The organism is Pseudomonas sp. xss_2 (genome assembly GCF_043104195.1).
Classification (GTDB): Bacteria; Pseudomonadota; Gammaproteobacteria; order Pseudomonadales; family Pseudomonadaceae; genus Aquipseudomonas; species Aquipseudomonas urmiensis.
Genome location: NZ_JBICKL010000077.1, coordinates 57672 through 171447, shown reverse-complemented (window position 1 = coordinate 171447; position 113776 = coordinate 57672). Strand labels below are relative to the sequence as shown.

Here is a 113776-nt window from a genome sequence, read left to right as displayed (position 1 = left end):
AAGGTCGAGGCCTGGAGCCACGGTGGCGGCGCGCCTTGGCAGAGCGCCAGTTTCGATGCCGAAACCAACACCATCATCGTCGGTGCCGGTAACCCCGGGCCCTGGAACACCTGGGCGCGCACCTCCAAGGACGGCAACCCGCACGACTACGACAGCCTGTACACCTCAGGCCAGGTCGGGGTCGACCCCACCACCGGTGAGGTCAAGTGGTTCTACCAGCACACCCCCAACGATGCCTGGGACTTCTCGGGTAACAACGAGCTGGTGCTGTTCGACTACAAGGACAAGGACGGCAAGCAGTTCAAGGCCACCGCCCACGCCGACCGCAACGGCTTCTTCTATGTGGTCGATCGCAGCAACGGCAAGCTGAAAAACGCCTTCCCGTTCGCCGACAACATCACCTGGGCCAGCCATATCGACCTGAAAACCGGCCGCCCGGTGGAAAATGAAGGTCAGCGCCCGGCCAAGCCGGAGCCTGGGCAGACCAAGGGCAAGCCCGTGGAAGTGTCGCCGCCGTTCCTCGGCGGCAAGAACTGGAACCCCATGGCTTACAGCCAGGACACCGGCCTGTTCTATGTACCGTCCAACCAGTGGAAAGAAGAGTATTGGACCGAAGAGGTCAACTACAAGAAGGGCTCGGCGTACCTGGGCATGGGCTTTCGGATCAAGCGCATGTACGAGGACCACGTAGGCTCGCTGCGCGCCATGGACCCGACCACCGGCAAGATGGTCTGGGAGCACAAGGAGCGCTTGCCGCTGTGGGCCGGGGTGCTGGCAACCAAGGGCAACCTGGTGTTCACCGGCACCGGTGACGGCTACTTCAAGGCCTTCAACGCCAAAACCGGCGATGAGCTGTGGAAGTTCCAGACCGGCAGCGGCATCGTCTCCCCGCCTATCACTTGGGAGCAGGATGGTGAGCAGTACATCGGTGTGACCGTGGGCTACGGCGGCGCGGTGCCGCTGTGGGGTGGCGACATGGCCGAGCTGACCAAGCCCGTGGCGCAGGGTGGATCGTTCTGGGTGTTCAAGATCCCTGCGTGGGATACCAAGACCGCTCAGCGCTGAGCTAGATCACCGATTCACACCTCCCCTGCAGGAGCGGCGCACCGCCGCTCCTGCCTATTTGAAACCCTGGAGCCTGTCATGAACTACCTGCCACTGGCCCTGCTGCTACTGCTCCCCAGCGCCTTCGCCGACGATCAGGCCGACGTGCCGCTGACGATCAATGGCTGCGTCATCGCCGCAGAAAGCAAATGCCCCAACGCCAACCTGCGTGGCGCCGACTTGAACAACCAGGACCTGCGCAAGATGGACCTGTCCGGCGCTGACCTGCGCGAGGCCAATCTACGCCACGCCCGGCTTGATCTGGCCAATCTGGAAAAAGCCGATCTGCGCGGCGCCAACCTGACCCGTGCCAGCCTGCAACAGAGCAACCTGCGCCTGGCCCAGCTGCAAGGTGCGACACTGGTCGCGGTCCAGGCCTGGGGCATGTTTGCCCAGGGTGCCAACTTCGAAAAAGCCGACCTGTCTGCGGCCTACCTGGAGTTCGCCAGGCTGTCGGGTGCCAAGCTGCATGGCACCTCGCTTAAGGCGGCTGACCTGGAAATGACCTGGCTGAGCAAGGCTGACCTCAAGGGCGCGAGCCTGGCCGATGCCAATTTGCAGGAGGCCAAGTTTGGCCAGAGCAACCTTGAGAATGCCGACCTGCGCGGGACGCGGCAGCACTATGCGAATTTCCAGGACAGCAATATGGAAGGTTGCCAGGGCTGCCCGGATTCTTGGCAGTGAAGCGGCTTGGTGAGTCAGTTGCGGCCTCTTCGCGGGCAAGCCCGCTCCTACAGGTACCGCGCTGGCTTCGAACTCAACGGGGTGCCTGTAGGAGCGGGCTTGCCCGCGAAGAGGCCCGTGTTGCCACCACCACACCGGGCTGTGAGCATCGTTTGGAGAACGCTTCAGCGCAGGCAGGATTCAATGATTGGCTTGCCCATAACCATAGAATCTCCCACAGGTACCGCGCTGATCTTGATGCTGCCGCTAAGCCTGTAGGAGCGGGCTTGCCCGCGAAGAGGCCTGTATTGGCACCCCTCAGGCGGCAACCCGCAGCAACCCCGCCTCGATGGCCAGGTGCACCAGCTCCGCCTGGCAACTGACCTGCAATTTGCTCTTGAGTAAAGTCAGGTGATTGGACACGGTCTTGCTGCTGATACACAGCTGCTCGGCGATAGTGCGCACCGCCGTGCCCTTGGCCAGCATCAGGAAAATCTCCGTTTCGCGCTGGGTCAAGCCCTGCAAACGGTCCTGCCCATGCTGACGCGGCTGGCAAGCCAGCGCGGTCGCCAGGGCTTGCTCGATATAGGCATGCCCAGCCATGGTTCGCTGCACCGCTTCAAGCAACACTTGCGGAGCCACCTGCTTGGACAAGAACCCGCACGCCCCCGCTTCCAGGGCCTGACGTACCACGCCAAGCTCGGTGTGTTCACTGAAAAACAACACGCGTAGCTGCGGCAGGCGCTGGCGCAGTCGCTTGGTAGTTTCCAATCCGCTGATGCCGGGCAAATCGAAGTCCATGATCACCAGCCCTGGCACCTGGGCCTGGACCTGGGCCAGGGCCGCCTCGCCACTGTCGGCCTGCAGCACCTGCATCTCGGGCATCGCCTGGGCCAGGGTCGCTGCCAGGCCGATGCGCAGCAGCGGATGATCGTCCACCAGCAAAATGGCCATGGGTGCTGCTCCTGCGCAAAGGTGTCGCCTCATGCTAGAAGTAGCGCGCCTGCCACCCTCTACTACTTTGGTACTGGTTTGCCTGGCGATGGTCGCATTCACAAAGCCTTGCTACCGGCTCTTAATAGCGGCATAACAAGGGCTGCCCAGCGAATTGCCCCTTGCGTGCGAGCACACATACAACAATAAGGTGCACAGCCATGTACAAGATCCTCATTGCCGACGATCACCCGTTGTTTCGCGAGGCCATCCACAATGTGATCGCCGATGGCTTTCCCGGTAGCGAAGTGATGGAGACCGCCGACCTCGACAGCGCCCTGGCCCTGACCGGTGAACACGATGATTTGGACTTGATCCTGCTGGATCTGAACATGCCGGGCATGCATGGGCTGGGCGGGTTGATGAACCTGCGCAACGAAGCCCCGACCATTCCGGTGGTGATCGTGTCAGCCGAACAGGACAAGCAAGTGGTGTTGCAGGCGATCACCTATGGTGCGGTAGGTTTTATCACCAAGTCCTCGCCGCGCTCGCAGATGACCGAGGCGATCGAGCAGATTCTCAACGGCAACGTCTACCTGCCACCGGACATCATCCGCACCCAGAAACCGGGCAGCCGCCGCGCGACCAGCGAGCACCATGGCTTTGCCCCGGAGCTACTACAGGCGCTGACGCGCAAGCAACTGCTGGTGCTCGAGCGGATGACCAAGGGCGAGTCGAACAAGCAGATCGCCTATAACCTGGATATCGCCGAGACCACGGTCAAGGCGCATGTCTCGGCGATTTTGCGCAAGCTCAATGTGCACAATCGGGTGCAGGCGATTCTCAGTGCTGGGGATATCGATTTCAGTGCTTATCTGCGGCGGTGAAGCTTAGGGCCTGTTCGCGGGCAAGCCCGCTCCTACAGCGGGCCTTGCTGATTTTGAGAGCAATGGTGTGTCAGAAAAATCATTGCGCCGATAGCATTTATCCATTGAACACCTTGTTACAGGTGCAGTAAGCTCGGGCTCATTCACTGGAGAGCAACATGACCCACAGCATCCACGACCACGCCAACCACACCGCTCGCATCCTGCGCCGCGTGCTGGCCGTTGTCGGCTGCTCGTCCGTTGCCAGCTTTTATTTTGGGTATTGGTTTAGCCACTAGGCGCCGCTGATACCCCAACGGCGCCCACTCTTCGAGGGGCCGCCGAATACGAGAATACTCAACCCCCGGTCGGCTCCCCGACCGGGGGTTTTGCTTTTCCAGACCTTTGACAAACACACAGATTGCACCTGAGGACAGATCGATGAACTACGCCACCTACGCCTACCCAAGCACCTACGCCTGGCGATTTAGCCAATCCCGTTCGGGCCAGCCTGCCGCCTCCGTTCGGTCGATTCGTGGTGGCAATGCCGCACAACAACCCCATTTGACGATCTGTCGAACACCTCGATAGGGCCGACTGCGCGGGCATCAACCCGCCGTCCGCCCAGGGAACAATACGCCATGCAAGCCTCCAACCTCGCCCTGAGCCAACCGCAAGCTGCCAACACCACCGTCAGCCAGCGTCTCCCCAGTCCACACCTGCTCAAGCAGCAGATGCCGCTCTCCAGCGAGCTCGCCCAGCAAGTGCAGCAGCACCGCCAGGCCATCCGCAATATTCTCGAAGGCCGCGATTCGCGCCTGCTCGTCGTGGTTGGCCCCTGCTCGATCCACGACCCACGTTCAGCCCTGGAATACGCTGACCGCCTCGCCGCCTTGAGCCGTGAGGTCGATGACCAGTTGCTGCTGGTGATGCGCGCCTACGTGGAAAAACCGCGCACCACGGTCGGCTGGAAAGGCCTGGCCTACGATCCGCACCTCGATGGCAGCGACGACATGCACGCCGGTATCGCCCTCTCCCGTGGCTTGATGCTGAACATGCTCGAGCGCGGGTTGCCGATTGCCACCGAATTGCTGCAACCGATGGCCGCTGGCTACTTCGATGACCTGCTGAGCTGGGCCGCGATTGGTGCGCGCACTACCGAATCGCAGATTCACCGCGAGATGGTCAGTGGGCTTGAGTTGCCAGTGGGCTTCAAGAATGGCACCGATGGCGGTATTGGCATTGCTTGCGATGCCATGCGCAGCGCGGCGCACCCGCATCGCCACTTCGGGATGGATGCGCAAGGCTACCCGGCGATCATCGAGACGCTGGGTAATGCTGATACTCACCTGGTGCTGCGCGGTGGCCACAAAGGGCCGAACTACGATGCCGATAGCGTGGCTCAGGCACGTATTGGTTTGGCCAAGGTCGGTCTGGCGGCGCGAATCATGGTGGACTGCAGCCATGCCAACAGTGGCAAGGACCCTTCGCGTCAACCTGCGGTGTTCGAGGACGTGTTGGCCCAGCGCTTGGCTGGGGATACCTCGCTGGTGGGCGTCATGCTTGAAGGACATTTGCTCGACGGTTGTCAGGCGTTGGGCAAAGGTCTGTTGAAGTATGGCGTGTCAATTACCGATGGCTGTTTGGGGTGGGATACAACAGAGCGGCTATTGCGTAGCGCAAGGGGCATGCTGCGTTAATCGGGCGTTGGCCCTGGTCAAAGCACCAGGGCCAACGAATAAAGGCTCTTCAGCCATTCAGGGGGGTGATGCACAGGCCGCCAAACATGCCTGGGTTGTTCACAATGGTATATGCCCGGCCATGAGTTGGTGCATAACCGTGATGATAGAACTCACCCGAATTGTGATTAACCCTTACGCAGTTCCAAATGTAACGTTCCAGTCGTAATGGCCTGCCGTAGGCGCGGTGCAGATCATTGATAACCCAGCCGTCAGCAGGCCTCCCCCCCAACGACTCCATCCACTGCACCGCGTTATCCCAGGTCCACGGCCTAGTGGTCACGTAGTTCAATCTCCAAACATTACTCACCCGAACCTGATAGCTGATCCTGTTATTGAGCTTGTCTGTAATCGTGATGGTGGCAAGCCCATTGGCGTTACCCACAACTTTACCCGTCGATGAAACAGAGGCCACATTTGTATTGCTCGATACATACTGATACGGCCCCAAGCCACCGACTGCTTCTCGGGTAAATGAGTTGCCGAGAGAGTCTGCGACGCGGGGCCAAGGTGCGTACCTGACAGAGAGTCCGTTCAATACCAGTTCTCGTTGATCCACCATCAGCGGTGGGTTGACCAGTACGTCTAATTGAGCTGAGTGCTGAGGCAACTGCCCATTTCGAGTCAAGGTGTAGTAGACCCGCACGGTCTTAAGCAGGCTGGACACAATGATGTTGCGAGGTACAACAAACGTGAGTGGTCCGGGGCGGCTGACGGTTTGAATTGCGCTGGCATGCGAATCTACACCGCTCACCAACAATTGCACTTGATCAAGCGGGAGCATCCCCGGGTAATTCACGGTAAACGTGGCCCCCGGCATTTCTGGAATCACTACTGGATCAAGCAGCCCACCGACCGCAAGCGGCGACTCTGGGGGCACCAGGTCCAAAGGTTGAGGGTCGGCAACAATCATCAGCTGTTGCTGCGATACACGCACGCGGCCAGTGCGATCTCTCACTGTGTAGAAGACGTTTATCTCCTCATCCAGCCAGCTGGCAACAACGTCTTGTTTAACGTTGATCGACACCGGCGTCGTAGAGCCGAACTGTTTGATGGTATGAATTTCACTCTCCCTCGGCACCAACACCAGGCTTAGCAGGTCGTCCGCAGCCATGTCCTTGTACCAGATCGTGATGGTAGCGCTGCTACTAGGGGGCACGGTTCTGTCCTGGCTCAGCCCCACCACCGTCGGCGTAGGTAGCGGATTCGCTTGCTCACCTACCAGCAAGTTGAGCACCTCCGACTGCACCGGTTCGGCCGCACCCTGCCGCACTCGGTAACTCACAGCCAGTCGGCCGCCATTCAAGTCAGGCAACAGATTACGTGTCTGGAGCGTTAGAACCTTGCTTCCGCTATCCACATCCCGGCTATCGACGGGAAAATCGAATGTAGTCTCAAAGCTCTGGTCAGTGGCAGAAGTGCCAGACAGCACGACTGTCACCCAATCGTGCAGGCTGATAGATGGCCAGCGCAGCTCGACCGTCAGTTCACGCCTATCGGCGGTCAGCAGCAGCCCTTTGTTTCCTGGTAATACAGGGGCCGGTAGGCGACGAACCGCAGCTCTGACAAATCGGCTGATGCGCGGCGAACGACCGATCTCAACGCCGTTACGTAACTGCACATAGTTGACCCACAACTGACCGGCGGCGCCAAGCAGTAGATCAGCATTGGGTATTGCACTGTCATGGTCCCCCCCCACTGCGTCACCGACTGGCAAGATGGGTAGGTTTCTGCTTAGGACCGATTGCCCATCGCTGGAGGTGATTTCATAGCTGGTGACGATTTGATCTGAAGTCAAAAACGGTGGGCTGGTCGCGCGAATGCGGACCTGAAGATCTTGCCTGCCAAGCTCGTCGAGTTGAATTTCCGTATCCTGCCGCACGCCGCCGATCAGCAGCAGCGGGACACCAAGTCGTCCATTGCTGAAATTGGGCCTGAGCAATGTTGATTGCGATGGTTTGGGCTGAGAGTTGAGCACCAGGTCGACCACCCTCCAGTACACCGTTACCGTGTCCAGATTCTGGATAGATTCCAGCAAAGTGCTGCGGACCTTCAGTACCAGCGGTTGGCCCGCAATGACTTGGCTTGCCAACACCGGATGGCTGGTCTTGACGTTGCCGATGAACAGAATGATGACATCGCCCGCAGTTAGATTCACATACGGCGCAATGGTGACGGCGATCTGCGACTCAGGTACCAGCTGCGGCGGAAGCGTCAGTGTGGGCGCCAGTAAGCCCGGGTGCGTTGCAGCAGGACTGTCGTCGACACCGCCGGGCACAGTGTCCTTATAGAACACATCGAGCGGTACAGTTTCACTTGTGTTGCCATCGCCGGCAGTGATGACTCTGAGATACCACAGGCCCTCACCGACAACCGCAGCGGCTGCCGGAATAACCGCCAGAATATTTTCCTGTTCTTGCCCGGCCCGGACCGGTACAGTCAATACCGGAGCGGGATTGACGATGCCTGCTTCATGCCAGAACAGCTGGTAAGTGTGCTGGGTCGACCGGCCTTCGAACGGTCTGAGTGCCACCTGTAAACCCATGACTGTTTGCTTGGTATCAGGATCGAGGTGGCGCCCCAGCACGCCGGCCAGATTGAGCCCGATAACCGGTTTATCCTCAGTGCCGATCAAGACAAACACTGTCGGTACCGCTGGCCCGAAACCGGCTGGCTCTTGCTGGGTGGGTACCGTCAATGCGCGGTTAGTTGGCTGTCTTTCTAAGACTGACGCATAGGTCGATTTCATTGTTTCGATTGCTGCTTCCCCCTCCAGCAACCGATGGGATCGCTCAGGTTCCAGGAAATTCAGGCCGAAGTGCATCCTCCCTTCAATTTTAGGCTCACTGCCTGGTTGCGAAGGCTCAACGGAGGGTTCCTCAACTGGGGTTGGCGTGGGTTGGGCATTTGTCGGATTGTTGGCAGCTTCTAGCTTCTTTTTGTACATCGCATCGATTAAATCGAAAGGTCTCTGATCGGTCATGGCAGCATTTCCTGGGCGAAGAGCGGCGGTGCTCTAACGGCCAATCTGACGCCGCGCCGCAAAACCAACAACTGGCAAAAATGCTAGGTCCGGACCACAGCCCAGCTGTCAAAACGCAGCGATTAGGCTACCCTGTGCCTTTTCTCACAAGGAGTTACCCCATGGCCCGCGCCACTGCCCGTCACATCCTGGTTGCCAGCGAAGACAAGTGCAACGAACTCAAAGCCCAGATCGAAGCGGGTGCCGATTTCGCCGAAGTTGCCAAAGCTAACTCGACCTGCCCGTCCAGCCGCCAAGGCGGTGACCTGGGCTCGTTCGGCCCAGGCCAGATGGTCAAGGAATTCGACACCGTGGTGTTCAGCGCGCCGATCAACGTCGTGCAAGGCCCGGTCAAGACTCAGTTCGGTTACCACCTGCTTGAAGTGACCAGCCGCCAGGACTGATCGGCGATTGTTGCTCAGGAACGCTGTGCAGCCTGTTGGGGTGGGGTGCTCCGTCGAGGGTGATCCGGCTGGTAACTGTGGTGCCTTTGCTGGCGCTATCGCGGGGCAAGCCCGCTCCTACAAGGTGCTGAGTCGTTTGCGGAAATGGGCCTGGCGCTGGTTGCTGCCCTGTCTGCTGGTGCATTCGTCCAGCGCCTATGCCGGTGCTTCTCACGCACTCACGGTCTATGGCGAAGCCCCCCGCTACACCGAAGCGTTCCGCCACTTCGATTACGTCAATCCCGATGCCCCCAAGGGCGGCTCGCTGCGCCGCTCGGCGATCGAGATTGGTCAGTTCGACCATATTTTGCCTTACATCGACAAGGGCACTGGCGTCAGTGAAGTCGATGGCTGGTTGTATGCACCACTGGCAGTGCGTTCGTTCGATGAGCCTTACAGCGTTTATGGGCTGATCGCCCGTCGCATGGAGCGTGGACCGGACGATGCCTGGTTGCGCTTTGACCTCGATCCACGCGCGACCTTTGCCGATGGCAAGCCGGTGCGTGCCGAGGATGTGCGTTTTACCTTTGAGCTGCTAATGAGCAAGGGCAGCCTGAAATTCCGCACCCAGTTCGCTGAAGTCGCCAAGGTGACAGTAGAAAGCCCGCAGCGGGTGCGCTTTGATTTCAAGCAGGCTCATGGCCGTACCCTGCCCTTGGATCTGGCCACTCTGCCGGTTTTGCCCGAGCACGATTGGCAACAGCGTGACTTCGCCAATGGCGCAGGCTTCAGCAAACCCGTTGGCAGTGGGCCTTATCGTATTGGCCGGATCGACAACGGGCGCAGCATTACCTTCGAGCGCGATGCCAATTGGTGGGCCAAAGACCTGCCGGTCAGCCGTGGGCGCTATAACTTCGAACGCATCCGCATCGAGTTTTTCGGCGATACCGAAGTCGCCCGCCAGGTATTGCGCGGCGGTGGCTACGATTACAACCGCGAGTTTTCCGCCACCGCCTACACCATTGGCTACAACGGCGCGCAACTCGACGATGGCCGCTTGCAGCGTGCACACCTGGGGCCTGCCAAGCCACAGACCGCCCAGGGTTTTGTGTTCAACCTGGACCACGCCATGTTCAAGGACCGTCGCACCCGTCAGGCGCTGGCCATGCTCTGGGATTTCGAATGGAGCAACCGGCAGATGATGCGCAACATGTACATCCGCCAACAGAGCGTATTCTCCAATACCCCACTGGCCGCGCGGCAACTGCCAGATGCCGAAGAGCTCAAGTTGCTGGAACCGCTGCGCGGCCAGGTGCCGGATGAGGTGTTCAGCACAGTCTTCAGCGCCCCGGTCACCGATGCCTCCGGGATCATCCGCCCACAGCAATTGCAAGCGTTGCAGCTGCTGCAAAGCGCGGGTTGGCAGCCCGAGGGGGATCGCCTGGTGAACGCCCAGGGCGAGCCCCTGGCGTTCACCTTCCTCAACGGCCAGTCTGGCCTTGAGCGGTTGCTGCTGCCGTGGAAGCGCAACCTGGCACAGATCGGCATCACCCTGAACATCCGCAACGTAGACTCGGCGCAATACATCAACCGGGTCATGGCACGCGACTACGACATGATCGTCACCGGCTACCCAGTCACCCTGTCGCCGGGCGCTGAGCTATACAACTACTTTGGCTCGGCGTCGGCCAACGACCCGGGGTCGAACAACCTCATGGTGCTCAAGGATCCTGCCGTGGACACCCTGCTCGATGGCCTGGTGCGGGCCGACAGTCAGGCGAGCATGTTGCGCTACGCCCACGCCTTGGACCGGGTGCTGCAATGGAACTACTACTGGATCCCCAACTACTACCCGCCCGGCAGCTCGACCGTGTGGTGGAATCGCTTCGGCCTGCCCAAGGTGCAAGCGAGCTATGACGAAGGCCTGGATACCTGGTGGGAAATCAGCCCCACCGCCCTGACCAACGAGCAGATGGCCGAGCGACGGAAGACTTCGCCATGACGACCTACATCCTGCGCCGGCTGTTGTTGATCATTCCCACCTTGCTGGCGATCCTGCTGGTCAACTTCGCCATCGTCCAGGCAGCGCCCGGTGGCCCCGTGGAGCAAGCAGTCGCGCGTCTGCAAGGTATTGGCGGCGGCGCACCTGGGGCACGGGTCGAGACGGTCCAGGGGGAATCGCGGGCGACCCGCGGGCTGGACCCAACGCTGATCGAAGAGATCAAGCGCCAGTACGGTTTCGACAAGACCGCCCCCGAGCGCCTTTGGTTGATGCTCGGCCAGTACGCCAGGCTCGACTTTGGCAACAGTTTCTTTCGCGGCGCCAAGGTCACCGAGCTGATCCTGGAAAAACTACCGGTGACCCTGTCGCTGGGCTTTTGGGCGACGCTGATCACCTACCTGGTGTCCATCCCCCTGGGCATTCGCAAAGCCGTGCACCACGGCAGTCGGTTCGACGCCTGGAGCAGTGCGCTGATCGTGATTGGCTATGCCCTGCCCTCGTTCCTGTTCGCCTTGCTGTTGATCGTGCTGTTCGCAGGCGGCACGTCGCTGAACTGGTTCCCGGTACGCGGGCTGGTCTCGGAAAACTTCGACCAGCTCAGCCTGCTGGGCAAAGTCGCGGATTATTTCTGGCACTTGGTGTTACCCGTCGGCGCGTTGGTGATCGGCGGTTTCGCCACGCTCACCCTGCTGACCAAAAATGCCTTTCTCGATGAGATTTCCCGTCAGTACGTGGTCACCGCCCGCGCCAAGGGCCTGAGCGAGCGGCGGGTGCTGTATGGGCATGTGCTGCGCAATGCCATGCTGCTGGTGGTGGCTGGGGTGCCGCAGGCGTTGATCACGGTGTTTTTCGCCGGTTCCTTGCTGATCGAAGTGATCTTCTCGCTCGACGGCCTGGGGCGGATGAGCTACGAGGCCGCTGTATCACGCGACTATCCGGTGGTGTTCGGCACGCTGTTCATCTTCACCCTGGCCGGGCTGCTGATTCGCTTGATCGGTGACCTGTGCTACACCCTGCTCGATCCGCGTATCGACTTCGACACGAGGGCGCACTGATGCTCTCGCCTGTCTCGCGGCGCCGTCTGCAGCGCTTTCGCGACAATCGTCGCGGTTGGATTTCCCTGTGGCTGTTTGCCGGCCTGTTGCTGCTGAGCCTGGGCGCTGAGCTGGTGGCCAACGACAAACCGCTGCTGCTGTCGTACAAGGGTGAGCTATATGTACCGGCGCTCAAGCGTTACACCGAGCAGGCGTTTGGCGGGCAATTGCCGTTCCAGCCGGACTATCGCAGCCAGTACGTACGCGAGCTGATCGAGGGCCAAGGGGGATGGATGCTGTTTGCCCCGATCCCGTTCAGTGCCGACACCCCCAACTACGACCTGCAAGTGCCGACGCCCAGCCCGCCGTCCACCACTAACTGGCTGGGCACCGATGATCAGGGGCGCGATGTGCTGGCGCGGGTGCTGTATGGCACGCGGGTATCGCTGCTGTTCGCTTTCGCCCTGACGGTAGTCAGTGTGCTGATCGGGCTGCTTGCCGGCGCCTTGCAGGGCTATCACGGCGGTTGGGTCGACTTGCTCGGGCAGCGCTTGCTGGAGGTCTGGTCGGGGTTGCCGGTGCTGTATTTGCTGATCATCCTCAGTGGCTTTGTCGAGCCGGATTTCTGGTGGCTACTGGGGATCATGGCGTTGTTCTCCTGGCTGACCCTGGTCGATGTGGTACGTGCAGAGTTCCTGCGCGGACGCAACCTTGAGTACGTCAAGGCGGCCCGTGCGCTGGGCCTGGCAGACACCCAGATCATGCTGCGGCATATCCTGCCCAATGCCATGAATGCCACCCTGACGCTCATCCCGTTCATGCTCACCGGCGCCATCACCACCCTCACCGCCCTGGATTTCCTCGGCTTCGGCATGCCTGCTGGCAGCGCTTCGCTGGGCGAGTTGGTGACCCAGGGCAAGCAGCATCTGGAGGCGCCTTGGCTGGGCTTCACCGCGTTCTTTGCCCTGGCCTTGATTCTCTCGTTGCTGGTATTCATGGGTGATGCCCTGCGCGAGGCGTTCGACCCGCGCAGGTAACAGGCTCAGCACTGGCAAGCGGACCGCTGCGATCCCTGTGGGAGCCGGCTTGCCCGCGAAACAGGCAACCCGCTACGACTGACAAACCTTTAATCATGCTCCACCTATCCAGGCCTCCCCATGCACGACAGCGACAGCCTCAAGGACTATCCCCAAGTACGCCAGTTGGCGATCCGGTCGCTGTTCGAGATCATCGAGCAGTCCAGCGAAGGCACGGTGATCGTCGACCGTCAGGCGCGCATCGTCTGGATGAACGAGCGCTACGCCCGCCGCTTTGGCCTGCCGGACGCTGCCAGTGCCATTGGCCAGCCGTGCGAGGCGGTGATTCCCGGTAGCCTGATGCGCGAGGTGGTCAGCGATGGCAAGCCGATCCTGCTGGATATGCTCGATACACCCAATGAGCCTCTGGTGGTCATGCGCCTGCCGATTCATGACGATCAGGGCAAGCTGATCGGGGCGATTGGCTTTGCCTTGTTCGATGAACTGCGCAGCTTGTCACCTCTGCTCAAACGTTATTCGAGCATGCAGCAGGAACTGGCATCGACCCGTTCGCAGTTGCGGGCGCGCCAGGCCAAGTACACCTTCGCCCAGTTCGTCGGCACCAGCCCAGCCAGCCTTGAAGCCAAACGCCGTGCCCGGCGTGGCGCCAACAGTGATTCGCCGGTGTTGCTGCTGGGTGAAACCGGCACCGGCAAGGAGCTGCTGGCCCACGCCATCCACGCCGCCTCGGCCAGGGCACACAAGGCCTTTGTCAGCATCAACAGCGCCGCGATTCCTGAAACGCTGCTTGAGGCCGAGTTCTTTGGCACCGCGCCGGGTGCCTTTACCGGCGCCGAGCGCAAGGGCCGTTCCGGCAAGCTGCAATTGGCCGAAGGCGGCACGCTGTTTCTCGATGAGATCGGCGATATGCCGCTGGCATTACAGAGCAAGCTGCTGCGGGTGCTGCAAGAGAAAGAGTATGAGCCGGTTGGTTCCAACCAGATGCTGCGCAGCGATGTGCGGATCATCGCTGCAACGTCCATCGATCTGCAGGTGGCCATGGCCGAAGGCCGGTTCCGCGCGGATTTGTACTACCGGCTGAACGTGCTGCCGATCCAGGTGCCGCCGCTGCGTGAGCGTCTGGATGACCTGCCGGCACTGTGTGAGGCGATTCTGGCGGATTTGGGCAGTCAATATGAGCTTGAGGACGAGGCGCAGGCCTTGCTGATGCGCCATGCATGGCCGGGCAATATTCGTGAGCTGCGTAACGTGCTGGAGCGGGCGACGCTGTTGGCGGATCAGCCGCGGTTGGGGTTGAGTGATTTGCAGGAAGCGCTAGGGCCTCTGCTGGCTGTGGAAGGGGCGCCGGTTGCGTTGAATCTACGCGAAGCGTGTGAGCAGTTTGAGCGTAAGGTGATTGTCGAGACCTTGGCGCGTTGTGCTGGGAATGTGCCGCAAACGGCGCAGAGCCTGGGGGTGGGACGGTCGACGTTGTACAAGAAAATGGTCGCGCTGGGCGTTGTGTCTCAATAATGAGATTAGCGATCTATAGTTGGAGACCGCATAGTTGGGGCCGCGTTGCGGCCCATCGCAGGCTTCGCCAGCTCCTACAGGTACTGCGCGATTTTCACAAACGCCGCCGTACCTGTAGGAGCTGGCTTGCCTGCGATGGGCTGCAAAGCAGCCCCAACAATCTCAAATCAGAGACATATATTCCTGAGATCAACGATAAAACCATACAAATCAACCACTTAAGCAATTGGCACGATTCCCGCTATCCCCTCCAAACCCATAAAAACAAGATTCACCCAGGAGATAGACCCGATGACTGTGCTCATCGCCTTGGCAGCCCTCGCGCTGCTGATGCTCGCCGCCTACCGCGGCTACAGCGTAATCCTCTTCGCCCCCATCGCCGCCCTCGGCGCGGTGCTGCTCACCGACCCTTCTGCTGTTGCCCCCGCTTTCACCGGCGTGTTCATGGAAAAAATGGTCGGCTTCATCAAGCTGTACTTCCCGGTATTTCTGCTCGGCGCGGTGTTCGGCAAGCTGATCGAGCTGTCTGGCTTCTCGCGCTCGATCGTTGCCGCCGCCATCCGCCTGCTGGGCACCCGCCAGGCCATGCTGGTGATCGTGCTGGTGTGCGCGCTGCTCACCTACGGCGGTGTGTCGCTGTTCGTGGTGGTGTTCGCGGTGTACCCGTTCGCTGCGGAAATGTTCCGCCAGAGCAATATCCCTAAGCGCCTGATCCCGGCGACCATTGCCCTGGGTGCGTTCTCCTTCACCATGGACGCCCTGCCCGGCACGCCACAAATCCAGAACATCATCCCCAGCACCTTCTTCAACACCACGGCCTGGGCCGCGCCCTGGCTGGGCTTGATTGGCACAATCTTCGTGTTCTGTACCGGCATGCTCTACCTGCAGCGCCAACGCAACAAGGCTCAGCGCGCCGGCGAAGGCTATGGCAGCGAACTGCGCAATGAGCCAGAAACCGCTGACGACCTGGCCCTGCCCAATCCACTGCTGGCACTCGCCCCGCTGCTGCTGGTGGGGGTGATGAACCTGCTGTTCACCCACTGGATCCCCCAGTGGTACGGCAGCAGCCATAGCCTGCAACTGCCGGGGATGGCCGCGCCAGTGCAGAGCGATGTGGCCAAGCTGACCGCGATCTGGGCGGTGCAGGCGGCCTTGCTGGTGGGCATCTTGATGGTGATGGTGTGCGCCTTCGGCGCAATCCGCCAGCGCCTGGCCGAGGGCACCAAAAGCGCTGTTAGCGGCGCCTTGCTGGCTGCCATGAACACCGCATCGGAATACGGCTTCGGTGCGGTGATCGCCTCGCTGCCGGGCTTCTTGGTGCTGGCCGATGCGCTACGCGGTATCCCTAATCCGCTGGTCAACGAAGCCATCACCGTGACCTTGCTGGCGGGCATCACCGGCTCGGCATCAGGCGGGATGAGTATTGCCCTGGCGGCGATGGGCGACAGTTTCATCGCAGCGGCCAACGCCGCCAACATCCCGCTTGAAGTGCTGCACCGGGTGGCGGCGATGGCCAGTGGCGGCATGGACACCCTGCCGCACAACGGCGCGGTGATCACGTTGCTGGCCGTCACCGGCCTGACCCACCGCGAAGCCTACAAAGATATTTTTGGGATTACCCTGATCAAGACCCTGGCGGTTTTCGTGGTCATCGCGACCTTCTACGCCACCGGCATCGTCTAAGGAGCTTTTGCATGACACTGACTGGCAAAACTGCACTCGTCACCGGTTCCACCAGCGGCATCGGCCTGGGCATTGCCCAAGTGCTGGCAGGCGCTGGGGCGAACATCATCCTCAACGGCTTTGGCGATCCGGCGCCGGCACTGGCCGAGATCGCCCGCCACGGGGTGAAGGTTGCCCATCACCCGGCAGACTTGTCCCAGGTCACGCAGATTGAAGACCTGTTCGCCCTGGCTGAGCGCGACTTTGGCGGGGTCGATATCCTGGTCAATAACGCCGGGATCCAGCACGTCGCCCCGGTCGAGAACTTTCCCCTCGAAAGCTGGGACAAGATCATCGCCCTGAACCTCTCGGCGGTGTTTCATGGCACGCGCCTGGCCTTGCCCGGCATGCGTGCGCGCAACTGGGGGCGGATCGTCAATATCGCTTCGGTGCATGGCTTGGTGGGCTCTACTGGCAAGGCCGCGTATGTGGCTGCCAAACATGGCGTGATCGGCCTGACCAAGGTGGTGGGGCTGGAAACCGCTACCAGCAATGTCACTTGCAACGCCATCTGTCCCGGTTGGGTGTTGACCCCGCTGGTGCAGAAGCAGATCGACGATCGCGCAGCGGCCGGGGCTGATCCGCAGCAAGCGCAGCACGATTTGCTCGCCGAAAAACAACCTTCTTTGGCGTTCGTCACCCCCCAGCATCTGGGTGAGCTGGTATTGTTCCTGTGCAGCGAGGCCGCAAGCCAGGTCCGCGGCGCCGCCTGGAACGTCGATGGTGGCTGGCTGGCCCAGTGAGGGTTGGCGGTGAGCCTGGCGCGGTCTTGCATTCGTTCAATTGCAAGGAGGCCGTATGCGCCCATTCCCACTGACCGCGATCTTCTCCCTGACCCTGGCCGCCGCCGTTCCGGCAATGGCGGCCACGCTCAAGGACGTCGCGCCCTATCCTGAGGCGGAACAAGGCTTCACCCGCCAGGTCATCCACCTGCCCGCGCAGGCTGATGAATCGGCCCACAAGCTGGAGATTCTGGCTGGCAAAACCCTTGAGGTAGACTGCAATCGTCAGCGTCTGGCCGGAACCCTGGAAGAAAAAACCCTGGAAGGCTGGGGCTACAGCTATTACCGGCTGGAAAAAGTCGGCGGCCCGGTCAGCACCCTGATGGCCTGCCCGGATGGCAAGAAAACCAAGGCCTTCGTGCCGGTAATCGGCGAAGGCTTCATGCTGCGCTATAACAGCAAGCTGCCGGTGGTGGTCTACGTGCCCAAAGGTGTCGAGGTGCGTTATCGCGTATGGTCGGCGTCCGAAAAGGTAGAAACAGCTAAAGTGGAGTAATAGAGCCCTTGTAGGCGCGGGCTTGCCCTCGCCTACACGCCTTTGCGGAGATTTCGGCATGAACGATGTGCTCTGGCGCCCCTCCACGGCGCGGATCGAGGCCAGCCGGATGGATGCCTTCCGCCGCCGGGTCAACCTGCGTTTCAATCTGCAGCTCAACGATTACCCCGCCCTGCACCGCTGGAGCATCGAGCACCGCGCAGCCTTCTGGCAGACCCTGGCGGAGTACTTCCACGTACAGTGGCAATCCCCCGCTAGCCAGGTACTCGAAGAAGGCCGGCTCATGCCCGATGCGCGCTGGTTCCCTGGCGCCACCCTCAACTACGCCGAACACCTGCTGCAGCGCCGCGACGACCGTCCGGCGGTTATCGCCGTACGTGAAGACGGTAAACGCCAGGGGTTCACCCATAGCCAACTGGCCGCTCAGGTGGCCGGTTTCCAGCGTGCCTTGAGCGCGTGTGGCATCCAGGCCGGTGACCGGGTTGCTGCGGTCATGCCCAATACCTTGGAAACGTTGGTGGCCATGCTCGCCTGCGCCAGTATCGGCGCGGTCTGGTCCAGCTCCTCACCTGAATTCGGCCTGCACGGCATCATCGATCGCTTCGGCCAGATCGAGCCGAAACTCCTGATTGCCTGCGCCGGCTACGAATACGCCGGCAAGCGCATCGACCAGGTGGACAAGATCAACCAAGTGGTCAGCCAGCTGCCAGGCCTTGAGCGCTTGCTGATCGTGCCCTACACCCGCAGCCATACCCAAGCCGAGGAGTTCGTCGCACCCAACGTCAGCCTGTGGGATGCGTTCTACCAGGCTGGGGGCGAGCCTCAGTTCACTGCGCTGCCCTTCGACCATCCGCTGTACATCCTCTACTCCAGCGGCACCACCGGCGTGCCCAAGTGCATCGTCCATCGCGCTGGCGGTGTGTTGTTGCAGCACCTCAAGGAACATGGCCTGCATAACGACTTGAAGGCCGACGACGTCCTGTTCTACTACACCACCTGCGGCTGGATGATGTGGAACTGGCTTGCCAGCGCCTTAGCCGTTGGCGCAACGATCGTGCTCTACGACGGCTCGCCATTTCACCCAGGCGCCGAACGCCTGCTCGACCTGATCGATAGTGAGCAGGTCACGGCCTTCGGCACCAGTGCCAAGTACCTGGCCGCGCTGGAGCAAGAAGGCCTGCAGCCGGCCACCAGCCATCGCCTGGACAGCCTGCGCCTGATCCTCTCGACCGGCTCGCCGCTGTCGCCGCACAGCTACGACTACGTCTATCGCCAGATCAAGGCCGACGTGTGCTTGGCTTCGATGTCTGGCGGCACCGATATCGTCTCCTGCTTTGTCCTGGGTAATCCGTTACTGCCAGTGCGCCGTGGCGAGATTCAGTGCAAAGGCCTCGGCATGGCTGTGGAGGTGTGGGACGAGCACGGCCAGCCGCTGATCGGCGAGAAAGGCGAGCTGGTCTGCACGCGCAACTTCCCTTCGATGCCGCTGGGGTTCTGGGGGGATAGCGATGGCAGCCGCTACCACGAGGCGTATTTCAGCCAGTTTGCCGGGGTCTGGGCCCAGGGCGACTATGCCGAGCAAAGTGCCACAGGTGGCCTGATAATCCATGGCCGCTCCGATGCAGTGCTCAACCCGGGCGGGGTGCGCATTGGCACGGCAGAGATCTACCGGCAGGTAGAGAAGGTCGAAGAAGTGGTCGAGAGCGTCGCCATTGGCCAGCAGTGGCACAACGATGTGCGCGTGGTGCTGTTCGTGCGCCTGCGCGAGGGGCTGCAACTGGATGACGACCTGCGCCAACGTATCCGCCAGGTGATTCGCCAGTACACCACGCCGCGCCACGTGCCGGCGGTGATCGCCCAGGTCAACGATATCCCGCGGACCATCAGCGGCAAACTGGTGGAGTTGGCGATACGCAATGTGGTCCACGGCCAGCCTGTGAAAAATACCGATGCGCTGGCCAACCCTGAAGCGCTGGAGCAATTCCGCGACCGCGCAGAGCTGCGCGATCAGGCATAATGGCGCCCTTTTTTGCCCGATACACAGGTGTCCCATGAAAGCTCAAGCCCGTCACATCCTGGTCAAGACCGCTGCCGAGGCCGAACAGCTCAAGCAACGCATCGCCAAGGGCGAGGCCTTCGACGTCCTGGCGAAGAAGTTTTCCACCTGCCCGTCGGGCAAGCGCGGCGGCGATCTGGGCGAAGTGCGCCCAGGGCAGATGGTCGGCGCGATCGACCAGGTGATCTTCAAGAAAGCCCTGCGAGAGATCCACGGGCCGATCAAGTCCAAGTTTGGCTATCACCTGGTGCAGGTGTTCTACCGCGATTGATGAAGCCTAGCGCCGCGCTGCCAGCAACCCTAACCCGGCACAGCCAAGCAGCGAAGCACTGACCCGGTTGAACACCCGTCGTGGTCCAGGCCGATTGAACCAGCGCTGCAGGTAAGCGCCCAGCCCCGCATAGATCGCGATTGCCGCCCACTCCAACAGCAGGAACAGCCCGCCCAGCCAGAGGAACTGTTCACTGACCGGCGTGGCGCTGTTCATCGAAACGAACTGCGGCAAAAAGGCGGTGAACAGCAAAATCGCTTTCGGATTACCCGCCGCCACCCAGAACTCTTGCCGGGCCAGGCGCCAGGTGCCGCGTGGGTGATCGCCCGTCAGGTGCGCCTCAGCAACCGGTGCCCGCCACAGTTGCCAGGCGATGTAGAACAGGTAGGCCGCGCCAATCACCTTGATGCTTAGAAACAGGTATTCGCTGGTGTGCAGCACCACCGCCAGGCCCATTGCCGCCAGGGTGATCATGCCGCTGAAGGCGAGAATCCGCCCAGCGCCGGCCACACAGGCGGTGCGCAGGCCATAACGGCTGGCGTTGTGCAGGGACAAGAGGTTGTTGGGGCCAGGTGCCATGTTCAGGGCAAAGCAGGCGGGAATGAAAAGCAGCAGGCTCGACAGGTCCATTATTGTTCTCCGTTGCGACCGGGCCAGCCTCGCCGCCCTGGCCTGCCGGCGTCAAGCACAGTCACGGGGTAAATGGCCGCAACAGTGGGCCACAGGTTAGACTGCGCGCTCCGCTGACACCCGAGACAGGCCCATGCATTGCGCAAGCAGCGAAATCTGGCATGACCCCGCCCTGCCCTTCGTCGAAAGTCGCCGCGCTTGTCATAGCCGCGCCTGTTACAAGGCCCATAGCCACCCAACGTTTTCCATAGGTGCGGTCGATGTGGGTTTTAGCCGTTTCAGCGGTGCCGGCAAACGGCAAGTGCGCCTGACGCCAGGCACCCTGGTGCTGGTGCCGGCGCAGCGGGTGCATGCTTGCAACCCGGAACCGGGTACGGCCTGGAGTTACCAGATGCTGCACCTGGATGCCCAATGGTTGCAGCAATTGCGCCTGGAGATGGGCACGCCAGCGGCTGATGCGGGTGAACCGGCGCGCATCGTCCGCTCAGTGGAGCTTTACCAGCACTTTTGTCAGCTCAATGCGCTGTTGTTCTCAGGCGCCGGGGTTGCCGAGAAGCACGCAGCGCTGGTGACGTTCATGGGGGACCATGATTTCAGTGCATACCCTGCGCTGGAGGCGGTCGCCCTTGCACCGCTTAGCCAGTCTGTTCTTGGCCAACTGATTGAGCATATCGATCAGGCGGAATTGGCCGAGCTGAGCCTCGGCTCGCTGGCACGCCAAGCCGACCTTGGGCGCTATCAGCTGATTCGCGCCTTCCGTGCAGCCACTGGTTTTACGCCCCACGCTTATCTGCTCAACGCCCGGATCAACCGGGCGCGGCAGCTGCTTCGCCAAGGTGAGGAACTTGCTGAGGTGGCTTATCGCCTGGGTTTCGCTGACCAGAGCCATTTTCAGCGGGTATTCAAGGCCCATACGGCGGCTACCCCGGGGTATTACCGAACTGCTGCACACCTAAGATTAGGGGCGCCTGTATTGGGGCCGCATTTCAGTTTCGCTCCTCCAGCCCCCGCTGACGGCGACCCAGCCAACCACCGGTAACCGCCCAGCCCAGGGCAATCGCCGCTCCGATCAGCATGGCCAGCTGCGGGTGGTCGCCCATCACATCCAGCGCACGCTTGACCCAGCCACTCAAGGCATCGCCACCGCGATAGACCACGGTGTCGATGAAGTTCTTGGCCTTGTACTTGTCTTCGGCAGGTAACACGGTAAACAGCATTTCTCGCCCAGGGCGAACCAAGGCGTATTCACCGGCGCGGCGTACCACCATCACCACCACGAACACAGCAAACACCGGCGCCACGGCCAGCCAGAGGAAACCGGCCGCCATCACCAGCGGTACTGCCACCAAGAGCACGCCGACCCCAAGGCGCCGGGCCAGCCGGCCGGTGATAAATACCTGGGTCAGTATGGCCAGCGCCTGCACCACGCTGTCGATCAGGCCAAACACCTGGGTTTGCCGGGTCCGGTCAGCGAACGTTTCACTGACGATGCGTGCCTGTTCGAAGTACAAAAACGTACTGACACTGGCCAGCAGCACCACGAACAGTGCGATACCCAGTAAATACGGCGAGCGCAGCACCGCGGTAGCGCCGGCGAACGGATTGCCACCCAAGGGCTTGGAGGCCGGATGCTCACTCATCGCCGGCAACGGATGCCGGTCACGCCAGCGCTGCAGGTAGAGGGTGGCGCCGATGCTGCCAAGCAGCAACAGACACGCCAGGACCAGCAACCCAGCATGCCCCAGCGGCGCCACCAGCAGGGTGCCGAGCACCGGCCCGGTCAAGCCGCCCAAGCTGGCGCCGGCCGCCAGCAGGCCGAACAGCCGCTTGCCCTGTTCGCTGGAAAACAGGTCAGCCAACACGCTCCAGGCCAGGGAAATGGCCAGCAGGTTGAACACCGACAGCCAGATGTAAAAGGCCCGCGCCTGCCAGATAGCGTCAGGGTCGCGGGCAAACAGCACGGCAAATAGCAGCAGGTTGCTGGCAAAGAAGGCATAGGTCCAAGGCAGGATGCGCCGTCGTTTGACCCGCGAAGCCAGCCAGCCGAACAGCGGCAGGCAGATCAGCGTCACCACGAAGGTGCCAGTGAACAGCCATTGCAGGTTGTCCACCCCGCCAGCTACGCCCATGGTCTCGCGTACCGGCCGCAGCATGAAGTAACCGGTGAACAGCAGGTAGAACAAGGCCAGACCGGCGATTACCGCCGGGCCCTCGTCGGGCTTGAGGTTGAGCCCTTGATCCAAGCGCCGCCGCCAGTTGCTCATCGGCTCAGGCGAACTGCTCGATCAGCGCTTGCTGCTGCGTCTGGCTGAGTAACGCGCCACTGCCGGCCTTGAGTTGATCGAGCTGGCGGTCCGGGCGACTGGTCGCGGGGATCACCGCCGTCACGGCCGGATGGCTGATGGCGAACTTCAAGAACAACTGCGCCCAGCTGCTAACCCCGGCCTCTGCCGCCCAGCCCGGCAACGGCTGATCCTTGACCTTGGCGAACAGCCGGCCGTCATCGAAGGCACGGTTGATCAGCACCGCCACGCCCTTGTCCTGGCACAGCGGTAGCAGGCTTTTCGCCGCCTCAGGCGAGTTGACCGAATAGTTGATCTGGATGAAATCGAGCTTTTCGCTGCGCACAATCCGCTCGACATCATCCTGGCCGCTGGCCAGGTAGTGGGTAATGCCGATATAGCGGGTCTTGCCCTGGGCCTTGAGCTCGCGGGCGTAGGGCAGTTGGCGTTGCCAGTCTCGCAGGTTGTGGATCTGCAGCAAATCGACCTTGTCGGTGCGCAGGCTCCTGAGCGTGCCGGCCCACTGCTCCTGGGCGGCAGCGGCGCTGTCCGCGGCGATCTTGGTGGCGATGAAGCACTGGCGGTGCCAGCCGCCCTCCTCCAGCAACTGGCCGAGAATGGCATCGGCGCCGCCGTAGTTGGGCGAGGTGTCGATGACCTTGCCGCCACCGTCGAAAAACGCCTTGAGCACTTGCTTGAGCTGCTGGTACTGCGCAGAGCCCGCCTCGACCTCGAAACTGCCAGAGGTGCCAGCGCCGATGACCGGCAAGGCTTCACCGGTTGCGGGGACCTTGCGGGTGAGCATGCCGCTGGCGGCTTCAGCGCGTAGCCAAGGGCTGGCAGCCAATAGGCCTAAAGCCGCACCAGTGCGTAGGACATCACGACGACCGTACATAGAAAAGCTCCCGTCATGAATCGGAAACTTTCAAGGCTAGCCGCTCTACCCCGCACCGGTGGGTGTTTCTGTATCTGGATGTTTAGCTTTAGGCCTGCAGCAGCAAGCTCAAGTCCAGACCGCCAGCATTGAGCGGTGGGCACCAGTAGTAACCGCCGGTCAGTGGCCGGCTGAAGCGGTACAGGCCGTCGATCACGCCGTCTTCCAGGCCGCTCATGCGGCGCAGCTGCACCTCGAAAGCGTCGAAGCTATGCCCCAGGGCAACGAACGCCAGGCCCGCACCGCGCTCATCGGCCCAGGCGACCGAACGCCTGACCATGAAGGCTTCAGGGTCGAAGCTCTCCTGAGCGGTACGTTTGACGTGTGCCGACTCTGGCGCATCGTCCAGCTCTTCGTTGTCGCTGAGACGGCGGCCAATGATGTTGTCTTGCTCAGCCTGCGGCAGCGACTTGAAGTAGTTCAGGTCATGCTTCCACAGCTGGAAGGCAGCAAAGCTCGAACCGCTCAGGCCTGGCTGCTCGCCGGCAACGATTGCCGCGTCTACTGCCGCTTGCTCGACCGGGTTCTCAGTACCGTCTTCATAGCCGGTCAGGTCGTGACCGCCGCGGTGCAGGAAGCCATCGACACTGTCTACCAGGCGCAAGGCCGGTGCCAGCAGTTGTTCCAAGGCCTGCGCGCGCAGGAACAGCTCACCGCGCTCAGCACCGCGCAGCCACAGCCACAGGGCGTGCTGGGTGCTAGGGTTCTCGACCGCCGCGTCCAGTTGCGGGAAGCTGCGTAGCCCCGGGACTTCGCGGCCCAGGGCCTTGGCCAGCGGCGCGCCGATGCCGACGATCAGTTGCTGGCCATCGACTTGCGTCAGCAAAGCGTCAAGCACCGCAGGCAGCGCCTGGCTTGCGTGCAAGGTGAAGAACAGGTGACGGGCGTGCGCCGGCACCGGGGTGGCAAGCAGACCTTGCTGGAACGGCATGACAGGCTAATCCTCGGCAAAAGCGCGAATCCTACTGCGCCCGCCGCCAGTAAGCAACGCGGCGCAGAGCCGCTGTGACGGTGCTTTGGCCACAGGCGCAGTAACAAAACTTTACCAAGACCTGGCCTAGTGCGATTAGCGATCGTTCGAGCGCCACCTACACTGCTGGCACTACTTTGTTCGAGACAGTGCCCATGACCGCCTCACCCTTGCTTACCGCCGTCCTGCCTATCGCCTTGGGCATCATCATGCTCGGGCTTGGCTTGTCGCTGACCCTGGCTGACTTCGCCCGGGTGGTGAAGTACCCCAAGCCGGTAGTGATTGGCCTGGCTTGCCAGATCCTGCTGCTACCGTTGGTGTGCTTCCTGATCGCCAATGGCTTTGGCCTGGAGTCGGCACTGGCGGTCGGCCTGATGCTGTTGGCAGCCTCGCCCGGCGGCACCACGGCCAACCTGTTCAGCCACCTGGCCCATGGCGATGTGGCGCTGAACATCACCTTGACCGCGGTCAACTCGCTGATCGCGATCCTGACCATGCCGCTGCTGGTCAATCTGTCGCTGATCTGGTTCATGGAGTCGGACCAGGCGATTCCGCTGCAATTTGCCAAGGTCATGCAAGTGTTCGCCATCGTCTTGCTGCCGGTGGCGCTGGGCATGATGATCCGCCGCTGGGCACCGGGCTTTGCCGCGCGCATGGAGAAACCAATGAAGCTGGTGGCGGCGCTGTTCCTGGCGTTCACCATCGTCCTGGCGCTGGCCAAGGATTGGCAGACCGTGGTCGAGTACGCACCGATCGTCGGCGGCGCTGCGCTATTGTTCAACCTGCTCAGCCTGGGCGTGGGCTACTGGGTGCCGCGCTTGTTGAACATCCCCAAGCGCCAGGCGATTGCCATTGGCATGGAGATCGGTATTCACAACGGCACCTTGGCCATTGCCCTGGCCTTGAGCCCGTCGCTGCTCAATAACGCCACCATGGCAGTGCCAGCGGCGATCTATAGCTTGCTGATGTTCTTCACCGCGGCGGGGTTTGGCTGGTGGGTGAGTCGGGGCCAAACGCTAGAGCCGGGCGCGGCGGGTTCCGGGCGTACCGCTGAAGATTGACCTTTGCAGGGGCGGGCTTGATCCGGGATGAGGCCCGCTGCTTCAGCGCTCGATGTGCGTACGCCGTGCACGCAATTGGCGCTTGAGCACGGCCAAGGGCGGTGCATAGAAAAAACCGAACGAGACGCAGCCCTGGCGCCCCTTAACCGCATGGTGTAGCCGGTGCGCCCGATGCAGTCGCTTCAGGTATCGATTGGCTGGGCGCAGCTTGCGCGGCCAATGCCGGTGAAACCAGCCGTCATGGGCCAGCACATACAGCAGGCCATAACCCCCTACCCCGCCGCCGACCCACTGCAATGGCGCATGCCCGGCCTTGCCCAGCGCCACCAGGCCGGTCGCAATCAGGGCCAGCGCCACCAGGTAGACGTCGTTGGTTTCCAGCATGCCCAGCTGCGGCTGATGGTGCGAGCGGTGCAACCACCAGCCCCAGCCATGCATGATGTACTTGTGCGCCAAGGTGCCGACGCCTTCCATGGCCAGCACGGTGGCGAAGAGGATGGCGAGATTGAACAGCATGGGAAAATCCGCAGTAGATGACCAAAGGCGCAAGATTACCACCGCAGCCGGTACGGATCAGCCCAGCCTGATCGAGCAAACGCCTCTATGACGCAATTGTCATCTTTGTGTCGTTGACCTTGCCCCGTGCCAGGGGTAAGGTCCGCCGCGCAATTACGCATCCCCACACAGGAGTCCTGCATTGGACAGTAGCCCCAGTCGATTGCGACAGGTCCACACGGCGAGCTAGTCCGGCAGTATTTCTGCCACTGTCTCGCCAAACTCGGTAGACGGTGGTTCAGCACGGCCCAAACGGGTCAATGCTCCCTCCCCCCTCTTCGTTACACCGCCGCCCGATGGGCGATGGCTGCTGTGGTCCTGCGCATTCTCATTTTTCAACGTGCCATCTGCCGATGGTGCTCGTACGGGCGATTGCCCGTGCAACGAGGTTTGCTATGGATTGGAAAGTCTTTCTGCTGCGCGTCAGCGTAGCCCTGCTGCTCGGTGCCTTGATCGGCGCTGAGCGACAACTGCGTCAACGCCTGACCGGCCTGCGCACCAATGCGCTGGTCAGCACCGGCGCTTGCCTGTTCGTGCTGATGACCCAGGCAGTGCCGGGCATGGCCCCGACCGATGCGTCGCGGATCGCCGCTTATGTGGTGTCGGGTATCGGTTTTCTCGGCGGCGGCGTAATCATGCGCGACGGCTTGAACGTGCGCGGGCTCAATACTGCCGCGACCCTCTGGTGCACCGCCGCTGTCGGCGTGCTGTGCAGCGTTGGGCTGCTATTGGAGGCAGCGGTGGGCAGCCTGGTGGTGCTCTGCGCCAACATTTTGCTGCGCGATATTGCCCAACGTCTGGATCACCAGGAAGTGTTGCCGGCCAGCGAGGTCGAGCAGCGTTTCGAGGTGCGTATCGTTTGCCGCGCCGAGGACGAGATCCAGGTGCGCAGCCTGATGCTGCACAGCCTCAGCGACCCTGGCCTGCGCTTGCAGTCGCTGCACAGCGAGGATCTGCCTGACGCCAGCCGCCTGGAAGTGCGCGCCGAACTGCTGGGCAATCCGCAAGCCACGGCTCAACTGGAGCGGCTGGTCGGCCGGGTCAGCCTGGAAAAAGGCGTCAGCGCGGTGCGCTGGCAGGTGCGTGAGCTGGGGGCAGACTGAACGCCAGCGCGGGGCGGCTCAGGCGCCGTCCCGCTGGTGCTTTTCCTTCAGCTCCTGGCGCTCCTTGGCTTCGATGCACAAGGTGGCGGTCGGCCGCAGCAGCAAACGGCGCAGGCCGATCGGCTCGCCGGTTTCCTCGCACCAGCCATACTCACCACGGGCTAGGCGCTCAAGGGCCTGGTCGATCTTGTCCAGCAGCTTCTTCTCGCGCTCCAGCGAGCGCAATTGCCAGTGTCGCTCCTCCTCGGCGCTGCCAATGTCGGCGGGGTCGCTGAGCACTTCCTGTTCGCGCAAGGCGCGAAACTCTTGCTCGATGCGCTGCTGCAGATCGCTACGCTGGCTTATCAGCAATGTGCGAAAAAACTGGCGCTGCGGCTCGTTCATGTAGGCCGCTGGGCTTTGCTTGAGTAACTCTTGTTCGGTCATGGCGGTGCTTCCTTCATCGTTCAAACATCAACGGCAGCCCTTGGCAGCTGTCTATCACCTGGCCCTGGTGCCAAGCCAACTGACCCGACACCACGGTGCTGCGCACGGCATGGCGAAAGCTGCACTGGGCAAAGGGGGTCCAGCCGCAGTGGGCGAGTATCGGTTGCGCGCTGGCTGGCAGGGGCTGAGCCAGGCGCTCGACCAGCGCAAAATCCGCCCAGTAGCCTTCGCGCAGGTAGCCGCGCTCGCGAATGGCGAACAAGTCCGCTACTGCATGGCTGGTCTTGCTGACCATCTGGCTCAGGCTCATTACCCCTTCGCTGACCAGCTCCAAGGCGGCCGGCAAGGCATGCTGGACCAATGGCAGCCCGGACGGTGCCTGGAGGTAATCGCGCTGTTTTTCTTCCAGGCTGTGCGGTGCATGGTCGGTGCCGATTACATCGATGAGATCGCTGGCCAGCGCCTGACGCAAAGCGTCGCGGTCGGCGCGCGACTTGATCGCCGGATTGCACTTGATCAGGTGGCCAAGCGCTGCGTAGTCGCTATCGTCGAACAGCAAATGGTGCAGGCAGACCTCGGCGGTGATGCGCTTGCCGGTCACCGGGCCCGGCTCGAACAACGCCAGTTCGCCGGCTGTGGTCAGGTGCAGTACATGCAGCCGAGTGCCGAAACGCCGGGCCAGCTCGACGGCCAGCCGCGAGGAGCGATAGCACGCCTGGGCGTCGCGAATCTGTGGGTGCGCGGCGGGCGGGATGAACGTGCCATGGCGCTGCTGCCAGCGCGCCTGGTTGGCAAGGATGCTGGGGGTGTGCTCGCAGTGGGCGAGCAGGATGGTGGGGGCACAGCTGAACAGCTTTTCCAGTACCTGAGGGTCATCTACCAGCATGTCGCCGGTGGATGCGCCCATGAACACCTTGATCCCGGCGACCGCGCCAGGGTCGAGCGCGGCGATGGTTTCCAGGTTGTCGCGGCTGACACCAAAGTGAAAACCATAGTTGGCCCGCGCAGTCGCCGCCGCGCGGCGCTGCTTGTCGGCCAGCGCTGCCAGGGTCAGGGTGGGCGGATGGGTGTTGGGCATGTCCATGAAACTGGTAATGCCGCCGGCCACTGCGGCACGCGACTCGCTGGCAATGGAGCCTTTGTGCGCAGCGCCTGGCTCGCGAAAGTGCACCTGGTCATCGATCATGCCCGGCACCAGCCAGCGGCCATCGGCGTCGAGTTCGATGCACGCCTGGGCGTTGTCGATACTCGCGGCGATTTTTTCGATGCGCCCGTGGGCGACCAGCAGGTCGGCGTCGAACTCACGCCCTTCATTGACCACCCGGGCATTGCGTATGAGCAAGTCGGCCATGCTCAAAACTCGTTCTGCAAGGCCTTGTAGCCCTGGACCAGATCGATATTGGTGCGCGCGACGTCTTCGGAGAACTCCGAGGCCGAAACGCTGACCGGCGGGTAACTCTGCAAATCGGTGTGGGGGCCGATGTGCTCGGTGGGCGGCACGTAGAAGCGTTCGGGCAAATCCCTGCCGTCGACCACCGAGTTGTGCCGCACCACGCTGCCATTGCCCACGCGGCAGTTGAACAACACGCTGTTGAAGCCGATGAATACCCGATCACCCACGGTGCAGGGGCCGTGGACGATCGAGCGGTGGGCAATCGAGGTGTATTCACCAATGCTTACCGCGGCGCCAGACTTGGAGTGGATCACCACGCCATCCTGGATATTGGAATTGGCGCCGATGACGATCGGCTGCATATCGCCGCTGGCGTCGACTTCGTCGGCGCGGATCACGGCGTAGGGGCCAACGAACACGTTGTCTTTGATCACCACCTTGCCGCAGATGATCGCGGTTTGGTCGATGTAGGCCGACTCAGCGATTTCTGGGAGGTGGCCGGAGGGGTTTCTGCGAATCACAGTGGTTGATCCTGAGAGGGTGGGCAGCTTTAAATGTTACGTTATAACAATTAACTTGCAAGCCCTTGCTTGTCCCCAAGGCTGTCAGCTCTCAGACTTGCCGCTTTGCTTGCCGAGGACCGCCCTATGCTTATCCGCCCTACCCTGGCCAAGGATATCCCGCTGCTGCCGAGCATCGAGCGTTCGGCAGCCCAGGCATTTCTCAGTGTGCCCAGCTTGGCCTGGCTGGCTGCCGGTGAGGTGCTGGGCGAAGCCGCGCATCGGACATTCATTCATGCCCAGGCGAGCTGGGTGGCAGTCGATGCGCACGAACGGGTATTGGGGTTTCTCTGCGCCCGTCTGGAGGGTGATGCGCTGCATATTCATGAAGTGTCCGTGGCTCAGCAGGCACAGGGCCAAGGGCTTGGCCGTGGGTTGATTGCCCAGGCAATCAGTGCGGCTCGAGGGATGGGTTGTGCAGAGGTGACGTTGACAACCTTTGCCCAGGTGCCTTGGAATGCGCCGTTTTATCAGCGCCTTGGTTTTGTCGTGATTAGCCAGGAGCAGTTGGGCGAGCGGTTGCTAGGGATCTTGGAGGAAGAACAGCGCCATGGGCTGGTTGGGCGCTGCGCCATGCGCAGGGTTCTGGTCTGATAGTGTCAGTACCGGCCTTATCGCGGGGCAAGCCCGCTCCCACGCAGCCTGCTCTCACGCAGCCCTCTATGAAGCTGGTTAACGTGGGAGCGGGCTTGCCCCGCGATGAGGCCGGTATTGCCAGCCCCAAAACCTCTGGCTAGGCACTTGTGGCCGGCGCACCAGCCAGGCAATAACGGTCCCTACCCTGGCGTTTGGCTTCATACAGCGCGCTATCGGCCACCGCCATCAAGCCCTCTGCGGTAATCGTCTCAAGGGCCGGATAAGCCACCGCAATCCCAGCACTGGCCGACACCTGTCCCAACGGGCTGCCGGCGTGCTCAATACCCAAGCGGCGCAGCAGATGCAGCGTTTCTTGGACGATCAACACGGCACCTTGCGCGTCGGTATCGGGCAACAACAGGGTGAACTCTTCACCGCCATAGCGCACCGCCAGGTCCGCAGGGCGCTTCAACATGTGCCGTAATAATTCGCCAACCCGGCGCAGGCATTGGTCGCCTGCCGGGTGGCCGTAGCGGTCGTTGTAGGCCTTGAAGTAATCCAGATCCATCATCACCAAGGCCAGCGGGTAGCCTTGCCGACGTGCCCGGCCGACTTCAGCTTCGAACACCGCATCGAGTCGCCGGCGGTTGCCCAGGCCGGTCAGGCTGTCGGTCAGGGCCAGGTCCTTGAGGGTCTGGTGCGCCTGGTGCAGAGCGCGTTCGATGGCAATCCGTTCGCGCAGCTGGCGCAGCACCACCCAGCCGAATACCGCCAAGCCCAGGAGCAAGACCAGCAGTACGCCAATCGACTTGATCATGTCATGCCGCCACGGCGCGATGATCGACTCGCGCGACAGCCCCGCTTCCACCACCAGCGGATACCGGCTCAGCGCCCGGTAGGCATACAGCCGCGGCGTGCCGTCGACCACTGCCACCGCTTGCGCGATGCCTTCGTTGGCATACGGCAGGTGGTTGCGAAACACCTCGCTGTTGGCCAGGCTGCGGCCGACCACCTGCTCGACAAAGGGCCGGCGTACCAGAATGGTCCCATCGCGCTTGGCCAAGACCAGGGCGCCGCGCTCGTCGATCTTGAAATCGCCGTAATAGCGCACGAACCAGTCGACTTTGATGGTGCCCAGTAGCACCCCGGCAAAACTGCCGTCGGGATAGTTCAAGCGCCTGGAAATCGGAATGATCAAATCGCCGGTCGAGCGGCTTTTGACTACCGAGCCGATGCGGACATGGCGATCGGTGTGGCTGCGGTGATAGCTGAAATAGTCGCGATCGGCGTTGTTGGCATTGGCCGGGATGGCGTCCTGGTCAGTGACGATCCAGCTGCCGTCCGGGCCATACACGAACAAACCGTGCAACTGCGGCATGATGGTGGCCTGCTGACGCAGCAAGGCGTGCAGGCGCGGTCGGTCGAGGTGCTCGAAGCCGTCGCCTTCCAAGCGCTCGGCCAATGCTGCGGTAATCGCATCGACCTGGCGGATTGCATCTTCGGCGTGTTGCGCAGAGGCACGGGCCAGGTTGGTGACCGAGTCTTCGGCATTGACGAACGCATGCCGATAATCCCGCCAGATGCGCCAGGTTTCAGTCGACACGAATGCCAGCATCACCACCGCCATAAACACCAATACCAGACGAAACAAGGCCACGGCGCGGCCCTCGCCGGTTACCGCGAACAGCCCGTCATCGTCGTGTTTCCTGGCAGCACGCATTGAAGTCCCTTGTTGTCGCAATTGCCGTCCTTGACTATAGATCAGCGCCGTTTGCGCGAACCCAGCTCGATCCAGGTCGGCGCGTGGTCGCTGGCTTTGGGCTCGTTACGCACCCAGGCGTCGACCCCTGCCGCCTTCAGATAGGGGGCTAGCGCGCGATTGAGCAGCAAGTGGTCGATTCGCAGCCCGGCGTTGCGCGCCCAGTGATTGCGAAAGTAATCCCAGAAGGTATACACCCGCTCATCCGGGTGCAGGTGGCGCACGGCATCGGTCCAGCCTTGCCCAAGCAGGCGCTGGTAGCAGGCGCGCGATTCGGGTTGGAGCAAGGCGTCCTTGAGCCAGGAGCGCGGGTTGTAGATGTCTTGATCGGTGGGCACCACGTTGAAGTCACCGGCCAGCACCGTCGGGTGCTCGCTTTCGCATAGCCCCTGGACATGCTCGATCAGGCTTTCGAACCAGGCGAGCTTGTAATCGAACTTCGGCCCCGGTTGCGGATTGCCGTTGGGCAAGTACAGACAGGCGACCAGCACGCCATGGGCCGCAGCCTCCAGGTAGCGGCTCTGGCTGTCGTCTTGCATGCCCGGCAAACCCCTGCGTACTTCCAAAGGCTCACTGTCGCGGGCCAATATCGCCACCCCGTTCCACGCCGGCTGGCCCTGGTACACACAGCCATAGCCGGCCGCTTCCAAGGCCTGACGGGGAAAGTCCTTGTCGGCGGCCTTGAGCTCTTGCAAGCAGGCGATATCCGGTTGTTCACGTTCAAGCCAGGCCAGCAAGCCAGGCAAGCGACTGCGGATGCCATTGATGTTGAAGGTGGCAATGTTCAGCGCTTTCATGCGTCTGGATCGTTGACGTGGGCCTGCACGGCGTCTTCGAGGGCGCGGACATGGGCCTGGTCGGCCAGCGCTTTGAGGGCCAGCCAATCATCCCAGTCGAGTGCGCCGTCGTCGCGCAGCGCCTGGGCAGTACGAATCAGCTCGTGGTGATAAGCATCCGGCGATTCGCGCCTATAGCTCTCGTCGTCGTATTGGGCGTACCAGGCTTCAAGCTCGGGAATGCTGCGTTCAATGCTCATGCCCCTGCTCCTTCAAGCAACCTTTGAATCTCTGAGCCCTGCCCGTTGACATCGTTCCCCAGTCGTGCACAGGTGGCGCTGTGTGCAGAAAAATTAAACCTTTGCTCGGCGCCATGGCTCAACCATAAGCGACATAGAGGTCGCGCCAACTGAGAAGGAGTGCGTCATGAACAACCTGTTCCTCAAGCGGGTCGGCTTGTCCGTCGCATTGGGCATGGCTTCGTTGCATGCCATGGCCGCAAGTTCAGATGACTTTGTCGATGCTGCCACCGAAGCCGGTATTGCCGAAGTGGTGACCGGCAACCTGGCCATGCAGAAGAGCCAGAATGCCGACATCAAGGCCTTCGCCCAACAAATGGTCACCGACCATACCAAGGCCAATCAGCAACTTGGCGATGTCGCCCGCAAACACGATATCAGCGTGCCGGATGAGGCCGCGCTGACCGACAAGGTGAAGAAGGTGATCCTGGAGTGGCGTGACGAGTCGTTCGACAAGTCGTACATCAACAACCAGGTCGATGCCCACGAAAAAGCCGTGGAGTTGTTCCAGAAAGAGGCCAGCTCTTCTGACAAGCCTGACCTGAAAGCCTTCGCCAGCGACACGCTGCCGACCCTGCAAAAACACCTGGAGCATGCCAAGCAGCTCCAAGCCAAACACGGCAAATGAATTGATTCTGCGAGGTTAGCCATCCATGAGTAACGATCCACTACGCTCAGAAGTTCTCACCCGCCTGCTGCATGCCCACCCGCAGGGGCTAGGCAAGGAAGTGCTGGACAATTATCGCGGCGAGAAAGCCGTGGCCGGCATGCTCAAGACCCTGCAGGACGAAGGGCTGATTCACGATGGCAGCGTTGGCGTCGACGCCGAGCACCAGATCAGCGTGCAGTATCCGATCAAACTCTCCAGCGCGGGGGTTGAGGCAGCCAAGCACGTCGAAGGCTGACCGTCCTGACTGGTTAAGCCCATTCCGGCCTCTTTGCGGGCTCACCTGCAAAGAGGCCGGAGTCTTCATTGCTTCTTCTCAAAATCCCGCGGCGGCTTGGCCGGCCCCTGGGGATCAACTTGCGGATCATCGACATCTGGCGAGTCCGGATCAAACCCCAGATCATCTTTTTGGCTGGCATGTTCGGAAGAGTGAGGCCCCTTCCCTGGCTGTTCAGTAGGCTGTTGCTCTGGCTTGGACATGGTTGAGCGACTCCGGTGAGTGTCTATAGAAGAAACCACCGGCAGCGCAAAGTTTGATTTATCCGCCTTCGCCAAGCCTATTGGCGTGCTCCTGGCCAGCCAGAACCGCGCGACACTCGCTCAACGCGGCAGACCGACTGCCGAGCTCAGCCTGCAAATAATCCAACTGCTGCTTCTGTTCGCTGCACAACTCACGTTTTTGCTCCAACTGCTGGGCTTGTGCCTCGAGCTGACGGCGCATCTCATCACTGCTGCCCTGCGCCTGGGCCAGGATCGAGCGCAGCCCCTGCACTTGTGCATCGCGTTGCTCAAGTTGCTCGTTCATCAGGGTGTGCTGCGCGGTCAACTGACGGCTCTCGCCTAGCAAACGCTCATTGTCGCGGTGCAGGCGGGTCAATTCTTCCTGGCGCACGATCAGGCCCTGCTGCAATTGCCGCTGTTCGACCTGCAGCTGTTGAACCTGCGCCTCATGCCGGCGCTGTTCTTGCTCGCGCTGCTCGCGGCTGGCGGCGCGGTAGTGCTCGAGCGCATCGCGGGCGTGGCGATGTTTGTCCTCCAGCGAACGGACTTGCTCATCCTTGTCGGTCAGGCGCAGCTGCAGCTCGCCCAGCGACTGGTTGAGGCTGGCACTGCGCAATTGCTCGGCTTGCAGAGTACTCAAGGTCGAGGCGAGTTTCTCCGATTCGGCCTGCAAGGCGGCGGCCTGGATCTGCTGTTGTTGCTGCGCCGCAGCCAGCGCCTGCTGCGCCAGCTGCAGCTGCGCCTGGAGCTGTTCACGCTGCTCGACGAATCCCGCCTCGGCCTGGCGAACGTGCTCCTCTGCTTGCTCATGCAATTGCGCCGCCAGCTGATCCACCAGCCGTGCCAATTGCTCGTTCAGCCCTGCCATCGCCAACGGCGCCGCGGGTTGCTGGGCCTCCAGTTCTTTGAGGTAGCGGTGAATGGTGGTTTTCGATCCGGTGTTGCCCAACTCGATTCGTACCGCATCGATGCTTGGATGTTCGCCACGGGCTATCAAGGCCTGGCGCGCCTGCTGCACTACTGCTTTGTTGATACCGCCGCGCGCCATATTTGCTCCTACGATTTCGTAATGTGGTACGTACTATGTAATTACGTACCAATTCTGATGGTAGAGAAACGGGTTTTCAAGGACTAGATGACATTCAATAATCACGGCTTATCGCATGTGAGAGGCAAATGCGTCGCTAAAAGTCGCCCTCAGATGTACAGAAGCTCGCTGCGGGAGTACTGGATAGGGAAAAGCGGCCGATACTCAGGCGCAAGGAAACGCGGCGCGCTACTGTTCGATGATCGAACACAAGCGCCCCCCTTGAATTGACGGTCTGTGATTCACTGCGCACCATTCACCGACCTCGCGCCCCGCTCTAGCTAAAGGCTGGTCGCGTTCGATAAGCCCTTGCAGCTCATAACAAATTCAACAAACCGACCCTTAAATGACCGATTCCAAGATCACCACCGCCCGCGTCCCGCAGGGAGGCATTGGCGCCAAAGTTCGCGATGCCTTCGCCGTCGGCAAGACCCGCTGGGGCATGCTCGCCCTGGTGTTCTTCGCCACCACCTTGAACTACATCGATCGCGCTGCCCTCGGGATCATGCAACCGATGCTTGCCAAGGACATGAGCTGGACGGCGATGGACTACGCCAACATCAACTTCTGGTTCCAGGTCGGCTATGCGATCGGCTTTTTGTTGCAAGGCCGGCTGATCGACAAAGTAGGCGTCAAGCGTGCGTTCTTTGCCGCTGTGCTGCTCTGGAGCATTGCCACGGGCGCCCACGGCCTGGCGACCTCGGCGGCGGGGTTCATGGTTTGCCGGTTCATCCTTGGCCTGACTGAAGCGGCCAATTACCCCGCTTGCGTCAAGACCACGCGGCTGTGGTTCCCCGCTGGCGAACGCGCGATTGCCACCGGCCTGTTCAACGCCGGCACCAATGTCGGCGCCATGGTCACCCCGGCGCTGCTGCCGCTGATCCTCGCCGCCTGGGGCTGGCAAGCCGCGTTCATCGCCATGGGGTGCCTGGGCCTGGTCTGGCTGGTGTTCTGGGGGCTGAAATACTTCGACCCTGAGCAGCACCCACGGGTGCGCCAGAGCGAACTGGACTACATCCAGCAGGACATCGAGCCTGAGGCGCGCCGCGTACCCTTCAAACGCATCCTGCGCATGCGCGGGACCTGGGCCTTCGCCGTGGCGTACTCGATCACCGCCCCGGTGTTCTGGTTCTACCTGTACTGGCTACCGCCGTTTCTCAATCAGCAGTACGACCTGGGCATCAGCGTTACCCAGATGGGCATCCCGCTGATTCTGATCTGGCTGACCGCTGATTTCGGCAGCATCGGCGGCGGCATCCTGTCTTCCTGGTTGATCGGTCGGGGCGTACGAGCCACCCGCGCGCGACTGATCTCGCTGCTGATTTTCGCCTGCAGCATGCTCAGCGTGACCTTTGCCGCGCACGCCAGTGGCCTGTGGATTGCGGTACTGGCCATCGCGGTGGCGGTTGGCGCGCACCAGGCCTGGACGGCGAATATCTGGAGCCTGGTGATGGATTACACGCCCAAGCACCTGATCAGCTCGGTGTTCGGCTTCGCCAGCATGTGCGCGGCCATTGGTGGGATGTTCATGACCCAGATCGTGGGCAGCGTGCTGACTGCAACCCATAACAACTATGCGGTGTTGTTCACCCTGATTCCGGCCATGTACTTCCTGGCGCTGATCTGGCTGTACTTCATGGCGCCGCGCAGTATCGAAACGCTGTAAGCAGGCATGGTGCTTTCCTCGCAGGCCCGTCATGGGCCTGTTTTTTTGTGTTGTAGTTGCGGGCCTCATCGCGGGACGAGCGCGGTCCTTGTAGGACGTGCCCCGCGATGAGGCCGGCACGGACACCGCCCATCACCCACGCTGCGCGATCCAGCGCCGATACTGCCGCGCCCGCCAGGCATTGCCCAGTTGCTGCACGATCAGCGCGCGCAACGGCCACACCCCAGGCTTGGGCGCCTTGGCGCAGCTGAGCTTGCGCAGTTGATACTTCACCACCGCCATATTCGCCACAGCACCCAGTGCCTTGTTGCGCCAGGTAATCGGCGGCAACTGCGGCGCGCTATCGCGACCTTCGCGCCAATCCTGCGGTAAACCTGGGTCAATGGCCAACGCCGTGCCAATCCCCACCATGTCCACCCCGCTCTGCACCACCTGCTGGGCAACGGGCTTGCGCCGAATACCGCCGGTGACCATCACCGGCATGTGCGCAACCTCGCGTATGTGCTGGGCGAACTCGACAAAGTAGGCCTCCCGGGCCAGGGTCCGCCCATCGCGCGCTTCGCCCTGCATGGCCGGTACCTCGTAACTGCCGCCCGACAGCTCGACCAGATCAACCGCCAGCCCATTGAGCATCTGCACCACCTCACGCGCATCATCGGCACTGAAACCGCCGCGCTGGAAATCTGCCGAATTAAGCTTCACCGCCACCGCGAAGCCTGGGGCAACCACGCTGCGCACGGCCTTGACGATTTCTAGCAACAAGCGCGCGCGATTGGCCAACGCGCCGCCCCAACGATCGGCCCTGTGGTTGGTCAGTGGCGATAGGAACTGGCTGAGCAGATAGCCGTGCGCTGCGTGGATTTGCACACCGGTGAACCCCGCCTGTTCGGCCAATTGGGCGGTGCGGGCAAAGCGGCGGATGACCTCCTCGATAACCGCGTCCGTCATTGCATGGGGCGTAGCGAAATGCTTGGACATCGACCCCAGCTGCAATGCCACGGCTGAGGGTGCCCAGGTCTTCTGGCCGAGATTGGCCGGCATCTGTCGACCGGGATGGTTGATCTGTAACCAGAACTGCGCGCCCTTGGCCCGGCCGACCGCGGCCCAGCGGCGAAACCCATCGAGCTGGGCGTCGTCCTCCAACACCACGCCACCTGGCCCGGTCATCGCCCGTCCATCGACCATGACGTTGCCACTGATCAGCAGCCCGGCGCCGCCCTGCGCCCAAGCCTGATACAAGCGCAGCAGCTGCGGCGAAGGCGCCTGGTGCTGGTCGGCCATGTTTTCTTCCATGGCCGCCTTGGCAATGCGGTTGGGGATGGACGAGCCGTTAGGCAGCAGCAGCGGGGTAAACAGGGTCATGGCGATGGCCTCGTGGAGTCGAGGCCTCACCTTAAGCTTAAAGCCAACTTTAAGGTCAATAGGTCTATCAAGCTTGTTGGTCGTGCTCGCGGCGCAGCCGTTGCAGAACGCGCTGGGCGTTGTCGCTGCAGGGCATTTGATCGGGCTTGCTCTCGATACTGTCTATCGCCAGCAATAGCCGCGCTTTGCTTTGCGCCAGACGCTCCTGCAGCACCTCGATTTCTGCCACCTTGCTACGCAGGCCACCCACCAGCGCGTCGTGCTGCCATTCGTTGCTAGTGGATGGCAATAGATGTCGGATCTCGTCCAGCGAGAACCCCGCGCGCTGCGCCCCGGTGATGATTTCCAGCAGCACCACCGCCTCTGGCGAATAATCGCGGTAGCCATTGGCCTTGCGTGCCACCGAGGTAATCAGGCCGCTCGCTTCGTAGAAGCGAATACGCGATGCCGCCAGGCCCGTTCGTTTGGCCAGTTCGCCAATTCTCATGCCACACCTCAGAAAATTCTCAGACCTTGAAGCTTACTTTAATCCTACGCTGGATAGGCGACCGAGCGATCAACCGGCTCAGGCTGTGCGGCGGATGTCGGTCACCACGCCACCCTTTGATACAGGAGACGCGAGCATGGGATACGTCACAACTAAAGATGGGGTCGAGATTTTCTACAAAGACTGGGGACCACGCGACGCCCAGGTGATCCACTTCCACCATGGCTGGCCGCTGAGCGCCGATGACTGGGATGCGCAATTGCTGTTCTTCCTTGACCAAGGCTTTCGCGTGGTAGCCCATGACCGGCGCGGACACGGGCGCTCCAGCCAGGTCGGGGATGGACACGACATGGACCACTACGCCGATGACGTCGCCGCTGTGGTCGAGCACCTGGGGACGCAGGGCGCGGTGCATGTCGGCCACTCCACCGGCGGCGGCGAGGTAGTGCGCTATATCACCCGTCATCCCAAGGATCCGGTTGCCAAAGCCGTGCTGATTGCAGCGGTGCCCCCGCTGATGGTCAAGACCGAGGCTAATCCGGGTGGGCTGCCCAAGTCGGTATTCGACGACTTCCAGGTGCAAACCGCGACCAACCGCGCGCAGTTTTTCCACGATGTGCCCGCCGGCCCGTTCTACGGCTACAACCGACCTGGGGCCGAGCCTGCCGAAGGGGTCATCCTCAATTGGTGGCGCCAGGGCATGATGGGCTCGGCCAAGGCTCACCATGACGGCATCGTTGCCTTCTCGCAGACCGACTTCACCGAGGATCTCAAGCGCATCACCATCCCGGTGCTGGTCATGCATGGCGATGACGACCAGATCGTGCCCTATGAAAACTCTGGCCCGCGCTCGGCAGAACTGCTCAGCAACGGCATCTTGAAGACCTACCAGGGCTACCCGCATGGCATGCCGACCACCCATGCCGATGTGATCAACGCCGATCTGTTGGCGTTCGTGCGCGGTTGATCAATGCGCAGCCATAGGCGTTGTGAGCCTATGGCTGCGCGCGCGCTAGAAAAAATGAAAGCAAAGTGCCATTAGTCATCCAGCTGTCATCTGCCTGTCGTATTTTCCGAGCATTACCCAGGGTCGGGAACCACCAGCAGTGATCCGCCGAACATCATCCTCCGCAGGCCTTCTGCCGATTCTGATCCTGGTGCTGTGCGCCGCGACCCTGGCATTTCTCTGGGGCCTGCACTTCACCCAGAAGCACGCCGCCCGCCAGGGCGCTTTGTCAGCCAAAGCGGCCGAGCACCTGAACCTTGCCAGTATCGTCGCCGAGAGCCTGCGCCAATTGGTCGATCGCGCCCAGGCGGTTGGCCGCGGTACCCAGGACGATATGAAAGCGCTGCGCCAAGGCAGCTTCAGCCTGGCGCGGATTCTGGCTGAAGACCCCGTATTCAAGCGCATGAGCCTGTATGACCGGCACGGACAGCTGGTCTCGGCCAGCCATGCCGACGAAGTCCAGCGCCTGCCTGATGATTGGCTGGAGCAGCTGAAAAACCACGTCTCGCGCTACGGCTTCAAGCCGTTCCTGCCGCGCATCGCAGCGAGTGACAATCCCTCCGCCCTGCCCGACTGGCGCTTGCCGTTCCTGCTGCCCCTGACTGATCTGCCGGGGCGCGAGATCGACACTATCCTGGTGGTGCAACTGGACATCGGCTACCTGGCGGTGTTGTTTCAGCACATCGACCTGGGCCGCAGCGGGCTGATGCGGCTGCTGCAAGATGATGGCCAGGAGCGCTTGCGGATCGACACCAGCGGCGTAGTGGTGGCCGGCGAGACATTGATGCCCGACCTGCCAGACACCGGCGATGACGCCGGGGTGCTGACCCAATATGCCGCCGAAGGGCCCTACCAGAGCCTGTATCGGCGCGTGGCTGATCGCGGTTTCAGCATCGTGGTCAGTCAGCGCTATGAAGAAATCCTCACCCCATCGGCACTGACCTACGAAGGCCAATTCTGGCTGAACCTGTGCATGACCCTGATGATCCTCGCCAGCCTCGCTTGGAGCCTGCGCCTGCTGGGCAAGCGCCAGGAAGCCTTCAGTGCGCTGGAGCAGGCCCAGCAGGTCAACCATGAGCTGATCGAGCGCCTGGAAGACGAGCACCGACGCAGCAGCCATGCGGCAGCCACCGATCACCTCAGCGGCCTGCACAATCGCCGCCAGTTCGTCGAAGTTGCTACCCAGACCCTTAGCCGCCAGCGTGGCAAACGGCGCCTGATGGCGATCCTGTTCATCGACATGGACCGCTTCAAGTCGATCAACGACTCGCTTGGCCACCGCATTGGCGACCTGCTGTTGCAAGCGGTCGCCGGGCGCATCCAGCGCCTGCTTGAACCCGGCGACGAAGCCTCGCGCTTTGGCGGTGACGAGTTCGTGGTGCTGCTGGCCGGGGAGCGCAGTGAAGAACAGATCAACACCTGGGTGCGCACATTGGTGCAAAAGCTCTCTGCCACCTATGCCCTGGATGGCCAGGAGGTCAACACCAGCCCCAGCGTCGGCGTCAGCATCTGCCCGCGCGATGGCCAAGACATCGACGCGCTGATCCGCTGCGCAGACGCCGCCATGTATTCGGCCAAGCAAGCCGGACGTGCCCAGTACCGCTTCTTCGATCCCTCGTTGAACCTGAGCGACATCCAGGCCTTCACCCTCGAACAGGCCTTTGGCAGCGCGTTGGCCGAGCGCCAGTTCGTGTTGCATTTTCAGCCGCAGATTCGCTTGGATACCCTGCAAGTGCTGGGTTACGAGGCTCTGGTGCGCTGGGACCACCCCGAGTTCGGCCTGCTTTACCCCGACCGGTTCATTGGCGTTGCCGAGCGCAGCGGCTTTATCGTCGAGCTGGGTTGGGAAGTGTTGCGCCTGGCCTGCGAGGAACTGGTGCGCTGGCGCCAACGCGACCTCGAGTCGCGCCTGGCGGTGAACGTCTCAGCGCTGCAACTGCGCCAGAGCGATTTCAGCGAACGCCTGCTCGCCGAGCTCAAGCGCCTGCAGATTGCCCCGCAACGGCTGGAGCTGGAGATCACCGAAACCACCGTGCTCGACCCTGAAGGCGCCGCCGTCGACCACCTGCACCGCTTGCGCGCCGCCGGTATCGGCATCAGCCTGGATGATTTCGGCCGCGGCTATGCAGGTTTTGCCCATCTGCACTCTCTGCCGCTGAGCAAGCTGAAAATCGACCGTGCGTTGATCGCGCCGCTGTGCAACAGCCACGACGACAGCCCGATCGTTTCTTCGACCATCATCCTGGCCAAGCGCCTGGGCCTGGAAGTGGTTGCTGAAGGCGTCGAAACCCGCGAGCAGGTGGTGTGCCTGAAACTTGCCGGTTGCGACATTGCCCAGGGTTATCACTTCAGCCGGCCGTTGTCGGTCGCTCAACTGCAAGACTATCCACCGTTCAGAAGCCTCGAGGTCAAAGCATGCGTGTAGCCAAGGCGCTGGCCGCGCTGAGCCTGGTCCTGAGCTTTATCGGTCATGCCCAGGCCGTCTGCAGCCCTCGTGCGTTGCGCCTGGCCGTGATCCCGATCAAGAGCGCGCAAGACATGCAGCATGAACACCAGCCACTGATCGACCGTTTGAGCCAGGCAACCGGTGTGCCGGTCGAGCTGGTGATCGCCTCTTCCTATGAAAGCGTGGTCGATGCGATCGTCTCCGGCGGTGCCGATATTGCCCGGCTCGGCCCGGCCTCCTACGTCCTGGCCCAGCGTCGCGACCCGCGCATCGAGCCCTTCGCCAGCTTCACCCTAAGCGCCGGCACCTATACCCCGGCGGGCAACTACTACCAGGCACTGCTGCTGACCCGCGCCGATGGGCCTGAACAGATCGACAGCCTGCGCGGCAAGCGGGTCGCGCTGAGCGACCCGGCCAGCACTTCAGGCAGCCTGGTGCCCAGCGTCGAGTTCGCCGCCACAGTGGGCGTGGCGCTACCACGTTACTTTGGCGCGCTGGTGTATGCCGGCAATCATGACAACGCGCTGGAGGCGCTATTGGACGGTCGCGTCGATGCCGCATTCGTCGCCAGCGAACGGGCCGATGCGTATCTGGCCAGTCATGCAATCAAGCCTGAACGGCTGCAGGTACTGTGGCGCTCGCAGCCGATTCACTACGACCCGTATGTATTCAGTGCCAGCGTGTGCCCGGCGATCAAGGCGCGGGTTCGCGATGCCATGTTGAACGACCCACAGGCACTGGCAGGGTTCGTTGCCTCCCAGGAAGCCAGCGGTTTGGTGCCGGTGAGCCATGCCGATTACGCCGCGTTGCAGCGGATGATGGACGCCGCCGTGCAGTGATATCCGTGCTGGCCTCATCGCCTCCCTGCCCCAACTGGTTTATCGTATCAGCTCGATCCACTGCCTCACCGCCCAGCCCATGACCGACATCGAGCGCTACGTACGCGCCGCCACCCGCGACAACACCCGGCGCAGCTACCAGTCCGCCACCGAGCATTTCGAAGTGCGCTGGGGTGGCTTCCTGCCGGCCACCGCCGACAGCATCGCCCGCTACCTGGTCGAGCACGCCGAGCAACATGCGGTCAGTACCCTGCGCCAACGCCTGGCGGCGCTGAGCCAATGGCACGTCAGCCAGGGCTTCCCTGACCCGACCAAGGCGCCATTGGTGCGCCAGGTGCTGCGTGGTATCCGCACCCTGCACCCAGCGCCGCCCAAACAAGCCGCACCGCTGCTGCTGCACCACCTGCAAACCGCTGTCGAGCGCTTTGAAGAGGAGGCCCGCCTGGCCCGCGAGCGGCATGACCTGCCAACCCTGCTACGCGCCCGGCGCGATACCGCGCTGTTGCTGCTTGGCTTCTGGCGAGGTATGCGTGGCGATGAACTCGCACGTTTGCGCATCGAGCATATCCAGGCCGAAGCCGGCGTCGGCCTGACCTTGTTCCTGCCACGCAGCAAGGGCGACCGCGAGGCACTGGGCGTGCACCACCGCACCCCGGCGCTCAAGGCGCTGTGCCCGGTCGCAGCTTATCTGCAATGGCTGGAAGTGGCCGCCATCGCCCATGGCCCGGTGTTTCGCAAGCTCGACCGGTGGGGCAATCTGGGCCAGGCGCCGCTCAACAGCAACAGCCTGGTTGCGCTGCTGCGCGGCATGCTTGAGCGCGCCGGGGTGCCCGCTGCGCTGTACAGCGGCCATTCGCTGCGCCGTGGCTTTGCCACCTGGGCGACGACCAACGGCTGGGAGCTGAAGTCGTTGATGAGCTATATCGGCTGGAAGGATGCCAAGTCAGCGCTGCGCTACATCGATGCAGCGCAGCGCTTTGGCGACCTGGCGGTGTTGCCGGGCGGTCAGGACAAGCGCCTCATTCCTTGAACAGGTGACGCGCCACCCCCGGCACCTCGGGGCGAATCATGTACAGATCGCCGGCATCCGGATAGTCGACCAGCTGCGCCGGCGCCATGCCAAAGCGCGCGGTGGTGATGTACAGGGTATCGAGCCCCTCGCCGCCAAAGCAGCAGCTGGTCGGGCGCGGTACCGGCATCAGCACCTGATCGCTCAGGTGGCCCTCGCGATCGTAACGCAGCAGGCAACTGCCATTGAACTGGCACACCCACAGGCCACCCTCGCGGTCCAGGGCGATGCCGTCCGGGCGGCCCAGCTCGGCCGGGGTTTCGGCAAACAGGGTGGCCTCGCCCATCGTGCCGTCGGGCAGGTATTGAGCGCGGTAGATCCTGCGGGCGACCGAACAAACGAAGAACAGGGTCTGGCCGTCCTCGCTCCAGGCCAGGCCGTTGGGCAGAGACAGGTCGCGCTGAATCACCTCGGCATGCAACTCACGGTCAAAACGATACAGCGCGCCGGTCTTGCCGCTAGGGCCTTCATCCATCAGGCCGGTGACGAAATACCCCTGTGGATCACAGGCGCCGTCGTTGAAGCGGTAGCTTGAGCGATGATGCACCGGCGCCGAATACTGGCGCACCTTGCCTTGCGCCACATCGAGCAGTGCTGCACTGGCATCTTCGGTAAAGATCAGGTTGCCCTTGTCTGTCAGGGCCAGGGCGCCGATACGTGCAGCCGACGCATACACTTCCTCTGCCTCGCCACCCGGGCGCAGCCGATTGATCCGGCCCCCGGAGATATCGACGAAGTACAGCAGCCCGTTTCGCTCATCCCAAACCGGACTCTCACCCAGATCGGCACGGGTCCGGGCGACCTTGGTCGGCACGTAGTGACACTCCTTGATGCGGCTCCAGCGCTCGGCCACCTCGTTCAGGCTGCCCGCTTCGACCCGGGCCAGGTCGCGGGGATAATTGACGCCGCTGTTCTCGCAAAAGCGCGTGGCGGTGAACTGGCCATTGCTGGCGCGCAGGATATACCCGGTGTCGCGGCACAAGTCGCTGGCCAGGTACAGCACGCCAGGGGTGACCCACTCGGGCTTGAGGTCTTCTGGCGGCTGGGTTACGCCCCACATGCGGGTCTTGGCCACCGGCGAGATCGCATTGACCAGAATGCCGTGCTCCAGGCCCTCCATGCTCAGCGCGTTCATGATGCCGACCTGGGCCATCTTGCCGGCGGCATAGGCCACCAACCCTGGCTGGGCGTAGCGCTGGTACATCGCCCGGTCCGAGGTGGTCAGCACCACCCGCGGCGCGGCGGAACGCTTGAGGTGTTTCCAGGCATGCTTGGCCAGCCACACCGGTGCGTGCACGCTGATGCCCAGGGCGCGCTCAAGAAACGCCTCTTGCTGGTCTTCGATATCCTGGTAGCCGACCCAACCGGCGTTGTGGATCAGAATGTCCAAGGCGCCAAACTGTTCGATGGCCAGCTCCACCAGCTGCTGGCAGCCCGCTTCATCATCCAGATGGCCAATATGCGCCACCACCTGCCCGCCTGCTGCCTGCAAGGCGCTGACCGCCTCAGTCACCAGCGCTTGATTCTCACCTTCACCTACCCGATCAGTGCCCAGGTCACTGACCACTACGCGGGCGCCCTGGGCCAGTAGCGCCTTGGCATAATCAAGCCCCAGCCCCTGGCCGCCACCGGTGACAATGGCGACCTTGTTCGTGAATGACATCGTCGAATCCCCTCCGATTCTTATTCACGAACCATAACAATAAAAAAATCAATGACTTAATACTAAAAGCATGCAACCTTGATATCTCCTGGATATCACCGAAGATTGCCAATCGAATGAAGCAGGCATTTATACCTGTGCAATTAGATAGGAAAAGCCCTCGTCTAGAGGCTTCTGCATGGCCAAGTCACACTCTATGATGGCGCGCTTGCAGGAATGGCCGGCGCCTGTCGCCGACCTGGCACCAGTTCGACTCGATGAAGGAACGTAGAATGATCGAGACACGTTTGCTCAGGCAGTTCATCGCCGTGGCCGAGGAGCTGCACTTTCACAAGGCAGCCATTCGCCTGCACATGGCGCAACCGCCCCTGAGCCAAGCGATCAACCGACTCGAGGAGAAGCTTGGCTTCAGCCTGTTCCTGCGCAACAAGCGCGGGGTCAAGCTCACAGCGGCTGGGATGGCCTTCCTGGAAACCGCTTATCGCACCCTCAAGGAGCTCGAAGAAGGCATCGAGTATGCGCGCAATGTCTCCGAAGGCATCTGCGGCAAGCTGACCATCACGGCCATTTCCATCGCTTACTACGAATCACTGCTCAATACCCTGCGGCGCTTTCGCGAAACCTACCCCAACGTGCGCCTGACCATCCGCGAAATGCCCTCGGCCTCCCAGGCCACGGCGCTGATGGCCGGCGAAGCGGACATCGCCTTCATGCGCAAGCTGCCGATGCCGCCTGACCTGATCGAATCGCGCTTGATCCTTAACGAGCAGATCGTGATGGCCTTGCCGGCCCATCATGAAAAAGCCCGCCAGTCGACGGTCGATCTGCGTGATTTTGCTGAGGAAGATTTCGTTTTCACCCCGCAGGTATTGGGCAATGGTTACTTCAGCCAGCTGATGGCCCTGTGCGAAGCGGCCGGTTTCTATCCCAAGGTGGTGCAGGAAGCTGGCCAGATCCATACCCTGATTGGCCTCGTCGCGTGTGGCTTCGGGGTGGCGCTGGTGCCGGAGTCGATCGCCCACTCGACCCTGCGCGACCGGGTGCTGTTCCGCCCGATCAAGGCGGTCAATGAACAGCCCAACCCGAGCATGGGCCTGTACATGAACTGGAACAGCCAGAACGCCTCCCCTGCCCTGGGCAGCTTCATCTCGATGCTCGACCTGGGCGCGCCGAAGCGCTTCAGCGATACCCTGCTGGACCTCGCTACCCAGGAAGAGATCGTGCGCCGCGAACTACACCGCTAGCCCATGCAGGCGCATCCAGGCATCCAGCGCCAAGGCCGTTTCCAGGTTGTTGCGGCGTAGCTGCGAGTTGAAGTACCCCTGCGCCTGCTTGAGCTGCGCCGCCAGCTGGGCGCGGTCGATGACCTGGAACACCGGGCTGTGTGAATCGCTCAGCAGCAGCCGGATGCGATCACGCAAGAACAGCTCATACGCCAGGTTGGCTGAGGTCGGGTAAGGGCTTTTCTTGCGCTCCAGCACCGCAGCGGGCAGCAAGTCGGCACAGGCCTGCTTGAGCAGCCACTTCTCCTGGCCATCCTTGCCCTTGATCGACCAGGGCACGTTATAGACGTACTCCACCAGTTCGTGGTCGGTATACGGCACCCGCACCTCAAGGCTTGCGGCCATGCTCAAACGGTCCTTGCGATCGAGCAGGATCGGCAACCAGTGATGCAGGTGCAGGTGGCTGATCTCACGCATCCGTCGCTCTTGCGGGCTGTCGCCGGCCAGATGCTCGACCCGGTCCAACGCCTGGTGATAGGCGCTGTCCTGATACCCGGCAAAATCGCACAAGCGATTGAACTCAGGGTTGATCAGGTCGGCTTGCAGCAGCTGCATACGCGACAGCCAAGGCAAGCGCGGCGCGGCAATCGCCTGCGGATCGCGGAACCAGGCGTAGCCGCCAAACACCTCATCGGCCGCTTCACCGGAGATCGCCACCGTGGAATGCCCGCGAATTGCCTTGAACAGCAGGTACAGCGAGGTATCGACGTCACCGAAGGTATTGGCCGAATCGTTGGCCCGGTACACCGCCTCGCGCGCGGGCCCTGCGACCAGCTCGCGGTTGTCGATCAAGATGGTCTGGTGCTGGCTGCTAATGAACTGGGCCGCGGCCAGCGCATAGGGCTCATCCCGCTCGGGGCGAAAGCTATCGGCCTGGAACTGCTCGGCCTGGCCGACAAAATCCACCGAGAACGAATTGACCGTCGCGCCATGCTCGGCCTGCAGCTTGCCCTGGGCCATGGCGGTGAGAATGCTCGAATCCAGCCCGCCGGACAGCAGCGAGCATACCGGCACGTCAGCATAGAGCTGCTCGCCCAGCGCCTTGCCGAGCAGCTCGCGGGTGCGCTGCACTGTGCTGTCGAGGTCATCCTCATGCTCGCGCCGGCTCAGTTGCCAATAGCGACTGACCTTGACCTGGCCTTGCGGACGCCAGGACAAACGATGCCCGGGCGGCAGCTCGCTGATGCCGCGAAACGCCGTGCGCGCTGTAGCGCGTGACAGGCTCAGGCCATCCACCAGGCCGACCACATCCAGCGCTTTGGCGAACTCCGGGTGGGCCAGGATGGCCTTGATTTCCGAGCCAAACAGCAGCCCTCGCCCCTGCTGCGCGTAATACAGCGGCTTGACCCCGAGGCGGTCGCGCACCAGCAGCAAATGCCCGTCACGGGTGTCGAACACGGCGAAGGCGAACATCCCCGAGAGGTGCTCGCAGCAGGCCTCGCCCCACTGCAGATAAGCGTGTAGCACCACTTCGGTATCGCTGCGGGTCTGGAACTGGTGCCCCAGCGCCTGCAAGCGTTCGCGCAGCGGGTTGTGGTTGTAGACTTCGCCGGTGTACACCAGCGCCACTTGCTGGCCGTCGGCGAACCGATAAGTCATCGGCTGCACGCCACCGGCCAGGTCGATGATCGCCAGCCGCCGGTGACCGAGCAGCGCGTGGCGGTGGCGCCAGCTGCCATGGGCATCCGGGCCGCGCAGGGCCAAGGTGTCGGTCATGGCGGCGATGATGGGCTGTTGTTGTTCAAGGTCGCGGGTGAAGTCCACCCACCCTGTAATTCCACACATGTGCGCCTCTCCTACTGAGCCTGGGTGTCTGCCGGCACCAGGCCGACCAGCGCTTGCAAGCGCTTGGCGATATCCAGCAACTGCCGTTCACTGTCGCGTCGGCCCATGATCTGCACCGCCAGCGCCGCCTTGCCATCCGTGCTCTGGCTGATCGGCACGGTGATCGCCGGCAGACCGCTGAAGCTGGCCAGCGGGGTAAAACTGATTTTCTGCGCGTAGTCGGCGTCTGCTGGCGACGGGATGGTCGAGTCGCCGGGTTGCGGATGACGCAGGTCGAATGGCCGGTTGGGGTCCATCGGGAACACCACGAAGTCGACCTGGGCGGCGTCGAACCAGGCGTCAACCCCGCCACGAATCTGGTCCATGCGCTGGTGAATACGCTGGTATTCGCTGTCGCTCACCCCGGCGCCTACGGCCAGGGCGCTTTGCGTCGACCAGTGCAGCTCACAGTCGAAGGCCTGCTGCCAGGCTGCCGAAGCCAGCCAGGCATCGCGTGCGCACAGCTGCCAGGCGTCGCCACGGCAGGCCCACAGCTCAGGCATCTGCACCTCGCTTTGGCGCATGCCCAGCTCAGTCATGGCATGGCGGGTCTTGTCGAGCATGGCCAGCATCTGCGCGCTGGTCAGGCCCGGCTCGTGCACATGGCTGAGAAAGCCGACCCGGTATTGCTGTTTGAGGGGTTGCTGCTCGCCGAGCAGGCCTTCGATGCCCAGCAAGGGAAACAGGAAGTCCAGGTCGTCAGCGGTGCGCGTCACCCAGCCCAAGGCATCCATGCGGGGCGACAGCGGGAATACCCCGGCCAGGCTCTGGGCCTTTTGCGTCATGCGCAGGCCGACCATGCCGTTGTGCGACGCAGGCCAACGTACCGAGCCAAGCACGTCGGTGCCCAACGAGATATCACACAGCCCGGCTGCCACCGACACCGCCGAGCCCGTGCTGGAGCCTGAAGGGTCGATCGTGGGGAAACGCGGGTTGCGACAACCGCCGCCAAAGGCAATGTTCAGCTCAGTGGTGGTGACCTTGCAGGTCAGCGCCACACGCGGGTCCAGCCAGGTTAGCGCCTCGGCGCTGCGCGCCGGGTAATGGCGGTAGCTGCGCAGGCCCAGGCGGGTCGGCAGGCCGGCGATGTCGACCGTGTCCTTGACGCCTAGGCGATACCACGGCGCTGCGACCGCTCGGCTACTGACCAGACAGCGATAATGGTGATCGGCATGCACGGACCACTGCTCGTACTGCTCAGCCCACTCAGCGGCCAGAGCCGGGTTGGCCTCCAGGCGTGCGTGGCGTTCGCGCAGGCTCAGCGCCAGGTACTGCGGCGGCTGCCGGCCATGCGCTGGATCGGCGCCGCAGTCGGCCAGGTAAGCGGCAATGGCATCTTCGGTTCTAACGTGTGACATCGGTGTATTCCTTGACAGTAGAGGCAGCCGCCCAGGGTTGCGGCTTGCCGGTTGCAGACAGCGGCAGATGCGCGACCCGCCGCACCGCGAGCGGGCGTGGGGTGGCAGGCAGCAGTTCGGTAAAAGCACCCAGTACTTCGCGCTCGGTCAGCGAACTGGAGCAAAACAACAGTTCATAAGCCTCGGCGCGCAGGGCGTCGCGCAGCGGCACGCAGGCCAACGCCGGACAGCCGAGATGACTACTCAGCTCACTGCCCAGTCTTGCCAGATCGACGCGCAGGCCGTTGACCTTGATCAGGCTGCTGACCCGGCCGAGCCACTGGAAGCGCCTGGCATCCAGTGGCTGAATCAGATCGTCGCAGCGGTGGCTGGCAGCGGTGGCCTGGCCTTGCTCACAGGCGATGCGCGGGCTGGCCACTTCGAGCGGCGCCGGTTGCCCTGCCGGGGTCAGCAGTTCGACATCGTCGAGCAAGGTCCAGGGCTGATCGGCCGTGCTCTGCACATCGAGCTGCCGAAACGCCATGGCACCGGTTTCGGTCGAACCTAGCAGCTCGATGAAGCGCACCTTCGGCCCGGCAAAGCGCTGCACGATGGCCAAGGCATCCGGTGGCAACAATGAGGCGCTGTGCAGGACCAGCACCTGGCGCTTGCCCACTAACCTTTCCAGCAGCCCCGGCAGCAGGCGCCAAGTGCTGGCGATCGCCAGGATCACGCAATGTCCTGTGCCATCGAGCGTTGGCAGTTGTTGCTGTTCCAGCGAGCAAAACTGCACCGGCGCACCGCTCACGCTTGCGCCGAACTCGCCGAGGATCTTGCCGTAGCTGTGGCTCGCGGGAGCGAACGCGATAATCTCGCCGACATCCGCCGCCCAGCGCTGGTAGATCAAGCGCGCCTCGCAGGCCATCTGCGCATGGCTGCGCAACCATTGCCGCGGCGCCCCAGTGGAGCCTGAGGTTTGAAACAGCTGGTGCTGGCTCACACGCTGGCCTGCAAAGTCAGTTGATCCTCGAGCTTTTGCGCGACGAAGCGCTGCATCTTGTCCAGAGTCTCGAACCAGAAGCGCACGTCGTCGCTGAGGTAGTCCACTTCGATCTCAAAGCACTGCTCGATCGCGGTGATCACTTCAACTGCCATCAGGCTATCGAAGCGCTCGCCGATGAAATCGCGAAAACTGGCGTGGCGATCGAGGCTGGCGACCTCGGCACCGAGCAGTTGCTCAAGCGTGTGACGAATGCGCTGTTCAATAGAGGGGGTATTCACGAGCCTGTGCTTCCTTGTGGTGAGCCTGCGTTGATCAGCGCCGAACCTGCGCTGTAGAACACCTGTGCAGGCGCGATGGGGTCGAATTGCAAATAAATGAATGCGCCGCTGTAAGTGGCGCGTAGCCCGGCATACAAGCCGTCGGCCAGCACCTGCTGGGCGAGCGCGTCGCGCTCTTCAGAGCAGGTGATGCGCAGGTGAAATTGCGCAGGCTTGCCATGGCGATCGACGCTGGGCAGCGGCATGCCGGCGCTGAACACGCAGTCCAGCGGCAACGGGGCGAAGAACACCATGCAGTGCGCAGGGTCGGCGCCGAGCCCCTTGAGCACCCGGGTAAAGCCCAGGGCGATGCGCTTACGCTCGATCAGCGCCAACGGCGCGCAGGCGACAGTAATGGTGGGCATGGGCCGGTCCTTAGGAGAGGTGGAGGTTGGGTAGCTGCGTACGTGCGCCGTTGACCAACGCCAGCAATAGCTCGCCCAGACAGGCAGACAGTGCGTCCTGGCCCTCCAGGTACAACGGCGACCAGGCAAAGCCCTGCCCAGCGCCGACCTTGTCGAGGAAAAAGCCCAGGTGCGGGATATCGATCGGCAACTCAAGGGCGAGCGCCAACGCCAGCGCCTGATAGGTGCTGAGCAAATCAGGGATGCGCTGGCCCAGATTGGCAAAGCCACCCTGGCGTACTTTGTGCGCGGCGATCAGCGTCGCGGCCTCGGCCTTCACGTCCAGGCCCAGATAGGCCAGGCAGCTCAATGCCTGTAACCCCGCGCGCAAGGACGACTGGCCTCGGGGATAGGCTGAATAGGCAATTACACCGCCCTCCTCGCGGCGGCAGCTGCGCACGAAGCGCTCCAGGCTAGGAAGGTCCACCCCGGCACTGTCGTTCAGCGCTTGCAGGATCGACACCGCCGAGGCGCTGGAGACCAGATCCGAGCCACGCCCTTCCCAGAAACCGAAACCACCATCGGGGTTCTGTAACGAGGCCAGCCACTGGCCGATGGCCTGGCGCGCCCTTGGCTGCTCGGCAAACGCCCCAGCGGCCAGGCCCCAAGCAGTGCAGCGCAGCTCGGCGCCACGCCCGGGCATGTACATGATCCCAGCTTCATTGGGCATCTGGCAGCCTTCGATCCAGCGCAGTGCCGCATCACGATCATCATCGCCAAGGCCATTGCCGAGCAGGCCCGCTGCGGTGCTCAAGACATCGGCGGCGCTGCTCACTCCACGGTAGCTGTAGCCACCCTGGGGCATGGCCAGGGTAGCGATGAACGACGCCAGCGCATCGGCCATATGCTCAACCGGTTGGCCCATCGCCTTGAGCGAGCCCACGGCGCAGAACACCGCCCAGACATCCTCGCCGTCGTAACCCTGCCAACGCACGAATCCGCCACCTGGCCCACGCAGGGCCTCGATCCAGGCCACGCAGCGCTGTTGATCCAGCGGCTGCGCGTTGAGTTCGACCAGGCTTGCGGTGGCGCGATAGGTCGCCCACAAGCACGGCGATTGCGCCGTCTCGCTGAAGCGAAAGCCACCTGCGTCCACTTGCTGCGCCTGCAGCCAGCCGATCAGCCGCCGCCGGTCCCAGGCCGGTGCGCGCAGGCCCGCTCCTGCAAGGGCGCGGGCGGCCATCACGCCGTAGAAGCAGGCGCGGGTATCGGCCACATTACGCTTGGCGAAATCAGCTGACCAGCTCAGGCCGCCGTTGGCGCACTGCAAGCCGTCGAGCCAGCGGTACAGGGCGTCGGCGTCGCGTACCTGGCCATTGCACACGTCCAACAAGGTGCGCAGTGCATAGTGAGTTGCCCAGGCATCTGCGGTTTGCCCTGGGCACATGGCATAGGCGTCGCCATCGAACAGGGTATCGATCCACTGCGCGGTAGCCTCGCGCTGATCGACCGGCGCGGCGAGATCCTTGAGCGTTTCGGTGCAATAGAATGTCGCCCAGGCATCGGAGGGCATGCCTTTGCTCCAGGCATAGCCGCCATCACGATTGCGCCGAGACTGGATATAGGCCTGCAGCTGCACCACGTTCGCGCTGGACAGCCGCTCGATCCAGGCCAGGCTGCGGATTGCCGCGTAGGTGCACCACAAATCCGGTTGATGGTTAGCCAGGCCTCGCCCTTGCGGGAAGCGCGGCTGTTGCAGCAAACGCTCGCTCATTGCTGGCCACCGACAAAGCGCAGGTTGGTTTTCTTCCAGCTTTTCTGCGAGGCGCCGCTCTTGCTCAGGGCCGAGAGATTGTTGACGAACAGGATGCGGCTCCAGCGCAGGCGCATCCGCGCTTCGGACTGGGCTTGCAGGTGCTGCTGCAAGGCAGTCTCCTGGTCATTGTCCCAAAGTACATCACGCTCCAGGATCAGTGCCGCGGTGTCGCTGTCACGGTCGACTTCGATCATGTAGCCGGTCGCGTCGCAGCTGCCGTACACCACCTCTTCCACGGCCCGAATTTCCAGGCCGACACCGCTGACCGTGACACTGTCATTGTCGCGGCCATTGATCAGCAGGGTCGGGCTGATCTGCCCCGGCTCACAGCCACCGGTGATGGTGACACTGTCGCCGGTGTCCAGGCGCAGGAGCGGCCGGGCGTAGAGATTGAGCGGCGTGACCAGCAAACGCCCAGTCAGGCCTTGGGCTGGCGCGACCACGCGGCCATCGGCCAGCAGCAGTTCGAAGTAGTTGGTCGCAGTGGCCAGGCGCATCACCTGATCGTCGCCCACCGCCGCCAAGGTGCCGGTCTCGGTGCTGCCGTAGCTTGCGTCGAACACCTGGCACTGCCACCAACGCGCCAGGCGCTGGCGAAACGGCTGGGTGTTGACCTCGCCCAACAGCATGATCGTCCGCACCGACTGGGCGAAGCCGTCGAGCATGTCGCGCTGCTTCAGGTACCGGGTCAGCTGCACCAGTACGCCTGGGGCTATGAACAATACCGTGGGCTGGTAGGTGGCGAAGGTCTTGCACACCCGTTCCCAGTCGGTGATGCCGGTGGTGAACGGGTACAGCCGCACATGGCAGACATCCAGGTATTCGCAGACATTGGCGATCAAGTCACCGACCGGGACGATGTCCGAGGGCATCAGGTTGGCCACCCGTGCCCCGGCCGGTAACAGCGAGCGCCAGTGACTGGCAACGCTGATGGCGTTCCAGATGATGTCCTGTTTCAGGCGCGGGGTGGGTGTCGGCTCACCTGTAGTGCCGGTGGTGGCGTAATACTTGGCAGCATCGCCAAGCCCTACGGTGCAAAAGTCCAGCGGCCGTGCCTTGAGGCTGGCCTTGGCGGTCGGTTGCAGCTGGTCAAAGGCTGCCAGGCTGAAGGCTGGCAAATCCCTGTAGAAGGTGCTGGCTCGAGCACGCTCCCAGGCCGCGTGCAACTTGCCGGTATAAAAAGCCTGTTCGGGCATGCGCCCGAGTTGCTGGCGAAGTTCGCGTTCGGCGTCCTTAACGACAGCGTAATCATGATCCGTGTGAACTAACATCGACCCGCCCCTCTCGAATAAGTCGCGACGAGAATTGGCGAGTGCCTGCGCTGAGTAAAATACTATTTTCGACCCTGCGGTGAGAGTCGCGAAGTATTAGTTGCCCTTGAAATACAAGGATTTAGTGTAGGAAGCGAGGCCAGAAAATAACCATCCGCCGACGCCACGGGGGTGTTAGCCGAGTATCAGATAAAGACGTTTATTGTATTTCCCAAGCTGTGTCGTCACTGCGCACTATCGCCGCCACCTGCAGCACTTGCAGATTGAGCGACGATCATTCAGGGAGACACATCATGTTGAGCACATGCGCCCAGATGCTGGACGGCCAGACGGCCTGGACACCCGATTCTTGGCGCGAACGCATCGCCGCCCAGCAACCCCACTATGCCGATGCCCAGGGCTTGCGCCAGGCCGCTACCCACCTGCGCCAAGCCACCCCGCTGGTCAGTGCGCAATCAATCGATTTGCTCAAAACCCGCTTGGCTCAGGCGCAACAAGGCCGCGCCTTCGTCCTGCAAGGCGGCCACTGCGCCGAGGCCTTTGCCGACACCGACCCCGCTGCGCTCAAGCGCCTGCTGGTGCTGATGGAACACATGAGCCAGGCGCTGATGCCCGGCCTGCAACGGCCGCTGATCAAGATCGGCCGCTTGGCTGGGCAATATGCCAAACCGCGCTCCAGTGATATCGAGACCCATGCTGGCCTGAGCTTGCCGGTCTATCGCGGCGATATCGTCAACCAAGCCGAGTTCTGCCCGCAGGCACGCCGGGCTGATCCTGCCCGCTTGCTACAGGCCTACGCCCACTCCGCCAGTACCCTGGAGCATGCCCGGGCGATCCAGGCCATCATGCACAGCGACAACCTGGCCGAGCGAAGCCTGTTCATCTCCCATGAGGCCCTGCTGCTCGAATATGAGCAAAGCCTGACCCGCCAACAGGCCGATGGCCGCTGGCTCAACCAGTCCACTCACCTGCCCTGGATCGGCCTGCGCACCGCCCAGCCCGACGGCGCCCATGTGGAGTACCTGCGTGGGGTGGACAACCCGCTGGCGGTCAAGGTCGGTGCCGACACCACGGCCAGTGACCTGCTGCAGTTGGTCGAGCGCCTCAACCCGGGCAATCAGCCAGGCCGATTGACCCTGATCCACCGCATGGGCGCGCTGTTACTGGGCGAGCGTCTCGGTGCGCTGATCGATGCGCTAAAGCGCGCCGATGCCAAGGTGTTGTGGCTGTGCGACCCCATGCACGGCAACACCCGCACCCTGCCCTGCGCCACCAAGACCCGCGCCTTCGACGACATCCTCGCGGAAATCGCCATGGCCTTCCGGGTGCATGCCCGGCACGGCTCGATCCTCGGCGGCCTGCACCTGGAAATGACTGGCGAGGCGGTCACCGAATGCCTCGGCGGCCCCGCCAATCTGCAGCCGAGCGACCTCGGCCAGTGCTACCTGAGCAAGGTCGACCCACGCCTGAACGGTGAGCAAGCCCTGGAGCTGGCGCGGCGGGTCAGCCTTGATCGCCTCGCCTGCAACGCCGACATCCGTTAACCTTCTCCTTCACTCAAGGATGAGTCTGATACACCAATGCCTATCGTCATTTACGTTTTTTCGCTGTGCACTTTCGTGTTCGGCCTGTCTGAATTCGTCGTCGCCGGCCTGGTCTCGGTCATGGCTGACGACCTTGGCAGCCCAATCACCGCAGTAGGTTCGGCGATTGCCGCGTATGCCTTGGGCGCTGCCATTGGCGCGCCGATTCTCACCGCGCTGCTGGTGACCTGGCGCGATCGCGCGGTATTGCTGTTGACCCTGGCGGTGCTCGGCCTGGGCAGCTTGCTGCTGGCTAAAGTCGATCAACTACTGGCGCTGTACCTGCTGCGCTTCCTGATTGGCCTGGCCCATGGGGTGTTCATGGCCGTTGCCTCCAACGTTGCAGTCAAACTGGTCGAGCCGGCGCGCGCCGGCCGCGCGCTGTCGGTGGTGTGGATCGGCCTGACCTTGTCGTTGGCGCTGGGTGTGCCGCTTGGCACCGTGCTGGGCAGCTTGTGGTCATGGCGGGTGATTTTTGTCGTGCTAGGTGTGCTGGGCTTGTTCAGCGTGATTGGGCTGCTGCGGCTGATGCCCAGCGAGGGCGCGCCCCAGACTGCCGCGCAGGGTGGGCCGATTGCCAGTCTGGCGGCAATCATGCACACCGCGCTGCTGTCGGCTGCGGGGATTGCCATGTTGGTCAGCGTGGCGGTGTTCTCATTCTTCACCTATGTGTCACCGTTTGTGCTGGAGGTGACCAAGGGAAGCGTGCAGCTGCTGGGGCTGGCGATGCTGATGTTCGGGGCCTGCACGATCGTTGGCAACCTGCTGGGCGGCTATGTCGCCGATCGCTACGACAGCACGCGCTGCCTGATGGCTGCCCTGAGCTTGCTCGCCGCGAGCTTGGCGCTGCTGTACGTCGCCAAGCATTGCGCGTGGGCGGTGCTGGTATTGGTCGGCGTGCTCGGCGCGCTGTTCTTTGCCATTGTCACCCTTTCGACCTTGCGTCTGCTCACCCTGGCTAAAACCCTCGCACCCCATGCCACCGGCGTGGCCTCCGGCCTGAGCATCGCCGCGTTCAACCTCGGCACAGCAGTGGGTGGCGCCATTGGTGGCGGGTTGATCATTCACCTGGGCTTGGCCTACTTGCCCCTGGCCGGGGTTGGCGCGGCGCTGATCGCGCTGCTGGCACTGAGCGCGCAGGCAGCGCCTGATCCGGCAGCCACTACGGATGCCGAACCACAACGCCAGCGCTGATCTTCAGCCTTGGCGGGCGCAGCGCCACAGCCGGGCGATGTCACTGGCGCGTGCCCGCAGCAGCTCAGGTGCATTGGCACAGGCTTGCTCCAAGGTCATTGGGCCACTGGCCAAGGCAAAGGCTGCATCGATACCGTGGGCGTACAGCTGCTGATAGCCCTCGCCCAGGGTGCCGGCGAGCACTACCACCGGCACGCCGTGGCGCTTGGCGACCCGGGCTACGCCCATCGGGGTTTTGCCGCGCAGGGTCTGCGCATCGAACCGGCCTTCACCGGTAATCACCAGATCAGCCCCCTGGACCAGCGCATCCAGGCCGGCCAGCTCGGCCACCACTTCGACCCCAGGGCGGAAACGCGCGCCCATGAACGCCTTGGCCGCGAAGCCCATGCCGCCGGCTGCGCCACACCCTGGGAACTCACGTACATCTTCACCCAAAAGTGGCGCACAGTGATCGGCAAAATGGCCCAAGGCCTGGTCCAGCGCCTGCACCTGCGCAGGGCTTGCGCCCTTCTGCGGGCCAAAGATGGCCGAGGCGCCGTTAGGCCCGCACAGCGGATTGTCGACGTCTGCCGCGACCTCGACCTGTACTTCGGCCAGACGCGGGTCGAGGCCGCTGGCGTCGATCCGCGCCAACTGCGCCAGGGCCAGGCCGCCCTCGGCGAGCGGCTGGCCGTTGCCATCCAATAGGCGCAGGCCAAGCGCACGCAGCATGCCGCTGCCGCCGTCGTTGGTCGCACTGCCGCCGATGGCCAGGACGATCCGCCGCGCACCGGCCGCCAGGGCCGCCGCGATCAGCTCGCCAGTGCCCCAGGTGCTGCTGCGACAAGCATCGCGCTGACCGGTCGGGACCAGTTGCAGGCCGCTGGCCTGGGCCATTTCGATGATCGCGGTGCGGCTTTGCGCAAGCCAACCCCAGCCGGCTTCGACGCTCTCGCCCAGTGGGCCACGAACCTGTTGTCGACGCAGTTCGCCCTGGCTTGCGGCCAGGATCGCCTCCATGGTGCCTTCGCCGCCGTCGGCCATGGGGCATTCAACGTAGTCGGCGTGCGGCCAGACCTCGGCCAGGCCGCTGGCAATGGCCCGGGCGACACCGGCAGCATCGAGGCTGTCCTTGAACGAATCGGGGGCGATAACGACTTTCATGGGGATTCTCCTGATCCAGATAGCCGCATGCTGACAGTTGCGCCGCGCAGGGGCCTCGGTCGGATGCACAAAAGCCTGGCTGGGTTGTTTGGGCATATGCCTTTGCACGGGTGTTTGGGGTTGCTTGGGCTGCCCTCATCGCGGGGCAAGCCCGCTCCCACGATAATCAGCCGAGCTATTACTGCGCAGGTAACAATTGCAGTCCCAAGTACAAGCTCAGCATCCCTTCCAGACGCTGCGGGTCGACCTCGCTCAGCTCGGCGATGCGCTCCAGGCGGTAGCGCAGGCTATTGCGATGAATCCCCAGCGCCTCGGCACAGGCCTGGCTCTGCCCATCATGCGCGCACCAGGCGCGCAGGGTCGCCAGTAACTGGCCACTGGCATCCTTGGCGCGAATCCGCTGCAACGGCTCAAGCAGCTCATCCAAGGCATCATCGTTGCGGTGGCGCCAGAGCAAGGTCGGCAAGCGATAACGCGCCAGGCTCAGCAGCCGCTCGCCAGGCAAAACCTCGCGGCCATAGGCCAACAGGTCACGTACTCGCCGATAGCCTTTGCGCAACTGCTCCAGGCTCTGCGCCGGTTGCCCCAGGGCCAGGCGCTGCACCTGCCAGCCGTGGCGCTGCAAACGCTCGAGCAAACGCTGTTCGTCCAATACCAACCCGGCTGGCCGGCACCACAGCAACGACTCGCGTGCGGGGCTGACGCACCAGCTGTCTGGGTAACGGCTCATCAGCCAGGCCGACAGTGCCTCCGCCGGAGGCCCGGAGTGCAACTCGAACAGGCACGGCACCCGCGCCAGTTGTGGTTTCAGGCCTAACTGCTGGGCCTCGTCCAGCAACCGCGTGGAGTCGCCGCTACTGCCCAGCAGCAAGGCCAGCAGATCATCACAGCGCTGGCGCCGCCATTGCTGCTCAACTTGCAGGTGGCGCTGGGCAAGCAGCATCTCGGCGGTCATGCGCACCAATTCGCCGAAGGTGCGCAGTTGCTGCGGATCGCCAGTCAGGCCGAGCACGCCGATCAAGCGGCCATCGAGCATCAATGGCAGGTTCACCCCAGGTTGTACGCCCTTGAGGCACTTGGCGGCTTCACCGTCCAGCTCGACGATACGCCCGTTGGCCAGTACCAGCTGGGCGCCCTCGTGACGGGTATTGATCCGCTCCGGCTCGCCACTGCCCAGGATCAGGCCCTGGCTGTCCATGACGTTGACGTTGCACGGCAAGATGGCCATCGCCCGATCGACGATGTCCTGCGCCAGGTCATGGTCCAGTTCGAACATTCAACGATCCTTGCAGTGATAGGATTTGGGCCGCAGCACAGCAGCCAGCGCACCGACCTGTGCAAAAGCACAAAGACAGCCGCGCCGCGGTCCCCGAGACTCGTCAGGGCGAGCGCCGGCACAGGCGACGCGGCGACAACCATAACAACAGAGAACCCGATCATGGCACACAGCCCTGCCCCTGACCAAGGCCAAGACATCAGCCGCAATGCGCTATACCGGCGCATCACCTTGCGGTTGATTCCGTTCATTTTCATCTGCTACCTGTTCAACTACCTGGACCGCGTCAACGTCGGCTTTGCCAAGCTGCAGATGCTCGACGCACTGAAATTCAGCGAAACCGTCTACGGCCTCGGCGCCGGGATCTTCTTCATCGGCTACGTGCTGTGCGGCCTGCCCAGCAACCTGGCGCTCAACCGCTTCGGCCCACGGCGCTGGATCGCGTTGATGATGATCGCCTGGGGCAGCCTCTCGACCTGCCTGCTGTTCGTCACCACCCCCACCGAGTTCTATGCCCTGCGCCTGCTCACCGGCGCTGCCGAAGCTGGCTTCTTCCCAGGCGTGGTGCTGTACCTCTCGCGCTGGTTCCCGGCCGATCGGCGTGGGCGGATCATGGCCCTGTTCATGTCGGCGATTCCGGTTTCCGGCCTGCTTGGCGGGCCGTTCTCCGGCTGGATCCTGGAACACTTCGCTGCCGGCCAACATGGCCTGGCCGGCTGGCAATGGATGTTCCTGATCCAGGGGCTGCCGACCGTGGTGCTGGGGATCCTGGCGATCAAGCTGCTCAGCGATGGCTACCACAAAGCCGCCTGGCTGAGCCCGGCCGAGCGTCAACTGATCGAAGCCGACCTCAAGGCCGATGCTGCCAGCAAGCCGGCCACCAGTGGCGATAGCGTGCTGTCGGTGTTGACCAATCCGCTGATCTGGACCTTCGGTTTCGTCTATTTCTGCATCCAGAGCGGGGTCTACGCGATCAACTTCTGGCTGCCATCAATCATCAAGAACATGGGCTTCGACAACCCACTGCTGATTGGCTGGCTGAGCGCCATTCCGTACCTGCTGGCGGGCGTGTTCATGATCATCGTGGGCCGCTCGGCTGACCTGCGCAACGAGCGTCGCTGGCACTTGGTGGTGCCGATGCTGATGGGCGCCATCGGCCTGCTGATCGCGGTGAACTTCGCCGCCAACCCGACCATCGCCATCCTTGGCCTGTCGATTGCCACCATGGGCGCGCTGACTGGCCTGCCGATGTTCTGGCCGATGCCTACCGCGCTGCTCAGCGCCGGGGCTGCCGTCGCGGGGCTGGCGATCATCAACTCGGTGGGGCAGATGGCGGGCTTTCTCAGCCCGTACCTGGTGGGCTTCATCAAGGACCAGACCGGTTCCACCGATGCAGCGCTGTACTCGCTGGCCGGCTTGATCGTGGTCGGCAGCCTGGTGGCGTTGCGCGTTACCCGTAGCGGTGCGCTGAAGGCCGCTCGCGCCAACTAAAGCGGTTTGCGAGCAAGTCGCTAACGACTTGCCCGCACACTTGCCGGTTTAGCCCCTGCCCCCGTCCAATCGTCAGTTCGCTGCACCCTCCTCCCGGCAAAGGCGTCCAATGACCTACAAGGTCCTTGGAGAACGCTCATGACCCAGCACGCCGTGGCCCGCCTAGAACAGCTCGAACAACAGCGTCCCTTGCGCGTACAGTTCGGCAGTGAAGAGGTGATCCTGCTCCGCCAGGGTGACCAGGTACACGCCTACCAGGCCAACTGCCCCCATGCCGGCGCACCGCTGGAAGAAGGCACGGTGTACGGCGGGCTGCTGATCTGCCCCTGGCACAAGGCCGCCTTCGCGGTGGATGAAGGCGCCGTCTGCGAGCCCCCCGCCCTGTGCGACCTACGCCGTTACCCCACCCAGGTCAAAGGCGGTGAGGTCTGGGTCGACGACCAGCCGCTACCTGAAACCCAACCCCCGCGACACAGTGATGCGCGTTGCTTTGTGGTCATCGGTGCAGGCGCTGCGGGCTGCGCGGCCGTTGCCACCCTGCTCGGCCACGGTTTTGGCGGCTGCCTGGTGTGGATCGATCAAGAGCGCCACCCCGCCTACGATCGAACCTCGCTGAGCAAATTCGTCATTGCCGGCGAAATGTCGCCTGATGAAGTTCCAGCCTTGCTGGAGGCGGATGATCTGCGCCAAGGCCATCTGCAACGTGTGCACGGCAAGGTGCGTCTGCTCGATACCGGCAAACGCCAGGTGCTCCTCGCCGACGGCCAGCGCATCAACTATGACCACGCGCTGCTGGCCACCGGCGGCAAACCGCTGCGGCCCGATATCGCTGGGGTGCAATTGAGCGGTGTGTGCGTGTTGCGCTCGCGCGACGATGCCGCGCACCTGCTGGACAGTGCCGAGCCAGGCCAACCCGTGGTGATCGTCGGTGACGGTTTCATTGGCCTGGAAGCGGCCTCGGCCCTGCGCAAATATGGGATGCAAGTGCATGTGGTGAGCCGTCACCACGTGCCATTGGCCAAGCAACTGGGCGAGCGGATTGGGCGCAGCATCCGCGAGCTGCACCAACGCAAGGGCGTAATCTTCCATGGCCCGACCGAGGTTGAACGCATCGAGGGCAGCGACAAGGTCGAAGCCGTGCTGCTGGCCAATGGCGAACGCTTGCCGACCTCGTTGGTGCTGCTAGGCACCGGGGTGAAACCGGCCACCGCGTTCATCCAAGGTGTGCAGCTGGCTGACGACCATTCTATGCGGGTAGACGCGAGCATGCTGGCGGCAGAGGGCCTATGGGCCGCCGGCGACATCGCCACCTTCCCCCTCGCCGGCCAGCCAGTGCGCATCGAACACTGGCGCCTGGCCCAGCAGCACGGAGTGATCGCTGCGGCCAATATGCTTGGCGAGCGTAGCCGCTATGACGACGTGCCGTTCTTCTGGACCTATCAGCATGGGCGAACCTATGAAGTGCTCGGGCATGGCCGCAACTGGAACCGGATCGAGTATGTCGGCGAGCCGGAGCAAGGCGATTTCATTGCCTTGCAGTGTATCGATGACCAGGTCGAGGCTGTGATCGCCAAGGGCTACGGGCAGGCGATGGCGGTCTTGTCACAGCGCATGAAGCGGCCACTATCAAGCAAAGATGCGCGGGCGTTGATCGACGCTTGGCCGGAGGGTTGAGGTTGCCTGTACTGGCGCCATCGCGAGGCAAGCCCTCTCCCACACGATTGTTGTCGCGGAGTAACTACCCACACGCCCACTGCGCCCGTGCACCCTTGGCCACAACCAGCTATGGTTTCCCTCTAATCCGCCATTCGAAGCGGCCCCAGACAACGACAATACGGGAAGCGCCCATGCCCGCGCACACCGCTGATACCCGCGCCAGTGAACTGGCCGCCTTTATCGACTGCCATTTCGCCGAACGCGGCCTGGCGCCCGAGGCGCTGATAGCCGAGTCCTGGTACCGCAGTATCAACCAGCACCGCCTCGACCCTAGCCTGCGCCATGTCGACAATATCCTCAGCGCCGCCGAGATCCGCCAGCACCAAGCCCAGCACCAGGCTTACCTGAGCATCGCCGGGCAAGGTGTCAACGGCCTGGCCCGGCGCGTGGTCGACGCCGGTTTCGCGGTACTGCTCAGCGATGCCGATGGCATCACCCTCGACGCCCGCCTGCCCCAGGACCCGCAACGCTATACCCGCGCCGGGTTGATCGTCGGGGCACGCTGGGACGAGTCGATCGCTGGCACCAACGGCATTGGCACTGCGTTGGCCTCGGAGCAGGCACTGACCATCCACCGCCAAGAGCACTTTCTGGCGGCCAATGCCCGGCTCAGTTGCTCGGTCTCACCGATTTTCGATGCGCAGAACCAGTTGCTCGGCTGCCTGAACGCCACCTGCCTGCACAACGAAGGCCCCAAGCAAGCCCAGCACCTGACCCTGCACCTGGTGATGCTGTATGCGCGGCTGATCGAAAACACCCATTTTCGCCAGTGCTACCGCGATCGCCTGACCCTGGCGCTCAAAGCGCATGACGACATTACTGATCTTGCCAACGAGCAGTTGCTCGCGCTGGACGAAGGCGGCCGGGTGATCGGCGCCAATCGCGCAGCGTTTCTCGCCCAGCCCGGCCAGTTGCTCGGCCAGCGCATCGAGCAGCTGTTGCCGGCCACCATCGATGAGCTGCTGGATCTCACTCGCGGTGGCGCACGCGGCACCCAGCTGCGCGCGCCGAACAGTGAGCACATCATCGAAGTGGGCCTGCGGGTGCCGGCAGGCTACGGCCAGCAGGCAAAACCCAGTCGGCCCGCTGCAGTGCCAAGCCACCCGGACCTTGAACAACTGGCCGGTGGCGATGCCCAGCTGCAACAAGGCGTGCGCCGTCTGCGCAAGGTGCTGGACAAAGACATCTGCATCCTCATCACGGGCGAAACGGGCACCGGCAAAGAAGCCTTCGCCCGCGCTATCCACCAGGCCAGTCAGCGTCATGCCGGGCCTTTCGTCGCCCTCAACTGCGCGGCGATCCCCGAATCGTTGATCGAGAGCGAGCTGTTTGGCTATCGCAGCGGCAGCTTCACCGGCGCCAATCGCAAAGGCATGAAGGGCAAACTGGAACTGGCCAATGGCGGCACGTTGTTCCTCGATGAGATTGGCGACATGCCCGCCCACTTGCAGACCCGCCTGCTGCGGGTGCTGGCCGAGCGTGAATTGCAGCCGTTGGGCGCCGAGACGGCTGTTGCCTTGGATATCCAGGTGGTGTCTGCAACGCACCAGGACCTCAGCGCAATGATTGACGAGAAGCGTTTTCGCGAGGATCTGTACTATCGCTTGTGCGGGATGCGCGTGTGCTTGCCGGCGCTGCGCGAACGCAGCGATCGTGGGCAGTTGATCGAACGGGTGTTGGCGCGCTTGCCGGGAGGCGCCAGGGGTCGTCTCAGTGACGAAGCTCGGCAGTGTCTTGAGGGGTATGCGTGGCCGGGTAACGTACGCCAGTTGCTCAATACCCTACGCTATGCGCTGGCTTTGGCCGAGGATGGGCTAATCGAGTGCGATTGCTTACCAGAAGAGCTGCTCACCCGGCCAGTTGCGCGGGTAACGCCTGCCCTGGGGCTGCGCCTTGGCGACCAGGTCGGGGATGCCGAAGCCAGGCATCTGCTGGGTGTTCTGCGTAACGAGCGGTGGAATATCAGTTCGGCGGCCGAGGCGGCGGGTATTTCCCGCTCGACCCTTTATCGCAAGATGAAACGCTACGGGATCGTACCGCCGAACCTGGTCGAATGACTGGGCCGGCCTCTTCGCGGGCTTGCCCGCGAAGAGGCCAGTCGTATCAGCCTTGGATATAGACCACCTGGGTACGGGTGTATTCATACAAGCCATGCTTGCCATCCGCCCCACCGATCCCCGATTTGCGCGTACCGGCGTGGAAGCCCTGCATGGCCTCGAAGTTCTCCCGATTGATATAGGTCTCGCCAAAATCAAGCTCGCGGCTGGCCTTGAGCGCTGCATTGAGGTCGCGGGTATAGATCGACGAGGTCAATCCGTACTCGCTGTCGTTGGCCAGTGCGATGGCCTGGTCAAGGTCGTCGATAACCTGGATCGGCAACACCGGGCCAAAAATCTCTTTGCGCATGATCTCCATGTCCGCCGCGCACCCGGCCAGCACCGTCGGCTGATAGTGGAAACCCGCCCCCAGGTCCGCCCCCTGCCCACCGGTTACCAATTGAGCGCCCTGGCCAACGGCGGTACGCACCATCTGCGCGACCTTGTCCAGGCCGGCCTGGTTGACCAGTGGGCCCATGTCCAGATCGCTGTCCTTGGATGGGTCACCATAGCGGGTGGCGGCCATGGCATGGGCGACTTTGTCGATGAACGCATCGGCCACCCCGCGCTGCACATACACGCGCTCGGCGCAGTTGCATACCTGGCCGGTATTGATCACCCGTGAGGCAACGATGGCGCGCACTGCCAGGTCAAGGTCGGCGTCAGCCAGGACGATGGCCGGTGCCTTGCCGCCGAGCTCAAGGTTGAGCTTGGTGATGTTCGGCGCTGCCGCCGCCATGATCCGCGCACCCGTAGCCACGCTACCGGTGAAGCTGACCAGGTCGATACCGGCATGGCTGCTCAAACCCTGGCCGACACTGGCACCGCTGCCGCCGACCACGTTGAACACCCCAGCCGGCAAGTCGGTTTCAGCGACCAGCTTGGCGAACTCATAGCAGTTGATCGGCGTCTCCTCGCTCGGCTTGATGACGATGGTGTTGCCGGTCAGCAAGGCCGGCGCCATCTTGCGCGCGATAAGGAAGAAGGGAAAATTCCAGGGCAGGATCCCGGCCACCACGCCCAAGGGCTTGCGCAGCAGGAAGATGTGTTCGTTGGCGCGGTCGCTGGTCAGTACCTCACCTTCCAGGCGGCGCGCCCATTCGGCCATGTAATCCAGGTAATCGGCGGTGAAGTTCACCTCTATCATGGCCAAGCCGGCAACCTTGCCCTGCTCCTGGGTGATTGTGCGGGCCAAGCGCTCGGCGTTGGCGCGCACCTTGCTGGCGATCTGGCGCAGGTAGCCTGCGCGCTCGATTGCAGGCTTGGCTGCCCAACCCTTTTGCGCCTGGCGAGCGGCGGCAATTGCCCGCTCGACCTGCTCTTTGGAAGATTCGGGCACCCTGGCCAGTAACTGGCCATTGGCCGGGTTGAACACCTCGATCAGTTGCTCACTGGCGACAAAGGCGTTGTCGATGTAGTTCTGATAGATCGCGTCGTGCATGGTCGTCTCACTCCTTGGGATTGTTGTCAGCCAGCGGCGTAGCGGCGCTTGGCTTGGCGCTGAAGCGCTGCCAGGCAGTGCCTTCGCCTTTGAGGTCATGGGCGCGCTTGATCAGGTATTGATGCACCTGCTCCACCTGCTCAGGTTTGAGCGCATCGGCGAACGACGGCATGCCATCGGGCACCCGGCCGCCATAGAGGATGCCGAGGAACATCTGGTGTTTTTCCGGCGTCAGCTTGCGCAAGTCCGGCAATACCCCGCCGCTCACTGCGTGAATGCCGTGGCACTGCGAGCAGTTACCGTCATACAGCGCAGCGCCGGCCGCCACGGTCTGCTCATCGGCGCTAAGCGCGGGCGGCTCAGGCGCGTCGGCCGGGGGTGGTGGTTCGCGCAGCACCGCGTTGCCACCAATCTTGTAGGTCAACACCTGGGAGAACGGCTGCACCCCGGCACGCAGCGACAGCGCGCCGGCGAAGGTCGAGAACGCTCCGCCCCAGCCGGCCATGAAGGTCACGTACTGTTCGCCGTCCACCGAATAGGTGATGGGTGCGGCCATCACCCCGCTGGCAGCGGGCGATTCCCAGAGTTTCTTGCCACTGTCGGCGGCATAGGCAATCACCCGCCCATCGGCGCTGCCCTCGAACACCAGGTTGCCGGCAGTGCTCAGGGTGCCGCCGTTGAAGATGGTGATGTAGGGCACTTCCCAGGCCGGCGCTTGCTTGACCGGGTCCCAGGCGATCAGCTTGCCCGACCAGGTCTTGGCCATGTCCAGCAGGCCATCCGGGCCTTCAGGCATCATCCCGGTACGCAGGCCGAGCTGATACACGCTCTTGAACGGGTTGCGCTTGGGCGCCTCGGGGATGTGCTCGTAGTAGGCCGACATGATGTGCGCCGGGATGTACACCAGCCCAGTGTTGGGGTTGTAGGACATCGGGTGCCAGTCATGCGCCCCCCAGAACGCTGGCGTCACCAGCTTGCGTTTGCCGTCTTTCCAGTAGGCGGCGGCCTGGTCATCGAAGATTGGCCGGCCGGTTTTCATGTCGATGCCCTTGGCCCAGTTCACCGGCACGATGTTCTTGGCCGATAACAGCTCACCGGTGGCCCGGTCGAGCACGTAGAAGAAGCCGTTTTTCGGGGCCTGCATCAGCACCTTGCGCTGCTGGCCGTTGATCGGCAGCTCGGCGAGGATCATGTGCTGGGTGGCGGTGAAGTCCCAGGCGTCGCCGGGGGTGGTCTGGTAGTGCCAGGCGTACTCGCCGGTATCGGCGTTGATCGCCACGATCGAAGACAAGAACAGGTTGTCGCCCTTGGCCTGGCTGCGCCATTTCGGGTCCCAGGTCGAGCCATTGCCAACGCCGATGTACAACAGGTTCAGCTCCGGGTCATAGGCAAATGAATCCCAGGCGGTACCGCCGCCGCCCTGTTCGACGAAGGCATCGCCGTGCCAGGTTTTGCTGGCAATCTCCATGGCCTTGTCTTCCGGCGGCAACTTGGGGTCGCCCGGCACGGTGAAGAAGCGCCAGGCCTGCTTGCCGGTCTCGGCGTCATAGGCGGTGACATAGCCACGCACGCCGAACTCGGCGCCACCGTTGCCGATCACCACCTTGCCGTTGACCACCCGCGGGGCGCCGGTGATGGTGTAGCTGCGCTTGTCGTCGTTGCGCGTGTCGACCGACCAGACGCGCTTGCCGGTCTTGGCATCGATCGCTTCCAGGCGCCCGTCCAGCACGCCGACATAGACCTTGCCCTGCCACACCGCCACGCCGCGGTTGACCGCATCGCAGCAGGCTTCGCCGGCGCGGTGGCGGTCCGATTGCGGGTCGTACTTCCACAGCAGCTTGCCGTTGCGTGCATCCAAGGCGTAGACCACCGAGAACGGGCCAGTGGTGTACATCACCCCATCGACCACAATGGGCGTGGCTTCCACCCCACGATCGAGGTCGAGCTTGTAGCTCCAGGCCAGGCCCAGTTGGTTGACGTTGGCATCGGTGATGTTCTTCAGCGGGCTGTAGCGCTGCTCATCGTAGGTGCGGCCGTGGCTCATCCAGTTGCCGGGCTCCTTGTCGGCATCGATGATGCGCTGGCCGTCGACCTGGGCGGCATAGGCCGGGCTCAGGCAGGCCAGGGCGAACAAGGCGCAGCCTGCGGTGGTCATCAAGGCACTGGGCAGGGGCCGGCGGTGCGGGCCTGATCGGGTCATCGGCGGATCTCCGTTTCTTGTTATTGGCGAAAGCTCAGGGCTGTCGACAACAGCAGGAGCAACGCCTGTGCCAGCGTCGCGCGATTGCCCTGAAACGCCGAGCCAGAGCGGTCTGTGCGTACACCTTGAGCACATTGCCCGCGACCACACTGAGCCATCGCTGACGCACCTGGCGCAGACCTGACACAGGTGTGTCATGCCCTTGGTCACAGTTGAAGCGTCAAGCCCAGCACCCTTTCAAAGCCTGCAGGATATGTGTAAAACAATCCGATCCCCCTGATGACCGGAAAAGGATCCAGCGCATGATCTACCGCCCTCTCGGCCGCAGCGGCCTGCAGGTTTCCGCCCTTACCCTGGGCAGCATGATGTTCGGTGAGCAGACCAGCACCGAGGATTCGCTACGCATCATCGACAAGGCCTGGGACCAAGGCATTAACTTCATCGACACCGCCGACGTCTACAACAGTGGGCGCTCGGAGGAGATCGTCGGTGAGGCGGTGGCGCGTCACCGCCAGGACTGGATCGTTGCCTCCAAGGCGGGCTTTGGCCCGGCAGAAGGTCTGCCCAACCGCAGCGGGCTGTCGCGCAAGCACCTGTTCAATGCCATCGAGGCAACCCTGACGCGCATGGGCACTGACTATCTGGACATCTACTACTTGCACCGCGAAGACCACAGGACGCCGCTTGAGGAGACTGTCCGGGCGATTGGCGAGCTGCTGGCGCAGGGCAAGATCCGCTATTGGGGCGTGTCCAACTTCCGCGGTTGGCGCATCGCGCAAATCTGCAACGTGGCCGAGCGCCTGGGCGTGGCCAAGCCGGTGGTGAGCCAGCCGCTGTACAACATCGTCAATCGCCAGGCCGAGCCTGAGCAGTTGGCGGCTGCGGCTTACCATGGCCTGGGCGTGGTGCCGTTCAGCCCGCTGGCCCGCGGCGTGCTCAGTGGCAAGTACGCTCCCGGTGCGCAACCCGATGCCGGCAGCCGCGCCGGGCGCCAGGACAAGCGCATCATGGAAACCGAATGGCGCCAGGAATCGTTGAGCATTGCCCGCAAGATCCAGGCCTACACCGAGGCCAAGGGCGTGGGGATGGTCGAGTTCGCCATTGCCTGGGTACTGAACAACCAGCTGGTCAGCTCGGCTATCGTCGGCCCACGCACAGAGGCCCAGTGGGATACCTATGCCGGGGCGCTGCAGGTCAAGGTTACGGCGGAGGACGAAGCCTTCATCGATACGTTGGTGACGCCGGGGCATGCCTCAACGCCGGGGTTCAATGATGTGGCGCATTACGTCAGTGGGCGGATTGCCCGATAGCTGCTCGGGGACCGCTGCAATGAAACGCGCAGCGGTCCCGGCTTTATACCTGCCCACCCAACAGATGACAGATAGCCGTCTTCAGCTTCATTGGCCTGACCGGCTTGTGCATCAAGGTATGGCCTAGCTCGCGCACCTGCTGCTTGAGCTCGTTGCTGTAGTTGGCGGTAATCATCAACACCGCAATCGACCGGTCGCGCCGCGCATTGATCGCGGCTACCGCCTCGATCCCGGTACGCTCATGATCCAGGTGATAATCGGCGATCAACAGCTCCACCCGCGCCCGCGCGATATTCACCTGCCGGGCCAAGTCCTCCTCGCTCAACGCCGTGGTCACCCTGCAGCCCCACTGCTGCAACAGGCTGCGCATCCCCTCGCAAATGGCCGCATCATTATCCAGCACCCAAATACGGACCCCCTGCAACGACTGCAACATGGGCATGTGCCCCACCAGCGTGTGCGCCTGGCGCGGCACGCGCCGGCAGCACGGCACTTCGATCGAGAACACCGAGCCCTTGCCGGGTTGCGAGCGTAACTGCACCGGGTGACCGAGGATGCCGGCAATCTTGTCGACGATGGCCAAGCCCAAACCCAAGCCACGGTCCTGATCGGGGCGCTGGGCCTCGCCACGTTTGAACTCCTGGAACACCTCGACGCACTTGTCGGCGGCAATGCCGATACCGGTATCCCACACCTCGATCAATACCTTGCGCCCACGCCGACGGCAGCCCAACAAGATCCGCCCTTTGGGCGTATAGCGGATGGCATTGCTGAGCAAGTTGCGCAAGATCCTCGCCAGCAGCTGGACATCGCTGCGCACGCGCAAACGGCTGGGTACATAGGCCAGGCGCAGACCTTCGCTGGCCGCCACCGTGGCGTATTCGGCGGCCAGGTTATCGAGCAAATCGCTCAGGGCGAAGCTGGCGACATCGGCGCGGATCACCCCGGCATCGAGCTTGGAGATATCCACCAACGTGCCCAACAGGTTCTCCACGCCATCGAGCGCATTGCTGACGTTGTGCACCATCGGCCCCACGCCCGGTTGCTCAAGCAAGGCGCTGGTGAACAGGCGCGCAGCGTTCAACGGCTGCAGCAGGTCGTGACTGACCGCCGCAAGGAACTTGGTCTTGGACAGGTTGGCCTGCTCGGCCTCGGCCTTGGCCTCGCGCAGGTTGGCTTCCATACGCCGGCGCTGGTCGATTTCGCGCAGCAGCTGCTGGTTGAGGCAGGTCAGCTCGGCGGTACGCTCATGCACCCGCAGCTCCAGGTGCTGATAGGCCTGGTGCAGCGCTTCGGCATGGGCATAGCGCTCGGTGATGTCGGTGAAGGTATTGACGAAGCCGCCAGTGGGCAACGGATGGGTGCGGATTTCCAGCATGCGGCCATCGAACAGGCGCTGCTCCAGCTCGTGTACCGGCTGGCCATGGTCATCGCGGCTGGCCGGTGTCAGCAGAGCCAGTTCACTGTCGGCAATCACATCGCAAAAGTGCCGGTGGCTGGCAATCGGCGCCAAGCCGCTGACCTCCAGAAACCTGCGGTTCCACAACTCCAGCACGCCTTCGGCATTGACCATGGCCAAGCCTTGCGACAGGTTGTCCACGGCGCGCTGGAGCAGGTACGACTTGTGCGCCAGGGCCTGCTCGCGGCGGTGATTCTCGCGCAGCTTGACCCGCGTGACGTCGGTGAACAGCATCACCCGCCCGCCATCGCGGGTGGGCCGCTCGCTGACCTGCAGCCAGCGCTCATTGCGCAGCCGATACAGCGGTTGCTCGTCGATGCTTGCCCGCGGCTCCTCTCGCAACAGGCTGTGCATCAGGCGTTTGACCTCCACCAGGTGCATACCGCTGGCCACCCGTAGCCGGCTATTGGCCCATAGGGCCTTGAAGCGGCGATTGAACAACACCACGCGCAAGTCTGGATCGAACAGCACAAAGGCATCGGAGATGCTCTCGATAGCGTCCACCAGGCGCTGATGCGCGGTTTCAGCGCGCTGGTGAGCCTCGCTGAGCAGCAGGTGGCTGGCCTTGAGCTCATGCAGCGCATGGTTGAGCGCATCGGTGCGCTCGCGCACCTGTTCGGCCAACACCACCGAATGCTGAAAGGCGGCAAAGGCATCGTCGGGCCGCGCCGCGCCGGATTCGAGGCGCTCGATCAGCGCGGCGTTGATCCGCCTGAGCTTGGCGTTGTCCTTGTGTAGCTGGGCGATCTGCTCAGCTGGCAAGAGGCTCGCGGGGCCGTCCGATGGCAACGCCGGTGAAGGTCTGGTTGATGTGCATGCCATTGAACTGTTCCCCATAGGTGTTGAAACCCAGCACCTGCTGCTCCCGCAAAAACGCCCCAACCTCGGCCACACCGCCCTCGCCTTCCAGCTCCAGGCGGCGCAGCACGCAGTCGCAACCAATGGTCAGCAGCAACGGGCCAAGACGTTGCCGCAGCCCGGCAAACAACGCCTGCAAGTTGGCCAGCAACGGGCCCGGGCGCATGGCGGTGAGGACGATGCCGTTCTCCACCGCACAGTAGAAACTCAGGCTACCGTCGTCATGCACCTGCTGGATGGCGCGCACGTAGTGCTTGTGGTTGATCCGCATCGCCAGCGGGTGGGCAGCGAACACGCGATGATCGAGCGCCGCTTGCGGCACACCGATCAGCTGCGCGTACTCCTGGGCGGCGGGCTCAGCGTTGAGTTCGTATACCCGACGTAACTGGCGATCGGCACGGGTGACCACCAGCTTCTCCTGGCGAGGTTGGATGTGATCGGTACTGAACACCTCGAACTCTAGCCAGGTATTGACCAGCAGCAACACCGCCGCGCCGCTGTGAAAGGCGCCGTCGAAATACACATGGGTACGGCTCAGATGATTGTCATCGCCCGCCGAACCGCCAAATTGCGGGATATCACCCAACGCTGCGGCCAAGGCGGCGAGCACCACCTCTTCGCGGCTGGAAAGGCCATCGAACAGGGTCAGGGCAAAACTATGCCCCTTGATCGGCGCCAGGCTGTTGCCGCGACACTCATCGACCAAGCGCGCCACCAGTGCCTGGGCGTCCAGCAGGCTGAAACCGGGCATGGCTTCCACCAGGCCGGCGGCGATGGAGAAATAGCGCCGATCAAAACCCAGCGCGGTAATGCAGCCACGCCCGTAACCCTCTGGGGTGAGCTCGCCAGCGCTGGTGCAGCCGACCAGGCGCACCTCGGCGAACTGCTTTTGCAATGCCGTAGCCAAGGCCGGCAGATCGTATTCGGCCGAGCAGAAGAACAGCACCAAGCCCAACTCGGCATGCAGCAACTGCTCGGCAAGCTCGCGCGCGGCCTGGGCGGCACTGCTGGCGCGCGAAAGTGCGCTGAGGACGCCTTCGCTCATGGTTCGGTTCCGTAGAGAGGGGAATGCCTTGGCGGCAGGATAGGCAAGCCAGGGGTTGGCTCGAATGCTACTTGGGTACTGGGTGGGGGTGGCATTGGTTGTACATATTCAAGACCCGGTCGCGGCGATCAGGCCCGTCAGCGTAACGGTCACAGCACCCCCTGCAACAGTTTGATCGCCAGCAGGTGCAGCGGATAGAACAGATAACCCCAGCGGGCGACACGCGGCACACGCCTGTAATCCTGCCTCAGCAACCAACACCCTGCTGGGATCGCCAAGGCGGCCACGCTCAGGATCAGCACGGAGATCGGCAACAGCGGGTGCTCGCGCAACCAACTGTTGGTCAGATTGCCAGCAACTGCCAGGGCGCACGGCAGCAGCCAGGTTGCGCCCCCACGGCTTCCGGCGACGACGACTGCAGCCGGCAGTAATACGCCCGGCAGGCCATACATCAGCTGATCGCTGTATACAGCGGCGAACAGTGCCGCGCCTGCCGCAAGCCAACGCGCTGCCGATGGGCGGTGATGTACGCCCCAGGCGACCAGCAGGCCTAGGGTCAGCGTAGGGATCACGTTGAACGTCGTCGAGCCGTTGTCCAGCCACCGGTACGGCGCCTCGGAAACTACCGAGAACACCAGCAACCAACCCAGATACCGGGCACTTGTGGCGCTCGGCCAGGCAAGCGGATGGCTGCGCCCAACGTTGATGGCCAAGGCCAGTGCAAACAACGGAAACGCCAGCCGGCCAATGATGAACAGGCCGTCAGCCTGCGGCCACAGGTAACGCAGGTGGTCGGCGACCATGGTCAAGATCGCCAGCCACTTGACCAGGTCCAACCCGGCCGAGCGCATGCTCAGCGGCCAGGCTCGGGCGCTGCGGCCTGGCCCAGGTACTTGGCGGTCCAGGCCGCCAGCGGCAGCGGTGGCTGCTGATCGAAGATGCGTCGCCAGATCAGCGCCAGGTCATGCCCATTGAACATCGAATTGGGCGCCGTGCCCGACCACGCCGACGGCGTGCCGACGATCCACTGCCCGTGCCCATCGCGGCGGGCCATCTGGAAGCGGAAGGTGTAGTTGCCCGGGATACCCATGCGCAAATCGGTCACCACCAGCGCATCGCCAACCACGTCATAGCGCAACCAGTCGCCGGTGAACCAGCGCAGGCGCTCGTGCAAGGGGGCGCCTTGCAGGGGCTTGGCCGCTTCCAGGTTGAGCGACTGGCGGAGCATTTCCGGGGGCTGGCGATCGAACGCGCTGCTGACGCCTTCGTAGTAATGGCCGTCCGCGGTCTTGGCCATTACCCGCCAGACCAGGCTGTTGAACGCGATAGGCACTGCACGCACCTCGCTTACGGCGATGCCCTGCTGGTCCAGTGCAGCCTGAAAGCGCGCCTCTGCGGCCATGCGACTGGCCAGGCCCAAGCCCAGGTAGGCGGTAGTCAACAGCAGCGTAGCCGTGAGCAGTGTAGTTGCCCTGCCCTGCAAGCCCTTGAACCCGGCGATCAGCACCGCTGCCAACAATGGCAAGGTGTAGACCGGGTCGATGATGAACACCGCCGCCCAGCTTTCGGGGGTGAAAGGCAGCGGCCAGAACAGCTGGGTGCCATACACGGTGAAGGCGTCGAGCACGGGGTGGGTGATCAGTACCAGCCAGAACGCCAGGAACAACCGTGGCCAGCGATAGCCTTTTTGCGGCCAGTAGCGCTGGCCAAGCCAACTCACCAGCCAGGCCAGCAGTAGTGCGAGGCCGGTGAGGACGAACACGGAATGGGAAAAGCCCCGGTGGTAGGTCATCTGCGACACCGGGTCGGCGTAGCGGATGATCACATCCAGGTCAGGCAAGGTGCCCAGGGCGGCGCCATAAAGCAGCGAGCGCCGGCCCTGGATGCGGCCGAGCACGCTGCCCTGCAGCGCGGCGCCGAGCACGGCTTGGGTGATTGAGTCCAAGGAAACGATCTCAAGTAGGTGGTTTGGGCAACCTACCTGCATCCTGTTCGACAGTGCAAATGCAATCGGCGTCCACGCCGAGCGTTGAACACTTCAGAACAACTGCCAGGTGTACACCAGGATCAGCCGATTCTCGTCGATATCGCTGCGATAGTTGGACCGCGCCATGGCGTTGCGCACGCGGATCCCCAGGCCCTTGAGCACGCCGCTTTGTACCGCGTAACCAATGTCCAGGTCGCGTTCGCGGTCCTTGCCCTCATAGCCCAGGCCGGTATCGACATTGTTACCGGTGATGTAGCGCACGGTCGCGGTCAACCCCGGAATGCCCATGGCGGCGAAGTTGTAGTCGTAGCGCAGTTGGTAGGAGCGTTCATCGGTGTAGGCGAACTCGTAGGTGGGCACCTCGTTGCCCAGCGGGGTGATGTTGGCGAACACCCGTGGGAATGGGCTGTCGCCATAGATGCCCTGATAGCCGACGTGGAAACTATGCCCGCCATGCTTGGCCGTCAGCAGCGAGAAAAACGCCTGGTTGTCGATCCGGCCGAGCAAGGCGTCGCCGTCCTCGCGGGCGGTGAAGTAACCCAGGTTGGCGCTGAGCAGCCAGTCGCCCACGGGCGTGTTGTGCTTGAGGCCGACGAAGCCCTGCTGGTAGATGTCCTGCAACTGGCCATACCAGAGGCTGGCGGAGGTCTGGTTGGCATTGAAGGCATAGTCGCCGCCCAGGTAGTTGAAGGCATCGCTGGCAGCCTGACGCATCGGCACATGGCCAAGCATGGCATTGAGCTTGTCGTCACCGCCTTCATTACGCAGGTGAGTGGACGACAGATGCCCTGCCTGCAAGGTCAGGCCAGCGAGTTCGGCAGAGGTGAGGCTCACGCCCTGGTAGGTCGGCGGCAGCAAGCGGATATCGCTGAAGGTCAGCACTGGCAGGTTGGGTTGCAATTCACCGACACGCAGCTCGGTTTTCGAGACGCGGGCCTTGAAGGTCGGTGCCAGGCGGCTGTACTCCCCCGCCGCACGGCCATCGCCATGCACCGGCAACAGGCCGGTGTTGACCCGGTCGGGGCTGCTGTCCAGGCGGATGCCGAGCAAGCCCAAGGCGTCCACCCCAAAACCTACCGGGCCTGGGGTGTAGCCTGATTTGAAGTCGAGGATAAAGCCTTGGGCCCATTCCTCGGCCTTGGATTGCGGGTTGGCGCCGACGATATCGGAGAAATCCCGGCTGAAATAGTAATTGCGGGCGCTGAGGCTGGCCTTGGCGTCTTCGAAAAATCCGCCTTCAGCGGCCAGCAGTGGTTGGCTGAGCAAGCTGATGCCCAGGGCGACACAAGGGGTATGGTTCATTGCGAAGCTCTCTATGATCTTGTTGTTATGGGTAAAGCGCTGCAATTACGGGGTTGTGCGTGCACAGGCTCCTTTCAGGGGCTACGGCGCAGGGCCGCGCCAGGTTGTCGTGGCCGGCCAATCGCCAGCAGCGCATGGGCGCCAAGGCCGAACAGCAGCCCCCAGAACGCCGCCGACAAACCGAGGAACGACACCCCGGATGCCGTTACCAGGAAGGTAAACAGCCCAGCATCACGCTCCTGCGGCTCGGCCAGGCTGCGCGCCAGGGCTTCGCTGATCGCGCCGTACAGGGCAAGCCCGGCCAGGGCGGCGATCAAGGCGGCGGGGAATGCGGCGAACAACGACATCAGGGTCGCCCCGGCAATGCCCAGCAGCAGGTACAGGGCGCTGCCCGAAAGCGCCGCGATATAGCGCCGGCGCGGGTTTTCGTGCGCTTCGCGGCCGGTGCACAGGCTGGCGGTGACTGCCGCCAGGTTGAGCCCGTGGCACGCGAATGGGGCAAGCACTAGCCCACCCACTGCGCTGGCCGTGATCAGGGGGCTGGCCGGCGTCGGGTAGCCGGCGTTACGCAGCACGGCCATGCCCGGCATGAACTGCCCGGTCAAGGCCACCAGCACCATCGGCACCGCCAGGCTGAACAGGGCAGCCAAGCTGAAGTGCGGCGTGATGAACTGCGGTGAGGCCAACTCGAGCACCAATGCTTCACTGCGCAGTTGGCCGCTCAATAGCGTGACCGCGGCGCCGACGCACAGCACAGCTGCCACGGCGTAGCGTGGTTGCAGCCGGCGCATCAGCAGGTACGTGACGAACATCGCCAGGACCAATGCGGGCTGTACCGGCAAGGCGCGGAATACTTCGATGCCGAAACTGAACAGGATACCGGCCTGCATGCCGGCGGCAATCGAGCCTGGCAGACGCGCGATCAGCCGGTCGAAAGCGCCGCTGACACCGATCAGCAGCAAGATCAGGTTGGCGAGCAGGTAGGCGCCGATGGCCTGCTCCAGGCCAAGCTGTGGCAAGGCGGTGACCAGCAGTGCCGAGCCTGGGATCGACCAGGCGATTACCACGGGCACGCGATAGCGCAGGCTGAGTAGCGCACCGAGCACGGCGCTGCCCATGGACACCGCCCAGACCCAGGAAGACAACTGGGCGTAGGTCAAGTCGGCGGCCTCGGCGGCATGGAAGATGATCACCAGCGGGCCGGCATAGGAGATCATCGTCGCGATCAGGCCAGCAACGATGGCAGACAGTGAGCAATCCTTGAACAGGTCTTTCATGTGACCTCTGGCAAGACATCGGGCCGGCCTGGTGGCTGGCTCTTGTTTTTGTATAGGGATGCAAGGGCTACGCCCTTGATCGCGGGGCAAGCCCGCTCCCACGCCAATCTGCTCCCACACATCGGCGTGGGAGCCATCGGCCGGCCTGGGTGACCGGCTCCGGTTTTTGTAGAGGGGGCAAGGGCTACGCCCTTGATCGCGGGGCAAGCCCGCTCCCACGCCAATCTGCTCCCACGCAAACGGGCTTGGCTGCAAGCAGGCCGGCGTGGGAGCGGGCTTGCCCCGCGATTGCCCCTTAGGCCTGCTGCAACGCCCGCGGCCGGCCACTGCGCTGTTCGGCGTCACTATCCGGGGCCTTTTGCAGCTGGAAGTCGAACTTGAGCTCGGCATAGCGCCCGGCCACACCCCGTGCGCCGTCCTCGCGGAACTCGACCTCACCGACCAGCCCATCACGGGTGGCATAGGCGAAGTCGTCCCACAGGTACTTGTCCCCGGCCAGGTTGATCTGGGTGGTCAGGTGCCGGTGGCCAGGCGCCGAGATGAAGAAGTGCACATGCGCCGGACGCTGGCCGTGCCGCCCCAGCAGATCCAGGCACTCCTGGGTCGGCCCCTGCGGATCGCAGCCATAGCCGGAGGGCACGATGGAACGCGCGCGGTAGCGCCCTTCAGCGTCCGTGACGATGCGTCGGCGCAGGTTGTACTCGGACTGGCTCTGATCGAAGAACGAATAGGTGCCACGGGTATTGGCATGCCACAGGTCAACCGTAGCCCCGGCCAGCGGCTGGCCGTTGGGGTCGAGCACCTGGCCTTCGAGGAACATCACCGTGGCCACGCCCTCCTCGCTGCCGTCATCCATGCGCACCTGGCCTTCGGCAAGCGGCGCACCGGCCACATACAACGGGCCTTCAATGGTCCGTGGAGTGCCGCCGGTGAGGCCAGCCTCGGCGTCCTTGGCGTCCTGCAGCAGGTCGAGGAAGTGCTCCAGGCCCAGCCCCGCCACCAGCAGCCCGGCTTCACCGCGCCCGCCCAGGCGATTGAGGTAGTCGACGGCATGCCAGAACTCGTCTTCGCTGATCTGCAGGTCCTCGATCAGCTTGGCGCTGTCGTGCAACACGCGCTGGATGATGCGCTTGAGGCGCGGGCTGCCTTGGTCATTGGTAAAACCGGCAGCCTGCTCGAAGAACTTCTGGATATCAGCAGTGTGGGAAATCTTCACGGTCATGATTGCGTACCTCTGTTGTTCTTGTGCGAGTCGGTGGAAATCAGCGGTCGTCGGCATGCACCGACGAGGGGTGGCGACACAGGCCGTCGACCTCGATGTCCATGTACGGGAACAGCGGCAGCTGCATCAGCGTGTCGTGCAGCGCCTCGACACTGGGCACATCGAACACGCTGTAGTTGGCGTAGTGCCCGGCGATGCGCCACAGGTGGCGCCAGGTGCCGTCGCGTTGCAGGCGCTGGGCCAGCTCCTTCTCATTGGCCTTGAGCTGGGCGGCTTTGGCCGGGTCCATATCGGGCGGCAGTTTCACGGTCATCTTCACGTGGAACAGCATGGGCAGTTCTCCTTCGATCAAGTCAGGTTCAGCGGCGGGCGAAGCGCGTCAGGCGCGCTTCATCCAGGTTCAGGCCCAGGCCCGGGATGCGTGGCACGTGCAGCTGGAAGTCGTGGTAGCGCGGCGGCTCGGTGACGATGTCCTCGGTCAGCAGCAGCGGGCCGAACAGCTCGGTGCCCCAGGTCAGCTGGCGCAGGGTGAGGAAGGCGTGGGCCGAGGCCAGGGTGCCGATGGCCCCTTCGAGCATGGTTCCGCCGTACAGGGCGATGCCGGCCGCCTCGGCGATCTGTGCAGTGCGCAGCACGGCACGGGGGCCGCCGTTCTTGGCGATCTTCAGGGCGAAGATGCTCGCGGCGCCGTCAGCGGCGAGACTGAAGGCATCCTCGACGCTTTCGATCGACTCATCGGCCATGATCGGCGCCGGGCTGCGTTGGTTCAGGCGGATCTGCCCGCCACGGTTGATGCGCGAGATCGGCTGCTCGATCAGGTCGATGCCGTTGTCGCCCAGCACCTGGCAGGCGCGAATGGCTTGCGACTCGTCCCAGTACTGATTGACGTCGACGCGCACGCTGGCGCGCTCGCCCAGCTCGCGCTTGATCGCCACCACGTGCTTGAGGTCCTGCTCCAGTGGGTTGGCGCCGATCTTCAGCTTGAACACGCGATGCCGGCGAATGTCCAGCATGTGCTCAGCCTCGGCGATGTCACGGGTGGTATCACCGCTGGCCAAGGTCCAGGCCACTTCCAGGCTGTCGCGCACGCGGCCGCCGAGCAGCTCACTGACGGCCAGGCCCAGGCGCTTGCCCTGGGCATCGAGCAATGCGCTTTCGATCCCAGACTTGGCGAAGGTGTTGCCCTTGGCCAACTTGTCCAACTTGAGCATCGCGGCATTGATGTTGTCCGCCGCCAGGCCGATCAATGCTGGCGCCAGGTGCGCATCGATGTTGGCCTTGATCCCTTCCGGGCTTTCGTAGCCGTAGGCCAGGCCGCCAATGGTGGTGGCCTCGCCGATGCCCTCGACGCCGTCGCTGCAACGCAGGCGCAGCACCACCAGGGTCTGCTGCTGCATGGTGTGCATGGCCAGCTTGTGCGGGCGGATGGTCGGCAGGTCGACGATAATCGCCTCCAGCCGTTCGATAGTCGGGCTTGTCATGCAGGGCCTCCAGTTGGCTAAAGTCACAGGGTCACGCCTGGGCCGCCGTGGCCAGGCCGTGGCGCCGGCTGCTGGCCAGGTGCACGGCCATGGCCAGCGCGGCAATCGCGCCGGGGATGGCAAAGGCGATGAAATTAAGTTGCAGCGGTAGGTTGATGCCCATGAGCGCACCGCCCAGCAGCGGGCCGACGATGGCGCCATTGCGGCCAATGCCCGAGGCCCAGCCAAGGCCGGTTGAACGCACCGACAGGCCGTACAGTTGCGCAGCGCCGGCATACAGCAGGATTTGCGTGCCGATGGTGGTGGCGCCGGCGATGAAGATCAGCAGGTACAGCACCGGCATCGGGCTGTTGACCCCTAGCAGGCTGATCGACACGGCCGCCGCGATGAAGAACGCGACCTTGACCTTGACCAGGTTGTAACGATCGCCCAGCCAGCCGCCGAGAATCGCCCCAGCCATGCCGCCAAAGTTCAACGCCAGCAGGAACGACAGGCTCGAACCCAGGCTGTAGCCGGCGTTGGCCATCAATTTCGGCAACCAGGAACTGAGCGCATAGACCATCAGCAAGCAGCAGAAAAACGCCAGCCACAGGGCCAGGGTGCGTACCGCCAGGCCGTCGCGAAACAGCTCCAGCACCGAGGCGCCCTTGCCTTTGCGATCGCTGGCCTGCAGTTGATCATCTGCCTGCACCTCACACTGTGGGTCCAGGCGTTTGAGCAGCGTGCGCGCCTCTTCGGTGCGGCCCTGACGAACCAGAAAACCAATCGACTCGGGTAGGTAGTAGAGAATCAGCGGCAACAGCAGCAAGGGCAGCGCAGCGGCGAAGAACATCGACTCCCAGCCAAACCGCGGCAGCAAGAAGATCCCTACCCCGGCCGAGAGCATGCCGCCCAGCGAATAGCCGCTGAACATGATCGCCACCAGGGTGCTGCGCAGGCGTTTGGGCGCGTATTCATTCATCAGCGCCACGGCATTGGGCATCAAGCCGCCGCAGCCAAGCCCGGCGATAAAGCGGTAGATGCCGAACTCGCTTGGGCTGCTGGCAAAACCATTGACAATGGTCGCGCCGGAAAACAAGGCGAAACAGATGGCGATGCCCTTCTTGCGTCCGATGCGGTCGGCCAGGCTGCCGAAGACCAAGGCGCCGAACATCATGCCGAACAGCGCATAGCTGCCCAGCGCACCGGCTTGCAGGGGCGTCAGGCCCCACTCCTTCATGATCACCGGCAATACCACGCCGTAGATGAACAGGTCATAGCCGTCGAAGATCAGCAGCAGGCCGCACCAGGCCATGACCATCCAGTGAAACGGGGTGAAGCGGGCATTATCGATGATCGGCTGGGCGTCAATTGTTCGCATGGCATCTGTCTCTGTTGTTTTTGTTGTGTGAGGTGAACCTTGCCGGGCAGGCAATCAGCCGAGATCGCCGCCCCCCACCGGCAGGGTTACGCCGGTGATGTAGGAGGCTTCATCGCTGGCGAGGAAGAGGATCGCGCTGACCTGCTCATCGATGCTGCCGTAGCGTTTCATCAGGCTGCTGTCGAGGGTCTGGGTGACGATTTGCTGGTACCAGGCCTTGTCTTGCTCGCTCTGCTCCGCGTCATTGCGCGGCACCCGGCGCGGCGGGGCCTCGGTGCCGCCAGGCGCGGTGGCGTTGACCCGGATGCCCCGGCCTGCGGTCTCGAAGGCCAGGCATGCGGTGAGGGCGTTGACGCCACCCTTGGCTGCGCCATATGGCACGCGATTGACTCCCCGGGTGGCAATCGACGACACGTTGACGATGGCGCCGCTGTTGCGTTCGAGCATGTACGGCAGCGCGGCATGGCAGCACCACAGGGTGGGGAACAGCGAGCGGCGGACCTCGGCCTCGACCTGCTCGACCTCATAGTGTTCGAACGGCTTGGCCCAAATGGTGCCGCCGACGTTGTTGACCAGGATGTCGAGGCGGCCGAAGGTCTCGACCGCCTGGGCCATGACCCGGGCGCACTCACTGTGTTGTTCAAGGTCGGCGGTGAGGGTCAGCATGCCCTCCCCGGCCAACTCATGGACCCATTCCGAACGGTCCACTGCAATGACCTGCGCGCCCTCGGCCTTGAGCCGCCAGCACACGCCACGGCCGATGCCTTGGGCGGCGCCGGTGACCAGGGCGACCTTGCCTTGGAATCTAGCGTTCATCGTTGCCTCCTTGTTGGCGCGGTCGTGGCAGCGGGCTTGCCCCGCGACTGGATCTGCAAGGCCATCGCCGGTGCATGTCCGTTCGCTATCGCCGGGCAAGCCCGCTGCCACGCCATCACCCACTGTGTGCTTCAGGTAATAAAAAAGAGGCCGCCAGCACCCGCACGATGCGGGCGGCCCCAACAAAGCTTCAGGCTGCTGCTGCGAACTTCTCGTAGTAGAAGTTGGCCGGGGTAATGCCCTGCTCGCGGATGTACTGGCTGACCGCCTCGACCATCGGCGGCGGGCCGCACAGGTACACGTCCACATCACCTTGGTTGAGGTGGCCCGGCTCGATGTGCTGGGTCACGTAGCCCTTGTGGGGATACTGGCTGTCGGGGTTGGCCACACAGGCGCTGAAGGTGAAGTTGGGGATGCGCGCAGCAAACGCCTGCAAGCGGTCCAGCTCGACCAGGTCGAAGTCGTTGGTCACGCCGTAGATCAGGTGCAGCGGGTGCTCGCTGCCGGCCTCGGCGATCTTCTCCAGCATCGCCGTGAACGGCGCCAGGCCCGTGCCGCCGGCCAGCAGCAACAGTGGCCGGTGGATCGCGCGCAGATAGAAGCTGCCCAACGGGCCAGCAAGGGTCATGCTGTCTCCGGTCTTGGCAAGGCTTGTAAGAAAACTGCTCATCAGCCCGCCCGGCACGTTGCGAATCAGGAAGCTGACCTCGCCATCCTTAGGCAACGAGCTGAATGAATAGGCGCGGCTCTGCTCGCTACCCGGCACCTTCAGATTGACGTACTGCCCCGGCAGAAACGCCAGGCTGCTCAGCGACTCGCCCTTGATCGACAAGGCGATGGTGCTTTCGGACAACTGCCGCACATCGCTGATGGCCGCCTCGAAACTGGCCTGCTCGGTCTTGCACAGCTGCGAGGAAGCCGGGATGCGCACGACGCAATCGGACTCGACGCGCATCTGGCAGGTGAGCACGTAACCCTGGGCGATTTCTTCCTCGCTCAAGGCATCCTCGATGAAATTGTCACCCAGGTCATAGCGGCCGGACTCGGCTTGACACTTACAGGTGCCGCAGGCGCCGTCGCGGCAGTCCAGCGGGATGTTGATGCCTTGGCGGTAGGCGGCATCGGCAACGGTTTCCTGGCCATCGGCCTGGATGAAACGGGTAACCCCGTCTTCGAAATTCAGTGCGATCTGGAAGCTCATGGTGCACCTCGCAGGCGAGCCTGGCCGCGGCGCGCCAGAGGGCGCCCCGAACGGCACTCGCCAAGACCTGAAGTCAGATGTGGTAGATGTCGATGACCTGGCGAACGTAGTCGTTCTTCAGCACCACTTTCTTGGCCAAAATCTGCGGCTGCTCGCCGCGCAGATCGAGGGTGTAGAAGCTGCTGCCAAAGTAGCTGTCGGTGGTCTTGTAGCGAAAACTCAAGGTGTGCCAGTTGAAGCGCACCAGGCACTGCTCTTCGCTGCGTTCGACGATCTCGATGTTGCTGATGTTGTGGGAGGTGCGTGTGTCCGGCACGGTGGCGCTGGAGCGCTCGGTCTTGATACGGAACACGCGGTCTTCCAGGCCACCGCGATTGCCGTACCAGATCAGCGAGATCTCGCTCTGCGGATCCTCGGTGAGCTGGTCGTTGTCGTCCCAGGATGGCATCCAGAAGGTCGCGTCGGCGGCGTACAGCTCCAGCCACTGATCCCACTGGGCATCATCCAGGTAGCGCGCCTCGCGATAGAGAAAATCGCGCACGCTGTCATAGAGATCGCTCATCGCACGGCCTCCACGGAAATCAGCTGTGGTTCCTGCTCAAGAGCCTTGAGCATGGTTTGTTGCCAGTACTTGTGCTGCAGCACGAACAGCCCTTCATCCTCGGTGCGCACACCCGACAGCAGCGGTTGCAGCTGGATTTCCTGAGCCGCCTCGTCGGCGCCCTCGACCCAGTGCTTGGCACCGCGGGACATGTCGTTCCAGCCGGTGCCGCCGCCGTAGCCGGTCTGGCACGAGCGGAACTCTTCCAGGTCATCCGGGGTGGCCATGCCACTGACGTTGAAGAAGTCTTCGTACTGGCGGATACGCTTGGCCCGGGCCTCGCGGCTCTCGCCCTTGGGGGCGATGCAGTAGATGGTGATCTCGGTCTTGTTCACCGAAATTGGCCGGGCGATGCGGATCTGCGAGCTGAACTGGTCCATCAGATAGACGTTGGGGTACAGGCACAGGTTGCGCGAATTCTCGATCATCCAGTCGGCGCGGGCCTGGCCGAAGTCCGCCGCCAGTTGCTCGCGGCGCTCATAGGCCGGGCGATCTTCAGGGTTGGCCCAGCGGGTCCAGAGCAGCAGATGGCCGTGGTCGAACGAGTAGAAGCCCCCGCCCTGCTTGGCCCAGGCGCCGGCGCTCATGGTCTTGATCTCGTCACCGCTCTCGCGTTGTTTGCGCTGGTTCTGGGTGGCGGCGTAGTTCCAGTGCACTGAGCTGACGTGGTAGCCATCGGCGCCGTTCTCGGCGGTGAGCTTCCAGTTGCCCTCGTAGATGTAGGAGCTGGAGCCGCGCAGCACTTCCAGGCCTTCTGGCGACTGGTCGACGATCATGTCGATGATCTTGGCCGACTCGCCCAGGTGCTCGACCAGCGGCTTGACCTCGGCATTGAGGCTGCCGAACAAGAAGCCACGATAGGACTCGAAGCGCGCGACCTTGGTCAGGTCGTGGGAGCCGTCGCAGTTGAAGCTCTCGGGGTAGCCGGCGTTGCTTGGGTCTTTGACCTTGAGCAGTTTGCCGCTGTTGTTGAAGGTCCAGCCATGGAATGGGCAGGTGTAGCTGGACCGGTTGCCGCGCTTGTGCCGGCAGAGCATGGCGCCACGGTGGCTGCAGGCGTTGAGGAAGGCATTGAGCTCGCCGTCCTTGTTGCGTGCAATGAAGATCGGCTGACGGCCCATGGTCAGGGACAGGAAGTCATTTTTTTCGGGGATCTGGCTTTCGTGGGCCAGGTAGATCCAGTTGCCTTCGAAGATGTGTTTCATCTCCAGGTCAAACAGGCGCGGGTCGGTGAACATCTCCCGCTTGCAGCGGTAGACGCCCGATTCCCGGTCGTCCTCGAGCATGGCATTGAGGTAGTCGAATCCCAGGGACATGGCCAGGGTCTCCAATTGTTATTGTTTCAGGCCAGGTCAGGTTATGTGGCGGGGGTGTTACGCAATATCCGCTTCGTGCAGAGTGTTATCCGTTTTGTGCAGGCAGATTGGCTTTTGCTTTTGCGAGAGCGTAGCGATTCGCTGCTCTTGATCTTCGTGCGCGCAAGTTCAGGCACCGCAGATTCGCGACTTCAGGAGGCTGAGCAGAGGTGCCTGGAGGGCCAGGTGCGCAGCACCCTTCGGCGCAGCCGAAGGCGCGAGATGTAGATTTGCGCAGCAAATCGTAGGCCGCGCGGGCCCGGAAGGCGCCGGCGCGAAGGGACCCGTAGCGCAGCGGAGGGCCGGATGGTGGAGCGCAGACTTTTTTGGTTACTTTTTGGGGCGTTTGCCAAAAAGTGACCCGCCGTAAGGGCGGAAAGGTGATTCAGCGTCTCCATCGCCAATGGATATGCTCAAAAACCAAAAACCAAAAACCAAAACTACCGCCGCCGCAACGTCTCAGACGGCAACTCCCCAAACCGCTGCCGATAACTCTCCGAAAACCGCCCCAAATGCATAAACCCATAATCCATCGCCAACTCAGTCACACTGCGCACCGAGCAACTCGAATCACTCAAACACTCATGCACCCGCTCCAACTTTCGCTGGCGCACATACTGCTTAGGGGTAGTCCCCAAATGCCGATCAAACAACACATAAAACGACCGCAAACTCATGCAAGCCTGCTCCGCCAACGCCTCAGCCGGCAACTCAAGCTTCAGGTTACGCTCGATGTAATCCAAGATCCGCTCCAGGCTAGCCCCCGGCGCCCCAAGGCTCTCACGGCGGATGTTGGTACTCATCAAGGTCAATAATTTGCTCGCCACGATCTGGCTGTAGTGCCCCTGCACCCGCGGCAACGAATCACTGACCTCAGCCTCATGACACACCATCGCCAGCAAATTGACGAAGCCATCGAGCTCTTCCAACCGATAATGGTTGCGCAAGAACCGTACCCCACCACTGGGCCGATACCAACGCTGCTCATCGCAAATCGAATCGAGCAACCGCGTCGGCACCTTGAGAATGAATTTCTCACAGTCTTGCGAGTACGTCAGGTCAACGGGATCATCCGGGTTGATCAGCAGCAGCTCGCCCGGCACCAGGTGATGCTCGCGCTGCGGCCCGCGCCACAGGCAGTTGCCGTTGAGCAGCACCTGCAGGTGGTAGATGGTTTCCAGCGCCGGTGAGGTAACCCGCACACTGCCGCCATAGCTGATCCGGCACAGGTCCAGCTCGGCGAATTTGCGATGGCTCAGACTGGCCTGGGGATGGGTGGAGCGCGACAGGCCGATGCAGTGCTGGCCGACATGTCGATTGACATAATCGGATACAGCATAAGGATCAGCATGATGGAACACGCTGCTGCGCTCGCTCAACAGGCGGCTTTCCATAGGCAAGGCACTCGGCTCGTTATTGTTCTGGTCGCCGCTTCCTACAGGGCACAAGGCCCGTGGTCGCGGTCGTTCACGGTCATTCTATAGGGCCGGTTGCAGGTGACAGCGGGCAAGTGACAACCGGTGGCTTGCTCACACACTAAGCAATATGGCGGGGGTTAGGCAATGCGACCTAGGCGAAGGGCGGGCGGATAGCGGACAGCATAGGGTTCGTGATTGTCCGATTATCGAACGCTATTGCGCTGTAGCAGTACCGCCCTTTTCGCGGGGCAAGCCCGCTCCCACGAGTGCTGTGCTGGCCTGTAAGTAGTAGATGTGGATGTGTGCATATTCGGCCTTGCGGGGTGTCAGGGCTGGCCTTTTCGCGGGCAAGCCCGCTCCTACAATGGGTTGTGCTGGCACAGCAAAAAAACCACTGCAACATAGATCCCTGTGGGAGCGGGCTTGCCCGCGAAGAGGCCAGCCGAGCATACCCATCTATCAGTGCACAGCGCCCTCTGGCCGCCCCGCCCAGCCCTGACTGCGGGCGCGAAACTGCCTGGGCGCAATGGCGAACAACTCACGGAAGCGCCGGTAAAAATGCGGAAAACTGACAAAGCCGCTGGCCACCGCCACTTCAGTCAGCGACTTGCTCGTATGCTGCAACAGCTGCCGCGCATGGGTCAGGCGCAGTTCCAGATAATACCGGGGCGGCGTTGCCTGCACATGGCGGCGGAACAACCGCTCCAGGTGGCGCCGTGACAGCCCTGCATGCTGCGCAATCTCATCGATGCCGATAGGGTCTTCGATGTTGGCATGCATCAACTCCAGCGCCAATCGCACCCCACGCGGTAGCGTTGGGTCGATATCCGGCGCAGCAGCCGGCATATCACTCAACACCCGCGAACGATCGCAAGCCAGCATCTGCTCGACCGCCCGGCGCAAGCCTTCGCCGCCACTGTGTTCGAGCAAGCCAAGCATCATGTCCAGCGCACTGCTGGCCCCCGCGCAGCTCATGCGCCGCCGATCCAGCACATGCGCCTGGCGGCTGACCCGCACCTGCGGGAACAGCTCGTTGAGCATCGCCCGACCATCGGGGTGAAACGCGCAGTCGTGGTCGTTGAGCAGGCCAGCCTCGGCCAGAAAGTACGCCCCATTCCACAAACCGCCCAACAGCGCCCCATGCAGATCGGCCTGGCGCAGTTTGCCGCGCAGCAGGGAGCTGCTTTCCAAGCGAACCCGAAAACCGCCACACACCAGCAGTACATCCAGACCCTGCCCTTCGAGATCGGCCAGGGCAGTATTGACTGGCAGGGCAATTCCCAGGTCGCTCATGACCTGGGCGCCCTCGCCCACCACCAGGATCTGGAACAGCGGCGTGGCGCTCATCAGGTTGGCGGTGACCAAGGTGTCCATGGCCGCTGTGAAGGCCATCATGGAAAAGTGCTCACGCAAGACAAACGCCACCCGCCGACATGGCAGGGCCAAGGCCGTGCGGCCAGCCGGATCGAGGTGGGCCAGGTTGCTGTTCTTCAATACGCTTTCGAAATGACTCATGGCTCAACTCCACCGCCAGCCTGTGCCCCGGCATTACCGGGGCGGATGGAAACGACCGTTACTTGCTCGCCTGGCTGGCGGCGCCGCGGGCGGCCGACAGCCATTGGTCGAACTGCTGCCGATGGGCTACGACCCACTCCTTGGCGTGACGCTCGATGTCGGCGGGTTTCTTCTCGCCCTGCTGCATCTTCAAGTTCTGCGCACTTTCGTCAGCGGTAGTGAGCTGCATCAGCGAGAGGAACTTGGCAGCGGCCGGATTTTCCTCGGCGAAGTCTTTGTTCAGCACCGCTTCAACCTTGTCCACGGCAAAACCGAGGTTCTTGCCTTGGTACATGGTGTCGACCGCGTTGTTGCCATCGGGCAGATCGGTTTTCGGGACTTCCAGCCAGACCACGTCCTTGTCTTCCACCAACACCGTGGAGATCCACTGTGGCACCCAGGTGAAATAGAGGATCGGTTTGCCTTCCTTGTAGCGGGTGATGGTGTCGGCCATCAGGGCGAAGTAGGAGCCCTGGTCGACATGTACGGTTTTGTCCAGGTCATAGGCTTTGATGTGGTGGGAGATCACCAGCTCGCAGCCCCAGCCTGGGTTGCAACCAGTCAGGTTGGCCTTGCCGTCGCCGTCGGTGTCGAACAGCTTGGCGATTTCGGGCTTGTTCAGGTCGGTGATGTACTTGATGTTGTGCGCTTGGGCGGTTTTCTTGTCGATCAGGTAACCCTGGAGCACGCCGGGCATGATGTCGCCGGCCTTGACCATCACCTGATCGCCACCGGCCTGCTGGTAGAACTTGTCGTGCAACTTGTCCCACAGGTGCACGGTAAAATCGGCATCGCCGTTGGCCAGGGCGACCATCATCACCCCGTACTCGGTTTCTTTCGGCTCCTGCACCTTGTAGCCCAGCTCGCGCAGGCCTTGCATGGCGACTTCGCCACGGAAGCGCTCTTCGGCGATCGAGGGGAAGATCGGCGTGACCTTGACGCCCTCGCCCGGCCGCTCGGCCGAGGCATTGGCGCACAGGGCGGTGGCGACCAGAGACAGCGCGCAGGTGCATTGCAGGATGCTGCGGGAGAACTTCGATTCGTACATCGTCGCGTACCTTCTTCTGCTTGTTATGTTCACGTGCGGCAGTTCGAATGTGTCTGTCTCAGGCGGTCTTGCGCCGCTCTGCGTGCCCTGCGCCAAACAGGCGCAGGACCAGGCCGACGGGCCCAGTGTGGTACCAGCGCAGGCTCGGGTCGGCACTGCTGCGGGCGCCCATGGCCTGGGTCAGGCGGTCGAGGAAGATCGCCAGCAACACCAGGCCCATGCCCCCGACCGTGGCCAGGCCCATGTCCAGTCGGCCAATGCCGCGCAGGACCATCTGCCCCAAACCGCCGACCGAGATCATCGAGGCGATCACCACCATCGACAGCGACAGCATCAGGGTCTGGTTGAGGCCGGCCATGATGGTCGAGGTGGCCAGCGGCAGTTGTACCCGGGTCAGCATCTGCCGGGGCGTGCAGCCAAAGGCACGGGCGGCTTCGATCTTGTCTTCCGGCACCTGGCGAATGCCTAAGTTGGTCAGGCGTACCAAGGGCGGCAAGGCAAATACGATGGTGACCAACACCCCAGGCACGTTGCCGATGCCAAACAGCATCACCACCGGCACCAGGTAGACGAACGCCGGCAGCGTCTGCATGGCATCGAGCACCGGCCGCACCACCTGCTCCAGGCGATTGCTGCGCGCACAGAAGATGCCCAGCGGAATGCCGATCACGGCGCAGAAGAACACCGAGGTCAACACCAGCGCCAGGGTGGTCATCGATGCCGACCACACGCCGATCAGGCCCAGCAGGGTCAAGGTCACAAAACACAACAGGGCCATGCGCTTGCCCGCCAGCTGCCAACCCAGCAGGGACGAAAGCAGGATGCCGATGCTCGGCGGGATGCTCTGCAAGATCATCTCGATGCCATTGAGCACCTGGTCGATCGGCCAGCGAATGGCGCGGAACACATCGCGGAAGTTGTGCACCAGGAAGTTAAGGGTGGCTTGCACCCAGTCACCCAGCGGTATGGTGGCCGACTGGAACGGGTCGAGCAGACTGAATTCGGACATTAGGGCTTACCTCGGCAAGGGTCGCTGACGCTCAGTGGCGGCTCAGGGTCTGCAGCAGCTGGTTCTTCGACAAGGTGCCTTTGAGCGCACCCTCGCGGTCGAGGACCGGCACCGGGTACGGCAGCGTGGCGGCGATATCCAGCACCTCGTGCAGCGGCGTGTCGGTGTATACCGGTTGCCGTTCGTGCAGGCTGTAGCGATCCGTGGCCGCGGCGCCGTCGGCAGCGGTATCGACCACACCCAGCAGTTGCCCGCACTCGTCTACCAGGTAGCCGAACGGCACCCCGGCCCTGAAGCGTGGCGCCTTGCCGTTGACCCGGCAGACCAGCTCTGGGTCGAACTCGGCGACATCGCCGGCTTTGAGCACGCGCGAGCTGTCAAAGCCCTTGAAGAAGGTGCGCACGTAGTCGTTGGCGGGCTGGTTGATCAGCTCTTGCGGGGTGCCGATCTGCACGACTTTGCCGCCTTCCATGATCGCGATGCGATGGCCGATGCGGATGGCTTCTTCGATGTCGTGGGAAATGAAGATGATGGTGCGTTGTTGCTCGGCCTGCAGGCGGATCAGCTCGCCTTGCATTTCACTGCGGATCAGCGGGTCGAGGGCGGAGAAGGCCTCGTCCATGAGCAAGATGGTCGGATCGTTGGCCAGTGCCCGGGCCAGGCCAACGCGTTGCTGCATGCCGCCGGACAGCTGGTGCGGGTAACTGTGCTCGTGCCCGGCCAAGCCGACCTGGCTGAGCGCTTCGCGAGCACGGCGAGTGCGCTCCTGCTCGGCGACCCCGGCGATTTCCAGGCCAAAGGCGGTGTTTTGCAGCACGCTCATGTGGGGCATCAAGGCAAAGGACTGGAACACCATGCCCATTTCCTTGCGGCGCACATCGAGCAGTTCCTTGTCGGATAGCCCGGTGATTTCCCGGCCGTTGAGGTGGATGCTGCCAGAGGTAGGCTCGATCAGGCGGTTGAACAGCCGCACCATGGTCGACTTACCGGAGCCGGAGAGGCCCATGATGACGAAGATCTCGCCACGCTTGACGGCAAAGCTTGCATCGAACACGCCGACCACATGGCCGGTCTTGCTGAAGATCTCATGCTTGTCGGCGCCTTTGCGCAACATCTGCATGGCCAGGTCCGGGTTGGGACCAAACACCTTGAAGATGTTGTTCACCGAGAGAATTTCATCGGCCAGCTTCATACGACCCTCTTTTATTATCTTTATAACCAAATTCACACTTCGCACTGGCACGCCGTGCAGGCGTTGAATGTCAGTACGAGGACGCTTGGCAGTCGTTCAAATCGGAACGTGGAGTCAACCCGGCACGCAGAAATTCCTGCTGTAAAATTATCGACATCGATCGCTTCAATGCCGCGCCGTTGAGTTAACGTTAGGCCTCGGCGAATAGCGGGTCCAACGACATTTGCAGGGCGCAAACCATTACCTGGGGTTATCAATATGGCCAGGGCGGCGATCGTGGTTTACCACCTCACTGCTTAATCGCTACAGTGGTCAGCCCGCCCCGCCGACAGCAAGGATCTGGTCTGCCCTCATGGTCAAACATACCGAGCCCGATCAGACCCTGATCAAGATGCCGTCGCTACGCGCGGTGAAGGTGTTCGTCGCGGCCGCCAAGTATCAGAACTTCACCCGTGCCGCCGAAGCGTTGTGCGTGACCCAGGCCGCCGTGAGCCGGCAGATTCGCGAGCTGGAAGCGCACCTTGGCGCGCAGCTGTTCACCCGGGTAGGCCGCGCCGTTGAGCTGACCGTGGCCGGTTCGATCTTCTTCGATGCGGTGCAGTTATCGTTCGTCAATATTTCCCAGGCGGCCGAGCGCATTCGCAGCAACACCACCACCAAGCACGTGGTGACCCTGTGCTGCTCGCCGGCGTTCGCCAACCTCTGGCTTGCACCGCGCCTGCCACTGTTCTTCGAACAACATCCAGACATCGACATCAACCTGATCACCACCCAGAACTTCCTGTCGATGGAGCCTGGGGTGCGTCCGGATATCTTCATCACCAAGCTGGGCAAGATCCACGACGGCTACCGCTGCCTGGCGCTCAACCATGATGTGGTCTACCCGATCTGCTCACCGCAGTACCTGGAACAACACCCTGAGCTGTGCACGCTGGAAAACATCCGCGATGCCGCACTGCTCAACCTCAGCCCCTACGGCCGCTCGCAAGTGGCCGAGCATGTCGACTGGGACGTTTGGCTGGCCTTTCACAATATCGACCTCAAGCGCCGCGCCAGCCAGGCGCCGCACTACTTCAACGCCAACGACTACAACCTGCTGGTGCAGCTTGCGCAGAATCATCAAGGGGTGGCGCTGGGCTGGCATCATCTGGTTGCAACCCTGGTCGAGCGCGGCCTGTTGGTGCGGCCGGTGCCGCATGAGCTGGTGCTCAAGGATACCTTCCACTACCTGGCGTTCAACGAAGAGAAGGAGCATGACTCCAGTTGCCGGCGCTTGCGCGATTGGTTGTTGGGGCAGTACCAGCAGCCTGGGGAGCAACAAGCGGGTTAGTTGCCTCTGAGGCGCTGACTGACACAACCTGAAATCATCCGACTACGCCACTGGGCAATTTCCCCGACAAACCCGCTACGGCTTCTGCTAAAACGCCCCTCATGTCAACGCTCCTGCTCAATCATATCAAACGCCGCTGGCTCAGCTGGCTGTGCGTGGCCCTGCTGTTGGTCGGCCTACCGACCGGCTGCGCCGTGCTGCAACACAAAGAGCGCGAACTGGTGTTTCGCATCGAACCCGGTAACGCCAGCTGGTTCCACGGCCTGCCGGCAGGCGTCCAGGAACTCCAATTGCGCCCGCGCAGCTTTGCCGACAATCAAAGCCTGCACGCTTGGTGGTGGCCGGCGCGGCGCGCCGATGCCCCCGCCATCCTCTACCTGCACGGAGTGCGCTGGAACCTCACCGGGCAGCTGTTTCGTATCGAGCAACTGCATGCCATGGGCTATTCGGTGTTAGCCGTGGATTACCGCGGCTTCGGCCAGAGCCGGGGCGATCTGCCGTCGGAGGCGACCGTCTACGAGGATGCGCGCATCGCTTGGGAGCGCTTCGCCCAACTGCAGCCAGACCGCGACAAGCGGCTGATCTTCGGCCACTCGCTGGGCGGCGCGGTGGCCGTTGAGCTGGCCGCAGAACTGGCGCGCCAGGCGCAGAGCGCCGGTGCCCCCGCTGCCGCTCGTGGTTTGATCCTGGAGTCGACCTTCACCTCCCTGGGCGATGTCGCCGCCGCAGTGGCGGACACCGCGCTGCCGGTGCGCTGGTTGCTGTCGCAGAAGTTCGACTCGATCGACAAGATCAAGGATGTCGGCATGCCGGTGTTGCTGGTGCATGGGCAGGATGACCGATTCGTCCCGCCGCGCTTTAGTGAGCAGTTGTATGAAGCGGCGCAGGAGCCCAAGAGCTTGTTGCTAGTGCCGGGGGCGAGCCATAACAACAGCATGCGTTTGGCTGGGCAGCGCTATCAGCAGGCGATTCGCGGATTGCTTTGATAGCGATACGTGGGTCTTTGAGCTCTCACTGAACCGGCAAGAAATTCATCAGCAACAAGCTCTGCGCATAATTCAGGCCAATCCGCCGATAGCGCTCGTCGAGCATCTGTGCCAGCAGATCCAGGCGCGCGACGATCTTGCCGAACTCCACGGCAAAACTCAGGTTACTGCCCTCCTCGGAAATCTCATTGGAAAACAGCAGCAACACACCATTGGCATCCTGGCGTTGGCTGAGCATCCAGGTAGCTTTTTCGATGTTGCGCGCGGCGTTGTTGACGAACAGCGGGTCAATCGCATCGGTCATGTAGAACTCGGTGCGCCCGCCGTGGGCAGTGATGATCATGCTGCCAATGGCGTAGATGAAGGCACCCACCCGATCGCCCCGGAACTCGGGGCTCAAGGCATAGCTCAAGGCCGCCAGGTCACGCCGCTCGCCCAACTGCGCCAAGGGCTGGCGCTGCTCGATCGCCACTCGAATCTGCCGCTCGGCGGTAGCGGCATCGAGGTAGCCGGACTGTTTCCACTGGCTGGGATTGCGCAGGTAGAGCTTGTTCATCAGCAGGTACAAACTCTGCAGATTGTCGCGCATCGACAGCGTGGCCATGCGGTCGACGCTGGTCTGGAACAACTCGCTGGGCTTGCCGTCACCGAACTGGCTGACGATGTCGCGCCCCTGTTGCTGGGTGCAGGCGCACAGGGCGATCAGGGCGCCTGCCAGCAGCAGGCGCGAGCAATGTCGGGAGACTGGGACAACCATTGGCACCGGGGTCTGAGATCAACGACGGGGCCGGGGATCGGCTCAGCCTGACCAGACATAGAGCGCGGAATGTTGAAAAAGTGCAGTGAAGGCCACGCATCACATCGCGTGGCGCAACAGCTCCAGCACCTGGGCATGCAACGCCGGATCGCCACACGCCACCACACAACCGCCGTTCTGCGCCGAGCTACCGTCCCACGCAGTAATCACCCCGCCCGCCCCTTCGATGATCGGCATCAGTGCCTGCACGTCATACGGCTGCAGGCTGGCCTCGACGATCACATCGACAAAACCCGAGGCGAGCATGCAGTAGGCGTAGCAATCACCGCCATAGCGCATCAAGCGCGCCTGGCCAGCCACCGCTTCGAAGGCCGCCTTGCGCGCCGGGGTATCGAACATGTCCGGCGTGGTGCACATCAAGGTCGCCGAGGCCAGGTCGCTACAGGCGCGGGTCTTCAGTGCAGCGTTGCCCAGCCAAGCGCCTTCAGGGGTACCGACGAAGCGCTCGCCGGTAAACGGCTGGTTCATCACCCCCACGCGCGGGCGCTCACCGTCGTTCAAGGCTATCAGCGTGCCCCACAGCGGCAGGCCGGTAATGAACGCGCGGGTGCCGTCGATCGGGTCCAGGACCCAGGTCAAGGGGCTGCTGCCTACTGCCACGCCCTGCTCTTCGCCAAGAATGCCGTGCTCGGGATAGCGCGCCTGGATCAACGCACGCATGGCGTCTTCTGCCGCTTTGTCGGCCACGGTCACGGGGTCGTACAGGCGTCCGCCTTTGTCCTCGACGTCCAGGCTGGCTCGGAAATACGGCTGGATCGCCGCAGCGGCGGCATCGGCCAACTGTTCGGCAAAGGCGCGGAATTCGCCAATCTGTGCAGCGCTCAGGGACATGGGGCAGGCCTCTTGGAGTGATGAGGGGCGCATCATACCCGACGCTATGCGGCTCGGTCAGGTCCGATCACGGCACATCCTTCTCCAGCGAGCGCCACAACTCGATCATGGTCGGGTTGCTGTTACCGGTTGCCTTGAACGACCAAATCTCCAGATCTGCGCACCACTGTGCGCCGCCCGCGTGCACCAGGCGGCCGGCGGCTAGTTCATCCTGCGCGGCCGATTCCGGCAGCCAGCAGATGCCATAGCCCTCGCGGGCCATCCGCGACAGGTGCATGGCCATGTCCGCTTCATGAAAGCGCTCCAGCGCCAAGGGCTGGGGCGCTGCGCGCAGGATCACGTCGACCACCCGGCCAAGAAACGAGGTCGCGGTGTAGCCCAGGTAAGGAATCGGTTGCGCGCTCGTGCCGGGCAGGGAGAACAGCGGCTGGCCATGCTCGTCGGGCGCTGACACTGGAATGAAGCGGTCGCTGCCCAGGCGCAGGCCGACGAACTTGTCCGGGTCGAGGAAGATCGGCACCTGCGGGTGGCTGTAGCCGATCATCAGGTCGCAGTTGCCTTCCGCCAAGGCAATCACCGCCTCTTGCACGTTGTCGGCCAACACCCGCGCGTTGAAGTATCCGTTACGGCGCTGGAAGGCGGCGAACCACTGTGGCACGAAGGTCATCGACAAGGTGTGCCCGGCGACCACCTGGATCGAACGCCCCGGCATGCGCTCGCCCCGGCGCAGTACCGAGCGCAACTGCATGAAGGTGGCCAACGCTTCGCCGCCCTCCTCGCAGAACGTCTGCCCAGCCTGGGTCAGCTGCACCGGGTAGGTGCCGCGGTCGACCAATTCGACGCCGACCCACTCTTCCAACGAGCGAATTCGCCTCGATAGGGCCGACTGCGTGATGCAACGGATTTCTGCGGCGCGGGAGAAGTTCTTGGTTTGCGCGACAGCGAGCAGATCGTCGATCCATTTGGTTTGCATGGGGCGCCTAAGCAGGGAGTGATTCCGGGATGTTAAGTCGACTGGCCAGCGTCTCGCGATACAGGCGGGTAGCGGTATATGAACGCAAGATGCGAACTAAGCCGAACAACCTCAATGTTAGCGGCCTGATCGGCGTGTATTGGCTCTAATCGAAAACTATGCGCTTTTCGCATCAAACTATGGCGCGATCTCATCAGCGCCCTCTGGTTGCCCTCTTAATCTGTTCGCGTCACCCAGCCGAGGTGACTGCTAACAACAAGAGAGGTCGCGATGAACCCTAAAAAACTTCCCCGTTACATCGCCGTGGCGATCGTCCTGGGCATCCTGGTCGGCTGGTGCTGTCACCATTACGCCGAGAGTGTCGAAGCCAGCCAACGCATCGCCGGTTACTTCAGCCTGGTGACCGACATTTTCCTGCGCATGATCAAGATGATCATCGCCCCGCTGGTATTCGCCACCCTGGTCGGCGGCATCGCCAGCCTGGGCAGCTCCGGCTCGGTCGGGCGCATCGGCCTGCGGGCGATGACCTGGTTCGTCTGCGCCTCGTTCGCCTCGTTGGCGCTGGGCATGTTGCTGGTCAACTGGTTCCAGCCCGGCGCCCACCTGGACTTGAGCGTCAGCCAGGCGGTGGGCAGCCAGGCGGCGGTCAACGCCGGCGACTTCAGCCTCAAGGCGTTCATCGGCCATGTGTTCCCGCGCAGCATCGCCGAAGCGATGGCCAACAACGAGATTTTGCAGATCGTGGTGTTCTCGTTGTTCTTCGGCCTGGCCCTGGCCTATGCCAAACGCCAAGGGCACAGCGCGATCGGCAACCTGGTCGATGAACTGGCCAAGGTCATGTTCCGCATCACCGACTACGTCATGCTGTGCGCACCACTGGGCGTGTTTGCCGCGCTCGCGGCAGCGGTCACCACCCAGGGCATCGGCTTGCTGCTCGACTACGGCAAGCTGATCGGCCAGTTCTACCTGGGCATCCTGCTGCTGTGGGCGCTGCTGTTCGCGGTGGGCTATCTGTTCCTCGGCCGTCCGGTGTTCACCCTGGGCAAGTTGATTCGCGAGCCGGTCCTGCTGGCCTTCTCGACCGCCAGCAGTGAGTCGGCCTACCCCAAGACCATCGATGCGCTGGAAAAATTTGGCGCGCCCAAGCGGGTTTCCAGTTTCGTCTTGCCGCTGGGTTACTCGTTCAACTTGGACGGCTCGATGATGTACCAGGCGTTCGCCATCCTGTTCATCGCCCAGGCCTACAACATCGATTTGAGCTTCACCCAGCAGTTGCTGATTTTGCTGACCCTGATGATCACCAGCAAAGGCATGGCCGGCGTTGCTCGCGCTTCGGTGGTGGTGGTCGCCGCTACCTTGCCGATGTTCAACCTGCCCGAAGCCGGGCTGCTGCTGATCCTGGCGATCGATCAGTTCCTCGACATGGCCCGCACGGCGACCAATGTGGTCGGCAACAGTATCGCCACGGCAGTGATCGCCAACCTGGAGGCGCGTCGTGGCGAGCCACAAGCGCCTGCTGAACAACCTACCCTCGCTGCCCACAACGCCTGAGCCAGATCATGAACCCCACTCCTTCCCATGAAGCTTCGCGCACGCTCGGTATCATCGGTGGCCTCGGCGCCCTGGCCGGTGCCGACCTGTTCTCCAAGCTGCTCAAAAGCCAGCCAGTGCTGGCCGATCAGGGGCGCTACCACTTGTTGTTCGAGCAACACCCATTCAAGGACCTGGAGCTGCCGCTCGACGCGCAGGCGCGCCTGACATCGCGCAAGTTGTATGTCTACCAGGCTTGCCAGCGCTTCACCGAGCGCGGCGCCGATGCCGTGCTGGTGCCGTGTTTCGCCAGCCAGAGTGTCCTGGAAGAATTGCAGGCGGAGCTGCAAACACCGATTCTCGACCTGTTCGACGCCGTTGCCAGGCAGGTGGCCAGCCGCGTTGCGCCAGGGGCGCGGCTGGGCGTGCTGGCTTCGGACTATGTGCGCGCCTGCGGCAGCTTCGAACGGCATTTTGCCGGGCAATACCCGCTGGTTTACCCCAGTGCGAGCAGTCAGGCGCGGTTGATGGAGATCGTCTACGGCGCCCAGGGCATCAAGCGCGGCTACCTGGATGGGTTGGTGCTGGAGCCACTGCAGCAGATCTGCTGTGAACTACAGGACCAAGGCGCTCAACTGCTACTGCCGGGCATGACTGAACTGTCGCTGCTGGCCAATGACCTGCAGCGCCGAGGCGTGGCGCTGCTCGACGCCAACCAGGTATATGCCGACTTCGCCATCAGCGCTGCGCTCGGGCCACGCCCCGCGCCGTTCAAGCTCGGCATCGTCGGCGGTGTGGGGCCAGCGGCGACGGTGGACTTCATGGCCAAGCTGGTCAGCCAGACCCCCGCCGGGCGCGATCAGGAACATATCAAGCTGGTGGTCGAGCAAAACCCGCAGATCCCTGATCGCACCGCCAATCTCCTGCACGGCCAGAGCGATCCAACCGTGGCCCTGTACGCCACCTGCAAGCGCCTGGAGCGCGAGGGTGCCCAGGCGATCGCCATTCCGTGCAACACCGCCCATGCCTATGTCGAACGGATCCAGGAGCACTTGGCGGTTCCCATCGTCCATATGCTCGAAGAGACCCTGAAGTCGATCCGCGAGGCGTATGGCGACCAACTGCCCATCGGCCTGCTGGCGACTTCGGGTACGGTGCACAGTGGGGTCTATCACCAGGTGGCCGAACGCTTGGGGCTCACCTTGAAAACGCCGGACGAGACGGCTCAGGCCCAGCTGATGCGCGCAATTTATGGTGAGCATGGGGTCAAGGCGGGATTTACCCAGGGGCGTTGTGTCGACGATCTGCAGGCAGCGGCGGCCCAGTTGGTCCGCGAGGGCGCGCGAGTACTGATTCTTGGCTGCACGGAGCTGCCGCTGATCCAGCGCGCCGGCGATCAGTTGGTCGAGGGAGTCAAGGTGCACTTCGTCGATCCCACGCAGGTGTTGGCCAAGCGCTGCGTTAGCCTCAGCCTTGCCAGGCAGTGCTGAGGGGCAGCCGTGTCCCCTGGTGGGCTGTTAACATGCAGCTGCCGCCAGCCCCGATCCCGCGCAGGCGAACCTTGCCCTCGATAAGGACACCGCCCATGGTTTGCAAGCCAGTCGCCCTGGTACTCGCCGCCGGCCGCAGCCAACGCTTTGGCGGCGACAAGCGTCAACAGCGCTTGAGCAATGGCCTGACCCTGTTGCAATCGAGCCTGTTACTGCCTTGCGCGGTGTTCGAGGAAGTCTGGCTGGCCCTGCGCGAGGACGATCCGGTGCCGCTCGACCTGCCGAGCAAGGTCCGTATCGTCCAGTGCGCCAGTAGCCGGCTGGGTCTAGGTCATAGCATCGCCGCCAGTGTCCAGCGTATCAGCGCCGTTTCCGAGGGCCAGGCGCTGGCAGTGTTTCTCGCCGACATGCCATTTATCCACGCCAGTACCCTGGATACCCTGCTCGCCAGCGCTGCTCCTGATCGAATCTGCCGCCCCGCCTACCAAGGCAAGACCGGTCATCCAGTCATATTCGGCCGCGACTTCTGGGCCGAGCTCAGTCAGCTTGACGGCGACAGCGGCGCACGTAGCGTGGTCCAGGCGAATAGCCACGCAGTGCACACGCTGATGGTCGATGACCCGGGGGTATTGATCGACATCGATCGCCCCAGCGACGTGCCGCCGGCGCAGAGCGTCTAGACTGAAAGTGGGATTGGCGCGCCACTTGGCCCGCAAACCAACAACGGCATGAACGGGGGGCTGCCACACGAGGAGGTGTGCGATGAGCCAGTTCAAGCGCATGTTCGTCATGCTCGGCCCGCAGATGCGTTACTCACCCGCCTTGCAGCGGGCGGCGGCGCTGGCCGAATCCAGCGGTGCCTTGCTGGATGTCAACGTTTTCGTCGACGATGTCGACACCTTTGGCCTGATGAGCGATGGCAGCGAGCGCGAACGTCTGTTGACCCACAATCGTCTGTGGCTGGCGGACGTTGCCGAGCAGCTGCGTAATACCGGTCTGGATGTTTCCACCGAGCTGCTGCTGACCCGCGATCCCCTGGGCAGTGTGCTGGAACAAGTCGAACGCCTGGGCTGCGATCTGTTGATCAAGGATGTGCAACACGAGCCGGTGCTCAAGCGGCTACTGGTAACCCCCTTGGACTGGCAACTGCTCAAGGACAGCCCGGTCGCCGTGCATCTGGTCAGCGAAATCCGCCTGCCGCTACCCCGGCAAATCGCTGCAGCAGTCGATCTCAATAGCCACGGCGCCGGTGAACACCTGGACGAGCAGGTCATCCACAGCGCGCGTGCGCTGGCCCTGCAATGCAATGCCGAGCTGCATTTGCTGCATGTGTGCGATGCGTCGAAAACCCATATCGCCGACTTTGGCGCAGGCACAGTGACCATGCCTGGCTTCGACGCCAGTGTGCGGGTCGCGCAACGGACCGCGTTCAATCGATTGGGTGATCATCATGAAGTCGCCCTGGAGCGGAGGCATTTCCTCGAGGGGCCGGCGATCAGGGCGATTGCCCAGTACATCAGTCATAGCCGGGTCGATCTGATCGTCATGGGCAGCCATCGGCACGACGCCATGCAGACCTTCCTGGGCGGTACCACCGCGCATGTGCTGGAACATCCCCTGTGCAACGTGCTGGCGATCAAGGCAGTGCACTGAAGGCACTGGCGAACGTTCAGGCAGGGCGATTACCGCCCTGCCTGCCAGGTATCAGAAGCCTTTGCTGTAGAACAGCGAGTACGACTCGATGCCGTCGTTAGGCTGCTTGATGCCGGCGTTGGAGTAATGCATCGCGCGGATGCCAACCTTCTGCTCGCCCGGCAGCTTCAGGCCAAAGCCGATGCGGTCTTCGAAGTTGACCGCAGAGCCCAGGCGTTGGTCGCCAACATCAGTCTTGGAGAACGCTGCCAGGCCAATGCCCGCCTCGATGTAGGGAGTGTAGGTGAAGCCGCTGAACTCGTAGACGAATACCGGGCTGAACGACAGCGAATGGGCGCCGCTGGCCTCACCGCCTTCCCAGTAGGTGTAGGCGGCATCCCAGTAGCCGGTGAGGTGGCCAGTGCTGCTTTGCAGCCATTGTTTGTCCCAATCCCAGGACAGGCCGATACGGTAGGTCATGTCACCTTGGCCGGTGGCGCCAACAGCGCCGGACACTTGTGCGGCGTGGGCCAGATTGGCGCCAGCGAACGCCAGGACGGCGGCCGCCAGCGTGGTGGCGAGACGGGTTTTCATCAATGACTCTCCTGATGGTCTTCACGGACATCGGGGGCTTGAGCCCCTCATTTTTCGCTTGTCTACCTGGGCATCCCGCCAAGTAACAAGGTGCAATACTTCTCGGATTATCGACTAGACAGTCAGAAAGTTGAAAGTGGATTGCCACTATTGGCTAATAGGCTAATCGTATTCCGATTCGGCGTGCTCACCGAGTAACCGCCGTTGCCGGGCAGTGGCTGCGGCGAGCACTTGAGGGTTGAACTGCCAGCTCAGGGACGGGGAAAACTTCTGCGCCACCATGCGCCGGCCATAGTGCACCTGGAGCATGTCGCGCACCTGTCCGTCACTGCTGTTGGCCGCGCCGCGGTGCCAGAGGTCACTGCGAAACACCAAGACAGTACCGGCCCACACGTTACCCTCCGGCGCTAGGAGCACATCTGTACTCCTGGTGATGAATGGGCATTCAACGCCAGTTCAGATTGGCCTTCACTGGCGCCTTGCCGTCAATACTCACTTGCTGCTGCACGGTCTGCCCTTGAGCCTGGCCGATCACCCGGTAATGCCCCGGTGGCAGTTGCACGTAGATCATCGGGCCAACGTCCTGCAGGTTCAGCAGCGGCTGGCCCTGGCCACTTTGAATATCGACCGCCGCTCCAGTCTGGAACTTGCCTTCGGGGCCGGTCGACAGGGTGATGTGCAGGTTGTAGCCCTGGGTTTGGCGCAAGGCGTTGGCCTCGTCCTGGCCGATGCCACCTTGCAGATAGCGGATGCCGTTCTGCTCCTGCGGCTGCAGTTGCACAGCCTGCGTGTCGATTGGCGCGTTGAGGTCTGCGCCAGCGGCCAGCGTCCAGGGAAGAGCCAGGCCCACCAGCAATGCGGCACACAGGCTGTAATGATGGTTGCGCATGGTGCACTCCTCCATCAACGGGATGCTTACCCTATGTTCGACGCTGCGCCGCGCCTGGCGTTGCGCCATGGCGCGACCATCGGTCAGGCAGCGCGGCGCTCTTCCAGCAACTTGATGAACATGCTCAAGCTGCGCGACACCGTCCCGCGGCGCCACACCAGCCAGGTTTTGAGATAGCGAAAGTCCTGCGACAACGGCCACACACTCACCGTGCTTACGCCCGGCATGCTGTCGAGCATGCTACGCGGCATCAGCGCCAGGCCCGCACCGGCGCTGACGCAGGCAAGCATGCCGTGGTAGGACTCCATCTCGTGGATCTTGCCGGGCACCGCCTGATCCTGGACGAACCAGTTCTCGAAGTGATGGCGATAGGAGCAGTTGGCGCGAAAGGCGTAGATGCTCTCGCCATTGACCTCGCGCGCCCGGCTGATCGGTGCATGGTTGAGCGGCGCGATGACCACCATTTCCTCCTCGAACACCGCCATGCCTTCCAAGGTCGGGTGCAACACCGGGCCGTCGACGAATGCCGCGACCAGTCGGCCAGACAACACCCCCTCAAGCATGGTGCCCGAAGGTCCGGTAGAGAGGTCCAGATCGACCTTGGGATAGCGCTGGTTGTAGGCCGCCAGCAGCGCCGGGATGCGAACCGCGGCGGTGCTTTCCAGCGAACCCAGGGCGAATGTGCCTTGCGGGTCTTCACCGGCCACGGTCAGTCGGGCTTCATGCACCAGGTCAAGAATGCGCCGGGTGTATTCAAGAAAATTCCAACCGGCCGGCGACAGGCGCAGCCGGCTTTTTTCGCGGATGAACAGCTCGACGCCCAGGTCTTCCTCAAGCTGCTTGATACGGGTGGTCAGGTTCGACGGCACCCGATGAATCTGCTGGGCGGCCGCGCTGATGCTGCCGTGCTCGGCCACGGCCTTGAAGATTTCCAGTTGCACCAAGTCCACTATCTTTCTCCAAACGTGAATGTTTCGCTCATTATTATTCAGTTTTCAATAATGATGCACACCACTAGTCTGGGCGTCACTCACCAACAACAACGAGGCGCTCCGCCATGAGCCAGATCACTAGCCTGACCCACGCCATCTCCGTCGACCCGTACAGCGGCGAGCAGATCGGCCACTACCCATTCGACACCGACGCCGCACTGGAGGCGGCGCTGCAACGTGCCAAGATTGGCTTCAACCTGTGGCGCAAGGTGTCGCTGGGTCAGCGCAGCGAATACCTGATCGCTCTGGCAGATGCCCTGCAGGCCAACCACGAAGCCCTGGCGGTGATGATCAGCCGCGAAATCGGCAAGCCGATCAGCCAGGCCCGTGGCGAAGTGAGCAAGTGCGTTGGCCTGTGCCAGTGGTATGCCGAACACGGCCCAGCCATGCTCGCCCCGGAGCCGACTCAGATCGAAAAAGCGCGTATCGAGTACCGTCCACTGGGCCCGATCCTGGCGGTGATGCCGTGGAACTTCCCCATCTGGCAAGTCCTGCGCGGCGCCGTGCCTGCGCTGCTGGCCGGTAACACCTACGTACTCAAGCACGCACCCAATGTGATGGGCAGCGCCTACCTGCTGCTGCAGATCATCAAGCAGGCCGGCCTGCCAGATGGCAGCTTCGAGGTCATCAACGTCACCCCTGATGGCGTCACCCGCGCCATCAATGACCCGCGCATTGCTGCCGTGACCCTGACCGGCAGCGTGCGCGCCGGCATGGCCATCGGCGCCCAGGCCGGTGCTGCGTTGAAGAAATGCGTGCTGGAGCTGGGCGGTTCAGACCCGTTCATCGTGCTGGCCGACGCCGACCTCGAAGCTGCCGTCAAAGCCGCGGTGATCGGCCGTTACCAGAACACCGGCCAGGTCTGCGCCGCGGCCAAGCGCCTGATCGTCGAAGACAGCATCGTTGATGAGTTCACCCGCAAATTCGTCGAGGCGACCCGCCAGCTCAAGGTTGGCAACCCGCTGCAGGACGACACCTACATCGGCCCGATGGCCCGTTATGACCTGCGCGACGAGTTGCACGACCAGGTACAGGCGACCTTGGCTGAAGGCGCAACCCTGCTACTCGGCGGCAAGAAAGCCGAGGGCGTCGCCAACGTCTACCCGCCGACCGTGCTCGCTGGCGTGACCTGCGAAATGACCGCGTTCAAGCAAGAGTTGTTTGGCCCAGTGGCGGCGATCATAGCAGCGCGTGATGCCAACCACGCGGTGGAACTGGCCAATGACAGCGAGTTTGGCTTGGCCGCGACCATTTATACCGCCGATGTTGCCTTGGCAGAACGGATGACCGCTGCGCTGGATACCGGTGGCGTGTTCATCAACGGCTATTGCGCGTCCGATCCGCGGGTGGCGTTCGGTGGCGTCAAGAAAAGCGGGTTTGGCCGCGAGTTGTCGCACTTTGGCGTGCGTGAGTTCTGCAACGTGCAGACGGTTTGGTTGGATCGCAACTGATTGTTTTGCGTTGGCAGTTGGGGCCGCTTTGCGGCCCCAACCTGTTCAATCGCGCACCTGATCCTTGACCCAATCGAGCATTCCCCCAGGCACAATCAGTTCATGCCTGGCCCGCGAACAGGCGGTATACAATCCGGCCAACATCCGCGCCCGCTCGTTGCGGTTGTTGCCGGGGCCAGGCGCAACCATCAGCTCAGGCGACACCATCACCCGGGCGAACTCCATGTTCTTCACATCCCTTACCCGACCTAGAAACAGCTTGGGCGCCTTGTCCCAGCGGTAGCGGCTCTTGGCCTTGGCAAAGTGTTCCGGGCTATAGCCTTTGCGCAGCATGTTCGCCACCGCAGCGAAGGCCTTGTCGTCACCCTTGTCCTGCTCCAGCGCTTGCCAGCTGGCATAGCGAAACAGCATGTTGTGCCGTGGTCGGGTGCCATGGCGGTAGAGTTCGATACAGTCTTCGACGAACAGCTCGAACTCCTTGCGTGCGCCTTGGAGCAGCACGAACGGCACGCCCTGATGGGTAAGGCGCTGGAACCAGCCAAACAGCCCCCATTCATCGTCAACCAGCAACGCCGTAGGTTGCTCGGGCACCGTCACCGCATCGAAGAAACTCACCCGCGTGTAGTGCTCGGCGCTGCCGGTGAACGCCGCCTGGATAGCCGATGGGTGCGCCAGGATCAGCGGATTGAGCACGCCCTCCATCGCCGGCCCCGCTCGCAACGAGTGATCGATGCAGCGCTGGCGAATGAAGCTGCCGTGGTGCGGGCTCAGGCCATTGAGGTTCTGCAGGTCATCCCCTAGGGTGATGATCGCCTGGGGGCTGCGGTCGAGCACGGCAAGCATCGGCGCGGATAACTCATGGGCTTCGTCGACGATGACATGGCTGAATTGGACATCGATGACTTCGCGCGTCAGCGACAGCAGCTTGACCCGATGGTAGTCGCGCACCGGTAGCTGGATCTCCCGCGCCGAAGGGCGAATCAGTTGTTGCCAGTACAGGCGCGCCTTCTCCAGCAACACCTCCTGATCCAGCGGCGAGAATCCCGGCCCCATCCATGGCAGATGCTGCAAGCCGATAACCTCATCAGCGCTGCGGCAGAAGCTGCGCACCGCCTTGATGCACAAGGCAACCACCTCACGAGCAGCCAGCGGGCCGATATCGGGGATACCCAGCCACTGCACCACCTGCGACTCCTGTGGGCGCCAGGACAGTTTGCTGCGGTAGGCGTCGCGCAGGCGCCAGCCATTGCTGGTCAGGTCGCGATTGAGGATTTCGTCGGCCAACTGGCCGAACGTCAGCGCAGTGAACGCCGAAGCGTCCTTGACCCGCGCCTGCAAGGCGCGCAACTGGCCCTCGGTCATGGCCAGTAACAAGGTGCGCTGGGGGTCGAGCAAGCGCGCGAATTGATGGATCAGGAACGTCTTGCCAGTGCCGGCGAACCCTTGCACGGCTACCGATTCGTCGACACCGGAGAGAAATTCGCGCAGCAGGCGATTCTGCTGGTCGCTCAGACGCAGGTCGCTGGACAGCGACGGCAGGCTGACAGGGTGCAGCGGCGTTACCAACTGGCGGTAGCTATCGGCGAACAGGAAGTTCCAGCCGCCCTCACTGTCGCGCCAGTCGGCAGGATCGACTGGCGTCTCAGGGCTCAGCAGGCTAATGCCATTTTCTCCGAGCATGCCCAGCCCCATGGCGAACGCCTCGGCGTCGAAACGCTTGGCTACTTGCGCCTGAAACTGCTCAGGGGCGGCAGCATGCACTTCATCGGCGATGCGCAGCATTTCGGCAAAGCGCCGTTCTTGGGCCTCCACCGAGGGTTTTCCTTGCTGGCGCGGCAGGTTCTGGATGAATAGCACGCTGGCCGTTTCCGGCAGGCTGGCCTGGGGAAGAAATTCGCCGGCGCATGCCTCGCTGGCGAGGCGTTCGGCTTGGTCGCTGGTCAGTGGCAGATAGAACATCGGAACCTCGGGGAAACTGCCGGGCACCATACCAATATTTACCGGGGCATGCAGGATTGTCTGCGCTGGCCCAGGCCTTAAGCTCTTGTCCGGCGCAGCGTCTCACTCGGCAACTCGCCAAACAACTGCCGATAACTGTCGGAAAACCGCCCCAGATGCCAGAACGACCAACGCATCGCCACCTCAGCCACCGTCAACTCGCCCCCACGCAGCAGGTCTCGCCGTGCTCCATTTAACCTGCGCAAACGCAACCAATGAGCTGGTGGCAGGTTGGTGAAGGCTTTGAACGTCTGCTGCAACTGGCGCACCGAGACTCCGGCAACGTTGGCCAGCTCCACCAGGTTAAGCGTCTCGTCCGGGCAATCCGCCGCCCAGTCACTGACCCGCCGCATCACCGCCCGCGCCTCGCCACGCCGCTCCAGGGCATCGCCCTGCAGCCGTTGGCTGGCGTTGTCGAGGATGAACAGGCAGTCCTCCAGCAATTGCTCGGCCAGAGCCCTGCCCTCCAACGGCGAATCGGCTTGGCCCAGGCGCGTCAGGGTGGCGCTGAGCCAGCCGCCGAACAGCGCGTTCTGCACGCTGTCCAACGGCACCATGAACAAGCCTTCCAGGCGATTGACATCCAGCCCGTGCCGTTGCAAGAAGCCTTGATCGAATACCACCGCCACTTCCTGGTAGTTCTCGGGGGTGATCCAGATATTGCGGCTCTCTTCATTGAGCACGTAGAGGCTGTTATCGCTGCGATCAAAGCAAAACGTCAGCGACCCGCTGGGCGCGCGGAAGAACTGCTCGACCCGGGTATTGAGGCGTTCTTCGTAGACTTCCACGCCATCGAGCCCCAAACAGCGCAGCTGACCGTTGAAATGCCCGGGGGACATTTGCCGGTATTGCTGCTGCCAGCCCGGGGTGGCGCGCACCTGTTCTGTTACGTCACTGGTGTTGAAAGCCTGGACCTGCAAGGCATGGGGCGTTGTCACGCGATGTCCTATATGCACTCTTTTGGTGCATTCATTGCCGAAGGAAGTGGATAGATCAACCCTGTGGGCTGCGACCAAGATAGCCCTCAGCGCATCAGCTGGGAAGATTCCTTGAAACGATGTGCCACCAAAACCCAACCAAGAGGTCTGTATGAACGCCCCTTTCGATCAGCTGTCCACGTGGCTGAAAGAACACCGCATCACTGAAGTCGAATGCGTGATCAGCGACCTGACCGGCATCGCCCGCGGCAAGATCGCGCCGACCGCCAAGTTCCTCCATGAGCGCGGCATGCGCCTGCCAGAGAGCGTGCTGCTGCAGACCGTCACCGGCGACTATGTCGACGACGACATCTACTACGACCTGCTTGACCCGGCCGACATCGACATGGTCTGCCGCCCCGACCCTAGTGCGGTGTACCAGATCCCGTGGGCGATCGAGCCGACCGCGATCGTGATCCACGACACCTTCGACAAACAAGGCAACCCGATCGAACTGTCGCCGCGCAACGTGCTGAAAAAGGTCCTCAAGCTGTACGCCGACAAAGGCTGGCAGCCTATCGTCGCGCCGGAGATGGAGTTCTACCTGACCAAGCGCTGCGAAGACCCGGACTTGCCCCTGCAAGTGCCACTGGGCCGTTCGGGGCGCGCCGAGAGCGGTCGGCAGTCGTTCTCCATCGATGCCGCCAACGAATTCGACCCACTGTTCGAAGACGTCTACGACTGGTGCGAAATCCAGGGGCTGGACCTGGACACGCTGATCCATGAAGACGGCCCGGCGCAGATGGAAATCAACTTCCGTCACGGCGACGCGCTCGACCTCGCCGATCAGATCACCGTGTTCAAGCGCACCATGCGTGAGGCGGCGCTCAAGCACAACGTCGCCGCAACCTTCATGGCCAAGCCGATTACCGACGAGCCCGGCAGTGCCATGCACCTGCACCAGAGCGTGGTCGACATCGCCACTGGCAAGCCGATCTTCGCCAACGACGATGGCAGCATGAGCGAGCTGTTCCTGCATCACATTGGCGGGCTGCAGAAGTACATCCCCAAAGTGCTGCCAATGTTCGCCCCCAACGTCAACTCGTTCCGCCGCTTCCTGCCCGATACCTCGGCGCCGGTGAACGTCGAGTGGGGCGAAGAAAACCGCACCGCCGGCTTGCGCGTGCCGACCTCGAGCCCCGAAGCGATGCGGGTCGAGAACCGCCTGCCGGGCGCCGATGCCAACCCGTACCTGGCCATCGCGGCGAGCCTGCTGTGTGGTTACCTGGGCATGGTCGAGAAGATCGAGCCGAGCGCAGCGGTCCAAGGCCGTGCCTACGAGCGGCGCAACCTGCGTCTGCCGATCACCATCGAAGACGCCCTGCAGCACATGGAAGACTGCGAAATTCTGCAGACCTACCTGGGCCGCCAGTTCGTCCAAGGCTATGTGGCGGTCAAGCGTGCCGAACACGAGAACTTCAAGCGCGTGATCAGTTCCTGGGAGCGTGAGTTCCTGATGCTCAGCGTCTGATCCGCAACACTCGCAACAGACCCAAGAAAAATACCAATGAGGTGTCGACATGCGTCATTTGCACTCTTTGCTTCCCGCAGCATTCGCCTTGCTGTTCGGCGCGGCCGCCCAGGCCCAACCAACGGTCAGCGTATACAACTGGACCGACTATATCGGTGACACCACCCTGGCGGACTTCCAGGCCAGCAGCGGGATCAAGGTGGTTTATGACGTGTTCGACTCCAACGAAACCCTGGAGGGCAAGTTGCTGGCCGGACGCACCGGCTACGACGTGGTAGTGCCCTCCAACCATTTCCTGGCGCGCCAGGCCAAGGCTGGCGCGTTCCTGCCGCTCGATCGCAGCAAGCTGCCGAACTTCAAGTACCTGGACCCTAAACTGCTCAAGCAGCTTGAGCAGAACGACCCCGGCAACCAGTACGCGGTGCCCTACCTGTGGGGCACCAACGGCATCGGCTACAACATCGACAAAGTCAAGGCAGCCCTGGGCATCGACAAGATCGACTCCTGGGCGGTGCTGTTCGAGCCTGAGAACCTGAAAAAGCTGCAAAAGTGCGGCGTGGCGTTCATGGACTCGCCGGACGAGCTGTTCCCGGCAATGCTCAACTACCTGGGCATGGACCCACGCAGCGAAAAGGAAGACGACTACAAGAAGGCAGAGGCCCAGTTGCTCAAGCTGCGCCCCTACATCACTTACTTCCACTCCTCCAAATATGTCTCGGACCTGGCCAACGGCGATATCTGCGTCGCCTTCGGTTATTCCGGCGATGTGTTCCAGGCCGCCAACCGCGCGGTGGAGGCCAACAACGGCGTGAAAATCGCCTATAGCATTCCCAAGGAAGGCAGCAACCTGTGGTTCGACCTGTTGGCAATTCCCAAGGATGCCAGCAACCCCGACCAGGCCCTGGCCTTCATCAACTACCTGCTCGACCCGCAGGTGATCGCCAAGGTCAGTGCCACGGTCGGCTATGCCAATGCCAACCTTGAGGCCAAGGCCCACATGGCCCCCTCGCTGGTCAACAACCCCGAGATCTATCCTCCCCAGGAGGTGCTGGACAAGCTGTATGTCTCCAGCACCCCGAGCCCGAAGATCATGCGCGTCATGACCCGCTCCTGGAGCAAGATCAAATCCAATCGCTGAGCCGAGTACGCGCCATGTCCCTTGATACTCAACACACTGCCTCCTACTACGCTGCCAGCGCGCGGGCGACGACGCCCTACCCTGCACTCGAAGGCGCGCTCAGTGCCGATGTCTGCGTGGTCGGGGGTGGTCTTACCGGGGTCAACACCGCCCTGGAGCTGGCCGAGCGCGGGCTTTCGGTGATCCTTCTGGAGGCCCGGCGGATTGGCTGGGGCGCCAGCGGGCGCAACGGCGGCCAGCTGATTCGCGGCATCGGCCATGACGTCAGTGGCTTTGCCCGCTACGTCGGCCAGGACGGCGTGCGCTACCTCAAGCACGCCGGGATCGATTCGGTCGAGTTGGTCCGCCAGCGCATCGCCCAATACGACATCCAGTGCGATTTGCGCTGGGGCTTTTGCGAACTGGCCAACACCCCGGCGCAGTTCGCTGCCTTCAGCGATGAACAGCAAGAGCTGGCCAGCCTCGGCTACCGCCACGAAACGCGCCTGGTCAGTGCCGAGCGGATGCATGAAGTGGTCGCCAGCGACCAGTACGCAGGTGGCCTGATCGACATGGGCTCAGGGCACCTGCACCCACTCGACCTGGTGCAAGGCGAAGCCCGCGCAGCCGCAGGCCTGGGCGTGCAGATCTTCGAGCAGAGCCCGGTGCTGCGCATCGAGCACGGCAGCACGGTAACCCTGCACTGCGCCCGTGGCAGCGTGCGGGCCAAGAGTCTGGTACTGGGTTGCAACGCCCACCTGGACGAACTCGAACCACGCCTGAGCGGCAAGGTACTGCCCGCGGGCAGCTACGTTGTAGCCAGCGAACCGCTGCCAGAGCAGTTGGCCAAGACGCTGATCCCACAGAACATGGCGATGTGCGACCAGAAAGTCGGCCTGGACTACTACCGCCTCACCGCCGACCGCCGCTTGTTGTTCGGCGGTGCCTGCCACTACTCCGGGCGCGATCCCAAGGATATTGGCGCCTACATGCTGCCCAAGGTCCTCAAGGTGTTCCCGCAACTTGCCGGTGTACGCATCGACTATCAGTGGGGCGGCATGATCGGCATCACTGCCAACCGCTTCCCGCAAGTCGGTCGGCTCAGCCAGCATCCCAACGTCTACTACGCCCAGGGTTATTCAGGGCACGGCCTGAACGTCACCCACTGGACCGCCAAGCTGTTGGCCGAAGCCATCGCGCTCGGTCATAGCCAGGGCTTGGATGTATTCAGCGCAGTCCCGCACCTGACCTTCCCGGGCGGCAAGGCCCTGCGCTCGCCGCTGCTGGCGCTGGGGATGATGTGGTATCGGCTGCGCGAGGTGCTGGGCTAGCCTGCGACGGGCAGCGCTTCAAAGAATGGCCTGCAGCCCCTTGTCAGCAATGACATTGAGCAGCTTCAACGCAGGCCCGGCTGGCCGTGTTTCGCCCTGCTCCCACTTGCGTACAGTGGACGCGCTGGTATGCAGGTGCAGGGCGAATACCGGCTGACTGAAATTGAGCGTTTCGCGCAAACGGCGGATATCCAGCGCGCTGAAATCGCGCACCGGCGCGGGGCAAATCGCCTCGAAGTCGCGCAGCGTAACCTTGCCCACCGCCCCTGCTTGATGCAGTGCAGTAAGGTCATCACGCAACGACTCAATAAGTTTGCTGCTCACAGCACACCTCCATCAGTACACCTGCCCTAAGGGCCTTCGCCAAGGCAGCAGCAGATAATTCGAGAAATACCCTGCCGGCAAATGTGAGTCGGCCTTAACCATACCCTTTACGGGCATAGTTTCCAATGATGGGCAGCAGTGATAAGTCGGCGGAATCAGGGCGTATTGTGGGAAATTTCAACGGCGCACCCGTTGCCCTAGCTGGTCCGGCGTTATGGGCAAATCGAACGGGCACAGGTACCCACATTGCCCGTGGCACTGCTCAGTCAGCCAGTGCCCGCAAACAGTAGAAGATTGTCTTAGTTCGACCGGTCAGCTTTGCCGGGCGCGTTGGCGCTGACCACCTGCGGCCGAGGATCCTTGAGCAGTGAATACCCCCGTTCCAGCAAGGTCTGGCCGATGAACCGCGAGCCGACCTCGTTCAAATGACCGTTATCCAGATACAGCAACTTGCCATCGATCAACGGACTGCAC

99 protein-coding genes and 4 pseudogenes (2 of these 103 only partly in view) are annotated in these 113776 nt (G+C 62.8%); 42 read left to right on the top strand and 61 right to left on the bottom strand.

All coding sequences use genetic code 11. The features are described from left to right. Positions 1 to 1065: the 3' portion of a quinoprotein ethanol dehydrogenase gene (gene exaA / locus ACF8K2_RS19405; protein ID WP_186554443.1), read on the top strand. 795 nt of this gene lie to the left of the window's left edge; 1065 of the gene's 1860 nt are visible here — the last part of the coding sequence; its start codon lies off the left edge, out of view; the stop codon is at positions 1063 to 1065. Between the two features lie 78 nt (positions 1066 to 1143). Next, positions 1144 to 1788 (top strand): pentapeptide repeat-containing protein, encoded by a 645-nt coding sequence (locus ACF8K2_RS19400; RefSeq protein ID WP_264232812.1) that lies wholly within the window; start codon positions 1144 to 1146, stop codon positions 1786 to 1788. Positions 1789 to 2085: 297 nt separating this feature from the next. Here ACF8K2_RS19400 and ACF8K2_RS19395 read toward each other — a convergent pair whose 3' ends face one another. Next, entirely contained in the window at positions 2086 to 2721 is a 636-nt protein-coding gene (locus tag ACF8K2_RS19395) for a response regulator (RefSeq protein WP_392467051.1), read from the bottom strand. A 200-nt stretch (positions 2722 to 2921) separates the two neighbouring features. On the opposite strand from ACF8K2_RS19395, the gene ACF8K2_RS19390 reads away from it, so the two are divergent. Both ACF8K2_RS19390 and ACF8K2_RS19385 read left to right on the top strand, forming a co-directional pair. Further along, on the top strand, positions 2922 to 3587 hold the full coding sequence (locus tag ACF8K2_RS19390; RefSeq protein ID WP_264232797.1) for a response regulator transcription factor: 666 nt from the start codon (positions 2922 to 2924) through the stop codon (positions 3585 to 3587). A 620-nt stretch (positions 3588 to 4207) separates the two neighbouring features. Then, a complete protein-coding gene (locus ACF8K2_RS19385) occupies positions 4208 to 5266 on the top strand; it encodes a 3-deoxy-7-phosphoheptulonate synthase (RefSeq protein ID WP_392467049.1) in 1059 nt (352 codons plus the stop codon). Positions 5267 to 5315: 49 nt separating this feature from the next. Here the strand turns inward: ACF8K2_RS19385 and ACF8K2_RS19380 are convergent, their stop codons facing one another. Beyond that, positions 5316 to 8288 carry an Ig-like domain-containing protein gene (locus ACF8K2_RS19380; RefSeq protein WP_392467047.1) on the bottom strand — a complete coding sequence of 991 codons (2973 nt, stop codon included), beginning with the start codon at positions 8286 to 8288 and terminating at the stop codon, positions 5316 to 5318. A 161-nt stretch (positions 8289 to 8449) separates the two neighbouring features. On the opposite strand from ACF8K2_RS19380, the gene ACF8K2_RS19375 reads away from it, so the two are divergent. The 10 genes from ACF8K2_RS19375 (at position 8450) to ACF8K2_RS19330 (ending at position 19622) form a co-directional block, all read left to right on the top strand. Next, complete coding sequence (locus ACF8K2_RS19375) at positions 8450 to 8731, top strand: peptidylprolyl isomerase (protein ID WP_264232793.1); 282 nt, start codon at positions 8450 to 8452, stop codon at positions 8729 to 8731. A gap of 178 nt (positions 8732 to 8909) precedes the next feature. Beyond that, positions 8910 to 10712, top strand: a complete 1803-nt coding sequence (locus tag ACF8K2_RS19370) for an extracellular solute-binding protein (protein ID WP_392467249.1) — start codon at positions 8910 to 8912, stop codon at positions 10710 to 10712. Then, positions 10709 to 11767 carry a microcin C ABC transporter permease YejB gene (locus ACF8K2_RS19365; protein ID WP_392467044.1) on the top strand — a complete coding sequence of 353 codons (1059 nt, stop codon included), beginning with the start codon at positions 10709 to 10711 and terminating at the stop codon, positions 11765 to 11767. The genes ACF8K2_RS19370 and ACF8K2_RS19365 overlap by 4 nt, the downstream gene beginning before the upstream one ends. Then, entirely contained in the window at positions 11767 to 12783 is a 1017-nt protein-coding gene (locus tag ACF8K2_RS19360; protein WP_392467042.1) for an ABC transporter permease, read from the top strand. The genes ACF8K2_RS19365 and ACF8K2_RS19360 overlap by 1 nt, the downstream gene beginning before the upstream one ends. Before the next feature lie 120 nt (positions 12784 to 12903). Further along, positions 12904 to 14295: a sigma-54 interaction domain-containing protein gene (locus ACF8K2_RS19355; protein WP_392467039.1), complete on the top strand. Its 1392-nt coding sequence runs from the start codon at positions 12904 to 12906 to the stop codon at positions 14293 to 14295. Between the two features lie 291 nt (positions 14296 to 14586). After that, positions 14587 to 15978, top strand: a complete 1392-nt coding sequence (locus ACF8K2_RS19350) for a GntP family permease (RefSeq protein ID WP_392467037.1) — start codon at positions 14587 to 14589, stop codon at positions 15976 to 15978. Between the two features lie 11 nt (positions 15979 to 15989). Then, entirely contained in the window at positions 15990 to 16760 is a 771-nt protein-coding gene (gene hbdH, locus ACF8K2_RS19345) for a 3-hydroxybutyrate dehydrogenase (RefSeq protein WP_186554432.1), read from the top strand. Positions 16761 to 16815: 55 nt separating this feature from the next. Then, positions 16816 to 17295: a serine protease inhibitor ecotin gene (eco, locus tag ACF8K2_RS19340; protein WP_392467035.1), complete on the top strand. Its 480-nt coding sequence runs from the start codon at positions 16816 to 16818 to the stop codon at positions 17293 to 17295. A gap of 58 nt (positions 17296 to 17353) precedes the next feature. Continuing rightward, positions 17354 to 19312 (top strand): acetoacetate--CoA ligase, encoded by a 1959-nt coding sequence (locus ACF8K2_RS19335; RefSeq protein WP_392467033.1) that lies wholly within the window; start codon positions 17354 to 17356, stop codon positions 19310 to 19312. 34 nt (positions 19313 to 19346) lie between these two features. Next, the gene (locus ACF8K2_RS19330) at positions 19347 to 19622 is read left to right on the top strand and encodes a peptidylprolyl isomerase (protein WP_186554429.1); all 276 of its coding nucleotides are present in this window, start codon (positions 19347 to 19349) and stop codon (positions 19620 to 19622) included. A gap of 6 nt (positions 19623 to 19628) precedes the next feature. Here ACF8K2_RS19330 and ACF8K2_RS19325 read toward each other — a convergent pair whose 3' ends face one another. Beyond that, positions 19629 to 20252 carry a LysE family translocator gene (locus ACF8K2_RS19325; protein WP_312152499.1) on the bottom strand — a complete coding sequence of 208 codons (624 nt, stop codon included), beginning with the start codon at positions 20250 to 20252 and terminating at the stop codon, positions 19629 to 19631. Between the two features lie 133 nt (positions 20253 to 20385). Here ACF8K2_RS19325 and ACF8K2_RS19320 point away from each other — a divergent pair. After that, a pseudogene (locus tag ACF8K2_RS19320) lies at positions 20386 to 21192 on the top strand (AraC family transcriptional regulator); the annotation flags it as partial. Between the two features lie 46 nt (positions 21193 to 21238). Here the strand turns inward: ACF8K2_RS19320 and ACF8K2_RS19315 are convergent. The 3 genes from ACF8K2_RS19315 to ACF8K2_RS19305 all read right to left on the bottom strand — a co-directional run bounded on the left by ACF8K2_RS19315 (position 21239) and on the right by ACF8K2_RS19305 (position 24399). Next, positions 21239 to 22516 (bottom strand): NTP/NDP exchange transporter, encoded by a 1278-nt coding sequence (locus tag ACF8K2_RS19315; protein WP_392467030.1) that lies wholly within the window; start codon positions 22514 to 22516, stop codon positions 21239 to 21241. Between the two features lie 4 nt (positions 22517 to 22520). Beyond that, the gene (locus tag ACF8K2_RS19310; RefSeq protein ID WP_392467027.1) at positions 22521 to 23429 is read right to left on the bottom strand and encodes an aldo/keto reductase; all 909 of its coding nucleotides are present in this window, start codon (positions 23427 to 23429) and stop codon (positions 22521 to 22523) included. 88 nt (positions 23430 to 23517) lie between these two features. Then, positions 23518 to 24399: a Dyp-type peroxidase gene (locus ACF8K2_RS19305; protein ID WP_392467025.1), complete on the bottom strand. Its 882-nt coding sequence runs from the start codon at positions 24397 to 24399 to the stop codon at positions 23518 to 23520. Positions 24400 to 24593: 194 nt separating this feature from the next. Here ACF8K2_RS19305 and ACF8K2_RS19300 point away from each other — a divergent pair, with 194 nt between their 5' ends. Then, entirely contained in the window at positions 24594 to 25499 is a 906-nt protein-coding gene (locus ACF8K2_RS19300; RefSeq protein ID WP_392467022.1) for a bile acid:sodium symporter family protein, read from the top strand. Positions 25500 to 25541: 42 nt separating this feature from the next. Here ACF8K2_RS19300 and ACF8K2_RS19295 read toward each other — a convergent pair whose 3' ends face one another. Continuing rightward, positions 25542 to 26015 carry a sterol desaturase family protein gene (locus ACF8K2_RS19295; protein ID WP_392467020.1) on the bottom strand — a complete coding sequence of 158 codons (474 nt, stop codon included), beginning with the start codon at positions 26013 to 26015 and terminating at the stop codon, positions 25542 to 25544. A 434-nt stretch (positions 26016 to 26449) separates the two neighbouring features. Here ACF8K2_RS19295 and ACF8K2_RS19290 point away from each other — a divergent pair, with 434 nt between their 5' ends. Beyond that, a complete protein-coding gene (locus ACF8K2_RS19290) occupies positions 26450 to 27157 on the top strand; it encodes an MgtC/SapB family protein (RefSeq protein ID WP_392467017.1) in 708 nt (235 codons plus the stop codon). A gap of 18 nt (positions 27158 to 27175) precedes the next feature. On the opposite strand, the gene dksA is transcribed toward ACF8K2_RS19290, so the two are convergent. From dksA to ACF8K2_RS19275, 3 genes are read right to left on the bottom strand one after another with little or no spacing between them, the layout of a single operon-like run. Continuing rightward, the gene (dksA, locus tag ACF8K2_RS19285; protein WP_392467015.1) at positions 27176 to 27583 is read right to left on the bottom strand and encodes an RNA polymerase-binding protein DksA; all 408 of its coding nucleotides are present in this window, start codon (positions 27581 to 27583) and stop codon (positions 27176 to 27178) included. A gap of 13 nt (positions 27584 to 27596) precedes the next feature. Beyond that, positions 27597 to 28934: a dihydroorotase gene (locus ACF8K2_RS19280; protein WP_392467011.1), complete on the bottom strand. Its 1338-nt coding sequence runs from the start codon at positions 28932 to 28934 to the stop codon at positions 27597 to 27599. A 2-nt stretch (positions 28935 to 28936) separates the two neighbouring features. Next, on the bottom strand, positions 28937 to 29497 hold the full coding sequence (locus tag ACF8K2_RS19275; protein ID WP_186554418.1) for a carbonate dehydratase: 561 nt from the start codon (positions 29495 to 29497) through the stop codon (positions 28937 to 28939). A gap of 126 nt (positions 29498 to 29623) precedes the next feature. Here ACF8K2_RS19275 and ACF8K2_RS19270 point away from each other — a divergent pair, with 126 nt between their 5' ends. Then, on the top strand, positions 29624 to 30130 hold the full coding sequence (locus ACF8K2_RS19270) for a GNAT family N-acetyltransferase (RefSeq protein WP_392467008.1): 507 nt from the start codon (positions 29624 to 29626) through the stop codon (positions 30128 to 30130). A 139-nt stretch (positions 30131 to 30269) separates the two neighbouring features. Here the strand turns inward: ACF8K2_RS19270 and ACF8K2_RS19265 are convergent, their stop codons facing one another. Genes ACF8K2_RS19265 through ACF8K2_RS19255 form a run of 3 tightly spaced genes read right to left on the bottom strand, consistent with a single transcriptional unit; the run spans position 30270 to position 32907 of the window. Next, positions 30270 to 31832 (bottom strand): diguanylate cyclase, encoded by a 1563-nt coding sequence (locus tag ACF8K2_RS19265; RefSeq protein ID WP_392467007.1) that lies wholly within the window; start codon positions 31830 to 31832, stop codon positions 30270 to 30272. 41 nt (positions 31833 to 31873) lie between these two features. Continuing rightward, on the bottom strand, positions 31874 to 32668 hold the full coding sequence (gene xth, locus ACF8K2_RS19260; protein ID WP_392467006.1) for an exodeoxyribonuclease III: 795 nt from the start codon (positions 32666 to 32668) through the stop codon (positions 31874 to 31876). Further along, positions 32665 to 32907 carry a hypothetical protein gene (locus ACF8K2_RS19255; protein WP_392467003.1) on the bottom strand — a complete coding sequence of 81 codons (243 nt, stop codon included), beginning with the start codon at positions 32905 to 32907 and terminating at the stop codon, positions 32665 to 32667. Before ACF8K2_RS19255 ends, xth begins: the two co-directional genes overlap by 4 nt. Positions 32908 to 33073: 166 nt before the next feature. On the opposite strand from ACF8K2_RS19255, the gene ACF8K2_RS19250 reads away from it, so the two are divergent. Further along, positions 33074 to 33574: a DUF4142 domain-containing protein gene (locus tag ACF8K2_RS19250; RefSeq protein ID WP_186554413.1), complete on the top strand. Its 501-nt coding sequence runs from the start codon at positions 33074 to 33076 to the stop codon at positions 33572 to 33574. Positions 33575 to 33599: 25 nt separating this feature from the next. After that, positions 33600 to 33851: a hypothetical protein gene (locus tag ACF8K2_RS19245; RefSeq protein ID WP_186554412.1), complete on the top strand. Its 252-nt coding sequence runs from the start codon at positions 33600 to 33602 to the stop codon at positions 33849 to 33851. Between the two features lie 65 nt (positions 33852 to 33916). Here ACF8K2_RS19245 and ACF8K2_RS19240 read toward each other — a convergent pair whose 3' ends face one another. Both ACF8K2_RS19240 and ACF8K2_RS19235 read right to left on the bottom strand, forming a co-directional pair. Continuing rightward, positions 33917 to 34093 carry a DUF6021 family protein gene (locus tag ACF8K2_RS19240; RefSeq protein WP_392466999.1) on the bottom strand — a complete coding sequence of 59 codons (177 nt, stop codon included), beginning with the start codon at positions 34091 to 34093 and terminating at the stop codon, positions 33917 to 33919. 58 nt (positions 34094 to 34151) lie between these two features. Beyond that, a complete protein-coding gene (locus tag ACF8K2_RS19235) occupies positions 34152 to 35162 on the bottom strand; it encodes a DNA-binding protein (RefSeq protein WP_392466996.1) in 1011 nt (336 codons plus the stop codon). Between the two features lie 385 nt (positions 35163 to 35547). On the opposite strand from ACF8K2_RS19235, the gene ACF8K2_RS19230 reads away from it, so the two are divergent. Further along, positions 35548 to 36867, top strand: a complete 1320-nt coding sequence (locus ACF8K2_RS19230; protein WP_392466993.1) for an MFS transporter — start codon at positions 35548 to 35550, stop codon at positions 36865 to 36867. Between the two features lie 132 nt (positions 36868 to 36999). Here the strand turns inward: ACF8K2_RS19230 and ACF8K2_RS19225 are convergent, their stop codons facing one another. After that, complete coding sequence (locus ACF8K2_RS19225; protein WP_392466990.1) at positions 37000 to 38229, bottom strand: NADH:flavin oxidoreductase/NADH oxidase family protein; 1230 nt, start codon at positions 38227 to 38229, stop codon at positions 37000 to 37002. Between the two features lie 67 nt (positions 38230 to 38296). Next, a complete protein-coding gene (locus tag ACF8K2_RS19220; protein ID WP_392466987.1) occupies positions 38297 to 38716 on the bottom strand; it encodes a MerR family transcriptional regulator in 420 nt (139 codons plus the stop codon). A gap of 136 nt (positions 38717 to 38852) precedes the next feature. On the opposite strand from ACF8K2_RS19220, the gene ACF8K2_RS19215 reads away from it, so the two are divergent. The 4 genes from ACF8K2_RS19215 (at position 38853) to ACF8K2_RS19200 (ending at position 44037) form a co-directional block, all read left to right on the top strand. Then, a complete protein-coding gene (locus ACF8K2_RS19215; RefSeq protein WP_392466984.1) occupies positions 38853 to 39683 on the top strand; it encodes an alpha/beta fold hydrolase in 831 nt (276 codons plus the stop codon). 139 nt (positions 39684 to 39822) lie between these two features. Further along, positions 39823 to 42147, top strand: coding sequence for a putative bifunctional diguanylate cyclase/phosphodiesterase (locus ACF8K2_RS19210; RefSeq protein ID WP_392466983.1), 2325 nt, complete (start codon positions 39823 to 39825; stop codon positions 42145 to 42147). Further along, positions 42138 to 43007: a phosphate/phosphite/phosphonate ABC transporter substrate-binding protein gene (locus ACF8K2_RS19205; RefSeq protein WP_392466982.1), complete on the top strand. Its 870-nt coding sequence runs from the start codon at positions 42138 to 42140 to the stop codon at positions 43005 to 43007. Before ACF8K2_RS19210 ends, ACF8K2_RS19205 begins: the two co-directional genes overlap by 10 nt. A gap of 79 nt (positions 43008 to 43086) precedes the next feature. Continuing rightward, a complete protein-coding gene (locus tag ACF8K2_RS19200; RefSeq protein WP_392466980.1) occupies positions 43087 to 44037 on the top strand; it encodes a site-specific integrase in 951 nt (316 codons plus the stop codon). Here ACF8K2_RS19200 and ACF8K2_RS19195 read toward each other — a convergent pair. Beyond that, positions 44027 to 45136 carry an SMP-30/gluconolactonase/LRE family protein gene (locus ACF8K2_RS19195; RefSeq protein ID WP_392467247.1) on the bottom strand — a complete coding sequence of 370 codons (1110 nt, stop codon included), beginning with the start codon at positions 45134 to 45136 and terminating at the stop codon, positions 44027 to 44029. The two genes, ACF8K2_RS19200 and ACF8K2_RS19195, sit on opposite strands and share 11 nt — an antisense overlap. Continuing rightward, positions 45134 to 45739: pseudogene (locus ACF8K2_RS19190) on the bottom strand (SDR family NAD(P)-dependent oxidoreductase); the annotation flags it as partial. The gene ACF8K2_RS19195 and the pseudogene ACF8K2_RS19190, both read right to left, overlap by 3 nt. A 272-nt stretch (positions 45740 to 46011) precedes the next feature. Here ACF8K2_RS19190 and ACF8K2_RS19185 point away from each other — a divergent pair. Further along, on the top strand, positions 46012 to 46983 hold the full coding sequence (locus ACF8K2_RS19185) for a LysR family transcriptional regulator (RefSeq protein ID WP_392466978.1): 972 nt from the start codon (positions 46012 to 46014) through the stop codon (positions 46981 to 46983). Here the strand turns inward: ACF8K2_RS19185 and asnB are convergent. The 7 genes from asnB to ACF8K2_RS19150 are packed head-to-tail and all read right to left on the bottom strand — an operon-like array spanning position 46972 to position 54934. After that, positions 46972 to 48807, bottom strand: coding sequence for an asparagine synthase (glutamine-hydrolyzing) (gene asnB / locus ACF8K2_RS19180; RefSeq protein ID WP_392466975.1), 1836 nt, complete (start codon positions 48805 to 48807; stop codon positions 46972 to 46974). The genes ACF8K2_RS19185 and asnB overlap by 12 nt on opposite strands. An 11-nt stretch (positions 48808 to 48818) precedes the next feature. Beyond that, the gene (locus tag ACF8K2_RS19175; protein WP_392466973.1) at positions 48819 to 50204 is read right to left on the bottom strand and encodes an amidase family protein; all 1386 of its coding nucleotides are present in this window, start codon (positions 50202 to 50204) and stop codon (positions 48819 to 48821) included. After that, on the bottom strand, positions 50191 to 51183 hold the full coding sequence (locus ACF8K2_RS19170; protein ID WP_392466969.1) for an AMP-binding protein: 993 nt from the start codon (positions 51181 to 51183) through the stop codon (positions 50191 to 50193). The genes ACF8K2_RS19175 and ACF8K2_RS19170 overlap by 14 nt, the downstream gene beginning before the upstream one ends. After that, positions 51180 to 51464, bottom strand: coding sequence for an acyl carrier protein (locus ACF8K2_RS19165; RefSeq protein ID WP_264232728.1), 285 nt, complete (start codon positions 51462 to 51464; stop codon positions 51180 to 51182). The genes ACF8K2_RS19170 and ACF8K2_RS19165 overlap by 4 nt, the downstream gene beginning before the upstream one ends. After that, positions 51461 to 51868: a hypothetical protein gene (locus ACF8K2_RS19160; protein ID WP_392466967.1), complete on the bottom strand. Its 408-nt coding sequence runs from the start codon at positions 51866 to 51868 to the stop codon at positions 51461 to 51463. The genes ACF8K2_RS19165 and ACF8K2_RS19160 overlap by 4 nt, the downstream gene beginning before the upstream one ends. Positions 51869 to 51878: 10 nt before the next feature. Then, positions 51879 to 53621 carry a prenyltransferase/squalene oxidase repeat-containing protein gene (locus tag ACF8K2_RS19155; protein WP_392466965.1) on the bottom strand — a complete coding sequence of 581 codons (1743 nt, stop codon included), beginning with the start codon at positions 53619 to 53621 and terminating at the stop codon, positions 51879 to 51881. After that, a complete protein-coding gene (locus tag ACF8K2_RS19150; protein ID WP_392466963.1) occupies positions 53618 to 54934 on the bottom strand; it encodes an AMP-binding protein in 1317 nt (438 codons plus the stop codon). The genes ACF8K2_RS19155 and ACF8K2_RS19150 overlap by 4 nt, the downstream gene beginning before the upstream one ends. Before the next feature lie 293 nt (positions 54935 to 55227). On the opposite strand from ACF8K2_RS19150, the gene ACF8K2_RS19145 reads away from it, so the two are divergent. After that, positions 55228 to 56478: a 3-deoxy-7-phosphoheptulonate synthase gene (locus tag ACF8K2_RS19145; protein WP_392466961.1), complete on the top strand. Its 1251-nt coding sequence runs from the start codon at positions 55228 to 55230 to the stop codon at positions 56476 to 56478. A 36-nt stretch (positions 56479 to 56514) separates the two neighbouring features. Continuing rightward, positions 56515 to 57711, top strand: coding sequence for an MFS transporter (locus ACF8K2_RS19140; protein WP_392466958.1), 1197 nt, complete (start codon positions 56515 to 56517; stop codon positions 57709 to 57711). A gap of 3 nt (positions 57712 to 57714) precedes the next feature. Here ACF8K2_RS19140 and ACF8K2_RS19135 read toward each other — a convergent pair whose 3' ends face one another. Then, on the bottom strand, positions 57715 to 58854 hold the full coding sequence (locus ACF8K2_RS19135; protein WP_392466955.1) for a glycerate kinase: 1140 nt from the start codon (positions 58852 to 58854) through the stop codon (positions 57715 to 57717). A gap of 178 nt (positions 58855 to 59032) precedes the next feature. Continuing rightward, positions 59033 to 60130 carry a sugar diacid recognition domain-containing protein gene (locus tag ACF8K2_RS19130; RefSeq protein WP_186554395.1) on the bottom strand — a complete coding sequence of 366 codons (1098 nt, stop codon included), beginning with the start codon at positions 60128 to 60130 and terminating at the stop codon, positions 59033 to 59035. A gap of 162 nt (positions 60131 to 60292) precedes the next feature. Between ACF8K2_RS19130 and ACF8K2_RS19125 the strand changes: the two genes are divergently transcribed. The 3 genes from ACF8K2_RS19125 (at position 60293) to ACF8K2_RS19115 (ending at position 65394) form a co-directional block, all read left to right on the top strand. Beyond that, entirely contained in the window at positions 60293 to 61621 is a 1329-nt protein-coding gene (locus ACF8K2_RS19125; RefSeq protein ID WP_392466952.1) for an MFS transporter, read from the top strand. A 138-nt stretch (positions 61622 to 61759) separates the two neighbouring features. After that, positions 61760 to 63295 (top strand): FAD-dependent oxidoreductase, encoded by a 1536-nt coding sequence (locus ACF8K2_RS19120; protein WP_392466949.1) that lies wholly within the window; start codon positions 61760 to 61762, stop codon positions 63293 to 63295. A gap of 173 nt (positions 63296 to 63468) precedes the next feature. Continuing rightward, entirely contained in the window at positions 63469 to 65394 is a 1926-nt protein-coding gene (locus tag ACF8K2_RS19115) for a sigma-54-dependent Fis family transcriptional regulator (protein ID WP_392466946.1), read from the top strand. Between the two features lie 46 nt (positions 65395 to 65440). Here the strand turns inward: ACF8K2_RS19115 and aldA are convergent, their stop codons facing one another. After that, positions 65441 to 66874: an aldehyde dehydrogenase gene (aldA, locus tag ACF8K2_RS19110; protein ID WP_392466944.1), complete on the bottom strand. Its 1434-nt coding sequence runs from the start codon at positions 66872 to 66874 to the stop codon at positions 65441 to 65443. A 7-nt stretch (positions 66875 to 66881) separates the two neighbouring features. Continuing rightward, positions 66882 to 69074 carry a PQQ-dependent dehydrogenase, methanol/ethanol family gene (locus tag ACF8K2_RS19105; protein WP_392466942.1) on the bottom strand — a complete coding sequence of 731 codons (2193 nt, stop codon included), beginning with the start codon at positions 69072 to 69074 and terminating at the stop codon, positions 66882 to 66884. A gap of 302 nt (positions 69075 to 69376) precedes the next feature. Here ACF8K2_RS19105 and ACF8K2_RS19100 point away from each other — a divergent pair, with 302 nt between their 5' ends. Next, complete coding sequence (locus ACF8K2_RS19100) at positions 69377 to 70384, top strand: aldo/keto reductase (RefSeq protein WP_392466939.1); 1008 nt, start codon at positions 69377 to 69379, stop codon at positions 70382 to 70384. Between the two features lie 43 nt (positions 70385 to 70427). Here ACF8K2_RS19100 and ACF8K2_RS19095 read toward each other — a convergent pair whose 3' ends face one another. The 19 genes from ACF8K2_RS19095 to proV form a co-directional block, all read right to left on the bottom strand. Continuing rightward, the gene (locus tag ACF8K2_RS19095) at positions 70428 to 72665 is read right to left on the bottom strand and encodes a NahK/ErcS family hybrid sensor histidine kinase/response regulator (protein ID WP_392466936.1); all 2238 of its coding nucleotides are present in this window, start codon (positions 72663 to 72665) and stop codon (positions 70428 to 70430) included. Continuing rightward, positions 72595 to 73746: a nitric oxide-sensing protein NosP gene (nosP, locus tag ACF8K2_RS19090; RefSeq protein WP_392466933.1), complete on the bottom strand. Its 1152-nt coding sequence runs from the start codon at positions 73744 to 73746 to the stop codon at positions 72595 to 72597. The genes ACF8K2_RS19095 and nosP overlap by 71 nt, the downstream gene beginning before the upstream one ends. 149 nt (positions 73747 to 73895) lie before the next feature. Next, positions 73896 to 74597 carry a TraX family protein gene (locus ACF8K2_RS19085; RefSeq protein ID WP_392466931.1) on the bottom strand — a complete coding sequence of 234 codons (702 nt, stop codon included), beginning with the start codon at positions 74595 to 74597 and terminating at the stop codon, positions 73896 to 73898. A 2-nt stretch (positions 74598 to 74599) separates the two neighbouring features. Then, positions 74600 to 75691, bottom strand: coding sequence for a metal-dependent hydrolase (locus ACF8K2_RS19080; RefSeq protein WP_392466929.1), 1092 nt, complete (start codon positions 75689 to 75691; stop codon positions 74600 to 74602). 93 nt (positions 75692 to 75784) lie between these two features. Further along, positions 75785 to 77035: an OprD family porin gene (locus ACF8K2_RS19075; RefSeq protein ID WP_392466927.1), complete on the bottom strand. Its 1251-nt coding sequence runs from the start codon at positions 77033 to 77035 to the stop codon at positions 75785 to 75787. A 74-nt stretch (positions 77036 to 77109) separates the two neighbouring features. Then, positions 77110 to 78312: a benzoate/H(+) symporter BenE family transporter gene (locus tag ACF8K2_RS19070; RefSeq protein ID WP_392466921.1), complete on the bottom strand. Its 1203-nt coding sequence runs from the start codon at positions 78310 to 78312 to the stop codon at positions 77110 to 77112. A gap of 295 nt (positions 78313 to 78607) precedes the next feature. Next, positions 78608 to 79534, bottom strand: coding sequence for a catechol 1,2-dioxygenase (catA, locus tag ACF8K2_RS19065; RefSeq protein ID WP_392466919.1), 927 nt, complete (start codon positions 79532 to 79534; stop codon positions 78608 to 78610). 40 nt (positions 79535 to 79574) lie between these two features. Then, a complete protein-coding gene (gene catC, locus ACF8K2_RS19060; RefSeq protein WP_392466917.1) occupies positions 79575 to 79865 on the bottom strand; it encodes a muconolactone Delta-isomerase in 291 nt (96 codons plus the stop codon). 28 nt (positions 79866 to 79893) lie between these two features. Beyond that, positions 79894 to 81015, bottom strand: coding sequence for a muconate cycloisomerase family protein (locus ACF8K2_RS19055; RefSeq protein ID WP_392466915.1), 1122 nt, complete (start codon positions 81013 to 81015; stop codon positions 79894 to 79896). 31 nt (positions 81016 to 81046) lie between these two features. Continuing rightward, complete coding sequence (locus ACF8K2_RS19050; RefSeq protein ID WP_392466913.1) at positions 81047 to 82375, bottom strand: MFS transporter; 1329 nt, start codon at positions 82373 to 82375, stop codon at positions 81047 to 81049. A gap of 54 nt (positions 82376 to 82429) precedes the next feature. Continuing rightward, entirely contained in the window at positions 82430 to 83191 is a 762-nt protein-coding gene (locus tag ACF8K2_RS19045) for a 1,6-dihydroxycyclohexa-2,4-diene-1-carboxylate dehydrogenase (RefSeq protein WP_392466911.1), read from the bottom strand. 190 nt (positions 83192 to 83381) lie between these two features. Then, complete coding sequence (gene benC / locus ACF8K2_RS19040) at positions 83382 to 84392, bottom strand: benzoate 1,2-dioxygenase electron transfer component BenC (protein WP_392466909.1); 1011 nt, start codon at positions 84390 to 84392, stop codon at positions 83382 to 83384. Between the two features lie 73 nt (positions 84393 to 84465). Beyond that, positions 84466 to 84954 carry a benzoate 1,2-dioxygenase small subunit gene (gene benB / locus ACF8K2_RS19035; RefSeq protein WP_186554376.1) on the bottom strand — a complete coding sequence of 163 codons (489 nt, stop codon included), beginning with the start codon at positions 84952 to 84954 and terminating at the stop codon, positions 84466 to 84468. Then, positions 84951 to 86309: a benzoate 1,2-dioxygenase large subunit gene (gene benA, locus ACF8K2_RS19030; protein ID WP_392466907.1), complete on the bottom strand. Its 1359-nt coding sequence runs from the start codon at positions 86307 to 86309 to the stop codon at positions 84951 to 84953. The genes benB and benA overlap by 4 nt, the downstream gene beginning before the upstream one ends. A 479-nt stretch (positions 86310 to 86788) precedes the next feature. Continuing rightward, the gene (locus tag ACF8K2_RS19025; RefSeq protein ID WP_186554527.1) at positions 86789 to 87742 is read right to left on the bottom strand and encodes an AraC family transcriptional regulator; all 954 of its coding nucleotides are present in this window, start codon (positions 87740 to 87742) and stop codon (positions 86789 to 86791) included. A 483-nt stretch (positions 87743 to 88225) separates the two neighbouring features. Further along, on the bottom strand, positions 88226 to 89281 hold the full coding sequence (locus ACF8K2_RS19020) for a GlxA family transcriptional regulator (RefSeq protein WP_392466903.1): 1056 nt from the start codon (positions 89279 to 89281) through the stop codon (positions 88226 to 88228). 58 nt (positions 89282 to 89339) lie between these two features. Then, a complete protein-coding gene (gene proX, locus ACF8K2_RS19015) occupies positions 89340 to 90368 on the bottom strand; it encodes a glycine betaine/L-proline ABC transporter substrate-binding protein ProX (RefSeq protein ID WP_392466901.1) in 1029 nt (342 codons plus the stop codon). Positions 90369 to 90426: 58 nt separating this feature from the next. Continuing rightward, positions 90427 to 91377 (bottom strand): glycine betaine/L-proline ABC transporter permease ProW, encoded by a 951-nt coding sequence (gene proW / locus ACF8K2_RS19010; RefSeq protein WP_186554530.1) that lies wholly within the window; start codon positions 91375 to 91377, stop codon positions 90427 to 90429. A 31-nt stretch (positions 91378 to 91408) separates the two neighbouring features. Beyond that, complete coding sequence (gene proV / locus ACF8K2_RS19005) at positions 91409 to 92569, bottom strand: glycine betaine/L-proline ABC transporter ATP-binding protein ProV (RefSeq protein ID WP_392466899.1); 1161 nt, start codon at positions 92567 to 92569, stop codon at positions 91409 to 91411. Positions 92570 to 92921: 352 nt separating this feature from the next. Between proV and ACF8K2_RS19000 the strand changes: the two genes are divergently transcribed. After that, the gene (locus ACF8K2_RS19000) at positions 92922 to 93899 is read left to right on the top strand and encodes a LysR substrate-binding domain-containing protein (protein WP_392466896.1); all 978 of its coding nucleotides are present in this window, start codon (positions 92922 to 92924) and stop codon (positions 93897 to 93899) included. A gap of 101 nt (positions 93900 to 94000) precedes the next feature. Beyond that, entirely contained in the window at positions 94001 to 94885 is an 885-nt protein-coding gene (locus ACF8K2_RS18995; protein WP_392466893.1) for an alpha/beta hydrolase, read from the top strand. Positions 94886 to 94910: 25 nt separating this feature from the next. Here the strand turns inward: ACF8K2_RS18995 and ACF8K2_RS18990 are convergent, their stop codons facing one another. The 3 genes from ACF8K2_RS18990 to ACF8K2_RS18980 form a co-directional block, all read right to left on the bottom strand. Continuing rightward, a complete protein-coding gene (locus tag ACF8K2_RS18990; RefSeq protein ID WP_264233010.1) occupies positions 94911 to 95642 on the bottom strand; it encodes a hypothetical protein in 732 nt (243 codons plus the stop codon). Positions 95643 to 95741: 99 nt separating this feature from the next. Beyond that, positions 95742 to 96533: a histidinol-phosphatase gene (gene hisN, locus ACF8K2_RS18985; RefSeq protein WP_392466890.1), complete on the bottom strand. Its 792-nt coding sequence runs from the start codon at positions 96531 to 96533 to the stop codon at positions 95742 to 95744. A gap of 67 nt (positions 96534 to 96600) precedes the next feature. Further along, a complete protein-coding gene (locus ACF8K2_RS18980; protein ID WP_186554536.1) occupies positions 96601 to 97506 on the bottom strand; it encodes a LysR substrate-binding domain-containing protein in 906 nt (301 codons plus the stop codon). Between the two features lie 270 nt (positions 97507 to 97776). Here ACF8K2_RS18980 and ACF8K2_RS18975 point away from each other — a divergent pair, with 270 nt between their 5' ends. From ACF8K2_RS18975 to ACF8K2_RS18960, 4 genes are all read left to right on the top strand, one after another. Next, entirely contained in the window at positions 97777 to 99057 is a 1281-nt protein-coding gene (locus ACF8K2_RS18975) for a dicarboxylate/amino acid:cation symporter (protein ID WP_186554537.1), read from the top strand. An 8-nt stretch (positions 99058 to 99065) separates the two neighbouring features. Continuing rightward, a complete protein-coding gene (locus ACF8K2_RS18970) occupies positions 99066 to 100526 on the top strand; it encodes an aspartate/glutamate racemase family protein (RefSeq protein ID WP_392466886.1) in 1461 nt (486 codons plus the stop codon). Between the two features lie 95 nt (positions 100527 to 100621). After that, positions 100622 to 101206 carry an NTP transferase domain-containing protein gene (locus tag ACF8K2_RS18965; protein WP_392466883.1) on the top strand — a complete coding sequence of 195 codons (585 nt, stop codon included), beginning with the start codon at positions 100622 to 100624 and terminating at the stop codon, positions 101204 to 101206. Positions 101207 to 101288: 82 nt separating this feature from the next. After that, positions 101289 to 102179 carry a universal stress protein gene (locus ACF8K2_RS18960; protein WP_392466880.1) on the top strand — a complete coding sequence of 297 codons (891 nt, stop codon included), beginning with the start codon at positions 101289 to 101291 and terminating at the stop codon, positions 102177 to 102179. Positions 102180 to 102230: 51 nt separating this feature from the next. On the opposite strand, the gene ACF8K2_RS18955 is transcribed toward ACF8K2_RS18960, so the two are convergent. From ACF8K2_RS18955 to ACF8K2_RS18940, 4 genes and pseudogenes are all read right to left on the bottom strand, one after another. Then, on the bottom strand, positions 102231 to 102752 hold the full coding sequence (locus ACF8K2_RS18955; protein ID WP_186554541.1) for an acyloxyacyl hydrolase: 522 nt from the start codon (positions 102750 to 102752) through the stop codon (positions 102231 to 102233). Between the two features lie 162 nt (positions 102753 to 102914). Beyond that, positions 102915 to 103139: pseudogene (locus tag ACF8K2_RS18950) on the bottom strand (dioxygenase); the annotation flags it as partial. Between the two features lie 58 nt (positions 103140 to 103197). After that, positions 103198 to 103641 carry a carboxypeptidase regulatory-like domain-containing protein gene (locus ACF8K2_RS18945; protein ID WP_392466878.1) on the bottom strand — a complete coding sequence of 148 codons (444 nt, stop codon included), beginning with the start codon at positions 103639 to 103641 and terminating at the stop codon, positions 103198 to 103200. 83 nt (positions 103642 to 103724) lie between these two features. Continuing rightward, positions 103725 to 104591, bottom strand: coding sequence for a LysR family transcriptional regulator (locus ACF8K2_RS18940; RefSeq protein ID WP_392466875.1), 867 nt, complete (start codon positions 104589 to 104591; stop codon positions 103725 to 103727). Positions 104592 to 104698: 107 nt separating this feature from the next. Between ACF8K2_RS18940 and ACF8K2_RS18935 the strand changes: the two genes are divergently transcribed. Then, the gene (locus tag ACF8K2_RS18935) at positions 104699 to 106084 is read left to right on the top strand and encodes an aldehyde dehydrogenase family protein (protein ID WP_392466873.1); all 1386 of its coding nucleotides are present in this window, start codon (positions 104699 to 104701) and stop codon (positions 106082 to 106084) included. 45 nt (positions 106085 to 106129) lie between these two features. On the opposite strand, the gene ACF8K2_RS18930 is transcribed toward ACF8K2_RS18935, so the two are convergent. Both ACF8K2_RS18930 and ACF8K2_RS18925 read right to left on the bottom strand, forming a co-directional pair. Next, positions 106130 to 108043: a hypothetical protein gene (locus tag ACF8K2_RS18930; RefSeq protein WP_392466870.1), complete on the bottom strand. Its 1914-nt coding sequence runs from the start codon at positions 108041 to 108043 to the stop codon at positions 106130 to 106132. A gap of 77 nt (positions 108044 to 108120) precedes the next feature. Then, complete coding sequence (locus ACF8K2_RS18925; protein WP_392466868.1) at positions 108121 to 109020, bottom strand: helix-turn-helix domain-containing protein; 900 nt, start codon at positions 109018 to 109020, stop codon at positions 108121 to 108123. Positions 109021 to 109171: 151 nt separating this feature from the next. Here ACF8K2_RS18925 and ACF8K2_RS18920 point away from each other — a divergent pair, with 151 nt between their 5' ends. From ACF8K2_RS18920 to ACF8K2_RS18910, 3 genes are read left to right on the top strand one after another with little or no spacing between them, the layout of a single operon-like run. Next, positions 109172 to 110530 carry a glutamine synthetase family protein gene (locus ACF8K2_RS18920; protein WP_186554547.1) on the top strand — a complete coding sequence of 453 codons (1359 nt, stop codon included), beginning with the start codon at positions 109172 to 109174 and terminating at the stop codon, positions 110528 to 110530. 49 nt (positions 110531 to 110579) lie between these two features. Then, positions 110580 to 111668, top strand: coding sequence for a polyamine ABC transporter substrate-binding protein (locus ACF8K2_RS18915; RefSeq protein ID WP_392466865.1), 1089 nt, complete (start codon positions 110580 to 110582; stop codon positions 111666 to 111668). 14 nt (positions 111669 to 111682) lie between these two features. Then, the gene (locus tag ACF8K2_RS18910; protein WP_392466863.1) at positions 111683 to 112978 is read left to right on the top strand and encodes an NAD(P)/FAD-dependent oxidoreductase; all 1296 of its coding nucleotides are present in this window, start codon (positions 111683 to 111685) and stop codon (positions 112976 to 112978) included. Positions 112979 to 112996: 18 nt separating this feature from the next. Here the strand turns inward: ACF8K2_RS18910 and ACF8K2_RS18905 are convergent, their stop codons facing one another. The 3 genes and pseudogenes from ACF8K2_RS18905 to ACF8K2_RS18895 all read right to left on the bottom strand — a co-directional run. Next, positions 112997 to 113302 (bottom strand): DNA-binding transcriptional regulator, encoded by a 306-nt coding sequence (locus ACF8K2_RS18905; protein WP_186554550.1) that lies wholly within the window; start codon positions 113300 to 113302, stop codon positions 112997 to 112999. Further along, positions 113283 to 113390 (bottom strand): annotated as a pseudogene (locus ACF8K2_RS18900) (type II toxin-antitoxin system RelE/ParE family toxin); the annotation flags it as partial. The gene ACF8K2_RS18905 and the pseudogene ACF8K2_RS18900, both read right to left, overlap by 20 nt. Before the next feature lie 211 nt (positions 113391 to 113601). Further along, positions 113602 to 113776, bottom strand: the 3' end of a protein-coding gene (locus ACF8K2_RS18895; protein ID WP_392466861.1) for an acyltransferase family protein. It continues 1769 nt past the right edge of the window; the window shows 175 of its 1944 coding nt (coding positions 1770-1944); its start codon lies beyond the right edge, outside the window — the gene reads right to left on this strand; it ends in the stop codon at positions 113602 to 113604.

Bases quoted from the DNA above. Each gene is read 5' to 3' on its own strand.
- ACF8K2_RS19315 (WP_392467030.1), bottom strand. From the start codon at position 22,516: ATGAGCAACTGGCGGCGGCGCTTGGATCAAGGGCTCAACCTCAAGCCC.
- ACF8K2_RS19145 (WP_392466961.1), top strand. From the start codon at position 55,228: ATGTTGAGCACATGCGCCCAGATGCTGGACGGCCAGACGGCCTGGACA.
- ACF8K2_RS19195 (WP_392467247.1), bottom strand. From the start codon at position 45,136: ATGTGGGGCGTAACCCAGCCGCCAGAAGACCTCAAGCCCGAGTGGGTC.
- ACF8K2_RS19075 (WP_392466927.1), bottom strand. From the start codon at position 77,035: ATGAACCATACCCCTTGTGTCGCCCTGGGCATCAGCTTGCTCAGCCAA.
- ACF8K2_RS19050 (WP_392466913.1), bottom strand. From the start codon at position 82,375: ATGCGAACAATTGACGCCCAGCCGATCATCGATAATGCCCGCTTCACC.
- ACF8K2_RS19095 (WP_392466936.1), bottom strand. From the start codon at position 72,665: ATGGCATGCACATCAACCAGACCTTCACCGGCGTTGCCATCGGACGGC.
- ACF8K2_RS19025 (WP_186554527.1), bottom strand. From the start codon at position 87,742: ATGGAAAGCCGCCTGTTGAGCGAGCGCAGCAGCGTGTTCCATCATGCT.
- ACF8K2_RS19085 (WP_392466931.1), bottom strand. From the start codon at position 74,597: ATGCGCTCGGCCGGGTTGGACCTGGTCAAGTGGCTGGCGATCTTGACC.
- ACF8K2_RS19270 (WP_392467008.1), top strand. From the start codon at position 29,624: ATGCTTATCCGCCCTACCCTGGCCAAGGATATCCCGCTGCTGCCGAGC.
- benC (WP_392466909.1), bottom strand. From the start codon at position 84,392: ATGAGCTTCCAGATCGCACTGAATTTCGAAGACGGGGTTACCCGTTTC.
- ACF8K2_RS19335 (WP_392467033.1), top strand. From the start codon at position 17,354: ATGAACGATGTGCTCTGGCGCCCCTCCACGGCGCGGATCGAGGCCAGC.
- ACF8K2_RS19325 (WP_312152499.1), bottom strand. From the start codon at position 20,252: ATGGACCTGTCGAGCCTGCTGCTTTTCATTCCCGCCTGCTTTGCCCTG.
- ACF8K2_RS18965 (WP_392466883.1), top strand. From the start codon at position 100,622: ATGGTTTGCAAGCCAGTCGCCCTGGTACTCGCCGCCGGCCGCAGCCAA.
- ACF8K2_RS19130 (WP_186554395.1), bottom strand. From the start codon at position 60,130: ATGTTCGAACTGGACCATGACCTGGCGCAGGACATCGTCGATCGGGCG.
- ACF8K2_RS19150 (WP_392466963.1), bottom strand. From the start codon at position 54,934: ATGTTAGTTCACACGGATCATGATTACGCTGTCGTTAAGGACGCCGAA.
- ACF8K2_RS19400 (WP_264232812.1), top strand. From the start codon at position 1,144: ATGAACTACCTGCCACTGGCCCTGCTGCTACTGCTCCCCAGCGCCTTC.
- ACF8K2_RS18955 (WP_186554541.1), bottom strand. From the start codon at position 102,752: ATGAAAACCCGTCTCGCCACCACGCTGGCGGCCGCCGTCCTGGCGTTC.
- ACF8K2_RS18930 (WP_392466870.1), bottom strand. From the start codon at position 108,043: ATGTTCTATCTGCCACTGACCAGCGACCAAGCCGAACGCCTCGCCAGC.
- ACF8K2_RS19160 (WP_392466967.1), bottom strand. From the start codon at position 51,868: ATGCCCACCATTACTGTCGCCTGCGCGCCGTTGGCGCTGATCGAGCGT.
- benB (WP_186554376.1), bottom strand. From the start codon at position 84,954: ATGAGCGATCTCTATGACAGCGTGCGCGATTTTCTCTATCGCGAGGCG.
- ACF8K2_RS19230 (WP_392466993.1), top strand. From the start codon at position 35,548: ATGACCGATTCCAAGATCACCACCGCCCGCGTCCCGCAGGGAGGCATT.
- ACF8K2_RS19295 (WP_392467020.1), bottom strand. From the start codon at position 26,015: ATGCTGTTCAATCTCGCCATCCTCTTCGCCACCGTGCTGGCCATGGAA.
- xth (WP_392467006.1), bottom strand. From the start codon at position 32,668: ATGAAAGCGCTGAACATTGCCACCTTCAACATCAATGGCATCCGCAGT.
- ACF8K2_RS19135 (WP_392466955.1), bottom strand. From the start codon at position 58,854: ATGAAAGTCGTTATCGCCCCCGATTCGTTCAAGGACAGCCTCGATGCT.
- ACF8K2_RS18920 (WP_186554547.1), top strand. From the start codon at position 109,172: ATGAACGCCCCTTTCGATCAGCTGTCCACGTGGCTGAAAGAACACCGC.
- hbdH (WP_186554432.1), top strand. From the start codon at position 15,990: ATGACACTGACTGGCAAAACTGCACTCGTCACCGGTTCCACCAGCGGC.
- ACF8K2_RS19255 (WP_392467003.1), bottom strand. From the start codon at position 32,907: ATGAGCATTGAACGCAGCATTCCCGAGCTTGAAGCCTGGTACGCCCAA.
- ACF8K2_RS19205 (WP_392466982.1), top strand. From the start codon at position 42,138: ATGCGTGTAGCCAAGGCGCTGGCCGCGCTGAGCCTGGTCCTGAGCTTT.
- eco (WP_392467035.1), top strand. From the start codon at position 16,816: ATGCGCCCATTCCCACTGACCGCGATCTTCTCCCTGACCCTGGCCGCC.
- ACF8K2_RS19245 (WP_186554412.1), top strand. From the start codon at position 33,600: ATGAGTAACGATCCACTACGCTCAGAAGTTCTCACCCGCCTGCTGCAT.
- ACF8K2_RS18910 (WP_392466863.1), top strand. From the start codon at position 111,683: ATGTCCCTTGATACTCAACACACTGCCTCCTACTACGCTGCCAGCGCG.
- ACF8K2_RS18990 (WP_264233010.1), bottom strand. From the start codon at position 95,642: ATGGTTGTCCCAGTCTCCCGACATTGCTCGCGCCTGCTGCTGGCAGGC.
- ACF8K2_RS19355 (WP_392467039.1), top strand. From the start codon at position 12,904: ATGCACGACAGCGACAGCCTCAAGGACTATCCCCAAGTACGCCAGTTG.
- proX (WP_392466901.1), bottom strand. From the start codon at position 90,368: ATGTACGAATCGAAGTTCTCCCGCAGCATCCTGCAATGCACCTGCGCG.
- dksA (WP_392467015.1), bottom strand. From the start codon at position 27,583: ATGACCGAACAAGAGTTACTCAAGCAAAGCCCAGCGGCCTACATGAAC.
- proW (WP_186554530.1), bottom strand. From the start codon at position 91,377: ATGTCCGAATTCAGTCTGCTCGACCCGTTCCAGTCGGCCACCATACCG.
- ACF8K2_RS19330 (WP_186554429.1), top strand. From the start codon at position 19,347: ATGAAAGCTCAAGCCCGTCACATCCTGGTCAAGACCGCTGCCGAGGCC.
- ACF8K2_RS19125 (WP_392466952.1), top strand. From the start codon at position 60,293: ATGGCACACAGCCCTGCCCCTGACCAAGGCCAAGACATCAGCCGCAAT.
- ACF8K2_RS19185 (WP_392466978.1), top strand. From the start codon at position 46,012: ATGATCGAGACACGTTTGCTCAGGCAGTTCATCGCCGTGGCCGAGGAG.
- ACF8K2_RS19000 (WP_392466896.1), top strand. From the start codon at position 92,922: ATGGTCAAACATACCGAGCCCGATCAGACCCTGATCAAGATGCCGTCG.
- ACF8K2_RS19175 (WP_392466973.1), bottom strand. From the start codon at position 50,204: ATGTCACACGTTAGAACCGAAGATGCCATTGCCGCTTACCTGGCCGAC.
- asnB (WP_392466975.1), bottom strand. From the start codon at position 48,807: ATGTGTGGAATTACAGGGTGGGTGGACTTCACCCGCGACCTTGAACAA.
- ACF8K2_RS18945 (WP_392466878.1), bottom strand. From the start codon at position 103,641: ATGCGCAACCATCATTACAGCCTGTGTGCCGCATTGCTGGTGGGCCTG.
- ACF8K2_RS19290 (WP_392467017.1), top strand. From the start codon at position 26,450: ATGGATTGGAAAGTCTTTCTGCTGCGCGTCAGCGTAGCCCTGCTGCTC.
- ACF8K2_RS19020 (WP_392466903.1), bottom strand. From the start codon at position 89,281: ATGAGTCATTTCGAAAGCGTATTGAAGAACAGCAACCTGGCCCACCTC.
- aldA (WP_392466944.1), bottom strand. From the start codon at position 66,874: ATGCACGACGCGATCTATCAGAACTACATCGACAACGCCTTTGTCGCC.
- ACF8K2_RS19115 (WP_392466946.1), top strand. From the start codon at position 63,469: ATGCCCGCGCACACCGCTGATACCCGCGCCAGTGAACTGGCCGCCTTT.
- ACF8K2_RS19045 (WP_392466911.1), bottom strand. From the start codon at position 83,191: ATGAACGCTAGATTCCAAGGCAAGGTCGCCCTGGTCACCGGCGCCGCC.
- ACF8K2_RS18995 (WP_392466893.1), top strand. From the start codon at position 94,001: ATGTCAACGCTCCTGCTCAATCATATCAAACGCCGCTGGCTCAGCTGG.
- ACF8K2_RS19385 (WP_392467049.1), top strand. From the start codon at position 4,208: ATGCAAGCCTCCAACCTCGCCCTGAGCCAACCGCAAGCTGCCAACACC.
- ACF8K2_RS18960 (WP_392466880.1), top strand. From the start codon at position 101,289: ATGAGCCAGTTCAAGCGCATGTTCGTCATGCTCGGCCCGCAGATGCGT.
- ACF8K2_RS19395 (WP_392467051.1), bottom strand. From the start codon at position 2,721: ATGGCCATTTTGCTGGTGGACGATCATCCGCTGCTGCGCATCGGCCTG.
- ACF8K2_RS19070 (WP_392466921.1), bottom strand. From the start codon at position 78,312: ATGAAAGACCTGTTCAAGGATTGCTCACTGTCTGCCATCGTTGCTGGC.
- nosP (WP_392466933.1), bottom strand. From the start codon at position 73,746: ATGAGCGAAGGCGTCCTCAGCGCACTTTCGCGCGCCAGCAGTGCCGCC.
- ACF8K2_RS19305 (WP_392467025.1), bottom strand. From the start codon at position 24,399: ATGCCGTTCCAGCAAGGTCTGCTTGCCACCCCGGTGCCGGCGCACGCC.
- ACF8K2_RS19155 (WP_392466965.1), bottom strand. From the start codon at position 53,621: ATGAGCGAGCGTTTGCTGCAACAGCCGCGCTTCCCGCAAGGGCGAGGC.
- ACF8K2_RS18935 (WP_392466873.1), top strand. From the start codon at position 104,699: ATGAGCCAGATCACTAGCCTGACCCACGCCATCTCCGTCGACCCGTAC.
- ACF8K2_RS19140 (WP_392466958.1), top strand. From the start codon at position 56,515: ATGCCTATCGTCATTTACGTTTTTTCGCTGTGCACTTTCGTGTTCGGC.
- ACF8K2_RS18980 (WP_186554536.1), bottom strand. From the start codon at position 97,506: ATGCAAACCAAATGGATCGACGATCTGCTCGCTGTCGCGCAAACCAAG.
- ACF8K2_RS19105 (WP_392466942.1), bottom strand. From the start codon at position 69,074: ATGACCCGATCAGGCCCGCACCGCCGGCCCCTGCCCAGTGCCTTGATG.
- benA (WP_392466907.1), bottom strand. From the start codon at position 86,309: ATGTCCCTGGGATTCGACTACCTCAATGCCATGCTCGAGGACGACCGG.
- hisN (WP_392466890.1), bottom strand. From the start codon at position 96,533: ATGTCCCTGAGCGCTGCACAGATTGGCGAATTCCGCGCCTTTGCCGAA.
- ACF8K2_RS19350 (WP_392467037.1), top strand. From the start codon at position 14,587: ATGACTGTGCTCATCGCCTTGGCAGCCCTCGCGCTGCTGATGCTCGCC.
- ACF8K2_RS19380 (WP_392467047.1), bottom strand. From the start codon at position 8,288: ATGACCGATCAGAGACCTTTCGATTTAATCGATGCGATGTACAAAAAG.
- ACF8K2_RS19220 (WP_392466987.1), bottom strand. From the start codon at position 38,716: ATGAGAATTGGCGAACTGGCCAAACGAACGGGCCTGGCGGCATCGCGT.
- ACF8K2_RS19055 (WP_392466915.1), bottom strand. From the start codon at position 81,015: ATGACAAGCCCGACTATCGAACGGCTGGAGGCGATTATCGTCGACCTG.
- ACF8K2_RS19365 (WP_392467044.1), top strand. From the start codon at position 10,709: ATGACGACCTACATCCTGCGCCGGCTGTTGTTGATCATTCCCACCTTG.
- ACF8K2_RS19100 (WP_392466939.1), top strand. From the start codon at position 69,377: ATGATCTACCGCCCTCTCGGCCGCAGCGGCCTGCAGGTTTCCGCCCTT.
- ACF8K2_RS19300 (WP_392467022.1), top strand. From the start codon at position 24,594: ATGACCGCCTCACCCTTGCTTACCGCCGTCCTGCCTATCGCCTTGGGC.
- ACF8K2_RS19215 (WP_392466984.1), top strand. From the start codon at position 38,853: ATGGGATACGTCACAACTAAAGATGGGGTCGAGATTTTCTACAAAGAC.
- ACF8K2_RS19390 (WP_264232797.1), top strand. From the start codon at position 2,922: ATGTACAAGATCCTCATTGCCGACGATCACCCGTTGTTTCGCGAGGCC.
- ACF8K2_RS19225 (WP_392466990.1), bottom strand. From the start codon at position 38,229: ATGACCCTGTTTACCCCGCTGCTGCTGCCTAACGGCTCGTCCATCCCC.
- ACF8K2_RS18970 (WP_392466886.1), top strand. From the start codon at position 99,066: ATGAACCCCACTCCTTCCCATGAAGCTTCGCGCACGCTCGGTATCATC.
- ACF8K2_RS19235 (WP_392466996.1), bottom strand. From the start codon at position 35,162: ATGGCGCGCGGCGGTATCAACAAAGCAGTAGTGCAGCAGGCGCGCCAG.
- ACF8K2_RS19265 (WP_392467007.1), bottom strand. From the start codon at position 31,832: ATGCGTGCTGCCAGGAAACACGACGATGACGGGCTGTTCGCGGTAACC.
- ACF8K2_RS19250 (WP_186554413.1), top strand. From the start codon at position 33,074: ATGAACAACCTGTTCCTCAAGCGGGTCGGCTTGTCCGTCGCATTGGGC.
- ACF8K2_RS19240 (WP_392466999.1), bottom strand. From the start codon at position 34,093: ATGTCCAAGCCAGAGCAACAGCCTACTGAACAGCCAGGGAAGGGGCCT.
- ACF8K2_RS18915 (WP_392466865.1), top strand. From the start codon at position 110,580: ATGCGTCATTTGCACTCTTTGCTTCCCGCAGCATTCGCCTTGCTGTTC.
- ACF8K2_RS19375 (WP_264232793.1), top strand. From the start codon at position 8,450: ATGGCCCGCGCCACTGCCCGTCACATCCTGGTTGCCAGCGAAGACAAG.
- ACF8K2_RS19120 (WP_392466949.1), top strand. From the start codon at position 61,760: ATGACCCAGCACGCCGTGGCCCGCCTAGAACAGCTCGAACAACAGCGT.
- proV (WP_392466899.1), bottom strand. From the start codon at position 92,569: ATGAAGCTGGCCGATGAAATTCTCTCGGTGAACAACATCTTCAAGGTG.
- ACF8K2_RS19200 (WP_392466980.1), top strand. From the start codon at position 43,087: ATGACCGACATCGAGCGCTACGTACGCGCCGCCACCCGCGACAACACC.
- catC (WP_392466917.1), bottom strand. From the start codon at position 79,865: ATGCTGTTCCACGTGAAGATGACCGTGAAACTGCCGCCCGATATGGAC.
- catA (WP_392466919.1), bottom strand. From the start codon at position 79,534: ATGACCGTGAAGATTTCCCACACTGCTGATATCCAGAAGTTCTTCGAG.
- ACF8K2_RS19310 (WP_392467027.1), bottom strand. From the start codon at position 23,429: ATGTACGGTCGTCGTGATGTCCTACGCACTGGTGCGGCTTTAGGCCTA.
- ACF8K2_RS19280 (WP_392467011.1), bottom strand. From the start codon at position 28,934: ATGGCCGACTTGCTCATACGCAATGCCCGGGTGGTCAATGAAGGGCGT.
- ACF8K2_RS19360 (WP_392467042.1), top strand. From the start codon at position 11,767: ATGCTCTCGCCTGTCTCGCGGCGCCGTCTGCAGCGCTTTCGCGACAAT.
- ACF8K2_RS18975 (WP_186554537.1), top strand. From the start codon at position 97,777: ATGAACCCTAAAAAACTTCCCCGTTACATCGCCGTGGCGATCGTCCTG.